103 protein-coding genes, 1 other RNA gene and 1 pseudogene are annotated in these 109,882 nt (G+C 61.0%); 26 read left to right on the top strand and 79 right to left on the bottom strand.

The features are described from left to right. The 5 genes from HGSM_RS09020 to clpS form a co-directional block, all read right to left on the bottom strand. On the bottom strand, positions 1 to 342 hold a 342-nt coding region (locus HGSM_RS09020), incomplete at its 3' end, for a non-canonical purine NTP pyrophosphatase (RefSeq protein ID WP_040594917.1). Positions 343 to 429: 87 nt separating this feature from the next. Beyond that, on the bottom strand, positions 430 to 1,233 hold the full coding sequence (locus HGSM_RS09015; RefSeq protein ID WP_019148430.1) for an MBL fold metallo-hydrolase: 804 nt from the start codon (positions 1,231 to 1,233) through the stop codon (positions 430 to 432). Beyond that, complete coding sequence (gene murI / locus HGSM_RS09010) at positions 1,230 to 2,036, bottom strand: glutamate racemase (protein ID WP_040594916.1); 807 nt, start codon at positions 2,034 to 2,036, stop codon at positions 1,230 to 1,232. The genes HGSM_RS09015 and murI overlap by 4 nt, the downstream gene beginning before the upstream one ends. Before the next feature lie 102 nt (positions 2,037 to 2,138). Beyond that, a complete protein-coding gene (locus HGSM_RS09005; RefSeq protein WP_019148428.1) occupies positions 2,139 to 2,945 on the bottom strand; it encodes a DUF2017 family protein in 807 nt (268 codons plus the stop codon). Next, the gene (gene clpS / locus HGSM_RS09000; protein ID WP_230197533.1) at positions 2,945 to 3,232 is read right to left on the bottom strand and encodes an ATP-dependent Clp protease adapter ClpS; all 288 of its coding nucleotides are present in this window, start codon (positions 3,230 to 3,232) and stop codon (positions 2,945 to 2,947) included. Before clpS ends, HGSM_RS09005 begins: the two co-directional genes overlap by 1 nt. Before the next feature lie 72 nt (positions 3,233 to 3,304). On the opposite strand from clpS, the gene HGSM_RS08995 reads away from it, so the two are divergent. Beyond that, complete coding sequence (locus HGSM_RS08995; RefSeq protein ID WP_019148426.1) at positions 3,305 to 4,627, top strand: nicotinate phosphoribosyltransferase; 1,323 nt, start codon at positions 3,305 to 3,307, stop codon at positions 4,625 to 4,627. 80 nt (positions 4,628 to 4,707) lie between these two features. On the opposite strand, the gene HGSM_RS08990 is transcribed toward HGSM_RS08995, so the two are convergent. Beyond that, positions 4,708 to 6,465: a DEAD/DEAH box helicase gene (locus tag HGSM_RS08990; RefSeq protein WP_040595025.1), complete on the bottom strand. Its 1,758-nt coding sequence runs from the start codon at positions 6,463 to 6,465 to the stop codon at positions 4,708 to 4,710. A gap of 119 nt (positions 6,466 to 6,584) precedes the next feature. Further along, complete coding sequence (locus HGSM_RS08985; protein WP_019148424.1) at positions 6,585 to 6,944, bottom strand: DUF3039 domain-containing protein; 360 nt, start codon at positions 6,942 to 6,944, stop codon at positions 6,585 to 6,587. A 112-nt stretch (positions 6,945 to 7,056) separates the two neighbouring features. Between HGSM_RS08985 and HGSM_RS08980 the strand changes: the two genes are divergently transcribed. The 4 genes from HGSM_RS08980 (at position 7,057) to HGSM_RS08965 (ending at position 13,214) form a co-directional block, all read left to right on the top strand. Beyond that, the gene (locus tag HGSM_RS08980; protein ID WP_019148423.1) at positions 7,057 to 7,452 is read left to right on the top strand and encodes an RNA-binding S4 domain-containing protein; all 396 of its coding nucleotides are present in this window, start codon (positions 7,057 to 7,059) and stop codon (positions 7,450 to 7,452) included. Positions 7,453 to 7,482: 30 nt separating this feature from the next. Further along, positions 7,483 to 9,306 (top strand): threonine/serine exporter family protein, encoded by a 1,824-nt coding sequence (locus HGSM_RS13775; RefSeq protein WP_019148422.1) that lies wholly within the window; start codon positions 7,483 to 7,485, stop codon positions 9,304 to 9,306. Positions 9,307 to 9,385: 79 nt separating this feature from the next. Then, on the top strand, positions 9,386 to 10,684 hold the full coding sequence (locus HGSM_RS08970) for an MFS transporter (protein WP_019148421.1): 1,299 nt from the start codon (positions 9,386 to 9,388) through the stop codon (positions 10,682 to 10,684). A 169-nt stretch (positions 10,685 to 10,853) separates the two neighbouring features. Next, positions 10,854 to 13,214 (top strand): ATP-binding cassette domain-containing protein, encoded by a 2,361-nt coding sequence (locus HGSM_RS08965; protein ID WP_019148420.1) that lies wholly within the window; start codon positions 10,854 to 10,856, stop codon positions 13,212 to 13,214. A gap of 99 nt (positions 13,215 to 13,313) precedes the next feature. On the opposite strand, the gene HGSM_RS08960 is transcribed toward HGSM_RS08965, so the two are convergent. The 39 genes from HGSM_RS08960 to HGSM_RS08770 all read right to left on the bottom strand — a co-directional run bounded on the left by HGSM_RS08960 (position 13,314) and on the right by HGSM_RS08770 (position 47,454). Then, positions 13,314 to 14,588, bottom strand: coding sequence for an MFS transporter (locus tag HGSM_RS08960; RefSeq protein WP_019148419.1), 1,275 nt, complete (start codon positions 14,586 to 14,588; stop codon positions 13,314 to 13,316). A gap of 160 nt (positions 14,589 to 14,748) precedes the next feature. Beyond that, complete coding sequence (locus HGSM_RS08955) at positions 14,749 to 15,249, bottom strand: hypothetical protein (protein ID WP_019148418.1); 501 nt, start codon at positions 15,247 to 15,249, stop codon at positions 14,749 to 14,751. Further along, entirely contained in the window at positions 15,249 to 15,608 is a 360-nt protein-coding gene (locus HGSM_RS08950; RefSeq protein ID WP_019148417.1) for a response regulator, read from the bottom strand. Before HGSM_RS08950 ends, HGSM_RS08955 begins: the two co-directional genes overlap by 1 nt. A 12-nt stretch (positions 15,609 to 15,620) precedes the next feature. Further along, complete coding sequence (locus tag HGSM_RS08945) at positions 15,621 to 16,103, bottom strand: chemotaxis protein CheX (RefSeq protein WP_019148416.1); 483 nt, start codon at positions 16,101 to 16,103, stop codon at positions 15,621 to 15,623. Continuing rightward, the gene (locus HGSM_RS08940; protein ID WP_019148415.1) at positions 16,100 to 16,492 is read right to left on the bottom strand and encodes a response regulator; all 393 of its coding nucleotides are present in this window, start codon (positions 16,490 to 16,492) and stop codon (positions 16,100 to 16,102) included. Before HGSM_RS08940 ends, HGSM_RS08945 begins: the two co-directional genes overlap by 4 nt. Beyond that, on the bottom strand, positions 16,489 to 17,325 hold the full coding sequence (locus tag HGSM_RS08935; protein ID WP_019148414.1) for a CheR family methyltransferase: 837 nt from the start codon (positions 17,323 to 17,325) through the stop codon (positions 16,489 to 16,491). The genes HGSM_RS08940 and HGSM_RS08935 overlap by 4 nt, the downstream gene beginning before the upstream one ends. Then, positions 17,322 to 18,491: a protein-glutamate methylesterase/protein-glutamine glutaminase gene (locus HGSM_RS08930; protein ID WP_040594915.1), complete on the bottom strand. Its 1,170-nt coding sequence runs from the start codon at positions 18,489 to 18,491 to the stop codon at positions 17,322 to 17,324. Before HGSM_RS08930 ends, HGSM_RS08935 begins: the two co-directional genes overlap by 4 nt. Positions 18,492 to 18,521: 30 nt before the next feature. Further along, positions 18,522 to 18,941, bottom strand: coding sequence for a chemotaxis protein CheW (locus HGSM_RS08925; RefSeq protein WP_019148412.1), 420 nt, complete (start codon positions 18,939 to 18,941; stop codon positions 18,522 to 18,524). Further along, positions 18,941 to 21,271: a chemotaxis protein CheA gene (locus HGSM_RS08920; RefSeq protein WP_019148411.1), complete on the bottom strand. Its 2,331-nt coding sequence runs from the start codon at positions 21,269 to 21,271 to the stop codon at positions 18,941 to 18,943. Before HGSM_RS08920 ends, HGSM_RS08925 begins: the two co-directional genes overlap by 1 nt. A gap of 197 nt (positions 21,272 to 21,468) precedes the next feature. Beyond that, a complete protein-coding gene (gene csrA / locus HGSM_RS08915) occupies positions 21,469 to 21,720 on the bottom strand; it encodes a carbon storage regulator CsrA (RefSeq protein ID WP_019148410.1) in 252 nt (83 codons plus the stop codon). A gap of 70 nt (positions 21,721 to 21,790) precedes the next feature. Beyond that, positions 21,791 to 23,851 carry a flagellar biosynthesis protein FlhA gene (gene flhA / locus HGSM_RS08910; protein ID WP_019148409.1) on the bottom strand — a complete coding sequence of 687 codons (2,061 nt, stop codon included), beginning with the start codon at positions 23,849 to 23,851 and terminating at the stop codon, positions 21,791 to 21,793. Further along, the gene (locus tag HGSM_RS08905) at positions 23,848 to 25,098 is read right to left on the bottom strand and encodes an EscU/YscU/HrcU family type III secretion system export apparatus switch protein (protein ID WP_081581407.1); all 1,251 of its coding nucleotides are present in this window, start codon (positions 25,096 to 25,098) and stop codon (positions 23,848 to 23,850) included. The genes flhA and HGSM_RS08905 overlap by 4 nt, the downstream gene beginning before the upstream one ends. Further along, positions 25,095 to 25,856, bottom strand: a complete 762-nt coding sequence (locus HGSM_RS08900) for a flagellar biosynthetic protein FliR (RefSeq protein WP_019148407.1) — start codon at positions 25,854 to 25,856, stop codon at positions 25,095 to 25,097. The genes HGSM_RS08905 and HGSM_RS08900 overlap by 4 nt, the downstream gene beginning before the upstream one ends. Then, positions 25,853 to 26,131 carry a flagellar biosynthesis protein FliQ gene (gene fliQ / locus HGSM_RS08895; RefSeq protein WP_019148406.1) on the bottom strand — a complete coding sequence of 93 codons (279 nt, stop codon included), beginning with the start codon at positions 26,129 to 26,131 and terminating at the stop codon, positions 25,853 to 25,855. Before fliQ ends, HGSM_RS08900 begins: the two co-directional genes overlap by 4 nt. Positions 26,132 to 26,135: 4 nt before the next feature. Beyond that, positions 26,136 to 26,999 (bottom strand): flagellar type III secretion system pore protein FliP, encoded by an 864-nt coding sequence (fliP, locus tag HGSM_RS08890; protein WP_040595018.1) that lies wholly within the window; start codon positions 26,997 to 26,999, stop codon positions 26,136 to 26,138. Positions 27,000 to 27,127: 128 nt separating this feature from the next. Then, entirely contained in the window at positions 27,128 to 27,682 is a 555-nt protein-coding gene (locus HGSM_RS08885) for a flagellar biosynthetic protein FliO (RefSeq protein WP_019148404.1), read from the bottom strand. A 106-nt stretch (positions 27,683 to 27,788) separates the two neighbouring features. Next, positions 27,789 to 28,601 (bottom strand): flagellar motor switch protein FliN, encoded by an 813-nt coding sequence (fliN, locus tag HGSM_RS13770; RefSeq protein WP_019148403.1) that lies wholly within the window; start codon positions 28,599 to 28,601, stop codon positions 27,789 to 27,791. Further along, positions 28,598 to 29,533, bottom strand: a complete 936-nt coding sequence (locus HGSM_RS08875; protein ID WP_230197525.1) for a flagellar motor switch protein FliM — start codon at positions 29,531 to 29,533, stop codon at positions 28,598 to 28,600. The genes fliN and HGSM_RS08875 overlap by 4 nt, the downstream gene beginning before the upstream one ends. Positions 29,534 to 29,678: 145 nt before the next feature. Further along, positions 29,679 to 30,191: a flagellar basal body-associated FliL family protein gene (locus tag HGSM_RS08870; protein ID WP_019148401.1), complete on the bottom strand. Its 513-nt coding sequence runs from the start codon at positions 30,189 to 30,191 to the stop codon at positions 29,679 to 29,681. Between the two features lie 130 nt (positions 30,192 to 30,321). Then, positions 30,322 to 31,206: an OmpA/MotB family protein gene (locus HGSM_RS08865; RefSeq protein WP_019148400.1), complete on the bottom strand. Its 885-nt coding sequence runs from the start codon at positions 31,204 to 31,206 to the stop codon at positions 30,322 to 30,324. Further along, entirely contained in the window at positions 31,203 to 31,988 is a 786-nt protein-coding gene (locus HGSM_RS08860; RefSeq protein ID WP_019148399.1) for a motility protein A, read from the bottom strand. The genes HGSM_RS08865 and HGSM_RS08860 overlap by 4 nt, the downstream gene beginning before the upstream one ends. A gap of 1 nt (position 31,989) precedes the next feature. Then, positions 31,990 to 32,253 carry a flagellar FlbD family protein gene (locus tag HGSM_RS08855; RefSeq protein ID WP_019148398.1) on the bottom strand — a complete coding sequence of 88 codons (264 nt, stop codon included), beginning with the start codon at positions 32,251 to 32,253 and terminating at the stop codon, positions 31,990 to 31,992. A gap of 153 nt (positions 32,254 to 32,406) precedes the next feature. Beyond that, a complete protein-coding gene (locus tag HGSM_RS08850) occupies positions 32,407 to 33,603 on the bottom strand; it encodes a flagellar hook protein FlgE (RefSeq protein ID WP_019148397.1) in 1,197 nt (398 codons plus the stop codon). Between the two features lie 95 nt (positions 33,604 to 33,698). Further along, on the bottom strand, positions 33,699 to 34,211 hold the full coding sequence (locus tag HGSM_RS08845; RefSeq protein ID WP_019148396.1) for a flagellar hook capping FlgD N-terminal domain-containing protein: 513 nt from the start codon (positions 34,209 to 34,211) through the stop codon (positions 33,699 to 33,701). Between the two features lie 9 nt (positions 34,212 to 34,220). Next, the gene (locus tag HGSM_RS08840; protein WP_019148395.1) at positions 34,221 to 35,624 is read right to left on the bottom strand and encodes a flagellar hook-length control protein FliK; all 1,404 of its coding nucleotides are present in this window, start codon (positions 35,622 to 35,624) and stop codon (positions 34,221 to 34,223) included. Further along, on the bottom strand, positions 35,621 to 36,391 hold the full coding sequence (locus HGSM_RS08835; protein ID WP_019148394.1) for a C40 family peptidase: 771 nt from the start codon (positions 36,389 to 36,391) through the stop codon (positions 35,621 to 35,623). The genes HGSM_RS08840 and HGSM_RS08835 overlap by 4 nt, the downstream gene beginning before the upstream one ends. Next, complete coding sequence (locus tag HGSM_RS14400; RefSeq protein WP_019148393.1) at positions 36,381 to 36,818, bottom strand: hypothetical protein; 438 nt, start codon at positions 36,816 to 36,818, stop codon at positions 36,381 to 36,383. Before HGSM_RS14400 ends, HGSM_RS08835 begins: the two co-directional genes overlap by 11 nt. Further along, positions 36,811 to 38,211 (bottom strand): FliI/YscN family ATPase, encoded by a 1,401-nt coding sequence (locus HGSM_RS08825; protein ID WP_019148392.1) that lies wholly within the window; start codon positions 38,209 to 38,211, stop codon positions 36,811 to 36,813. Before HGSM_RS08825 ends, HGSM_RS14400 begins: the two co-directional genes overlap by 8 nt. After that, positions 38,211 to 38,924 carry a FliH/SctL family protein gene (locus HGSM_RS08820; protein WP_154646294.1) on the bottom strand — a complete coding sequence of 238 codons (714 nt, stop codon included), beginning with the start codon at positions 38,922 to 38,924 and terminating at the stop codon, positions 38,211 to 38,213. Before HGSM_RS08820 ends, HGSM_RS08825 begins: the two co-directional genes overlap by 1 nt. Then, a complete protein-coding gene (gene fliG / locus HGSM_RS08815) occupies positions 38,914 to 39,933 on the bottom strand; it encodes a flagellar motor switch protein FliG (RefSeq protein WP_019148390.1) in 1,020 nt (339 codons plus the stop codon). Before fliG ends, HGSM_RS08820 begins: the two co-directional genes overlap by 11 nt. Beyond that, on the bottom strand, positions 39,933 to 41,525 hold the full coding sequence (gene fliF, locus HGSM_RS08810) for a flagellar basal-body MS-ring/collar protein FliF (RefSeq protein ID WP_019148389.1): 1,593 nt from the start codon (positions 41,523 to 41,525) through the stop codon (positions 39,933 to 39,935). Before fliF ends, fliG begins: the two co-directional genes overlap by 1 nt. Beyond that, positions 41,525 to 41,902: a flagellar hook-basal body complex protein FliE gene (gene fliE / locus HGSM_RS08805; protein ID WP_019148388.1), complete on the bottom strand. Its 378-nt coding sequence runs from the start codon at positions 41,900 to 41,902 to the stop codon at positions 41,525 to 41,527. Before fliE ends, fliF begins: the two co-directional genes overlap by 1 nt. Then, on the bottom strand, positions 41,902 to 42,303 hold the full coding sequence (gene flgC, locus HGSM_RS08800; RefSeq protein WP_019148387.1) for a flagellar basal body rod protein FlgC: 402 nt from the start codon (positions 42,301 to 42,303) through the stop codon (positions 41,902 to 41,904). The genes fliE and flgC overlap by 1 nt, the downstream gene beginning before the upstream one ends. Beyond that, entirely contained in the window at positions 42,303 to 42,644 is a 342-nt protein-coding gene (gene flgB / locus HGSM_RS08795) for a flagellar basal body rod protein FlgB (RefSeq protein WP_019148386.1), read from the bottom strand. Before flgB ends, flgC begins: the two co-directional genes overlap by 1 nt. Positions 42,645 to 42,824: 180 nt before the next feature. Beyond that, positions 42,825 to 43,172, bottom strand: coding sequence for a hypothetical protein (locus tag HGSM_RS08790; protein ID WP_154646293.1), 348 nt, complete (start codon positions 43,170 to 43,172; stop codon positions 42,825 to 42,827). After that, a complete protein-coding gene (fliS, locus tag HGSM_RS08785; protein ID WP_019148384.1) occupies positions 43,162 to 43,575 on the bottom strand; it encodes a flagellar export chaperone FliS in 414 nt (137 codons plus the stop codon). The genes HGSM_RS08790 and fliS overlap by 11 nt, the downstream gene beginning before the upstream one ends. A gap of 8 nt (positions 43,576 to 43,583) precedes the next feature. Further along, positions 43,584 to 44,936, bottom strand: a complete 1,353-nt coding sequence (fliD, locus tag HGSM_RS08780) for a flagellar filament capping protein FliD (protein ID WP_040594911.1) — start codon at positions 44,934 to 44,936, stop codon at positions 43,584 to 43,586. Between the two features lie 293 nt (positions 44,937 to 45,229). Further along, positions 45,230 to 46,405 (bottom strand): flagellin N-terminal helical domain-containing protein, encoded by a 1,176-nt coding sequence (locus HGSM_RS08775; RefSeq protein ID WP_019148382.1) that lies wholly within the window; start codon positions 46,403 to 46,405, stop codon positions 45,230 to 45,232. A 143-nt stretch (positions 46,406 to 46,548) separates the two neighbouring features. After that, positions 46,549 to 47,454 carry a sigma-70 family RNA polymerase sigma factor gene (locus HGSM_RS08770; protein ID WP_019148381.1) on the bottom strand — a complete coding sequence of 302 codons (906 nt, stop codon included), beginning with the start codon at positions 47,452 to 47,454 and terminating at the stop codon, positions 46,549 to 46,551. Positions 47,455 to 47,789: 335 nt separating this feature from the next. On the opposite strand from HGSM_RS08770, the gene HGSM_RS08765 reads away from it, so the two are divergent. The 4 genes from HGSM_RS08765 to HGSM_RS08750 all read left to right on the top strand — a co-directional run bounded on the left by HGSM_RS08765 (position 47,790) and on the right by HGSM_RS08750 (position 51,856). Then, positions 47,790 to 48,272: a flagellar protein FlgN gene (locus HGSM_RS08765; RefSeq protein ID WP_019148380.1), complete on the top strand. Its 483-nt coding sequence runs from the start codon at positions 47,790 to 47,792 to the stop codon at positions 48,270 to 48,272. Between the two features lie 6 nt (positions 48,273 to 48,278). After that, the gene (gene flgK / locus HGSM_RS08760) at positions 48,279 to 49,682 is read left to right on the top strand and encodes a flagellar hook-associated protein FlgK (protein WP_019148379.1); all 1,404 of its coding nucleotides are present in this window, start codon (positions 48,279 to 48,281) and stop codon (positions 49,680 to 49,682) included. Then, positions 49,679 to 50,587, top strand: a complete 909-nt coding sequence (gene flgL / locus HGSM_RS08755) for a flagellar hook-associated protein FlgL (RefSeq protein ID WP_019148378.1) — start codon at positions 49,679 to 49,681, stop codon at positions 50,585 to 50,587. The genes flgK and flgL overlap by 4 nt, the downstream gene beginning before the upstream one ends. 120 nt (positions 50,588 to 50,707) lie before the next feature. Next, positions 50,708 to 51,856: an HDOD domain-containing protein gene (locus tag HGSM_RS08750; protein ID WP_019148377.1), complete on the top strand. Its 1,149-nt coding sequence runs from the start codon at positions 50,708 to 50,710 to the stop codon at positions 51,854 to 51,856. Positions 51,857 to 51,970: 114 nt separating this feature from the next. Here HGSM_RS08750 and HGSM_RS08745 read toward each other — a convergent pair whose 3' ends face one another. After that, entirely contained in the window at positions 51,971 to 52,846 is an 876-nt protein-coding gene (locus HGSM_RS08745) for a hypothetical protein (RefSeq protein WP_019148376.1), read from the bottom strand. 299 nt (positions 52,847 to 53,145) lie between these two features. Between HGSM_RS08745 and HGSM_RS08740 the strand changes: the two genes are divergently transcribed. Next, entirely contained in the window at positions 53,146 to 54,792 is a 1,647-nt protein-coding gene (locus tag HGSM_RS08740) for a methyl-accepting chemotaxis protein (RefSeq protein WP_230197524.1), read from the top strand. Between the two features lie 165 nt (positions 54,793 to 54,957). Here the strand turns inward: HGSM_RS08740 and HGSM_RS08735 are convergent, their stop codons facing one another. The 15 genes from HGSM_RS08735 to ftsE form a co-directional block, all read right to left on the bottom strand. Beyond that, entirely contained in the window at positions 54,958 to 56,082 is a 1,125-nt protein-coding gene (locus HGSM_RS08735) for a substrate-binding domain-containing protein (RefSeq protein WP_019148374.1), read from the bottom strand. Between the two features lie 190 nt (positions 56,083 to 56,272). Continuing rightward, a complete protein-coding gene (locus HGSM_RS08730) occupies positions 56,273 to 57,556 on the bottom strand; it encodes an ABC transporter permease subunit (RefSeq protein WP_019148373.1) in 1,284 nt (427 codons plus the stop codon). 24 nt (positions 57,557 to 57,580) lie between these two features. Further along, on the bottom strand, positions 57,581 to 59,125 hold the full coding sequence (mmsA, locus tag HGSM_RS08725) for a multiple monosaccharide ABC transporter ATP-binding protein (RefSeq protein ID WP_019148372.1): 1,545 nt from the start codon (positions 59,123 to 59,125) through the stop codon (positions 57,581 to 57,583). A 125-nt stretch (positions 59,126 to 59,250) separates the two neighbouring features. Beyond that, a complete protein-coding gene (locus HGSM_RS08720) occupies positions 59,251 to 60,483 on the bottom strand; it encodes an ROK family transcriptional regulator (RefSeq protein WP_019148371.1) in 1,233 nt (410 codons plus the stop codon). A 213-nt stretch (positions 60,484 to 60,696) separates the two neighbouring features. Beyond that, entirely contained in the window at positions 60,697 to 61,464 is a 768-nt protein-coding gene (gene map, locus HGSM_RS08715) for a type I methionyl aminopeptidase (protein ID WP_040594909.1), read from the bottom strand. Between the two features lie 133 nt (positions 61,465 to 61,597). Further along, a complete protein-coding gene (locus HGSM_RS08710; protein ID WP_230197523.1) occupies positions 61,598 to 62,233 on the bottom strand; it encodes a TorD/DmsD family molecular chaperone in 636 nt (211 codons plus the stop codon). Then, positions 62,230 to 62,886: a hypothetical protein gene (locus HGSM_RS08705; RefSeq protein WP_019148368.1), complete on the bottom strand. Its 657-nt coding sequence runs from the start codon at positions 62,884 to 62,886 to the stop codon at positions 62,230 to 62,232. The genes HGSM_RS08710 and HGSM_RS08705 overlap by 4 nt, the downstream gene beginning before the upstream one ends. Beyond that, a complete protein-coding gene (locus tag HGSM_RS08700) occupies positions 62,887 to 63,894 on the bottom strand; it encodes a dimethyl sulfoxide reductase anchor subunit family protein (protein WP_019148367.1) in 1,008 nt (335 codons plus the stop codon). After that, positions 63,894 to 64,532 carry a DMSO/selenate family reductase complex B subunit gene (locus tag HGSM_RS08695; RefSeq protein WP_019148366.1) on the bottom strand — a complete coding sequence of 213 codons (639 nt, stop codon included), beginning with the start codon at positions 64,530 to 64,532 and terminating at the stop codon, positions 63,894 to 63,896. Before HGSM_RS08695 ends, HGSM_RS08700 begins: the two co-directional genes overlap by 1 nt. A 4-nt stretch (positions 64,533 to 64,536) precedes the next feature. Beyond that, entirely contained in the window at positions 64,537 to 67,011 is a 2,475-nt protein-coding gene (locus tag HGSM_RS08690) for a DMSO/selenate family reductase complex A subunit (protein WP_230197522.1), read from the bottom strand. 779 nt (positions 67,012 to 67,790) lie between these two features. Next, positions 67,791 to 68,166, bottom strand: a transfer-messenger RNA (tmRNA) gene (ssrA, locus tag HGSM_RS14135). A gap of 112 nt (positions 68,167 to 68,278) precedes the next feature. Next, positions 68,279 to 68,791, bottom strand: a complete 513-nt coding sequence (gene smpB / locus HGSM_RS08680) for an SsrA-binding protein SmpB (protein WP_051009811.1) — start codon at positions 68,789 to 68,791, stop codon at positions 68,279 to 68,281. Positions 68,792 to 68,938: 147 nt separating this feature from the next. Then, positions 68,939 to 70,435, bottom strand: coding sequence for a M23 family metallopeptidase (locus HGSM_RS08675; RefSeq protein WP_019148363.1), 1,497 nt, complete (start codon positions 70,433 to 70,435; stop codon positions 68,939 to 68,941). A 3-nt stretch (positions 70,436 to 70,438) separates the two neighbouring features. Continuing rightward, positions 70,439 to 71,359 (bottom strand): permease-like cell division protein FtsX, encoded by a 921-nt coding sequence (ftsX, locus tag HGSM_RS08670; protein ID WP_019148362.1) that lies wholly within the window; start codon positions 71,357 to 71,359, stop codon positions 70,439 to 70,441. A 9-nt stretch (positions 71,360 to 71,368) separates the two neighbouring features. Beyond that, a complete protein-coding gene (gene ftsE, locus HGSM_RS08665; RefSeq protein WP_040594907.1) occupies positions 71,369 to 72,058 on the bottom strand; it encodes a cell division ATP-binding protein FtsE in 690 nt (229 codons plus the stop codon). A 197-nt stretch (positions 72,059 to 72,255) separates the two neighbouring features. Between ftsE and HGSM_RS08660 the strand changes: the two genes are divergently transcribed. Next, positions 72,256 to 72,684: a VOC family protein gene (locus HGSM_RS08660; RefSeq protein ID WP_019148360.1), complete on the top strand. Its 429-nt coding sequence runs from the start codon at positions 72,256 to 72,258 to the stop codon at positions 72,682 to 72,684. Positions 72,685 to 72,766: 82 nt separating this feature from the next. Here HGSM_RS08660 and prfB read toward each other — a convergent pair whose 3' ends face one another. From prfB to HGSM_RS08610, 10 genes and pseudogenes are all read right to left on the bottom strand, one after another. Next, the gene (gene prfB / locus HGSM_RS08655; RefSeq protein ID WP_040594906.1) at positions 72,767 to 73,903 is read right to left on the bottom strand and encodes a peptide chain release factor 2; all 1,137 of its coding nucleotides are present in this window, start codon (positions 73,901 to 73,903) and stop codon (positions 72,767 to 72,769) included. A gap of 127 nt (positions 73,904 to 74,030) precedes the next feature. After that, positions 74,031 to 74,549 (bottom strand): pilus assembly protein TadG-related protein, encoded by a 519-nt coding sequence (locus HGSM_RS08650; protein ID WP_019148358.1) that lies wholly within the window; start codon positions 74,547 to 74,549, stop codon positions 74,031 to 74,033. 70 nt (positions 74,550 to 74,619) lie between these two features. Beyond that, positions 74,620 to 75,171 (bottom strand): hypothetical protein, encoded by a 552-nt coding sequence (locus HGSM_RS08645; protein WP_019148357.1) that lies wholly within the window; start codon positions 75,169 to 75,171, stop codon positions 74,620 to 74,622. Further along, the gene (locus tag HGSM_RS08640) at positions 75,168 to 75,575 is read right to left on the bottom strand and encodes a hypothetical protein (RefSeq protein WP_019148356.1); all 408 of its coding nucleotides are present in this window, start codon (positions 75,573 to 75,575) and stop codon (positions 75,168 to 75,170) included. The genes HGSM_RS08645 and HGSM_RS08640 overlap by 4 nt, the downstream gene beginning before the upstream one ends. Positions 75,576 to 75,589: 14 nt before the next feature. Next, positions 75,590 to 75,895, bottom strand: coding sequence for a hypothetical protein (locus HGSM_RS08635; RefSeq protein ID WP_019148355.1), 306 nt, complete (start codon positions 75,893 to 75,895; stop codon positions 75,590 to 75,592). Positions 75,896 to 75,958: 63 nt separating this feature from the next. Then, the gene (locus HGSM_RS08630; RefSeq protein ID WP_040594905.1) at positions 75,959 to 76,885 is read right to left on the bottom strand and encodes a type II secretion system F family protein; all 927 of its coding nucleotides are present in this window, start codon (positions 76,883 to 76,885) and stop codon (positions 75,959 to 75,961) included. Beyond that, the gene (locus HGSM_RS08625; protein WP_019148353.1) at positions 76,882 to 77,733 is read right to left on the bottom strand and encodes a type II secretion system F family protein; all 852 of its coding nucleotides are present in this window, start codon (positions 77,731 to 77,733) and stop codon (positions 76,882 to 76,884) included. The genes HGSM_RS08630 and HGSM_RS08625 overlap by 4 nt, the downstream gene beginning before the upstream one ends. Continuing rightward, positions 77,724 to 78,962: pseudogene (locus HGSM_RS08620) on the bottom strand (CpaF family protein). Before HGSM_RS08620 ends, HGSM_RS08625 begins: the two are co-directional and overlap by 10 nt. A 271-nt stretch (positions 78,963 to 79,233) precedes the next feature. Further along, entirely contained in the window at positions 79,234 to 81,039 is a 1,806-nt protein-coding gene (locus HGSM_RS08615; protein ID WP_195891367.1) for an alpha-glucosidase, read from the bottom strand. 31 nt (positions 81,040 to 81,070) lie between these two features. Next, positions 81,071 to 82,306 (bottom strand): multidrug effflux MFS transporter, encoded by a 1,236-nt coding sequence (locus tag HGSM_RS08610; RefSeq protein ID WP_040595004.1) that lies wholly within the window; start codon positions 82,304 to 82,306, stop codon positions 81,071 to 81,073. 173 nt (positions 82,307 to 82,479) lie between these two features. Between HGSM_RS08610 and def the strand changes: the two genes are divergently transcribed. Beyond that, positions 82,480 to 83,118, top strand: coding sequence for a peptide deformylase (gene def / locus HGSM_RS08605; RefSeq protein WP_019148349.1), 639 nt, complete (start codon positions 82,480 to 82,482; stop codon positions 83,116 to 83,118). A gap of 116 nt (positions 83,119 to 83,234) precedes the next feature. Beyond that, a complete protein-coding gene (locus HGSM_RS08600) occupies positions 83,235 to 84,077 on the top strand; it encodes an SOS response-associated peptidase (protein WP_230197521.1) in 843 nt (280 codons plus the stop codon). Here HGSM_RS08600 and HGSM_RS08595 read toward each other — a convergent pair. Next, positions 84,074 to 85,213, bottom strand: coding sequence for an adenylate/guanylate cyclase domain-containing protein (locus HGSM_RS08595; protein ID WP_019148347.1), 1,140 nt, complete (start codon positions 85,211 to 85,213; stop codon positions 84,074 to 84,076). The two genes, HGSM_RS08600 and HGSM_RS08595, sit on opposite strands and share 4 nt — an antisense overlap. A gap of 4 nt (positions 85,214 to 85,217) precedes the next feature. After that, positions 85,218 to 86,084 carry a biotin--[acetyl-CoA-carboxylase] ligase gene (locus HGSM_RS08590; protein WP_019148346.1) on the bottom strand — a complete coding sequence of 289 codons (867 nt, stop codon included), beginning with the start codon at positions 86,082 to 86,084 and terminating at the stop codon, positions 85,218 to 85,220. A gap of 125 nt (positions 86,085 to 86,209) precedes the next feature. On the opposite strand from HGSM_RS08590, the gene HGSM_RS08585 reads away from it, so the two are divergent. Beyond that, a complete protein-coding gene (locus HGSM_RS08585) occupies positions 86,210 to 87,790 on the top strand; it encodes an acyl-CoA carboxylase subunit beta (protein ID WP_019148345.1) in 1,581 nt (526 codons plus the stop codon). A gap of 39 nt (positions 87,791 to 87,829) precedes the next feature. Then, the gene (locus HGSM_RS14130) at positions 87,830 to 88,084 is read left to right on the top strand and encodes an acyl-CoA carboxylase epsilon subunit (RefSeq protein ID WP_081581402.1); all 255 of its coding nucleotides are present in this window, start codon (positions 87,830 to 87,832) and stop codon (positions 88,082 to 88,084) included. On the opposite strand, the gene HGSM_RS08580 is transcribed toward HGSM_RS14130, so the two are convergent. The 4 genes from HGSM_RS08580 to HGSM_RS08565 all read right to left on the bottom strand — a co-directional run bounded on the left by HGSM_RS08580 (position 88,017) and on the right by HGSM_RS08565 (position 94,019). Next, positions 88,017 to 89,222, bottom strand: coding sequence for an acyltransferase family protein (locus tag HGSM_RS08580; RefSeq protein WP_268257799.1), 1,206 nt, complete (start codon positions 89,220 to 89,222; stop codon positions 88,017 to 88,019). The two genes, HGSM_RS14130 and HGSM_RS08580, sit on opposite strands and share 68 nt — an antisense overlap. A 112-nt stretch (positions 89,223 to 89,334) precedes the next feature. Further along, positions 89,335 to 91,377: an ABC transporter ATP-binding protein gene (locus HGSM_RS08575; RefSeq protein ID WP_019148343.1), complete on the bottom strand. Its 2,043-nt coding sequence runs from the start codon at positions 91,375 to 91,377 to the stop codon at positions 89,335 to 89,337. Further along, positions 91,377 to 93,110, bottom strand: a complete 1,734-nt coding sequence (locus tag HGSM_RS08570) for an ABC transporter ATP-binding protein (protein WP_019148342.1) — start codon at positions 93,108 to 93,110, stop codon at positions 91,377 to 91,379. Before HGSM_RS08570 ends, HGSM_RS08575 begins: the two co-directional genes overlap by 1 nt. A 234-nt stretch (positions 93,111 to 93,344) precedes the next feature. Further along, on the bottom strand, positions 93,345 to 94,019 hold the full coding sequence (locus HGSM_RS08565) for a vitamin K epoxide reductase family protein (protein ID WP_019148341.1): 675 nt from the start codon (positions 94,017 to 94,019) through the stop codon (positions 93,345 to 93,347). Positions 94,020 to 94,152: 133 nt separating this feature from the next. On the opposite strand from HGSM_RS08565, the gene HGSM_RS08560 reads away from it, so the two are divergent. The 9 genes from HGSM_RS08560 to HGSM_RS08520 all read left to right on the top strand — a co-directional run bounded on the left by HGSM_RS08560 (position 94,153) and on the right by HGSM_RS08520 (position 105,728). Then, positions 94,153 to 95,859, top strand: coding sequence for a DUF885 domain-containing protein (locus tag HGSM_RS08560; protein ID WP_019148340.1), 1,707 nt, complete (start codon positions 94,153 to 94,155; stop codon positions 95,857 to 95,859). A gap of 113 nt (positions 95,860 to 95,972) precedes the next feature. Then, complete coding sequence (locus tag HGSM_RS08555) at positions 95,973 to 96,629, top strand: Maf family protein (protein WP_019148339.1); 657 nt, start codon at positions 95,973 to 95,975, stop codon at positions 96,627 to 96,629. Between the two features lie 165 nt (positions 96,630 to 96,794). Beyond that, positions 96,795 to 98,576, top strand: a complete 1,782-nt coding sequence (locus tag HGSM_RS08550; RefSeq protein WP_019148338.1) for an acetyl/propionyl/methylcrotonyl-CoA carboxylase subunit alpha — start codon at positions 96,795 to 96,797, stop codon at positions 98,574 to 98,576. A 214-nt stretch (positions 98,577 to 98,790) separates the two neighbouring features. Then, the gene (locus HGSM_RS08545) at positions 98,791 to 100,050 is read left to right on the top strand and encodes an acylneuraminate cytidylyltransferase (RefSeq protein WP_040594903.1); all 1,260 of its coding nucleotides are present in this window, start codon (positions 98,791 to 98,793) and stop codon (positions 100,048 to 100,050) included. Between the two features lie 26 nt (positions 100,051 to 100,076). Next, positions 100,077 to 100,979 (top strand): N-acetylneuraminate synthase family protein, encoded by a 903-nt coding sequence (locus HGSM_RS08540; protein WP_019148336.1) that lies wholly within the window; start codon positions 100,077 to 100,079, stop codon positions 100,977 to 100,979. 82 nt (positions 100,980 to 101,061) lie between these two features. Continuing rightward, the gene (locus HGSM_RS08535; RefSeq protein WP_019148335.1) at positions 101,062 to 102,096 is read left to right on the top strand and encodes a glycosyltransferase family 2 protein; all 1,035 of its coding nucleotides are present in this window, start codon (positions 101,062 to 101,064) and stop codon (positions 102,094 to 102,096) included. Then, positions 102,083 to 103,519, top strand: coding sequence for a polysialyltransferase family glycosyltransferase (locus HGSM_RS08530; RefSeq protein ID WP_154646291.1), 1,437 nt, complete (start codon positions 102,083 to 102,085; stop codon positions 103,517 to 103,519). The genes HGSM_RS08535 and HGSM_RS08530 overlap by 14 nt, the downstream gene beginning before the upstream one ends. Beyond that, a complete protein-coding gene (locus HGSM_RS08525; protein WP_019148333.1) occupies positions 103,516 to 104,514 on the top strand; it encodes a hypothetical protein in 999 nt (332 codons plus the stop codon). The genes HGSM_RS08530 and HGSM_RS08525 overlap by 4 nt, the downstream gene beginning before the upstream one ends. After that, complete coding sequence (locus tag HGSM_RS08520) at positions 104,514 to 105,728, top strand: DUF6716 putative glycosyltransferase (RefSeq protein ID WP_019148332.1); 1,215 nt, start codon at positions 104,514 to 104,516, stop codon at positions 105,726 to 105,728. Before HGSM_RS08525 ends, HGSM_RS08520 begins: the two co-directional genes overlap by 1 nt. Positions 105,729 to 105,816: 88 nt before the next feature. Here the strand turns inward: HGSM_RS08520 and HGSM_RS08515 are convergent, their stop codons facing one another. Further along, a complete protein-coding gene (locus HGSM_RS08515) occupies positions 105,817 to 106,851 on the bottom strand; it encodes a glycosyltransferase family 2 protein (RefSeq protein ID WP_019148331.1) in 1,035 nt (344 codons plus the stop codon). Positions 106,852 to 107,034: 183 nt separating this feature from the next. Between HGSM_RS08515 and HGSM_RS08510 the strand changes: the two genes are divergently transcribed. Together HGSM_RS08510 and HGSM_RS08505 are read left to right on the top strand one after the other, a co-directional pair. Continuing rightward, positions 107,035 to 107,631 (top strand): NUDIX domain-containing protein, encoded by a 597-nt coding sequence (locus HGSM_RS08510; protein WP_081581400.1) that lies wholly within the window; start codon positions 107,035 to 107,037, stop codon positions 107,629 to 107,631. A 66-nt stretch (positions 107,632 to 107,697) separates the two neighbouring features. After that, positions 107,698 to 109,629: an endonuclease/exonuclease/phosphatase family protein gene (locus HGSM_RS08505; protein ID WP_019148328.1), complete on the top strand. Its 1,932-nt coding sequence runs from the start codon at positions 107,698 to 107,700 to the stop codon at positions 109,627 to 109,629. Positions 109,630 to 109,882 lie beyond the last annotated feature (253 nt).

The following is a 109,882-nucleotide window of genomic DNA, read 5'->3' as shown; positions in this document are numbered from 1 at the left end:
CTGAGCGAGCAGCAAGTCCAGGTTGGCCGCGTCGTCTCCGTGCGCCCCGGCCCAGCGCGCCGAGAAGATCCCGGGCGCGCCACCAAGCACATCCACAGCAAGCCCCGAGTCGTCCGCAATCGCGGGAAGCCCCGTGGCCTCGCACAGCGCCCGCGCCTTGATCAGCGCGTTCGCCTCAAACGTCACTCCGTCTTCCTTGGGCTCTGACACACCAAATTGGGACGCCCCAACGATCTGGTCCGCGTCCAGCGGAAGCCCCACCTCGGGTGCCAGCAGGATAGCCCGCAACTCCGAGACCTTGTGAGCGTTGTGGGTAGCAAGTACGAGCCGTGGGTCTGCCATGACGTCCTCTTTCTTGGGGAGCACCCAACGCGCGGATGGCTGGGTGCCAAGCACAATCGTCGAAAATAAGTGAATGTAACGAGCTCGTCAGAGCTCGTAGACGGCGCCGGGTTCGGCCAGTGAAATTGGGCCCGAGTATTCATTCTTGGTTTCATCCAGGGTGATCGTGGAGTCGTTCCATGCGGGGATGTGCGTCAGAACGAGGCGTTTGGCGCCGGACTCACGCGCAACAATCGCGGCTCGACGGCCAGTCAGGTGCATGTCCGGGATGCCGTCGTCGCGACCCTCAACAAACGCGGCCTCGCACAGGAACAAGTCAGCGTGGTCCGCGATGGAGCGCACGCCGGGGCAGTCGTCGGTGTCACCGGAGTACCCAAGCGTCACGCGCTTGGTCGGGTCAGACTCGGACGGTCCCGTGATGCGGAAGCCGTAGGCCTCTACAGGGTGATTGACCTCAAACGCCTCGAGTTGGAACGGACCAATCTCGACCCGAGTGCCACAGGACCACTTCACGTGCGCGAACTGGTTCTCCATGGTCTCGCCCTCGTCAAGCCCGTACGCGATGGAGAAGCGTTCGCGGGCTCCACCAGGGGCGTAGATAGGGATGGGTCCGCGATCGGAGAACTCGGTGCCCTTGACCGGGTGGTACTTGTAATAGACGTAGTATCCGCTCAGATCAGAGCAGTGATCCGGGTGCAGGTGGGAGATGGCGACCCCGTCCACATCGAACGGATCAACGCAGTTCTGCAGGGCGCCAAATGCACCAGAGCCCAGGTCGAGCACGAGCGACCACACACGGGCGTTCTCATCGGTCGCCTGAACGAGGTAGCACGACGCGGGCGACTTGGGGCCCGCGTACGACCCGGACATACCAACAATCGTCAGCTTCATGACATCGACTCCACCTGCGAGACTTCAGGACCAAGGAAGCGGCGAGCAAGGCCCGCGAACGTTGCACTGTCACCCGTTGAGCGGAACCGGTGGACAGGCCCAGGAGCGTCCTCAGCGCGTTCCAAGCCGTGCTCCAGCAGGGTTCGGAACGTGCTCTTGGCGCTTTCATCCGAGCTTGACACGAGAGTGACGTCCTCCCCCATGACGTAGGAGATAGCTCCGGCGAGCAGCGGGTAGTGCGTGCACCCGAGAATGAGGGTGTCGACCCCTGCCGCCTTGACCGGTTCGAGGTAGCGGTGCGCCGCCTCAAGAACCCTCGGTCCGGTGGTGATTCCAGCCTCGACGAGGGGGACAAAATCCGGGCACGCAACGGAGATGACGTCGACGTCCGTGGCGACGGACAGAACGTCATCGTAGGCGCGCGAGTCAACGGTGGCCTTGGTGCCAATCACGCCGATCTTTCCAGTGCGCGTAGCGGACACGGCACGGCGCGCGGCGGGGAGAATCACCTCGACCACGGGAATGCCACGGTTCACGGTGTAGCGCTCACGTGCGTCCCTCAGGACAGCGGCGGACGCGGTGTTGCACGCAATGACGAGCATCTTGACGCCCTCGTCCACGAGTTCGTCCATGATCTCAAGTGCGTACGAACGCACGGTGGCCAGTGGCTTGGTGCCGTACGGGGTGTGGGCGGTATCCCCGATGTAAGAGATTGACTCATTGGGCAACTGGTCGAGGATCGAGCGGGCCACAGTTAGGCCCCCGACGCCCGAGTCGAAGATTCCAATTGGTGAGTTGTTCACATATAAGAGAGTAGTCGCACGGGCGGCGCGGTGGGCTGACCAGCGGCAGTGTGAACAACCACAGTGACAGACAACACAAGGTCTATGTGATGTTTTTTCAGGTCAGAGGCCCTGAGCGCCACGCTTGGCACGCAGGTCATCGAGCATGCATTCCACGAGCGACTCCTGCAGGTACCCGGCAAGCTCAAAGAGGATGCCCATAATGTATCGGCGCTCCGTTTCCTCGTCGAGATCGTCCACGTCTCGATCCTCCAGCATCTCCTGCTGGATGGACATGACAAAGTTGTGCAGCAGCTCGGAGTCCTCGTCGAAGCGCAGATCGAGCCGCTCCCCGAGGACCAAACGGATGTCGCCGAGCGCAGCAGAGATCGCCTCCGCCTCATCGGAGCGGACAACGAGCGGGAGGTGCTCGTTGTCGTCACTCGACGGATCAACCTCAGTCAAAAGCCCGGAGAGCATCAGGAGCCGCTGAACCTTCTGCTCGCGCAGGTCAAAGTCCGTGAATTTCCGGAACTCGGCCGCGACCTCGGGGTCGAGCGACGCGTCAGGCAGGAGCCTGCGCACGGCAGGATCGGTGGGCGCAAGTGGGACGTCCTGCGTATTAAGTGCCTCGAGCACGCGCTCAAGGTTCTCCGCGATCGTTTCCGCGCCGGGAGAAGTCTGGTCGGCTTGCCCAAAGGGATCCGGAGGCGGAGCCTGCTGGGACGTTCCCCGCCCGTCAAATTCTGCAAACGGATCCTCGATCGTGTCCTCGAGTAACTCGGACTCGCCGTAACTCAGAGTGTCTTCCTCGCCGAGGAGCTCGACCACATCGGCGGCAGCGCGCACCAAGAAGAGGCGCTCCCCCGTGGTGAGGTAGGCGATGTACGTCCCATCGGACAGCGGAGACAACGCAAAGGGCTGCGCCATCAGTCGTCCGCCTTCTTCATCGTGGCCCACAGCCCATAGCCGTGCATTGCCTGGACGTCGTACTCGATCTTCTCGCGAGCGCCCGTGGAGACGATTGCCTTGCCGTCCTTGTGAACCTGGAGCATGAGCGCGTTGGAGTGTTCGGCCGTGTACCCGAAGTAGCTCTCGAACACGTACGAGACGTAGTTCATCAGGTTGACGGGGTCGTTCCAGACCACTGTCTGCCACGGGACGTCGCGGGCGGGCGCCGTTGACTCGTCGGCTTTGGCTTCATGGATTGGTTGCAGGCTCACACGTCAATCCTAGTTTGACCCGCTCAGCGCAGCACATTCGGCGCGCGAGTGTCATAGCGTATGGCTATGGGAACTGCACTTTTGACCGACAAATACGAACTCACCATGATTCAGGCTGCCCTGAAGAATGGAACCGCCCAGCGCAAATGTGTCTTCGAACTGTTCACCAGACGCCTGCCGTCTTGGCGCCGCTACGGCGTTGTTGCAGGGACGGGCCGTTTTCTTGAGGAGCTCCACGACTTCACGTTCACCCCAAGCGACATTGACTTCCTGTCCAAGGAGGGCGTGCTCAACGACGAGACGCTGGACTACCTGCGGGACTACTCGTTCACGGGTGATATTTATGGCTACGCCGAGGGTGAGGTGTACTTCCCCAACAGCCCGCTGCTCATTGTCGAGTCCGACTTTGCGAACGGCGTGATCTTGGAGACCCTCGCGCTCTCCATCTTGAACCACGATTCCGCCGTCGCCTCGGCAGCCTCGCGCATGACCGCGGCCGCCGATGGCCGCCCGTGCCTCGACATGGGTGCACGCCGCGCGCACGAGATGGGCGCCGTTGCGGCGGCCCGTGCATCTGTGATCGCCGGGTTCAAGGGGACCTCCAACTACGAGGCTGCCCGCCTGTACGACATTCCTGCGATCGGCACTGCCGCCCACTCGTTCACACTGCTTCACGATTCGGAAGAGGAGGCGTTCGCCGCGCAGATCGAGTCACTCGGCGTGAACACTACGCTTCTGGTTGACACGTACGACGTGACCGCAGGCGTCGACCTCGCGGTCAAGGTTGCTGGCACCAAGCTCGGTGGCGTTCGCCTCGACTCCGGTGACCTGGGTGTTCAGGCGGTTGAGGTCCGCAAGCAGCTCGATGCGCTCGGAGCCACAGACACCAAGATCACCGTGACCTCAGACCTCGACGAGTACGCTATCGCCTCACTCGCGTCCGCACCCGTGGACTCCTACGGCGTGGGCACCAAGTTGGTCACCGGCTCTGGTGCACCGACCTCCTCCATGGTCTACAAACTAGTCCAGCGCGAGAACTCCGAGGGAGTCATGGAGTCGGTGGCCAAGGCCTCGGCATCCAAAGCGTCGGTGGGTGGGCGCAAGTCTGCCGCCCGCGAGTTGGGCAGCAACGGCCGCGCCGTTGCCGAGGTCATCGTGGTGGGTCCTGAGCAGGAGTCCGCCACGTACGTCCAGGAGCGCCCAGAGCTGCGGCCGCTCCACGTAGACATGGTCACGGGCGGCGTCGTTGACGATTCCTGGACAGGGGCCTCGGGCCTCGGTCGCGCGATCGAACGCCACGAGGCTTCGCGAGCTGAACTCCCCCGTAACGCCCTGCGCCTGTCCACCGGCGACGTGGCAATCCCGACCATCACGCGCGAGCTCGACTGATCTGGCAGCACCTGATAAACCACGTGTGGGGTCCCGTTCCGTGAACGGGACCCCACATGTTTGTGCACATTAGTGCGCGGTTACTTGCGCCCCACGAACCAGCCGCGGACCGTGTCCACCCGGGACTCGAGCTGTTTTAAGGTGGCCTGAGGAACCTCCGGTCCCCCGCTTCGCCTGCGCAGTTCGTTATGGATCGAGCCGTGGGGCTGGCCGCTACGGCGAGCCCACGCGTTGACGAGTTGCTGCAGTTCCTTGCGCAGCGCGGCCGCCTTGCGGTGGTCCATCTCGGAGCGTTCAGCTTCTGCAACCTTCTTTGAGCTTGAGCGCGAGGTCAGGTGATCGTTCTGGTGCTTGCGCAGCAGGAGACTCACCTGATCGGCATCAAGCAATCCCGGTAGGCCTAGGAAGTCGAGTTCTTCCTGGGAACCCACGTCCGCGCCGGCCCCAAACTCACCGCCATCAAACAAAACCTTGTCAAAGGCTGCTGAAGACTCGAGCATTTCGAACGACCCCTGGAGGTCGCTCGATGCCTTCTCCTCGCGGTTAGCCGCGGCAAGGAGGTTGTCCTCGGGGTTGAAGAGCGGTGACTCCTCATCGGTCTTGGGCCGGTCCAGTGCGTGGTCGCGCTCCTCCTCCATGGAGTTGGCGAGCGCTAGGAGCGGTCCAACGGATGGCAGGAAGATCGAGGCGGTCTCGCCGCGCTTACGCGCACGAACGTACCTGCCCACCGCCTGGGCAAAAAACAGCGGAGTCTGGGTGCTCGTGGCGTACACGCCCACAGCGAGCCGGGGCACGTCAACGCCCTCGGACACCATGCGCACGGCGACCATCCAACGGTCGTCCGAGTTGGAGAACTCCTCGATGCGTTTTCCTGCCCCCGCATCGTCCGAGAGAACGACGGTCGGAGACACCCCGGTGATGCGGGATAGGTGCCCCGCGTAGGCTCGCGCGTCTTCCTGGTCGGAGGCGATCACGAGGCCGCCCGCGTCCGGGATCGCTCGACGAACCTCGGTCAGCCGCTTGTCCGCAGCAGCCAGCACCGAGGGAATCCATTCACCCTGCGGGTCCAGCGCCGTGCGCCACGCCTGCGAGGTCATGTCCTTGGTCATGGCCTCACCGAGGTTTGCGGCGATCTCGTCGCCAGCCTTGGTTCGCCAGCGCATCGAGCCCGCGTAGGACATAAAGATCACGGGACGCACCACGTGGTCCTTGAGCGCCTGCCCGTAGCCGTACGTGTAGTCGGCCACCGAGCGACGGATGCCATCTCGTCCACGTTCGTACGTGACGAACGGGATGGGCGCAGTGTCCGAACGGAAGGGGGTTCCCGTCAGCGCGAGCCTGCGCGTGGCCATGTCGAAGGCCTCGTGGATGGCGTCGCCCCAGGACAGCGCGTCTCCCCCGTGGTGCACCTCGTCGAGGATCACGAGGGTGCGAGCGTTCTCGGTACGGTTGGCATGCAGGATCGGGTTCGCGGCCACCTGCGCATACGTCAGCGCGACGCCGTCGTAGTAGTCCGCGAGCCTACCCTGCGAGTTCTTGTAATTGGGGTCGATTCGGATACCCACGCGCGCGGCGGCATCTGCCCACTGGTACTTGAGGTGTTCCGTGGGCGCCACAATAGTGACCTTGCGGACCTCACGGCTTCCCAGAAGCTCGGTTGCCAAACGCAAAGCAAAGGTGGTTTTTCCTGCTCCCGGAGTCGCCACCGCGAGGAAGTCTCGCGGTTGGCGCTCACGGTAGATTTCAAGTGCTTCGGCCTGCCAGGCCCTCAGTTTTGTGGCAGTTCCCCAGGGTGCGCGGGTTGGGAACGTTGGCGAGAGCTGTTCGGCAGCAGCCACGGAAGCCGCGAGAGGCGGCTTCGAAGCGGTGGAGAGTTGGTCTCCGGCCGCTAGTCCCCTGTGCTGCTGTTCCTCGGTCTCGTCAAGTTCGTGTGCTGAAAATAGATCCAGCTCTGGGTTCACTTGCTGTCGCCACCCGAATCCGGGTCATTGTCCTGGGGGTCGCGGAGGCCGTCGTAGATTTCCTTGCACACTGGGCACACTGGGAACTTCTGGGGGTCACGGCCCGGAATCCAGACCTTGCCACAGAGCGCGATCACTGGGCGTCCGCTGATGGCGGACTCCATGATCTTTTCCTTGCGCACGTAGTGTGCGAAGCGCTCGTGATCACCGGGTTCTACCTGTTCGGTGGTCTCTTCGCGTTCAAGAACGCTCGTGGAGGTGGAGGTGGAACCGATGCTGGGATCGTCCAAGAATGGGTCCGGCGGCATCGAGCCGCGCTGTGTGCCTGCAGTGCCTGCATGCGCGTTAAGGAACATGTGTACTCCCTTGGAGGTCAATGGACACGAGTCTACTTGCCACCGCTGACACTCGCGGTCCGTGCCCACGCTATTCGGCGAATCTTCACACCAAGCGACTACGCTGGTGGATATGGAAACTGGTGTTGTTGCTGGCCTGCCGCGCGCCCGAGTGGATGTGTGGGTGTGGGCAACACGACTCGTGAAGACCCGAGCCGCGGCCGCCGCCGCGTGCCGTGCCGGGCACGTCCGAATTAACGACGATCGAGTCAAGCCCTCTTCACCCGTCAAGCCGGGTGACATGGTCCGTGTGCTGACTGAAGCCGGCGAGCGTATCGTCGAGGTCAAAGTTCTGATCACCAAGCGAGTCGGTGCGCCCGTGGCGGTCACCTGCTACGTCGACCACACTCCGCCTCCTCCCCCAAAGACCGAGCGTGTCCTCGTGGCTCCGCGCGAGCGCGGATCCGGTAGACCTACCAAAAAGGAACGCCGAGAGACGGATCGTTGGCTCGGTCACCAGAACTTCTGATTCGCGCAAGGACTAAGGAACCCTTTCTCAATGACCCGAGTTGAGCCGAGCAACACGTCAGGCAACAACGAGACACCGGAAGCAGTTGGGCCTACTGGCGCTCAGCACGGTGACCACATTGCCGCGCGCTCACCCGATTCCCCCGAGACTCCTGAATCTACCGAGGGCACCGACCACACGGTCGAGTCCTCAACACCGGACACCACCTCAGCCGAAACACCGGATGGTGCTGATCCCGATCGCAAGGCCGGATCTGGTTTAGACACTGAGGACGACGGCGGCTATGCCACAGCCGAGGCTGTCATCCGTGAGAGCGACCCCGAAGCCCAAGCTGCCCGCATCACCGCGTCCCAAGAGTTCAGCTCGGAGTCGCTCGCGCAGGCCACACTCGATGCAGAGCGCCCCGCACCGCCTCGCATTGTCACTCCGAATAAGGCTCCGCAGAACCTTCCCAGCAACCAGCCACGCAAGGGCCCTCGACGGAAGCCGGCTATGCCAAAGCGCCCCATCGTAGTGGTCCCCGGGAGTGGTGGTTCGGCCCTTCGGCACCCCTTGGCGTCTCTCCGTGAGGCGCTGTTCAAGGACCCCACCTCGTCCGTTCGCATTCCGAGGCCGGAGGACAAGGTAGACCGAATTCTCGCAATGATGCGCGTCCTCGGTCTTGCGATGCTCGAGTCGCAGCAGGCCACAGTCGACGTTGCGGACGCGATGTATGACATCGCCCGCGCCTACAACATGCCTCCGCTGCGCGTGGTCACGCTTCCCACCGTGTTCGCCATCCAGATCGAGGGAACGGACCGCCGCATCGAGTTGGGTGCGATTGAGGGCCGAGACCTGCGTCTCGACCAAGCCGACGCGATCGATACGGTGGTGGACCGAGCTCGCAGAGGCGTGATCGAGCCGGACGACGCGATCCTTCAAGTGCAGAACACCTTTGACCTGAAGCCTCGGTTCAATCCCGTGGTTCAAGTGTTCGGCCAGATGCTCATGACGCTTGCGATTGGCTTGCTCATCAACCCCGTCATTACGGCCATACCCTCCTACCTCGGTCTGGGGCTCATCGTGGGAGTTCTGCTCCTCATCGGACAGCGCATCTCCACCCTTGCCCTCGCACTTCCGGTCATCTGCGCGGTTGTCGTGACAGTGGTTGCTGCGGGCCCGCTCACCGGGCTCACCGGTGAGGTTCCAATTCGACTCATTGCACCTGCGCTCGTGACATTCCTTCCGGGTCTGACCTTGACCATTGCTGCTCTCGAACTGACCCGTCACGAGGTCATTTCGGGTGCGTCTCGTCTCATTTACGGAATGTCTCAGCTCTTGCTGCTGGCGTTCGGAGTGGTCATCGGCCTAGCGATTGTCGGAGACACAACGACCACGGACGAGGTTGTCATCAACTCCATGGGTCCGCTAACGCCTATCCTCGCCATCGCGCTCCTCGCACTCGGCTACGTGTTCTCACGGTCTGCGCCAGCAGGTTCCTACCTCTGGCTGGTGCTTGCGCTCGTGATCACGTACAGCGCTCAGCGCCTAGGACTCCTTCTTGTCCCCGCCGAGTACTCGGGCTTTTTTGGCGCGCTCGTCGTGGTCCCACTGTCTCGGTTTCTCGCACGATTCCGAACCGCACCATCCGCCATGGTCACTCAGCTCGTGTCCTTCTGGATCCTCGTTCCTGGTGCGCTCGGCTTCATCTCATTCGCGCAGGCAGCCGCCGGCTCCGGCCAAACCGTCAACATGATGGTGACTACCGGAATGGCAATGTTCTCCATTGCGCTCGGCATGATCGTGGGCACGAGCCTCATCCGCGACACTGCGTCCCTCGGCACGGGTCTGAGGCGCCGCCCCAAGAAAAGTTAAGTCCTTGGGGAATTAGTTTCGCGTCAGGTCACTTACACCTAGTGATATTCGGCCTCGTTGTGAACTAGGGTTAATTTCTGTGTCTTTGCAGCAAGTTGATTACGCGGCCTTTGCGCCCCTCCAGAAGCGCACCCTCAAGGTTCTAGCGCTCGCTCAGATTTTCTCCGGACTGGGCAGCGGCGCAGTCATCTCCGTGGGCGCCCTCCTTGCCGTCAAGTTGTCGGGCAACGAGTCGTGGGGCGGTTCCATGACCACCGTCATGACGCTCGGCTCTGCTCTCGCCGCGATGCCTCTAGCGCGCTACGCCGCAAGCAAGGGCCGTCGGATTGCCCTAGTGACCGGTATCGCGATCGCGTGGATGGGCACAATGCTCGCGATCCTTTCCGCCGTCCTGGGCGCGTTCCCACTACTGCTTGCGGGCGGCGCCCTCATCGGTGTGGGCTCGGCGGTGAACCTCCAGGCACGTTTCGCCGCAACCGACCTTGCCGCACCCGAGCACCGCTCGCGTGACCTCTCCCTCGTGGTGTGGACCACGACCGTGGGCTCAGTCGCCGGACCGAACCTCTTAGGTGTGGGTGATTCACTCGGCCAAGCCATGAACCTGCCACAGTATGCGGGAATCTTTGTCATTTCCGCAGTGGGTATGGCGGCGTCCGCACTCGTCCTGTTCATTGGGCTCAACCCGGATCCGTCCCTCGAACTGGCTAAGGCCTCAGCCGCGAGCGGAAGCGCACCGGGCGGACCGGCGGCTCCCCCACGCCGACCTTCGCTGCGCGAGTCGTGGAAGGTCATCCGTGCCAACCAGGCGGCACGCGCCGGCCTCGTGGCGATCATCTGCGGCCACGCAATCATGGTCTCAGTCATGTCCGTGACATCCGTACACATGGATAACCACGGCGTATCACTCCAGCTCATCGGGTTCACCATCTCGCTGCACGTTGTGGGCATGTATGCGTTCTCCCCCTTTGCGGGAATGCTCTCGGACAAGATCGGGGCTCCCGGCGCGATGGTCACAGGTGGAGCAGTCCTCCTCACCTCGCTCGGATTTGCCGGGTTTGGCGCAGAGAACCAAACGCTCGTGACCATTGGCCTGTTCCTCCTAGGCCTCGGCTGGTCCATCGCCACGATCGCTGGTGCGGGGCACATCGCGGCCAACGTCAGTGCCGAGGACCGCCTAGCGGTCCAGGGCGCGAGTGACACACTCATGAGCCTCGCCGGCGCTCTCGGTGGTCTCGTCGCCGGCATCGCGCTCGCTCTGGTGGGCTACCAAGGCCTCAACGCCGTGGCGGCCGTTGTAGCCGTTATCCTCATCATGGTGACCCTCACCCTGCACAGGAACACGCCCAAGGACTCAGCCCGCGAGCTAGAAAACGTGTAACAGAATCTTCTCCCCACTGTCGTAAGGTGACGGCACAACTGGCGGCAGAATCGGCGAAAATCAGTGACACGCACGGTGCCGCGCCACCCTGCGCGGTGTCGCCGCGAGCACTAAACTGAAGCGTCTGGCCACGTTGAGGCCACAACCCCACCCGCGCTATGGAGACCCCATGACCACTGACGCCACCATTGCCGATTCGCACGACATCATTCGCGTCGAGGGCGCTCGCGAAAACAACCTCAAGGGCGTGTCCGTGGACATCCCCAAGCGGCGTCTGACCGTGTTCACCGGAGTGTCCGGGTCTGGCAAGAGTTCGCTCGTGTTTGGCACCATCGCGGCCGAATCGCAGCGCATGATTAACGAGACCTATTCGGCGTTTGTGCAGGGCTTCATGCCATCAATGGCACGGCCAGAGGTGGACAACATGGAGGGCCTGACCACGGCGATCATCGTGGATCAGGAACGCATGGGTGCCAATAACCGCTCCACGCTGGGCACCGCCACAGACGCAAACGCACTGCTGCGCCTCCTGTTCTCCCGACTGTCGCAGCCTCATGTGGGCCCACCCAACGCGTTCTCCTTCAACGTGCCATCGGTCAAGGCGACCGGCGCCATCACCGTTGAAGGCCGCGGCAAGAAGCCAGTCAAGACCAGCTTCAACCAGCTCGGCGGCATGTGCCCGCGCTGCGAGGGCTTGGGCGAGGTCACGGACATCGACCTGAACGAGCTGTTCGACGAGAACCTGTCCCTTCCCGAGGGAGCCATCAAGATCCCCGGCTACGTGGCCGACGGCTGGTACGTCAAGCTGTTCATCGAGTCCGGGTTCGTGCCCGCCGATAAGCCCATCAAAGACTTCACTGACCGCGAGCGCGAGGACTTCCTGTACAAGGAGCCCGTCAAGGTCAAGGCCGCAGGCATCAACATGACCTACGAGGGCCTGATCCCCAAGATCCAGAAATCGCTACTGTCCAAGGACCGCGACGCGATGCAGCCGCACGTGCGGGCCTTTGTGGACCGCGCGGTGCTGTACCAGAAGTGCCCGGACTGCTCCGGCACGCGCCTGGCCGAGCACGCGCGCGAAGCCAAAGTGGCTGGGCTGTCCATCTCCGAGGTGTGCTCCATGCAGATCTCGGACCTGATCGAGTGGGTTGGCGCGATCGACGAGCCTTCTGTGGCTCCCCTACTGGCAAACCTGCGTGATCTTCTGGGCTCGTTCGTCCAGATCGGCCTGGGCTACCTGTCGCTCGACCGACCCGCCGGCACGCTCTCGGGTGGCGAGGCACAGCGAACCAAGATGGTCCGCCACCTCGGCTCAGCGCTCACTGACGTCACCTACGTGTTCGACGAGCCCACCGCAGGCCTCCACCCGCACGACATCGCCCGCATGAACGAACTTCTGATCCAACTGCGGGACAAGGGAAACACCGTGCTCGTGGTGGAGCACAAGCCCGAGGTCATCGAAATCGCGGACCACGTGGTTGACCTAGGCCCACTCGCAGGCACGGGCGGCGGCGAGATCCAGTTCGAGGGACCGGTCTCTGCGCTGCGCTCCTCCGACACCCTGACAGGCCGGCACTTGGCCGACCGCGCACAACTCAAGGACACAGTGCGCACGGCGAACGGCTCGATCGAGATCAGGGGCGCACACGCCAACAACCTCAAGGATGTGGACGTAGACGTCCCGCTCGGCGTGCTCGTTGCGGTGACGGGCGTGGCCGGCTCGGGCAAGAGCTCGCTTATCCGCTCTTCGATGCCCAAGGACGCCGGGATCATCTACGTGGACCAGACCCCCATCAAGGGTTCGCGACGGTCCAACCCCGCCACCTACACCGGCCGGCTCGAGCCGATCCGAAAGGCATTTGCCAAGGCCAACGGGGTCAAACCCGCGCTGTTTTCCGCCAACTCGCAGGGCGCCTGCCCCACCTGCAACGGCGCCGGTGTCACTTACATGGAGCTCGGCTTCATGAACACGGTGTCCACCGTGTGCGAGACCTGCGAGGGCCGCCGTTTCCAAGACGAGGTCCTCGAGTACACGTTCGGCGGCAAGAACATCCACGAGGTGCTCACCATGCCCGTTGTGGACGCGCTCGCGCACTTCTCCGCTGGCGAGTCCAAGCTCCCTGCGGCCGCGAAACTGCTCGGTCACCTCTCGGACGTTGGCCTCGGCTACATTAAGCTTGGCCAGCCCCTGACCACTCTGTCCGGCGGCGAGCGCCAGCGCCTCAAATTAGCAACCCACATGTCCGACAAGGGCGGCATCTATGTGCTCGACGAGCCCACCACTGGCTTGCACCTGGCGGACGTGGAGCAGCTTCTTGGCCTGCTGGACAAGCTCGTAGAGTCGGGCAAGTCCGTGATCGTCATCGAGCACCACCAAGCTGTCATGGCCCACTCCGACTGGATCATCGACCTCGGCCCCGGCGCCGGACATGACGGCGGCCGCGTGGTCTTCGAGGGGACCCCCGCGGACCTCGTCGCCTCGAAGTCAACAATCACCGGTCAGCACCTCGCCGCGTACGTGGGAAAGTAGCGCTCTTTCTAGCACCAGCTGCGCTGCGCGCACCCGTCCTACATATTTTGACGCGTTGGCTCGCCTTCTCATGAGAAGGCGAGCCAACGCGTCAATCAGTTAGGGGGCCGCAACCGGAACTGGCCGCTCGGTGTGGGTTGTGCGGAAGCGCCACACCGTGAACGAAAAGACGAACGGGACGAGCGCCGACAGCAGCAGCGCGGGCCGCAGACCCGAACCGCCGTCGCTAGGAAGCGCGGCAGCGAGCCCTGCGAGCGAACCGTCCGCGGCGCCCGCAAGCCCACCGGCAATCGCAGGACCAGCGGTGCCGCCAGCGTCGCCGGCGAGCGCGAGAATCGCGAACATCGCGGCGCCGCCCATGGGGAACCGTGCAGCGGTGAGTGAGAACGTGCCGGGCCACAGCAAGCAGATCATGATGCCGCACATCGCACAGGCCAGTAGGGAAATAATCGCATTGGACGAGGTCGAAGCCACGATGTAGCAGATGCCAGCGCCAAGACTCGACACGATGAGTAGCTTGCGCAGGTCGAGGTTGGCTCCCCACATTCCGTACGAGAACCTGCCAATGCCCATGAGCAGCGCGAACAAACCAGGGCCCAGGAGGTCGCCCATCTCCTTGGACACGCCAATGCCCTGCTCGGCAAAGAACGAGGACCACTGAACCATGGTGAGTTCCGCGGCGCCACCGGTCATCATCAAAACCAGTGCCGCTAGGAAAAGCGGCGTGCCCAGTAGGCTGCGGATAGAGGTCTTGTCCTCCTCAGCAACCGTGTCCGGCATAGGAACCTTCATGAACACGAACGTGTTGATCGCGGGCACGATCGCCCACAGGATCGGCAGATACGTCCAGTTAGCCTGTCCGATAGCGCCGAGCAGCAGGGTCGTACCCACCACCACTGCGAGCTGGCCCCAGCAGTAGAACGAGTGCAGAAGCGCCATGCCCGAGGCCTTCTGGTCCACGGGCGTTGGAAGGTGCTCCACGATCGGGCTGATCAGCACCTCGAGCAGACCGCCGCCGATCGCATATACGACCACCGCGAGGCACAGGCCCAGGAACGGGTCGCCGAGCAGGCCTGGCAGGATAGCCATCAGGACCAGCCCCGTTGCCGCGAAAACGTGCGCCAAGACCACCGGCTTGCGGTACCCCACCCTGTCCACAAAGAACATCGCCACGAGGTCAGTGAGCAGCTGAACGCCAAAGTTCAGCGACGCGATCAGCCCCAGTTGGGCCACTGGGATCTGGAACTGCGTGTGGAAGATGATGAACAGCAGAGGGGCGAGGTTGTTCACGATAGCTTGAACAACGAACCCCGTGTAGGCAGCCTTCTTGGTCCCGGAGAAGTGCGCGATGGAGGCGGTAGGCAACGATGACATGAGGTTTAGTGTATGGGTGTTCGCGCGCACAGTCGAATCGATTCGAGCGCGTTTCTTGTACTAAGAATTAACGACGATTGACTCGCTTTCTCATGAGAAGGCGAGTCAATCGTCGTTAAGTTGTGCAGACGCGGCTACGCCGCGCACACGCACCAAGCAGTTACGGAACGATCAGGACCGACATGGCCCCTGCTCCGTACCCCTGCACGTCCACAGTCACGTCTAGGCGCGCCACATACGCCATGACCCACGGCTCGACGTCAGCCGGAAGGCCTGCGTTCGGCGCATGCACTGAACCCAACCGAAGGTGGGGGGCTCCTTCTAGGTTGAACAGGGCCGCACACACATTCAGCACTTCGCCTGTGGCTTCAAAGAGCGTGTCCGACAGTTCTCCCTGCCGCGCGTCGTCCTGCGAAACGCCGGCTGGCATCAGCGCAAGCGAGGCACCAAAGTGTGCGGCTGCAGGAACATCGAGCACGATCAGCGCATGAAGCCCAAGTACGTCAGACACGTACTCAGCAACTACGGCGCCGCCCGGGCCAGCGGGATCCACCATAGGCCCACCCGTCAGCAGCTCAACCTGCCTACCCAACAAGCCCTCAAGAAGGTCACGTAGCGCTTGCGCCTTGGGGAGAGGCGAGGCGACCTTTCCAAATGCCATCAGCCAAGCACCGGGTCGATGGCCGCCTTGAAACTCTCGGCGGTGAATGGCTTGGCGATAAGGAACAAGGCACCCGCATTGGTGGCCTGTTCGCGCATCTCTGCCGAACCTTCAGACGTCACAAAACCGAAGGGCACATCGCTGCCAGCTTGGCGCAAGGCAATGAGTGCCTCCAAGCCTGTTGCGTTGGGCATGTTCCAGTCGGACAGGACAAGATCGGGGTTATTGTCGAGCGTCAGATCGTAGACTTCCTGCCCGTCGGCAGCTTCGAGAATCTGCCAGTCATAACCCGCCTGACGCAGCGTACGAATCACGATCTGGCGCATCACGCGTGAGTCGTCGGCAACAATTACAAACACAGTTCAGCTCCTCTAGTTAGTTGTCGGTTGGACCCACAGGGAAACGCTCAACGGCTGCGAGCGCCAAACAAGATGCAGGTCCTGGAGAAACAGCCACTCGTGACTCATGTCCTTCTCCTTCGACACCACCGGCATCGAGAGTTCCGAAGGCGCTCGGACGAGGGACTTGACGTTTCCGCCAACCATGTTGGCGATCTCTCCAAAAGCGTCAGCAAGGTCCGCAAATGACACGTCCTCATCCTCATCAGTCATGAGGAGAGTTCGAGTGATGGTCTGTGCTGTTTCCTCGCTGGTGCACAGAATGGCGCGCGCAGTCAGTGGGCCTTCAGCCAGGTTCAGTTTCATGTCAACCCATGCGTGAAGGCTGTCCACCAGATCGGTCGGCTTAGTAGCCTCAAATATGAGGGTCTCCCCCATGTCCAGCATGGCAGCAAACACTTCTTGGACGATCCCTAGAATCTGGTCTTTGCTGACCTCAATGTTGAGCGTGTTCATGCAAGCTTCTCCACGGTTGTTTGGGGCAGGATTCCCAGAAGGTCGAGCTTCTGCATGATCGCCTCCGGGGTAAACGGCTTAATGAGATACTCGTGCGCACCAGCGGCCAACGCTCGGACTATTTGGCCGTGTTCAGACTCGGTCGTGACCATCATGAGTGTGGTGGCACGCCACTTACGCGCTGCCCTGACCTCCTGCACAAACGTCAACCCATCCATGACAGGCATGTTCCAATCAATCGTGCACAGTGCGGTATCTGGGTGTTCCTCGAGGAGTTGCAACGCCGCTACGCCGTGCTCGGCCTCGAAGATGTCGTAGCCCAGCTGAGACAGAGCGCTGCCGATAATGCGCCGCATCGTGCGGGAATCGTCTATGACTATGGCTTTCATGCGTTTGCCACTTTCTGATAGATGGAACTGCGGCCAAAAGGTACCCGCAACCAGGAATCGTCGAGGCCCACTGTTGTTTCTGCGGCACCGAGAATCAAGAATCCACCGGGCCGAAGTGCACTTCGGACCTTCCGAAGCACCTCGAGTTTGGTGTGAACGTCAAAATAGATGAGGACGTTCCGCAGGAACACCACATCGAATGGTCCACCGGGCGGCACGGTATCGAGGAGGTTGTGCCTCTGGAACCGCACCATCGAACGGATTTCGGGGCTGAGTTCCCATTCCGTTCCATGACGGCTGAAGTAGCGGACGAGTTGGTGGGCGGGAAGCCCGCGGTTTATTTCTAACTGGGTGTATCTTCCCTGCTTAGAACGGTCAAGAACCTGCTGGGACAGATCAGTGGCAAGGATATCCACGAGTGGAACTGGACCCGTCCATGAAGGTCCTCCAAAGTGTTCCTTGAGCGTCATTGCGATTGAGTACGGCTCCTGGCCCGTTGAGCAGGCGGCCGACCACACTCGCAGTCCAGGTAGAATCCTGCGTTCCTTGCGCAACTCGGGCACGATGTGGCCCGTGAGCGCACTGAAGGGTTGGGCATCGCGGTACCACGAGGTCTCATTCGTGGTAAGTGCCTCTACGATCAGCTCGTGTTCGGCAGGGTTGAGCCGTGCCCGAACAGACTCGACATACCGATCGAGACTGAGCATCCGATCACGTGCAATGGGCGTGAGCCTCGCCTCGACGAGGTACTCCTTGCCCGGTCCTAGGACGATCGCGCTCTTGCGACGCACAAGATCGGCGATATAGGTGAAGTTATCGTGGGTGATCGTCATTTTTGCCCTGTGGCTCTCTGTGTTGCTGCCACTACTCTGGCGATTGTTGGTGCTATCTCATCAATGGGCACGATCCTGTGGGCGAACCCTGCGGTTGCCACCGCTCCGGGCATCCCCCACACCACCGAGGTTGCCTGATCTTGTACGATCACGGTTCCTCCTGCTTGTGCGATGAGTCCCGCACCCACGCGTCCGTCCGACCCCATGCCGGTGAGGACCACCGAAAGCAGCTCGCCGCCATACAGTTCATGTGCGGACTGGAAGAGGACGTCAACCGACGGACGGCAGTAGTTCACCGGCTCGGATTGGACCAGTTCGCAGGTAACGCTGACACCTTGCTGGGCAAGTTTTAGGTGCCAGTCCCCCGGTGCAATATGGATCGTCCCCGCTCGGAGTTCCTCACCCTGCTGCGCCTCAGTCACACGGTGTGGTCCCAGATTGTTGAGCCGTGCAGCAAGCTGCTTGGTGAAGACTGGTGGCATGTGCTGCACCACCACAACGGGGACAGGAAGTGGTTCGATCAGGCCCGCGACCACCCTAGAGAGCGCCTCTGGGCCACCCGTCGAACACCCGAGCACCACCGCCCGAATCGGGTGCGGCTTGGGCGTTGGCCTCAGCTGAGGTGCAGGCCCCGTAGGGGCGGCAGGCGCCGCCACTGATTCCCGACGATTCTGGCTGGCCAGGAGGCCAGTGCCGGTTGCCGTGGTGGCGGGCTGGGTACTCGCGCGCATCATCGTGAGCGCGGATCGTGGTTGGCGCCTCGCGCTCACAAGCGCTCGGATCTTGGGCACGAGTTGCTCGGCGACGGCGTGAAGCGATTCGGTCACTGAGCCCATGTTGGAGGGCTTGGCCACGTAGTCCGAGGCCCCCGCGCTCAACGCGTCGATCGTGGCGAGAGCGCCACGCTCTGTGAGCGTCGAGAACATGATGATGGGGGTTCGGGTTCCACGCTTTCGCAGCTCACGGACCGCTTCAATGCCATTCATCTCCGGCATTTCGACGTCCATGATCACAATGTCAGGGTTCAATTGCTCCGTCTTGGTCAGCGCAATCTTTCCGTTCGCTGCCATTCCTACAACTTCGAAGTCGGGCTCGGCCTCGAGGACCTGCACGACGAGACGGCGGATGACTACGGAATCATCCACCACGAGGGCTTTTATTGTCACGATTTTCCTTTACTCAGTGCGCAGGCAGAGCTATGCACCGACCGCCACTGCCACATCGAAGGCCAGTAGCAGGCGCCCGTCGAGTTTGTAGGCTCCGCCAACGAGTGCTCGCACATCGTCCGAAAGGGTCGGAGGGGCCGGCTCAAAGTCCGCCTCATCAACGGTGAGGACTTCGCCAACCTCGTCAACAAGCAAACTCATTGACTCACCCGCATGGTTCACCACGACCATCATTGACTCCTGATGCGGTGCGAGTGGTGCAACACCTAGTCGAGGACGTACATCGATAGCGGTAACAACCTGGCCGCGGAGGTTTACAAGCCCTGCAACTCCCTGCGGTGCCAGCGGAACTGGAGTGCGTGGCAGGTGACCGAGAGTCTCTTCGACCTGCATTACCTCAAGGCCATAGAGACCACCGGCAATAGTGAACGTAATGTATTGGGTGGCCATCAGATACCTGCCATGAGTGCGTTGTCGAACGAGGAAAGCTCAGCGTCCGGATCGTGACTGCTGAAATAGAGCGGGTCAACCAGTTCGAGCGCGTATACGGTATCGAGGAGCTCCGTAACCTCGCCGTTAAGCACTATCGAGCCCAGCAGTCCTGAATCAGTAACGTCGGAGCGGATCGCACCCCGATCGTCGAGAATTTCCAAGATCTCATCAACGATCATCGCCACACTGCGGTCCCCTCGGGTGAAAACAACGGTGGGCTTCTCTGTGACGCTCTCCACCGAGTCGGCGCCAAGGATCCGGCCAAGGCGCTGGACAGGCACGACATCGCCCCTGTACTGAACCACCTCGCGGCCGCCGACCATCTCGATCCGAGCCAACTGAATGTGCTCGAGGCGAGTAACCGCCGAAAGTGGAATAGCGATTCGACGACGCTGGTGGGCACCGACACCGACAACCAAGAACTCCGCAGAGGAGGTGGTGTCTTCGGGAGCTTCAACCCGCTTTGCCGCCAGTGCCTCCATGCTGTCCGCACTCAACTCACGACGCGCCAGCGTGGGTGCATCGAGAATGAGCGCGACTTGGCCGTCACCCATGAGGGTGGCGCCTGCGAAGATTCCGATACCCTTCAGGATCGTGGACAGCGGCTTCACCACGATCTCCTCGTTGTTCAACACCTTGTCCACGATCAGGCCGAATCTTTGGTTCTCTGTTTGAAGGACCGCAATAACAACGGTGTCGCCGACATGGCTCTCGGTCCCCAGGACATCCGCAAGACGCACCAGAGGGAGCAAAGAACCGCGCAGACGGTACACTTCACGACCGCCAATGAGTTCAATGGAGTCGTCGGTCCGTGATGAATCGATTGCCACAAGTTCCAGAAGGTTGACCTGCGGAATCGCATAGATTTCATGCCCCGAGGTGACAGTGAGAGCGGGCATAATTGCAAGTGTCAGCGGAATGCGTAGGCGCCACGTGGTGCCCTGACCGCTGCGGGAGTCAACCTCGACCGTTCCGCCGATTTCCTCGATGTTGGAACGCACAACGTCCATACCCACGCCGCGGCCCGAAATGTTGCTGACCGTTGAAGCTGTGGAGAATCCCGCAAGGAATACGAGGCTCTGGATTTCGGTGTCCGTCATGGTGGCGAGCTGTTCACGGGTCTTGAGACCTCGTTCGATTGACTTCGCTGCAATCTTGACGGGATCAAGTCCAATTCCGTCATCGCTCACTTCGACCACCACTTGGCCACCCGCGTGATACGCGCTCAGGCGCAGGAGCCCAGCACTCGTCTTGCCTGCGCGCAGGCGATCATCTGGGGCTTCGATACCGTGGTCAACCGCATTGCGAATGAGGTGAGTGAGGGGGTCCTTGACCGCTTCCAATAGTGAACGGTCCAACTCGGTATCGCCGCCCAGCATCTCAAGGCGAACTTCACGCCCGCAGGTGGCGGAAAGATCGCGTACAACTCGTGGCATCTTCGACCACAGTTGTTCGATGGGTTGCATACGAGTCTTCATGACGCCGTCTTGGAGTTCGGATGCGATCAATGACAGGCGCTGCGAAGAACGCAGGAGATCCCCCGACTCAAAGCCAGCGAGTTGCGCAATCTGGTTGCGCACGAGAACCAACTCTCCTACCTGCCGCATAAGTTCGTCGAGAAGACTGACATCCACGCGGATTGAGGTATCGGACGAATGCCGGTGTGCCGACGTCGACGGCCCCTCGGCACGGGCTGCTGCCGTTGCGGGAGTGGCCAGATTCTCACGTACAACAATGCCTGATTGCGATTCTTCGGCGCATGCGCCGGATTCGGATATCGGCTGGCCGGCAGCGTCTTGTTCAGGAATTACCTCGGCGTGCCCACTTCCCAGTGGTTCGTGCTCGGTGGAGGGCGTGAGGGGCGTAGTGGGGCTGGAGCCATCACTGCCCTGTACGAGAGGTTCGTTGTCTAGAACACTCTGAAGTGCCGCAACGGTGGAAGAAATATCGACGCCCTGCTCTTCACCAGTCTCATCGATCTGTCCCAGCAGTGCACGAATTGTGTCAACCATGAGAAGCAGGACGTCGGTCGTTGCCGGGTCCATCTGCCGCTTACCATCCCGCAGTTCAACCAAGAGGTTTTCGCCCACGTGTGCCACGCGTTCAAGGTTGTCTAGCGAGAGGAATCCACTCGTCCCCTTGACGGTGTGAATGGTACGGAAAATGCTGCCGAGCAGCTCACGCGAACCGGGTTCGCTCTCGAGCGCTATGAGGTCAGAATCGAGTTGATCCAGATTCTCATTGCTCTCGATCAGGAACTCCCTGATTATCTCATCTACGCCGTCCATGGCCTTTTCCTTCCAGTACGTCAGAATTCCGCTGACGTCTGTTGGATCGGCACAACGTGGGTGGTTATGAGAGTTCGCTGCCAGGAGGTTGCACAGCCATTGTTCCGCTACCGCGTCCTAGAAGGGAACGCGGGCCTAACGCAGTTTTGCTGCGTGCGCGCACGTGTGGCCGCGCGTCCGCGCGGCAACTACACATGCTAGTTGTCCTCGGTATCATCTGGGGCATCGTTCGCTTCAAGGAGCGCGACAGCAACGTTGACATCCATCTTGTGCGCGGATGCCACGTCTGCTTCCTTAACTGCGTCGGCAACCTCGGCCCGGTGGATCTTCATATCCCGCGGCGCGTTGATCCCAATCCTGACACCGTCCCCACGGCTGTCTAGGATCACGACCTCGATGTCGTCACCAATAAGCAGTTTCTCTCCGACGCGGCGGCTCAACACAAGCATGGCTTCAGCCTACCGGTCCGGGTGAAGTTTGGAAGTCGACAACTTAGCAAATCGGGCAACATGTTTCTGCTCACTCTCCCACCAGCTCAAACTGCCGGATCACTCCTACGCTCTCCACGTTCTGCGCCGCACGCGTGACCTCGGAGTATGACAGAACCACGGCATCCGGGACTTGGAGGGTCAGCGTTCTGCGTAGCGCAAAACGAATCGCCGGTGCACACACGAGCGCGGGCGTGTAGCCCTTCTCCTCACACTGCGTTCGCACGCCCACGTAGTTGCGCAATAGGAGTTCCAGCAGTGCATTTGGCAGGAGGAGTTGGGTTCCTTCTTCCCCCGGCCGCAGAGCCTCAAGAAGGGACTGCTCGAGGCCAGGGTCTAGGGTTACTACTTTGACGGAGCCACCCTTTGCATACGCGGAGACGAGTGCCGGGGAGATGGCAAGACGCGCCGCCTCAATGAGGTGCTCAGGTTGAGTGCTTGACTGGGCGCGCAGAGCGAGCGCCTCGTAGATTCGTGACAAATCACGGATGGAGACGCCCTCTGACAGAAGCCCCGCAAGCACGCGCTGAACTTCTCCCATGGACAGGATGGACGGGATGAGTTCCTCAACCACGCTAGGGTTAACCGCCTTCACTCCCTCAGTCAGCAGGCGCACATCCTCGCGGCTAAGCAACTTGTCGGCATAGGTCGAGATGAGCCAGGATAGGTGCGTGATGAGCACGGAGGCGCGGTCGATGACCGTTGCCCCCGCGAGTTCGGCGGCGAACCGCATTTCTTGGGGCACCCACTTTCCCGCGAGCCCGAACACCGGTTCCACGGTCGCGTCACCTGGCAGCGTGTCAAGGTCGTCCCCAAGCGCAAGCACCCGCCCGAGAGGTAGTTGGCCCCGCGCCATTTCCACTCCAGAGACGCGCAGGGCATACGTGGCTGGTGGCAGTTCCATGGAGTCTCGCGTGCGAACTGGCGGCATGACCATGCCAAGTTCGAGTGCGAGTTTGCGCCTCAGACCCTTAATGCGCGCGAGTAGGTCATCCTCGCTCGAGGTGTTCACCAGATCAACTAGGTCCGTGGAAAGTTGCACCTCAAGAGCGGACACCCGCATGTCCTCGATCAGGCTCTCCGGGGTGTCTTCAGCCGGCGGTCGTTGACGTTCGGAGGCTTCCTTGAGTTGCTCCGCAAGTTTGTCCTTCTTTTCCTGAGCTCCGATCTGTATCGCTGCGATGAGGAGCAGAATACCGATGGCAAAGAACGGGATCTTAGGCATCGATGGGAGGAGGCCCAGCGCCATGATCGCCACACCGGCGATGAGGAGTGCGATTCGAGACTGGGAGAGCTGGTTGCTCGTGCTCGTTCCCATGTCCTCTTCGGTTGCGGAGCGAGTCACGATGATACCGGTCGACACCGACATGAGCAGCGCCGGGATCTGGGTGACCAGCCCGTCACCAACAGAGAGCAGCGAGTAGGTCTCGATTGCGTCAGCGAATCCCATACCGTTTTGTAGAAGGCCGATCGAGATGCCACCCACGAGGTTGATGAGCGTGATTATGATGCCGGCAATGGCATCACCCTTGACGAACTTCGAGGCACCGTCCATCGCACCGTAGAAATCGGCCTCAGCAGCGACTTCGGAGCGTCGTCTACGAGCCTCGTCCTCGGAGATGATCCCCGCGTTGAGGTCAGCATCAATCGCCATTTGCTTACCTGGCATTGCATCCAGGGTGAACCGTGCACCAACCTCGGCCACACGCCCAGCACCGTTCGTGATCACCACAAACTGGATGACAACAAGAATGAAGAAAATGACCAAGCCGATGATGAGCGAGCCACCCACCACAAAGTGGCCGAACGCATTGATAACCTCGCCGGCGTACCCATCGCTCAGGACCAGCCTGGTCGAGGCGATGTTCAACCCCAGTCGGAAGAGCGTGAGCACGAGCAACAATGACGGGAAGATCGAAAACTCGAGCGGCTTCCTCACGTACATCGAAGTCAGCAGAATCACCAGCCCAAGGCTGATGTTGACCACGATCAGGAGGTCCAACAGTGCCGCCGGGAGGGGCACAATCAGCAGCATGACAATCCCGACCACGCCCACGGGCACGCCGAGTTTGCTGAGATCAGTGAGTTTCATGAGTTGTTCCCCTGTGCTGCGTAGTTGTCCGCTGACGCGGAATTTATTGTCGACGATTGTGGTGGCGCCTGCGCACCGCTCCCGCTGAGATCTGATCCGGTGGACGGAACCGGGCCAAGATCGTCGGGAATTTCATACATGTGGGCGGGCACGTCGGTGGGTGCGGACATGACGTGTACCTGCGAGAACGACGAACCTCGCTTGCGCAGGAGCATGACAAAGGCGAGGACCTGCGCCACGGCGGTGAACAGAACCTCCGGGATCTCTTGGTCCAGTTCGCAGGCACCGTACAGGGCACGAGACAGTGGGACATCGGCAACGAGCGGAACCGAGTGTTCCACGGCCTTCTCTCGGATCTTGAATGCGATCAGACCGCTACCCTTAGCCACCAACCTCGGAGCGCCTGTGCCCGCCGTGTACTTGAGGGCAACGGCCACGTGGGTGGGGTTCACCAAGACCACATCGGCCTCTGCGACGTGTGCGATCATTCGGTTGCGGCTCATCGCAAGCTGGCGCGAGCGGCGCTGACCCCTGATGTGTGGGTCGCCCTCGGTGTTCTTGTTCTCGTCACGCACTTCCTTCTTGGTCATGCGGGTCTTTTTGCGGTTCCTCTTCATCACCATGAACACGTCAAGTGCGGCGAGTACGATTCCCGCAGCAACCGAGGTCCACAGGAGCCGATTGATGCCGTACTTGGCGGACTCGATCACAGCTCCCAGGCTCAAGCCGTTCGCTCCCATGAGCGCAGGGACCATCTGTTGCACCACGGTGTAAAGCGCCACTCCGATCACGATGGTCTTCAGTAGCGCTTTGGCCCCGTTCCACAACGCCATGGTGGAGAACATGTTTTTGAGGCCCTTGAGCAGGTTGAACTGCTTGAACTTGGGCTTGATGCGATGCAACGAAGGGTGGAACCCACCCACCGCAACACTCGCCACGATCGCCACCACGAACACAACCAACAGGGTGGGCAGCAGCACCGTTAGCGGGGCTTTGAGCGCCTGCGTGAAGAGTTCCGCGGCACCCTGAGGTGTGGGGTTCTCAATGGTCAAGCTGATTCCTGCCATGTGGTTCATGACCTGTTCGGAGGCCCTTGTGAACGTCACCGGGAGCAAGATAACGGACGCGCCAATCCCGGCCCAGGCACTGAGATCCTGCGACTTCTGCAGTGACCCTTCCTTGCGGACCTCCTTCATCCGCTGAGGAGTGGCCTGTTCGGTGCGTTCCTCGCTCGATTCGTTGCTCAAGAGACCGCACCCGTCAGGACCTTCGAGGCAACAGACAGTAGGGAGTCAACAACACCGGGAAGGGTCAAATACAGGAGCGCGCCGAGCGCCAGCGTCAGGTAGATCTTCAAGGGGAACCCCATCGCAAACGCATTGAGAGCGGGAGCCACGCGGGTTAGCAGTCCCAGCCCCACGTCAGCGAGCAGCAACACGATGAGAAGCGGACCCGCTATCTGTACCGCCACCACAAAGAGTTGCGTGAGCTGAGTAGTTGCCGCATTTCCCATCCCCGCAAGGGAGAAGCCAGTACCCAGCGGGAGCAAATCAAAAGTACGCACCAACCCCGCCAGAATAACCGTGTGGCCGCCCGACGCGAACAGGAGCGCCAGAGTGGTCATCTGGAAGAACTGCCCCAAGGGAGTGTTCTGGGTTTGGTTGAGCGGATCGAACGCCGAGGCCATTGCGAAGCCGCCCATCTGGTCCAGCAGTGAACCCGCAGCGGAAACCGCAATGAGCACCAGGTACACCAGAAAACCCAGAAAGGCGCCTACGACTACCTCAAGAATGATTGCCAACACAAACGGCCCGACTTCAAGATCTCCGCTGGAAACCGGGGTTCCAGACTGGACCGCAAGGGCTATCCCGAGCGCCAACATCATCCGCACTGTCGCCGGGAACGCCTTGTAAGAAAACGGCGGCGCGAGTGTCAGGAACGCAACGAGGCGCACGGATACTAGCATGAGCGCTTGGATCGCTGCGATGTTGAGACCAACTGTCATGCCGGGGACTCAATGAGTTCGGGCAGTCGCTCGAAGAGCATGTGGAAGAACTGCACAGACTCACTCATCATCCAGTTGCCCGCAAACAGAAGCACAAGGGCAACCGCAATCATCTTGGGCACAAAGGAGAGAGTGACCTCCTGCACCTGGGTGATCGACTGCAGCAAGGAAATGGTGAAACCAACAACGAGTGCGGTCAGGAGCACCGGTGCCGCCAGTTTGGCGGCGAGTATGAGCGCCTGGAGACCCAGTTCAAGTACGAGAGAAGTGTCCATCGGTTCAGCTGTAACTTCCCACGAGAGCGGTGATGATGAGCGACCAGCCGTCCACCAGAACGAACAGCAGAATCTTGAACGGAAGAGAGATCATGACGGGAGGTAGCATCATCATTCCCATCGACATGAGCGCCGCAGAAACCACCAGGTCAATAACAAGGAACGGCAAGTAGATAACGAGACCGATGATGAAGGCTGCACGTAGCTCGGAGAGCAGGAACGCGGGAATCAACGTTGACATGCCAAGTTCTGCGGGTGACTCCGGATTTGGCGCATCCGCGGTGCGCAGAAGCAGCGCGATATCGGATTCCCGAGTCTGGCCAAGGATGAACGTGTGGAGTGGCGCCCGAGCGGCCTCCGCCGCGGCAGCTAGGTCGAGGTCCCCTGCCAAGTACGGCTGGACCGCCTCGGAATTAATCTGACCGAGGATCGGTCCCATGATGAACAACGTCAAGATCAGTGCAATGCCTGCCAGAACTTGGTTCGGGGGGATGCCCTGGACACCAAGTGCATTCCTTGACATGGAAAGCACCACAAGGATCTTGGTGAAACTCGTCATCATCAGGAGAAGCGAGGGTGCGACTGAGAGCAGGGTAATTGCGATCAGAACAACGATCGATGTGGATGGAGCCCCGTCCCCGGTCACAGAGAACGTCACGAGGCCGTTTGGATCCACCGGAACAACCGGATCAACAGGTGCAACCGGACCGCCAGGCAATCCAGGGTTGGCAGGGTCGAGCGGGTCAGCGCCGGCCGGCGCGGCAAGTGGGCCCAGGGCTCCAAACAGCGCAACCACGCAGGTGAGCGCGAGGACCGCGGCAAGACCCACAGCGAGCCTCGCGGAACGCGACGCACGTTGAGCAAGCATGAACATACCGCCAGAAGAGAGTGCTTTTCATTCGGATAAGTCCGCAATACAGGCAGCCCTCATGGCAGCCCTGGCTCACGCCGTATTCGGTACAGTCAGATCCATCTGACTGGGTAATGCAGGTTGAGTCAGAGAGAGTCTTCTCGCGCCAAGTGCGCAAGTACCTCGTCGAAGCTCAGCGTTTGGGTGTCGAACTCGTCCCGCGAGGGTGCGAATGCAGGTGCGGTTCCGACGGATGCTTTTCGTGCCGGATCGAGTGGGTGTGACGGCGCGAGATGGGCCGGGCCCGCCCTGAGAATCGCCGCTTCCTCCGGAGCAAAATCAAACGAACCTGAAGGTGAAACCAACCCACGCTTTCCTGCACCTTCTTGTACGTGTGGGGCCTCGTACGAGGTCAGAAGGTCCATTCCGGAATCGCTTAGCCCAAGGACCAACCTCTGAGAATCCACATCAACAACAAAGACAGAAGCCCGACCGCCGAGTTGTTGCTGTGCTACTAGGGACAAGACCGGCGGCGTGCCCTGGTCACGCGATCCTGGACGCGCAAGCGCGATCAGATTGCGGGCAAAGCCACCGGACGCGCGGGAGCCCGACTGACGCGAGCCCGACCGACGGGTTGTCGCGCGGCGGCTCGGGGCCCCACGTGTTCCTGCCGCAGCGGTCTTGTCCAGCCTTGCCAGCACAGCGGGGACTCTTTCGTTCTTCGCCGCTTGTTTTGCCAGCCAAAAAATCAGGCCACTTATGAGGATGAGCGCACAAAGCGCCCGCACGACAAGATCAACCATCGCCCTAGATCAGGCCTTCTGGGTCAATGATTTCCGCAATTCGCAGACCGTACTCTTCGTCGACCACCACGACTTCACCACGGGCAACCAGCTGACCGTTCACCATCAAGTCGGCGAGACTCCCCGCAACGCGGTCAAGCTCTACAATGGTGCCGGGCACGAGTTCCAGGATCTGCTTGACGGGCATCTTGGCCCGGCCGATCTCGGCTGTCAGGGTCATTTCCACGTCATAGAGCATGCGCATCGTATCGAGCCCACCGTTCGATGGCTTGCCTGCACCATGGCTCACGACCGCTGGACCGGAACCGGCTGCGTTCGAGCTAGTAAATGCAGCAACAACTTCCGTTTCATGAACGGCAGCGTCCGCTGCGTCCTGCGTTCCCTGCGCTGCAAGAATCTCGTCAAACACTGGTTTTCCCTCTTCGATCTCTAAGGCGAACTGGCCGATTTCTTCCCCGGCTGCGGTAAGTAAAAACGTGGCTGCTCGGGCGCCAAGCCCCTCAGCGAGATACTGCACCGGGTTGGTAATCCCGGCCCCCAACACTTCGAGTGCATGTTCCATGAGCAAGTACAGCGCGTCTGCGTCGCTAAGTTCCTGATCCATCGCACGCAGTGCTTCAAGCGCTTGCGGCCTCACCCAGGCTTGTGCTCGGGCACTGTTCGATCCGATTCGGCGAGCAGCCACCACAGTCCGCCGACCGTTGCCCGACTCTGCCGTGTGTCGTGGGTTCTGCTCCCGAGTGGCGCGGACCGGTGTGGTGTACGGCAGGGACGCGGCGAACTGCTGGGCGATGGAGTCGACGCTATGTGCGCTCACTGGACTCCCTGCGACTCGGTGGAGACAACCTTGCACGCGAGTTGGCTGCCGGACTTCCCTGGGACTCCGTGGGCAATGATCCGGTCGGCCACCACGACTTCGAGCGGACGCGTTACCTGGTGGTTGAGTCGGATCACCTGCCCCACCTCGAACGCGGCAGCGTCACGGGGGTGGATCGTGAGGGGTTTGAAGCGCACCGCAACATCGGTCGGCACAGCGGCCATCGCACGCTTGATGCGCTCCCCTGCGTTCTGTGCCTCGAGTTCTTCCGCTTGCGTCCGCGCTTCCGCACCTTCGCCAGCTCGCAGCGGGGCGATAAGCGTGTCCGCGGGAATCATGATGGTGGCTTGTGAAGGCGTGCCACCGATCACCATCTCGAAGCGCGCCACGAGGACTGCTTCTTTGGCGGGGACGGCTTGAACAAACTGGGGACTGTACTGGATTGTCCTGATTGAAGGGCTGAACGGGTGGACCGCAGCAAACGCGTACCGCAGGTCGGTCATAGTGTTGCCGAGGAGGTTCACAATGAGGTTGTGTTCGATCTCCGTGAGTTCCCGTTGGCTTTCCTGAACGGCGAGCCCGGGTCCACCCAGCAGGTAGTCAATCCACAGCATCGTGGTCTGGGAGGAGATCTGCACGATCGAGTTGGGGCGCGCTTCCTCAAGGCTCATCAGCACCATGACTGTGTGCGGGTCAAGGCTGTCCACATAGTTGTCGTAGGTGATCAGCTCGAGTCTTTCGAGAGTAATCGCACACAGCACTCGAAGCCGCGACGTGAGCTGCATCGACCATTGACGCGCGTACGTTTCGAACGCCATCTCCAAGGCGCGCGAATGCTCGCGCGCGAGAGTCATTGGCCGCCTGAAGTCGTAGGACTCTGCCTTAAGGGCTGGTGCGTCGGCGCCCACATGCACCCGTGTCTTGCTGCTCACATCCCCCTGATCGTCCAGTCAACCCTGGGAATAAGGGAAAAGTGTAGGTCATTGTCGGGCGGCCTGAGTCGGGGCTGGACTCCCTGCTCAGGCCGCCTCGTGTACCGATCAGAAACGCTCCGTCGGCAGTGTGAAGGCACTGTCGTTACTGCGCCACATAGTCGGTGAAGTACACGTCCATAACCTCACCGTCGAAGAGTTCGTTGAGCTCTTGGGTCAGCTCAGCTCGTAGCGTTTCGCGGTGGTCAGGGTCGAGTACTTTGTCGAACGGTTGTCCCGAGTACAGTCCGATCGCGACGTCGAGTACGCGCGCGTTGTCGATGGGCTCAGCGTCCGTGCTGAGCTGGACGGCAAACCCGAGACGCAGGTAATGGCTGTCGCTCAGGTTCACGTTGATGGACTCGACTGCGTGGATCTCTCCCGCCACCTTTTCCGGTTTCGGCTGTGGGCCGGGATCCCTTGACTTGATCAGGTATAGGGTTGTGCCCGCTCCACCCAACAGCATCAACACGAGCAGCACGATCAGCGCCTTGAGAAGTTTGTTCGACTGTTTGTCCGTGGCTTCCGGCACTTCTGGCTGCTTTGCCGCTTGCTCGCGGCCCTTGTTTGTAATGCCGGTGGGCCGACCCTGGGAAACTACTCGCTGTTCGATCGGCATGTGCCTAACTCCTTAATGTACGTCTGGGTGGCCCGTGGAGTGGTCCCGCGGATGAGTCCCGTGGGAGACCCCGATGGGCAGGTTCGGCTCTGGCTTCTATCTGCGGAGCCGTGGCTCGCGGCCAATGGCTCTAGTCTGCGTCGACCGCGATCTGGGCGATGAGTTCGCGGATACGTTCTGGCTGGTCGGATAGCACCACAACGTCGACCCGCCTGTTCGCGGCGAGCCCTTCTACGGTCTCGTTAGATGCCAATGGTTGGGTGTCGCCAAAACCGGTGGCCGAGATGCGCTCCGCAGGGAAGTCGCCAGGACCCACGTACCGCCGTAGAACTTGAACGGCACGGTCAGCGGACAGTTCCCAGTTGCTTGCATACGCGCTCGATGGGAGGGTGTTGGCGTGACCTTCAACCGCCACCCTGTTGGGTAGTTTGGTGAGCACCGGTGCCGTCGCGTCGATGACCTTGCGTGACATCGCGGTGAGCTCGGCGGTGTCAGCGACAAAGAAGAGTTCATCCGAGACCAAGCCGAGAACGAGCCCCCGCTCGTTGATCCGGTACGTCACGGACCCTGCAAGGCCCTTCTTGGTGAGCCGCGTTTCGATCGTGTCTGCTACCTCTTGGAGATTCTCGTACTCTCCGCGTGCCGCTTCCAAGTCCTGCCGGGTGGGTTCGGTGGAGATTGTCGACGTTTCACCTGCACCCGCTTCATTGTTGCGTAGTGCTGTAACCAGTGAGGAGGTATCTTCCGGGCGGACCAATGGTGCGATCGGGCTGTTCGAATCCATGATGGATGATCCGGTGTGCAAGACGGCTTGCGACGGTCCACCAAACCCTTCCGCGAGTGAGGCCGCAAGTTTCTCAAACTTGTCTTGGTCCACCTGGGACATTGCGTACAGGACGATGAACAGTCCCACGAGCACGGTGAGCATGTCCGCGTAACTGACCAGCCAGCGCTCACTGTCTGAGTGCTCCTCCGGAGCGGGGGCCCTCCTCCTTCGTTTGGACGACGCACTCATGCCGCATCCTTCATCGCGCGCCCAACACTCGAACGGGAGGTACGTGGGATGAGGCTCCGGAGACGTTCCCCAACCGAGCGAGGGTTCGCTCCGGACTGGACTGCCATGAGGCCCTCCAGCACGATCTCCATTTCCTCGCACTCGAGGTTGGACAGGCGCTTGAGTCGGTTGGCGATCGGGAACCACATAACGTTGGCGGAGGCGATGCCCCACAGGGTCGCCACGAATGCGGCGGCAATCATGTGTCCAAGCTCGGAGGGGTCCGCCAGGTTTTCGAGCACGTGGACCAGCGAGACCACCGTTCCGACGATACCGATCGTGGGCGCGTAGCCACCCATGTCCTCGAAGAACTTGTAGGCGACCCTGTCGTCAATCCGCTTGGTGGCGATCTTGTCTTCGAGCATCTCACGCAGGTCGTCGGGATCGGTGCCATCGATCGCTGCACGCAAGCCGTCGCGAAGGAACTCGTTGTCGATCGTGCGGCTGGCTTCCTCGAGCGCGAGCAGACCGTCCCGTCGTGCTTGTTCAGCAAGGGAAACCAAGACGTCCACGGAATCATCAGCGCTCTTAGGCTTGTTGGCGAATGCCCTTGGGACGGCGCGGAACGCGTTGAGACAGTCCCGAACGGTACCTCCTGCAAGCGTGACACCGAAAGTTGCCACGAACACAAGGACCATGGGGGCCGGAAGGAGCACCGACATGGGAGTCGAGCCCTCAAGGAAGATGGCCATGACGATTGCGCCAACAGCCACCACGAACCCAATGATGGTAGCGAGATCCACCTCAGTCTTCTCCCGAGTCGTCCTGAATCAGAGCCAGATGAGTCGAGCCTGTATTCTTGGCTTCGGTGACTGCCTGCTGGGCTCGGGCAATGATGGAAGCCCGGTGGTCATCAATAAGTTCGATGACCTCATGCATTGTCTCGGAGACGATGTACTTCGTGCCGTCCACGAGCGTGAGTATGGTGTCGGGTGCGCTATCAATGCGTTGAATGAGGTCGGGGTTTACCGCAAACCTCTCGCGACTGAGCTTGCTCACTACGATCATGTTCCATCCTTGGCTACTATTGGCGGCCCATCCGTGGGCCACTTATCTGTCCTATCGGCCACTTTGCCGCAGGGATAAGGTTCCTGCTGGTAGTGGCGCAACACGGGGCGAGGCGGGACCATTTGATTCCCACCACGCCCCTAGGTGCAGGTACTAGCGCTTGAGGTTCACCAGTTCCTGGAGCACCTCGTCCGAGGTAGTGATGATGCGGGAGTTCGCTTGAAACCCACGCTGCGCCACAATCAGGTTGGTGAACTCTTGAGACAGGTCCACGTTGGACATCTCGAGCGCTCCACCCACGAGAGTTCCTCGGCCGCCATCACCAGCAACGCCAATCTGCGCTTCGCCGGAGTTCACCGAAGCGTTGAACAGCGAGCCGCCCACCTTCTCTAGGCCTGAAGGGTTGTCAAAGTTCGCGGTTGCGATTCGGCCAATCTGTTCCTTGACGCCGTTGGAAAAAGCGCCCATGATCGTGCCGTCGTTCGAGATGGCGAAGGACTGGAGGGTGCCCGCCTGCTGTCCGTTCTTCTGTGCGATTGCAAGTGAGTTGATTTCAGCGAAGCCGCTGATCTGCCCAAGATTGATGTCGATTCCGTTGACGTTGAGCGCCCCTGGAGTCGTCAGGGCACCGTTCGTGTCGAACGTCAGTGTGGTAGTTGCCGGGTTGGCCAAGTTTGGGTCCTGCGCGCTGACAGTCCAGTTCTGGCCCGTGCTGCCTGCGTCGGTCGACTTAGTGAACGTGAGAGTGACTACGCGGGCATTCCCCAGCGTGTCGTAAACCTCGACATCACGGTCGAGGACGGTCCCAGCTTCCGCATCGGCAGGTAGGTTCCCGTCGAAGGACATGGACGTGGTGGCGCGGGCGCCGGAGAGCGTGGTCGTGGGGAGCTGGAGCGGCGCCAGCACTCCGTTGGTGTTGACCACTCCGTTCTGGGCGCCCCAGCCCATGACGTAGCTACCGTCAGCCGAGACGAGGTTTCCGTTCGCGTCGAAGTCGAACGCACCGGCGCGGGTGTAGTACTGCTGACCACCGTTTTCCACCACGAAGAACCCATCGCCGTTGATCATCATGTCTGTGGCCCGTCCGGTCGTTTGACGCGCTCCGGTAGAGAAGTTCGTGGTGATTGCGGAGACTTGGACACCCAGTCCAACCTGGGCTGGGTTGGTTCCACCGCGTCCTGTGGCCGGCGCACCAGTCTGCGTGAGCATCTGGCTAAGGGTGTCAGTGAACTGGGTTTGTGAAGCTTTGAACCCCGAGGTGTTGACGTTTGCGATGTTGTTGCCCGTCACGTCCAGCATTGTCTGGTGCGCGCGCATGCCGGAGATTCCGGAAAAGAGTGTTCGAAGCATTGTGTTCTCCCTAGTTGCTTGGTTCTGGGCCAGCGAGCGTGTGGCCTACACGATGTCTGGATACGATGTGGTGGCTGCTAGATGTGTGTGGGCGATTAGGCAGCGGGATCCGCGTCGGCCCCGTTAGCCCCACCTGCAGGAAGTTGATCAGGAGTTCCACCGGACTCCATGCCCGAATCGGATCCAAGGGTTTGGTCAGTTACCGAGGCCACAGCGTCGAGGGGAATCGACTCACCGTCGACTTCGACAGTGGGAACGGCGCCTTCGTACTTGACCGAGCTAACCTTTCCGGTGATCGTCTGCCCGTCGGCATTGACGTAAGTCACGGTGCGTCCGAGCAGAGCTGCCGCGGTGTCACGCATGGTCAGAGCAAAACTCTCCTGCACCACCGTGGACAGCGAGGTGAGTTGCTCCATGGTGGCGAGTCCAGTGGTTTGAGCCATCATTTCGCTCGTGTCCATTGGCGCGGTGGGGTCTTGGTACTTCAGTTGCGCGACGAGGAGATTCAGGAACATCTCCGAGTCCATCTGGTTCTTGGGCGCGCGCCCGGCGTGGGCAGTTGCGTCGTTTGCGGTATACACGCCGAGAGCGGCGGGGTCGATGCTCATGAGGTTCTCCTAGGCAAGGTAGTCGACGTGCCGGTCGGGGCTCGGCGTGTGGTTCTTTGTAGCTGTGTGCTCGGGCACGTGGTGCGGTCCCTCGGTGTGGGAGTACCGGCTTCTCTGGCCATTCGGGGCTTCTTTCCCCTGCGGCTGGTCTTGGCTGTTCTGCGCAAACTCAGTCGAACCGTTGCTGGTGCCCTGACCACTGGAACTCGAGTGCGAGACAGTGAGTTGAGTGGGTAAGCCAGCCCCCGCGACATCCCGCTTGAGTTCGGGCAGGATCGCTCGAAGGGCGTCCCGCACAAGATCGGTGGCGCCCACTAGTTCGATGCGCAATCCACTCGCCGATACGTGCGCCTTGATATTGACTGGACCTAAGTTCTCGGGTGTGACACTGACTGTCAGCGTGTGCTCGCCCGCACTGGCGGAGCGTAGCGTCAGGAGTGGGCCGCGTAACTGCGCAGTAAACGATTCACCATGTGTGGCCAGTACCTGCGCCACGCACGGGCTGGCCACTTCAGTGGCCGCCCCACTCGGTCCAATGATTTTCGACGATTGTGCCGCCACCAGAGCCGTCTCACTTTGGGTGGGCCCCTGTGACGTAGTGACGGTCCCTTCCGTGGCGAGCACTGTAGCTGCTGCTGGGACCGTGGTCGTCTGATCGCCGGAAGCCGGACCAACTGCGGTGAGTGTAGCGGCGCCCTGCGCGAGTGTTGTGCTCGCGGCAGGGAGTGCATCGAGGTTGGCCACAGGCTGACCGGCTCCGAGATCCGATGCAGGGCTGAGTGCAGCCGCTCGAGGTAACTCCCCTTCTGGCTGGGCGACTGCTTGCCACAGAGTGCCCAACAGATAGGAGTTGAATCCTAATCCTTGGGACCCTGTATGGGCGGGGTTCGCGTCCACTGCCCGTTGGATCTCGTTCGGGTAGCCGACGGCTTCGCCGGCGCATCCAGCCACCGGTACTGCGGTGGACTCGGACTCGTTGAGAGTTGTGGACTGTGCGGATAGCAAGGTGGGGCCCTGCGCGGTTCCCCTGTCAGGTACCTGCGCTGTCGAAGTTTTCTCGGTAGGTGTCGTATCGGCCAGTCCGGTAACAAGGACACTGTCCGCCAGACTTGTCTCTTCACGGACACGGTGGAGTGGACTTACGGGTAACAGGGAAGAATCACCCATGTCCCCCTCCACTCGCTCTCCGGGCTCTAATGACTCGCCCGTGTGCTCATGTTCCCGTGGAGCATCCTTCGGTGAACTCTCGGTTCCGGATACGTCCAAGGAATCAGAGGCATCACCCGAAGCGATGTCCGTGTGGTGTGTGAGCTCTCCCCCAAGCACTTCATCAAAGCCGCTGCTTGAGGCGGCCTGCTGCGGCGTGCTGGGACGAGGCGCGTAGTGGCCAATCAGGCCCTGGACCGCGGTCATGCCACGAGTCCGCTCAGCGAGCCAGAAGTAAGTAGGCTAAACGCTGCGCGCTGGAGGTCAGTTGTCCCAGAGCTGGCTGGCCCAGCCGATAGTTCACGCTGCGCCGACTGCTCTGCGGGAATCACTCTGCGGATTGCTGTCGGGGTCTCGTACACGTCACGGAGTCGAACGGAATCTCCCGGCTTAGGAGCATCGATCATCTTTCCGTCACCGGCGTAGATTCCGATGTGCTTGCCGTTCTTGAACACCACGAGGTCTCCGGGTACTGCATCCTTGAGGCTCGCCACAGGAGTGCCCTGACGCATCTGGTCCCGAGCCACTCGGGGCATCTCAATCCCGAACTTTGCCAGCACGTTCTTGACCAGCCCTGAACAGTCCACCCCTGAGCGAGTGTTGCCGCCCCATGAGTAGGGCGTACCAATCCAGGTTCGTGCTTCGTCCACGATTTTCTGCCCCAGGTTGTCGCGAGAACCTCCGTTCAGCATCCCCAGTTCCTGTGTCCCGTCCGCGCGGAGGTTCCCCATCTGATTCAGGGAGCTGACTAAGGCGTCAAAGGACGTACCCGTCGTCCTGTTCTGGGAGCCGGGTCCTGTACTTGCAGCACCGAGTGTGCCCAGAAGTTGGTTCGCTAGTGCGGCAGTGCCTTGGGGCGTCGCTGACTGCGGAGACAATCCACCCTGGGTCGTGTGCAAGGACGCCCCCGTAAGCACGGTGTGCAGGCTCGACTCAATTGCGGAGATCCGTGCGATCGCACCATCAAAGCTCATTATTCAACTCCTTTGTTGCGTGCGTGCGTGCCGCAACCTCGTCGAGATCGGCAGCCTCTTCCTTCTCCTTGAGCGCCGCGGCGCGAGCAGTGAAGTCTTCCTCAAGCTTTTCCAAGACAGCGACTTCCCGGTGAGCGTTTTCAAGGTGCGCCACGCTGACTTCGCGATCGTTCTGCGCTACCTGAGCCACGGAGAGAGCGTCGCTCAAAACAGATCCTCCGGCCATGCGTGAGGCTACGAGAGACGCCCACACCCCCTGCGTATGGGCCCCTGAGAGTGACGTACCAAGGAACTCGGCCTCCGCCTTTGTAGCCTTTGCTTCAGCCTGCTGAGCGCGACGAGTGGCAAGCGCTAGGTCAGCTGCGGCTTGATCCTCCCGGATCCTTTTGAGCCTTAGAAGCCTGGCCAACGGATATGACTTAGACACTGATTCCCCCTGAATCGACGTTGTCCTTGTGTGTATGGTTTTCCAACGACGCCACGATCTGCCGCGCGGTACCCCATGCTTCATCAAAGCCAGTGACCTGCGTGACGGATTGCCGCAGGAATGCACTGATCTCGCTGTGCAGGGCGATCGCGGCATCAGCCTCAGGATTGACACCCTGCACGTAGGCCCCCACATCAAGAAGGTCTTGAACTTCGGCACGCGCCGCCATGAACCGGCGCAGTTGCAGAGCGGCGTGCCGATAGTCATCACCCAAGACCTTGGACGCCACGCGCGAGATCGACGCCAGGGCGTCTACGGCGGGGAAATGCCCTTTCACCGCGAGCGACCGGTCGAGCACTACGTGCCCGTCCAGGATGGAACGCGCTGCATCCGCAACGGGCTCATTATGGTCGTCGCCGTCCACCAACACCGTGTAGATACCGGTCACAGATCCGTGTTCGCCGTTCCCCGCCTGCTCTAGAAGCTGAGCGAGGATCGCGAACGTCGATGGCGGGTAGCCACGGGTTGCCGGTGGCTCCCCGACTGACAGCCCGATCTCACGCTGAGCCATGGCCACTCGCGTGAGCGAGTCCATCATCAGCACAGAGTCAGTCCCGGAGCTTCGGAACTGACTCGCAATGGCGGTGGCCACAAACGCCGACCGAACTCGCACGAGTGCCGGCTGGTCAGACGTGGCCACCACGACAACTGAACGAGCCAGCCCTTCGGGACCAAGATCGTCGTCAATGAACTCCCGCACCTCACGACCACGTTCGCCCACCAGCGCAACCACTGACACGGCCGCATCGGTGCCACGCGCAATCATGGACAGGAGCGTGGACTTGCCCACGCCGGAACCCGCGAACAGTCCCATGCGTTGACCTCGGCCGAGAGTTATCAGTGTGTCGAGCACGCGCACGGATGTGGCCAAGGGCCGGGAAATCCGAGCCCGCGTCAGCGGGTGAGGGACCTCATTCGTGAGGGGCACGTAGGTGACCCGGGTGAGCGGACCCTTGCCATCAATCGGGCGGCCAAGGCCATCCAGCACCCGACCCAGCAAACCCGGACCGCTCGGAACAAGCAGCGGACCTCCCGTGTGAATCACGGCGTCCCCCTGGGAAAGCCCAGCGGTACCGGTCAGCGGCATGCAGCGCGCTACTCCCTGATCAACGGCCACGACCTCCACGAGAGTGTGATCCGTTGGATCAGTTGCGACCGCACTGTCTGCTGGAACTGAAGCGGTACGTGCGGACGTGGCGTGAGCGATCCGAAGTACATCACCCACAGCGCATTCGAGGCCCACAACATCGACACTCAAACCCACAGCGCGTAGCACCGAACCCACGCGAATAGGCGCGCTCGCCTCGAGCACCGCATCCCACCGAGCGCTCATCAAGCACCACCCGCTAGGGCCGCGCGCGCACGAGCGAAAGCGGAGTCGATCGAGGCTTCAACGTAACCATCGGGGTAGTGCGCGCTGGCGGAGCCGCGAGCCACTGTTGGGTCTGGAACAACAATAAAACCGCAGTGAGCCGCCTGGGCGCCGTCACCGCTAAGTGACTGCGCACCTGGCACCAGTGGTGGCTTGCCCACCACATGCGCACAGTGCTCCAGGTGACCTTCGATTTCGTGCGCGTCTGACGGGTTCATCAACACCCGCACTACTGGTGAACTGGGCGCCTGGGCAAGTGCTCGACGAAGTGCGCCCAACGCACCCCAGCTCACATCAGGCAGCTCAAGACTTGGCTCCGGCAGTGAACACGAAACGAGTTGCGCCGCTAACTCCACCGCATGCTCAAGAAGCATGGTGTTCAGCGTGCTCAATGACTCCTGGCTAAGCCCCCGCACTGCGGTCGTCGCTTGTGCGAGGGCCGCCAACGCTTGGGCGGCGTTCTGGCGCGCGGACGCGTTGAGTTCAGCTGACTGCTGAGCAAACCGTTCTCGGTCGAGGCGTGCCTGCTCAGCAGCCTTCGCGGCCCCAGCGGCGAAGCCTTCGCTGTACCCAAGCACCCGCGCCCGCTCAAACTCTCGCTCTCGCCCCTCGGGCGCGATGGTCTCGAACTTCGACGCGGCGAAAGGCTGCGCCACCACAGAACTACGAGACATACTCGTCTTCGCCCTCACGCCGCACAGTGATCTGGCCAGACTCTTCAAGCCGGCGGATGACCTGGACGATCCCCGACCGCGCCTCTTCCACCTGGGACATGCGCACTGCGCCGAGCAGGTCGATCTCTTCCGCTAGGTTCTCCCGAGCGCGCTCGGAGAGGTTGCGCATGACAGCGTTCTTCTCCGCCTCGCCCGACCCCTTCAATGCAAGTGCCAGAGCGTTCGTTTCCACCCCACGAAGCACCAATTGAAGGGCACGATCTTCAAGCAGCACGATGTCCGCAAACACGAACATGCGCGAGCGAACCTCGTCCGCGAGTTCGGGATCCAACTCTCCCAGACCCGCCAGGATGAGCTTCTCCGTGCTTGGATCTGCCCGGTTGATGATCTCGACGAGGGGTGCCACGCCACCAACGGCCGAGGTTTCCCGCGGAGTCAGAACAGCGGTTGCCTTGCGGTTGAGGGCCTCCGCCACAACCGTGACCACGTCTGGAGCGGCCCGCTCCATGAGAGCAATGCGGTGTGCGACCTCGCCCTGCTGCTCCGGCGAAAGTCCTGCCAGAATCGCAGAGGCGTGCTCGGGTCGCAGGTGTGCGAGTACGAGCGCCATGGTTTGAGGATGTTCCCCCGACAGCAGAGCCAGAACCTGCCGGGCATCCGCCTGCTGAAGAAACTCGAACGGCTGTCCCGCAAGGGAAGTCGCAAGCTTGTCCAGCACCTCATCGGCGCGGTCGGAGCCGAAGGAACTCTCAAGGAGCTGCTGGGCAAAGCCCCGCCCACCCGCAGGAATGTGGCTCGATATACCGGTTGCGAGTGCATGAAACTCATCCATGGCGAGGTGCGCGACGTTTCGGTCGACGCGCTCCATCCGGACGATCTCAGCGGTGATTTCCTCAATCTCGCTGTCGTTCAACTCGCTGAGCACTCGGGCTGCGCGCTCGCGACCGAGCTGCATCAAAACGAGTGCTGCTTTTTGGGTGCCCGTGAGTTGTATTGTGTCCACGGTCATCAGCGCCCGACCTCCATGAGTTCGCGCAGGTGGTTGGCGACTTGCGCGGGATCTTGGTCCGCAAGGACCACAACATCCTGGCGCTTGCGTTCGGCGGCTTGCTCTACAAGGTCCGCGCTCGTGGGTAGTTCTGGAATCTCCGGCATTTCAATCTCATTGAGCAGCGTCACTGCATCAAAGGGTTCCGTGTCAAACGTTCCGGGCGCTCCGATCTCGTTGATGAGTTCGCCGTCCACCGTCTGCTCGGCCGCTCGGCGCCGCTTCCTGCGCACAGCGAATACGATGAACGCCACAAGAATGAGAACCGCAATCGCAATGTTTCGGTACATCTCGTTTTTGGCTGCGACCTGTGCTTGAGCATCAGCCTGGGCAAGCGCCTCCTGGGCGGCAAGGGCCGCCGTGTCATCAAATGCGAGTCTCGTGACCAGAACCGTGTCACCTCGCTTCGCGTCAATTCCGGCGGCACTAGCCACCATGTCTTCAACGTCCTGCATGTTGAGAGACTGAGCGGCCGCAGCACTGACGGCAACGGAGACCGACTGCCGCCGAACCGTACCCGGCGCGGTCTTTGTGTGTTCGGTGATCTTGTCCACCGAGTTGGCCTTCTCCACCGCAGTGTTGGTATAGCGACCGTTGCTGTCGCCGTTAGGGACTGCAATGTTGTCAGGCCCGAGCACACCGGTCGCGTTCGAACCTGTTCCGGTGTACTCCTCAGAGGTGGTGCGTTCGGTCAGCGGAAGAGCATCCTTATCGGACTCGAACTTCTCGCTGGTGCGTTCGGTTGCATCAAAGTCGAGATCGGCTGTCACGGACACGACCGCATTACCCGGGCCCACAATACGGTCAAGCATTGCCTGAATGTTGCTCTGCACCCGGCCTTCGTATTCGGCGGTCTGCTTGTTCGAGGAGGCATTCTTTATCCCGCCCTCCGCGCTGAGCACTGCGCCAGATGCGTCAACCACGGAAACACCCTGCGGATCCATCCCCGGCACCGAGGAAGAAACAAACTGGACCATTGCCTGGACCTGGTCGTCGGAGAAGGTCGATCCACCCTTCGCCTTCACGAACACTGACGCGCTGGGATCAGGGGTCTGTGACACAAACACTGACTCCTCGGGTAGAGCCAACTGGACAGTCGCGGTCTCCACGCCAGCCATCGCACTCAGCGTTGAGGCCAGTTCACCCTCAAGCGCACGCTTGTAGGTGACAGTCTGTTGGAAGGACGAAGCGGTAAGACCCATGCCGTCAAGCAGGGAGTACCCAGATTCCTCGGTGGGAGTCAGCCCTGACGCAGCAATCTTTAGACGCTGCTCGTATACCTGATCCGCAGGAACAAGGACTGTGGCTCCACCGTTAGTGAGTTCATACGGAACCCCATTCGCGCCGAGCTGCTCAACGATCGCAGAGGCGTCCGCTGGGGCGAGATCGGAGTACAGTGCACGCATTTGCGGCGTGGAAATCCAACTTGCAACGGCCACTATCGCTACGACAAGGAGCGCGAGCCCGATGAGCGCGATGGTCCTTTGGGCGACTGTAAATGCACGCACCATCGCAAGAAGCTTGGCAAAAGCCGATGTGATCTGCTGCGGCATTACGACTGCATCCTCATGATCTCGGTGAATGCGTCAACTGCCTTGTTGCGAACTGCTGCGGTCAGTTCAAGGGTGACCTTTGCTTCCGTTGCGGCAACCGTGTAGTCGTGAATATCGTCTAGATCGCCGGTCACTGCGCGCAGCGCTAGGTCCGCGGACTTGTCCTGGAGTTCCTGCAGGTTGCTCACTGCTGAGACCAGCTTGTCGGAGAAGGCAGAGGCTGAGCCGAGTTTGCCTCCGCCCGCCACAGAGACCTCCGAGGCATATCCCGACGGGGCAACCGACGTCCCGTTTTGTGCGGCGGTCATCCACGGCGTGCCGGAAACCGCTCCAGCGTGGGCAAGCCCACCCACTGCTTGGACATCAAAAGGAGGCATTAGTTTTGTCCAATCGTGATGGCTTGCTCATACGAGGCGCGTGCTCGTTCAATGACTGCGGCGTTCGCTTGATACCCGCGCTGGGCCATGATGAGTTGAGTCATTTGGGAGGACATGTCGATATCCGGGTACTTCACGTACCCGTCTGCGTTTGCAAGTGGATGGTCCGGCTCGTACACGATCCGGCCCTCCGCGTTGCCTTCGACGATTCCGCTTACCTGCACGCCCTTGTTTTCGGTTCCAGTTCCCATGGCTTGGGCCATCACGTACTTAGCTGCAAAAGCGTCCTCATCGGCGCTCGTCACGGTGTTGACGTTGGCGATGTTGTCCGAGATCGCGTCTAGCCATTTGCGGTGGACGGTCATTCCCGTTGAGGCGATCCCTATTGCGTCAAAGGTCATCAGTTCGACCTCATGGCAATGCGAAGGGACGAGTACGTGGAGTCGACTGCCCGCAGAGCAACCTGGTAGCGCAGGCCCGTGTCAATGTTGAGGAGGGTCTCGGACTCAAGATTGACGTTGTTTCCGTCGAGCCGCGTTGGCTCGAGCGACGAAGCGCTCGTGGCTTTCACTGCCCCGTTACCGCGCGCGACCTGCTTGCTCAGTTGTTCTTCAAAGCTGACGCGGGTCGCATGGAAGTTGGGTGTGTTGACGTTGGCCACGTTGTTTGCAATGGCACGCTGGCGCAGAGCCAGCCCGTCAAGCGCGCTATTAAGTGCCACATAGGTCACCGAATTGAACACAGGATTCCTCGGGAAATTGAAGACAAGGCCGATCCATGGCCAGCAAATCGGGCACTCCTTGCCCCCTGTTTTACCTATCGGCCTAAGTCTTCAACCCATAAGCAAAACATGTGGACTTCTCCCCATGTTTGTTTGGTGGCTACCGACTGGGCTCGTGACTCACCTCAGGGGCGCAGCCAACTAGCCCTCAAGGTCAAGAATGTGCGATGCAGTGTCGCGGACGAGCCTCCGGGCGCTCAGCGCCTCAATCCGACCGCGTACGCTGGTCAGGGCCTTTTCAAGCCGTGGTTGCATGGAGGTGACCCGAGCCAGCAGGACCTCAAGTTCGGCAGCATCCTCCGGTCCAGCTAGGCTCGCGGCCGTCACGTCTAGGCGCACAGCGTTGAATGCCGCGGAATCCATTCGCTCGGCAATGCCTGCCCAAGCGTCATCGTCGAGCCCGGAACGCTCCATCACAGCGCACGCGGCCTCGAGTTGATCGAGTACCGCCCTCTGCCCGTCTACGTACGCGCGAAGCTCAGCCGACACCGAGGCCTCCCCCATTGTGTGTTGGTGCTCCTGCGCCCATCGCTGCGGCTTCGCGCCAACCGACTCGGAGTTCCTCGAGGATCTCCCGGCACTCTGCCATCTCTTCGCTGCTCTTAGTCAGATTCGCGGTGAGCAATGCCGAGTACAGGTGAAGGTACAGAGCGCGCAGTTGGGCGCCCCCTTCCCACACGGTCACGTCCAGTGAGTTTGTCAGCTCCGTGACGATGTCTTGGGCATGGATGAGGTGCCCTGAAACGAGGTGCAGATTTCCGGTTTCCACAGCACTTTCTGCCCTGCGGATATCAAGAATCGCACGGTCGTACAGCATGATCAGGAGCGCAGCCGGGCTGGCGCTCATGACAGAGTTCTTCAGGTACTCATCGCGGTTGTTCTGATAGCTCATGGTGTTCCTTACTTGGCAGAGTTGCCCGACAGCGACAACAACGCGCCCGACAGTGATGACCCTTGATTTTGCAGGGATGAGAGTGCAACTTCCATCGCAGTGTAGGTGGCTACGAGGTTCGCCCTTCTCTGTTCAAGCCGGATATCCCACTGCTCGATTTGTTTTCCGTACTCGGTGACGAGCGCCTGCTGTGACTGGACCCGTAGGGTGAGCGAGCCTTCGTACGTGTCGGAGTACGAGTTGCCCACGTTTTCGATTCGCGATCCCAGTTCGCTCAGAAATGCTTGGGTTCCGGCGGGATCTGATTCCCAGGCCTTCGCGAACTTCTCGGCGTCAAAGGTGAGCTGCCCGTCGTTGCCCAGCGAGATTCCGATAGTCGCCGGCGACTTTCCGCCGACGGGGTGCATGACGGCCTCGGTCAGTCCGGTCACAATGGACCTGGTGGTGGAGTCACTCGTGAAGATTCCACCGGTCGTGATGGGGTTGCCATCCTTGTCCGTGGATGTGGTCACGCTTGATCGCGATGCGATCTCGCTGAGTACCTGGTTCACCTGGCTAACGAGGTCAGTGCCGAGCTTGGTGACCGCTGCAGTGTCCCGGTTCACGTCCACGGCTACGGCTTCGTCGGTCACCTTGCTGACGGTGATATTGACGCCCTTGACCACGTTCGAGAAGGTGTTGCTAGCGCTGGTCACTTGCGTACCGTCCAGTCCAAGGGAGGGCCACAGCGTGATCTGTGCGTCCGCCGCCTGGCGCATCGTTTGAAAACCTGATTCACCACTTCCCGACGATATTGCGAACGTACCTTCATTGGTTCCGGTCGTGGTGCTGGTCAGTTGAAGGCGTTGTCCAACCTCAGTCCTGATGACTGTGGCCTTGATTCCCGCGTCCCTAAGCCCGTTGATCGAGGAGGCTAGATCTTCAAGCGACTCCGACTCCGGCGTCACCGCGAAGCTCTTCATTTCTCCACCGGTGCCTGTGGTGAAGGTAAACTCACCGTCTGTGAGCAGCGTGCCCGCATCGCTGAGCGCACCGGAAAGTGTAGATTTTCCTGTAGCCAGCTTGTCTACCGAGAACTCGAGCGTTGACGCAGTTGCGCCTTCCGCAGTGGTGACGGTGACGCTCGGATCAGTTGAGTTCCCCCTCCACACGTCGAAGCTGGCTCCCTTCGCGACCTTCCCCGCCTGCTCTGTCATGGAACCAAGCTTGACGTTGAGTGCCTTCAGCGCGGAAATAAACGTCTCCGTGCTCGCCTTTTTGGTAGCGATGTGGTTCTTGGGGATGCTCTCGATCTTCATGAGCGACTCGATGATCTCGTCGGTGTTCAATCCAGAAACGATTCCGCCGATGGACATACTCATGTAAGGCTCCTAATCTCACGCGATGAGGCCGCACCGTGAGCACCTCAGCCCGCGCAAGCATTTCGAGCGGAAGAAGGCGAATGGGGTGAGGGATATTCTTCCTATCTGATCGGCGCAAGTTGGTTGTTCATAAGGGTTTTTGCGCGCTCGCGGGACACCCCTTCCACGGCTACGCACAAACAAAAAGCGTGGACGTGCAGCTTCAAGGAGCCGCACGTCCACGCCGTGAGTTTCTCAACTACAGGTCACCCAACGGGTACGAGTCAAGCCCGTGCAGCCCGTGGGGGAACTAGTTAGCGGAGGAGGGAAAGAACACCCTGAGGGATCTGGTTTGCCTGAGCGAGCATCGCGGTGCCGGCCTGGGAGAGAATCTGGTTCTTGGTGAAGTTAACCATTTCATCTGCCATGTCGGTGTCGCGGATGCGTGATTCAGAAGCCGAGAGGTTCTCCACTGCAACGTTGATGTTCTTGATGGTGTGTTCGAGTCGGTTCTGGTTTGCACCGAGCTCCGCGCGAGCGGTCGAAACCTTCTCGATCTCAGAGTCAATGAGCTTGATCGAAGCCTGTGCGTTCTCAGCCGTGTCGAACTTGATACCACCGGTGAGAGCGGTACCTGCAAGGCCGGCACCAAGACCGGTACCTGCGGTTGCATTGTCGACGTTCGTCAGGGTTCCACCGTTGATTGCCGACACCGTGATACCGGTACCTGCGCCGTTAGCGTCCTTGTTCACGGACACCGTGAAGTTGGAGGCAAAGGCCTGGTCCTTACGCAGTGCTTCAGCCAGCTTTTCAACGCTGTCGTACGAACCCGCAGTGCCAAGGTCACCAGTGGTGATGGTCGACTTTACGCCATCCTTCTCAGTGGTGAAGTTCATTACGCCGGCCACAGTTGCGATATCAGCGATCGCAAAGCTGGTGCCAGTGGTCTGAAGGTTTCCACCCGAGAGGTTTTGCGAGATTGCGGAGACGTTCGCACCCGAGAGGCTTACAGCAATCTGGCTGTTCGCGTCGCCATCGGCACCGACCTGGAACTTAAGTGATGGAGCTGATCCGTCAAGGAGGTTGGTGCCGTTGAAGTTGGTGGACTTTGCAATACGGTCAAGCTCAGATACCAGCGAGTCGGATTCAGTCTTGATGTTTGCGCGCGCCTTGTCGTTGTTCGAGTCGTTAGCACCCTGAACAGCGAGGTCACGGACACGCTGGAGAATTGCGTGAACTTCGGTGAGGGCGCCTTCAGCGGTCTGCACCACCGAAATGCCATCCTGAGCGTTACGTGCAGCAACCTTGAGGCCACCAACCTGGGAGCGAAGGCCCTCAGAGATTGCAAGGCCTGCAGCGTCGTCAGCCGCACGGTTGATGCGGAAGCCCGAGGAGAGCTTTTCCAGCGACTTGGACATGTCGTTCTGGGTGTTGGAAAGGTTGCGGTACGAGTTAACGGCCGCGATGTTCTGGTTAATCGAGAGTCCCATTGTGGTTATCCTCCGTGATGAATGGGTTTTCCAACGGGCGCCATCCGTGGCACCTGTTCCCCCACCCCATCGGATGCTTTGAACTCGGTGTTAGCAAAAACTACAAGGAAGTTTTCGGGAGACTCGATCGCCGCTCAAGGGAGCTATGCCATGAGGTTGGAAACCGCCACCTTGGCGCGTGCCGGTGGTGAACCGGCGGCGCTGGCCGCGAGCTGTTGGAGCGCGACTGATCCGGTGGCCCGTGAGTTCCGGGCAGCATTCACATTGGACTCGACCTTACGCCCGATTTCCGCGTAGTAGTCCTGCCGCCGGCGCGCGGCCGCCCCCTGCTTGACGCCCTCCTCACGCTTTACCTCAGGGGCCAAGTGGTTATTCAGACCGTCGCGAAGGAGCGCAATGGCCTCTGCTCGAAGCTGAGAGACCCGCGACTGCGTCAGGCCAAGTTCTTCGGCGAGATCCGTGACCATTCGATCACGGAAGTATGTTTCCTCAACTACATATCGGAGCCGCTCGGGCAGCACCTCGATGGCGGAACGCAAATACAGCATGCGCTCACTCATGAGCACCTCTGCTTCCGGAGTGGGCGCATTTGCCGGTACCGAAATCGCGAGTGAGCCGTCGTACGCGTCGTAGCTGAGGACCTTGGTTTCGGCCGTGTCGCGGATTGCATCAACCTCACTGGTCACAATGCCAAGTGAGGCAGCAATCTCATCCCGGGATGGAGCCCTCCCCAGATTCGCAGTCATGACCTCCACGGTTTTGGCGTACTCACGGATCTTGCGACGAGCACCGCGTGAGACCCAGTCCATCGAACGCAGTTCGTCAACCAGCGCTCCCTTGATGCGAATCGCAGCGTACCGGGGAAAAGGTACTCCGGAGGACTCGTCATAGGACAGCGCCGTCTGCACGAGCGCGAGGTAGCCCGCGGAGGCCAATTCATCGCGAGTTACCTGGGGTGGAACTCGCTGAAGCATCTCCGTGACGTGATAGCCAACGACGTGCATATGCGTCTCAACCAGTGCGCGCTGATCGGCGGAGAGTGTGTTCATTGCACAAGATAATCACAAGAAATTCACCCTCCCCATAGGGAGGATGAAATCTCTTCACCAAAAAAGGGTCTGGTCAATGGGGAGCGGTACCCATAACCGTTGTAAACACTGGGAAACCGCTGTGAACTCAGCAGGTACTGCGATCTGCGTCACAGGGTTTTCGGCGTGGCTAAAACTTTCCGCGTGGTCTAAATTCAAGGGGATCCACTCGTCAAACGCGCCGTATCCCCCACGTTCTGCGCCACAGACGACGGGTCACACTATTCACCTAATAGAGTGTGGCAGCCTACCGACTGGTCTAGTAGATGCCACTAGTTACAGCGCAGGAGAAACGAATGAGTCTGCAGACCCTCAACAGCCTGCTTTGGAACCAGCGGCAACTATTGGAAACCCTGCTGTTCAAGCTTGAGGAAGAGCAGTTGCTGCTTACGTCCGGACGCTCTCGCTGGTTACCACGTGCCACCACGGAGGTAGAGGCCGTAGTTGAGCAGCTCCGAGAAGCCGAACTTGCTCGTGCGATTGAATCCTCGTCCGTATGCACTGAACTTGGTATCGATCCCGGCGCGCCCCTCTCAGAGGTTGCCGCAAACGTTCCCGCGCAGTGGCAAGACATTCTGGCTGGACACCGTGTCGCGCTCATTCAGCTGACCTCAGAGATCGAGCAGGTTTCCTCGAGTAATCGTGAATTGCTCTCGTCGTCGCAGCGAGCCATCGCCGAGACGCTGTCGCACCTTGACGCAACAACAGCGACATATACGGAGCAAGGAACAGCAACTTCAGTTGAAACTAACCCCCGGCTCTTCGATCAGAATCTCTAGTGAACAATGAGTACTTTCTCCGGCCTCAACACGGCCTTCTCATCCTTGAACGCACAGCGCGTCGCGCTTGAGGTGTCTGGGCAGAACATCGCCAATGCCAATACCGTTGGGTACACGCGCCAGCGGGCCCATCTTGAGTCGGTGTCTGGGGCGCAGATCTCGCGCGGCACTTATTCACAGCCCGTCGGGCAGGGCGTTTCGATCAAGGGAATTGAACGACTCGGCGACCTGTTCTTGGACGCACGCGTCCGTTCCACAGGTTCCTCAGCAGCGATGCTCTCAGCACGTGCTGACGCCTACGCTCGGATCGAGTCGATCTTGAATGAGCCCTCAGACGACGGAATCTCTCATTCATTCAACGAACTCTGGTCCGGATTCCAAGAAGTGGCCAAAAGCCCACAGACTCTAGCCACCAAGCAGGTAGTGCTCGAGCAATCACGTGCGCTCGCTTCAGAGCTGCGTAATGGTTACAGTGCACTCGAAACTCAGTGGATCCAACAGCACCAAGAGATCACCGGACAAGTAGCAGAGATCAACGCCGCTGCTGCCAGTGTCGCGGAGTTCAACACCCAGATTCAGCTGATGAATGTGAGCGGCGGCAATGCGAGCGAACTCATTGACCAACGCCAGCTGGTAATCCAGCAACTCGCGGAATCAGCCGGTGCGACTGCGCGGTTCCGGGAGGACGGCACGGTTGACGTTTCGGTAGGCGGCAATATCTTGGTCTCGGGAAACAGCGCACAAAAACTCGCCGTGACCGGGCCTAGCACTCTCCAGGGCGTGATGGGCGCTACTGCTCAGACGCTCCAGGTAGTGTGGGAACGCCCGGGTAGCGCGATTGTGAACTTTGATGGTGGGGAGATCTCTGGCAAGCTCCTAGCTACTGCACCCGCAGGACAAGGTGGACTCATCGCCAAGGCCGCACAGGGATACAACGACGTCGCAACCTCGCTCGCCACTTCAGTCAATGGCCTCTTGGCAAAAGCCGACGGCGGCAAGCCGCTGTTTGCGCTCGGCGGGGACCCCGCAGCCAAGACGCTCTCAATCACACTGACCGACCCAGAGGACCTCAAGGTCGGTGCGCCAAACATGGGTGAGTTTGATGGTTCGATCGCGGACGAGATTGCGCAATTGGGTTCCTCCATTGACGGACCCTCCGCACAGTGGAAAACATTCGTAGTCAAGGTCGGCGTCGAGGCAAAATCTTCGGCGGCCTCGGCGGAGGTTGCTTACTCCGCGTTTGAGACCGCCGCGACCCTACAACTATCCAACGCGAGCGTGGACATCGACGAGGAAACGGTCAACCTCCTCACTTACCAGCGCGGCTATCAGGCCGCGTCTCGGGTACTGACCACTATCGACGAGATGCTCGACCAGCTCATTAACCGCACAGGAGTTGTTGGACGATGAACTTCCGCACCACCCACACCGTTGCCCAGCGCAGTTCTCTGGCGAACATGCAGAAGAACCTAGCTGCCATGGCAAAGCTCCAGGAGCAGGCGTCGTCCGGTAAACGCATCAACAAGATCTCGGACGACCCTTCCATGGCTGCTGACGCCCTGTCACTGCGCAGGGAGCAGTCCGCAAGCGCACAGTACGCTCGCAATGCACAAGACGGCCAGGCGTGGCTCAACCTTGCAGACTCCGCGATCATGTCCACCTCAACTCTCTTGCGTCGTGCGCGGGACTTGGTCACCCAGGGGGCAAACACCGGCACGCAAAATGGTGAGACACGCGAAGCCCTCGCCGTCGAACTCGATGGAATCAAGTCGGCGCTGCTCGACCAAGCGAACACTAAATACCTCGGACGCAGTGTCTTCGCTGGGACATCGGGGGAATCTCACGCGTTCGACAAGGAGACATACGCTTTTTCTGGTGTTGAGCAGGCTGTAGTCGAGCGCCGGATCTCCGATTCCACCACTGTGCGAGTAGATGTAGCGGGCACCGAAGTGTTCGGTGGCGACTCCACCGACCCGAGCAGCCCCGACTACTCGGTGTTCAAACTCATTGATGACATCACCGCTACCCTGCGTACCGGCGGCGACCCCGCACCTGCGTTGAACCAGATCGACACCCGCCTGGCAAAGGTGTTAAACGCGGGGGCAACGGTCGGCGCACGAACCAACCAGATCGAGAGCGCCGCTGAGAGGGCATCGTTCCGCGCGTCTTCGTTGCGCTCGGACATCTCTGGCATCGAGCACATCGACCTTGCCCAGACGGTCATTGACTTGAAGATCCAAGAAGTCGCCTACACGGCATCTCTCAACGTGACCTCGAAGGTGCTCCAGCCCACTCTGCTCGACTACCTCCGTTAGTGGATCTGTAGGTGGGCTTGTCGTGTGCGCGGGCCCACCCACACGAATCCCTCATGTGATCTGTTCCAAGGCCGATTGGCTCGGTAGAAGTTGTTCAGCACCGACTACCTTGGAGGCCTCATGCATAGCACTCTGCGCCCCACCTGCCCATTCTTCCGGCTCGCGCTCAATAGCGCAGACGGCACCCGCAAGGCCTACGTTCTCGTCCCAGTTCACGTGATTCGCGCGTTCGAAGGTCAACCAAACTCTCCCGAGGTGCTGGGGGCGCAGTACGACGCTGACGTCGACCAAGCCGCACTCGCAGCAGATGCCCCCACCTTCTTATGGATTGACGATTCCTTTGGGATTCCTCCCATCGAAGTGCCCTCCACTTTCTCGGGCGTGATCGTGGAACAGTCCGTCGTGACCAACAACAACTGGGCCCAAGACCTGCTTGAACTCACGGCACGAGACATTACCGTCCTAGTCCATTCCCACGACCCAGCCACTCTGCCAACGGAGCTCGCAGCGAGCGCCGCGGGAATCGTCGTAAATCCTGGTGCGGCCACCAACCAGCCGGACGGGCAGATTATCTGGACTCTTGGTCACAACCTCAGCGCCCAGGCGCTTGCTGGGCGCATGCACATTGGGCCCGTACACACTGTCGCAGCTCAGAGTGGCGCGGAACTGGCACCTGGTGATGCCCAGTGCCTCCGAGCGATGCAGTTGCTGTCCGACTCCAACACAGACTTCAGGGACGTTGCCGCAGTACTGAACCTTGACCCGGTCATCGCGGTACGGGCGCTGCATATGGCAAACTCTGCTGCGTTTGGCCTGTCGAATCGGCTTGACTCGCTACAGTCCGCCCTCACATTCCTGGGGACCGGACGGATCAACACGCTGCTGCTGACCTCGCTCATTAGCTCACGCCAGCCAGACCCTGACCTGCTCTGGTTCCTTCTCAACAGGGCGGAGACCTGTCGCAGGCTCTCAGGAGGTGGCGACGCGGCCTACATGGCGGGACTGGTCTCCTCCCTCGCAGACGAGACTGGCACGGACCCGCTCTCCATTGCGGAGCAGGCGGGCGCGTCCCAGTACATTCAGAGCGCTTTCTCCACTGCTGGCAGCGGGCTCGGCGCGGTGCTACGTGCGGTCAAGGCCTACGAACTGGGCGACATTGCACGCATTCGATACGCCGGTCTCGACCCAGAGGCCGTTGCGTCCGCATACTTTGAGTCTCTCCCCCACACCCGCATCGCAATTACCCAGTTACTCGCCGCGGGCCACTGAGGCCACACTGACGCCGAAGCCGGATGTAGCGAGCACACCTACATGTAAGGGCGTGGTGCAGTTGCACCACGCCCTTACATGTCCCGACTACTCACCCCAGCAGCACACCTACGCCTACGTAGCATCCGCACTCGGCGGGTCAATCTGACCTTCCAACAGGTTGAGCGACTGCTGGTAGTCATTCATGCGTTCCCTCTCTTTGGCCACGCGAGGTGCCAGCTGCGCACGGCCTTCGCTCAGTGCTTTGTCCACTCGATACAGAAGGTCGAGGAGCCCGTCCCTCCCTACGGGTAGCTGACGGTACTGGGGGTTGAGAAGCGAGCGTAGCGACTGTTCACCATCTTTGATTAGCGCCTCGAGCGCAAGCATCTTGTGCTGTGCAACGTCGAGTTCCTCGTTCGTCACAAGATCCGCACCAGCCATCGAGGCAAGTTCTCGGCGCACCGAACGAAGTAACTCCCCCAGTTCTTGAACCCTCCACATCAGCAGGTGTGCCTCGACCGCACGATCTGGGTTCTCCTGTGCAAAAGCGTTGACCTGGCGATAGTCAGCGCCACTTATTCTGTGCAAGACCCTTCCCGCGCTGGAGCGTTCGAGCTCCGCTACATCGAGTGGGGTGGCAACCTCAAGTTCCACATCGTGATGCACGTACAGCGCCGCCGCATACAGCGCCAACGGAACGAGCGCCCATCCAATCGGCAGGTCTTTGATCACGACGACAAGAAACAGTGCCGCTCCAAGAAGCAGGATAGGCACCTGCACTAACTCCATCACGGCAAATGTTCGTTCATACCGTTCACGCTGTGCATAGACAGCGGCGAGATTCTCAGCAACGCGCGGCTCGCAGTGAGGACTCACCACATAGTGCGTTGCTCGCGAGGGCGCGCTGTCTTCAGCTTGCTGGCGCAGGTCCTTGACTTCGATCCAGCGCGGGATAGAAATGATTCGCTGCCCGCTCTCAATCGGGTTCACGTTGGGGTTTTCGCTCATTGCTCTCCAGCTCTCTGCGATTCAAACTCCCCTAGAAGGGCCGTCCATGGTCCCTCTTGCATCCTCTGCTGCAGGTGGAGTTCACGTGCTCAGTCGGTTCAATCGTCACGTTGAGTGCAGAAATGAGCAGGTTTGCGGATCCTGGCGCATGACGTGACGGCTTCCGTGGCACAATTCTTTGGCTCGGCGGCCTTATAGGTCGTGCGTAACCGCCGATCTGTTGGGCACAGGAAGGTTTCCGCTTCCTCTCCGTCAGCGCGCCAGGAGGGCACGCTGTGTCAATCACCATGAAGGTAGCCATGACAAACTTGCCCACGGCACATACTTCCGCACGAGAACCGATCGTCGAGCCCGCTTCGACCGGTCGAGGCCGGACCTTTCGCACGAGTTCGCTTCGCACCCGAATGCTCTTTACAGCGATCGTGGGAGCGGTCACCACGATTCTGGTTACGACATCTGGACTCCTCGCACTAAGCTTTGTGAAGTCCCAAACCGAAGAGCTGGAACGCGGGGTCACGGTAGTTATTGACTCCTTTGAGGATCTCCAGTCCGAAATCTGGGAAGCCCGACTCTCTGTTGCACTCGCCAAGTCAGGCGCATCCGTTGGCCTCGTGGACCGCCAACTCGCCGACGTCAAGTCCAAGTTTGACTCTATTGACACTTTGCTTGCTGCGTACGACACGGCCTTCGATATTCCGCAGAATGATGAGTTGGCTTCTGCCATTGCGGATTACAAGTCCGTGGTGGTTGATGAGTTCTTCCCTGCACTCAAGACTGGACAGGGCGCCACCTCTGAGGCTGTTCGCGATACCCGGGTCTCGCCAGCAGCCGACAAGATGCTTGTGTCCGTTAACCAAATCCGTGACGCTGTAAATGCTGAGGCAACGTCCATCGCGCAACGCACCAGCGCTGGTGTCCGCAACTCCATTTTCATCATGCTTGCGCTTGGAGTTATTGGCGCTGGCGCATCGCTGAGTCTCGCACAGCTCACGGCTCGCCGCATCAGCCGCGATGTGAACTCCGTAAACGACTCCCTCAAGGCCCTCGCTCTCGGAGACTTGACCAAGGTGCCTTCGGTACAGTCTAGGGACGAGACCGGCCAGATGGCGCAGTCGCTTATTGTTGCGCAGGATGCTCTTCGTAGCACGCTACGTGACGTGGTTGGGAACTCGGAACAGTCCGTCGAACTCACGCAAACACCTTCGGCGGCTTCTTCCCAACTCGCAGCCGCCTCCGCTGAGACTGCCACCCAGATTTCCGTTGTTGCCTCGGCCGCAGACCAAGTCTCTGGCAACGTCCAGACCGTGGCTGCTGGCGCCGAGCAGATGAGCGCTTCGATCCGCGAGATCGCCCAGAATGCGCAGGAGGCAACCGCAGTGGCACAAACTGCTGCCGCAACTGCGGATGCCACCAACGTGACCATTTCGCGTCTTGGTGACAGCTCCAAGGAAATTGGCGACGTCATTAAGACGATTACCTCGATCGCTGAGCAGACGAACTTGCTCGCACTCAACGCTACGATCGAGGCGGCTCGCGCGGGAGAGGCTGGCAAGGGCTTTGCCGTTGTTGCGAGTGAGGTCAAGGATCTTGCAGCCGAGTCCGCTCGCGCTGCCGAGGACGTGGCTCGCCGGGTAGAGGCCATCCAGAACGATACGAGCTCTGCAGTGAGCGCAATTGTTCAGATCTCCGAGATCATCGGAACCATCAACAACTACCAGCTCACAATCGCTTCTGCGGTGGAAGAGCAGACCGCGACCACGAACGAGATGAGCCGTTCTGCGACGGAAGCGGCAACCGGCTCAATTGAGATTGCGGCCAATATCAATGCTGTTGCGTCCACCGTGGAAGAAACAACTTCTGCCGTTTCTGAAATGGACCGCAACATCGAAGCTGTTGCTGAAGGTGCCCGCGGAATTGAAAAGGACGTCAACGTCTTCGTCTTCTAGACATTTTTTCAAACCATTAACGACGATTGACTCGCTTTCTCATGAGAAGGCGAGTCAATCGTCGTTAAGTTATGCAGATGCGGCTACGCCGCGCCAAGAGGAGAACAGCGGGGAGGACCGGCGAATGCCGGCCCTCCCCGCTGTGTGCACCTGGTGCGAAGGGTCCTACTTAACTAGGTCACCCACGAATGGGTCGCCTGCGTAGACTTCCTTTGCGTTCTCCTTGGTCACCACAACTGGCTCGAGGAGGAACGATGGAACGACCTTGACACCGTTGTCGTACGACTCGGTGTCGTTGATCTGAGGCTGTTCACCCTTCTGAAGCGCGATGACTGCGTTGATGGATTCCTTCACAAGCTCACGCGTGTCCTTGTAGATGGTCGAGTACTGGCGTCCGTCAAGGACCCACTTGACCGACTCAACCTCGGAGTCCTGACCGGTTGCAACTGGGATATAGTCCTTACCGGCCTGGTCAACAGCGGTCAGTGCGGCACGCGCAAGCGTGTCGTTTGGCGAGAGGATTCCGTGGAGTTCTTCCTTCTCGTAGTTTGCGGTCATGATGGTGGAGAAGCGCGACTGGGCGTTCTCTGCCTTCCAACCCTGGGTAGCAACCTGGTCGAACTTGGTCTGGCCCGAAAGGATCTTCAGGGTGCCGTCGTCGATCTTTGGCTGCAGCTTGGACATTGCCCCGTCAAAGAACTTTGCCGAGTTGGCGTCGTCCGGGGAGCCTGCAAGGAGCTCAATGTTGTATGGGCCCGATCCCTTGAGAGCCGCGAGGCCCTGTAGGAGCGAGTCACCTTGGAGTTCACCAACCCTAAATGGGTCGAACGCGATATACATGTCCACGTCCTTGGTGTTGGTCAGCAGACGGTCGTACGCGATAACCGTAATGCCTTCCTTCTTAGCCTCCTCGGCCTGTGCGCCCAGCTGTCCACCGTCGACTGCTCCAATGATCAGGACCTTCACGCCCGAGGTAATCATTGCGCCGATCTGCTGCTGCTGCTCGGAGGCACCGTTGTTGGCAAACTGAACCATAGGTTCAAATCCGGCATCCTTGAGTCCCTGGTTGAACAGGTCCTCTGCCAGAACCCAGTTCTCTGAGGTCTGCTGTGGGAGGGAGACGCCGATCTTGGCGCCCGCGTCAAAGCCCGCTGGAGCCTCCGAACCCGCGGTTCCGGTGCCCGTGTCTGTTGGGGTTTCCCCATCGCCACGCTCGCTGGTACTGCAACCGGCGAGCATCATTGCTGCAACGGCACCTAGGGCAAGAGAAGTGCGAAGTGTCTTTCTCATGTGCATACCTTTATCAAGAGTTCACCGTGTGGTGAGTAGGTCAGTGGAAAGCCTCCACTTGGGCGATTCGGACGAGCCGAGTTGTGCGCTGTGCGGTGACGAAGCAGTTCAGCTGTGAAGCCTGCTCCGCACCGCCTGAGGTGAGCAGAACGCACTGCGAACAGGGCGACTCTGCAAGCAGGCGCGGCGGTTATGCGATTTCAGTTGGTTTGGATGGATCTACTGGGCCAACCTGCGTGATTGCCCCACCTGAGGCGCCATCACTCGGCGCTCCCTTTTTCCGGGTCAACCATCCGGTGATGGATGGCCGGCCCTGGGTCTTGTTGTAGACGTCAAAGGCGACGGCCGCGAGGAGCACGAGGCCTTTGATCATCTGCTGGCTTGCGGCGCCGATACTCATGAGCTGGAGGCCGTTGTTCAAAACCGCCATAACCATGCCACCGATGATGGAGCCCATCACGGTGCCCACACCTCCAGAGACAGCCGCGCCGCCGATGAATACAGCGGCAATGACGTCGAGTTCCCAGTTCAGGCCGTCGGCCGGACCGGATGCTCGCATGCGCCCAATGAACGGGATGCCGGCAAGCGAGGCGAGGACGGACATGTTCAGCATGACAAAGAAGTAGGTGCCCTTGGTGTTCACACCCGAGAGAGCAGCCGCGGCCTTGTTACCACCAACCGCATACACGTGACGACCGATCGTGGTTCGCGTTGTCACGAACGTGTAAATGATAGCCAAGACCACGAGGATTACGCCGGGGATCGGGAACGAGGTGCCCGGGCGTCCCGTGCCGAACAGTTGGACGAGGTACCCAATTACCACACCGAACAGGACGAGCTTGAGGAGAGACGCATACAGGGGTGGCACATCGGCGTTGATGCGGGTCAGGCGTGCGCGCTTGCGGAACTCGAGGAAAACGAGAGCGAGGATCGCCACGATTCCCAGCAGGAGCGTCGAGTTATTCATGCCCGTGTTGGGGCCCCATTCGGGAAGGTAGCCGGAGCCCATCTTCTGGATTTCCTCAGGCACGGGGATGGTTTTGGAGTGACCGATGTACTGGTTCAGTCCGCGGAAGAACATCATGCCGGCCAAGGTAGTGATGAAGCCTGGGATACCTACCTGGGCGAGCCAGAAGCCCTGCCAAGAACCAATGAGGAAGCCGAGTGCGATTCCGAGAAGCACAGCCAAGGCCCAATGGAGCTCCCACTCAGCGGTGGCAAGCGCCACGACGATTCCGACTGTCGCAGCAACGCTTCCCACTGAAAGGTCAATGTGCCCAATCACGATCACCATGAGCATGCCCATGGTCATGATGAGCACGTGCGAGTTGTTGATGATGATGTTCATCGCGTTGGACGGGGTCAGGACGTTGCCGCCTGTCTGCCACTGGAAGAACACGATCAGGGCGAGCAAGGCAAAGATCATGCCGAAGCCGCGAACGTTTCCTTTGAAACTGTCCATGAACCGGGCCATTGGTTTTCCTTAGCTAGTGAGCCGTCAGACGGCGGCCGAAGTAGGGGTAGTCATGAGGCGCATGAGGTTTTCCTGAGTCGCAACTCCGCGACTCACATCGCCCGTTATGCGTCCTTCAAAGATCGTGTAGATTCTGTCGCAGATTCCAAGAAGCTCAGGCAGCTCTGACGAGATGACGACTACGCCTTTGCCCTGGTCTGCAAGTTTCTGAATGAGGCCGTAGATCTCGTACTTCGCGCCGACATCGATACCGCGCGTGGGTTCGTCGAGGATGAGCACGTCAGGTTCAGTGAACAGCCACTTGGCAAGGACGGCCTTCTGCTGGTTACCACCGGAAAGGGTGTTGATGTTGCGATACACATCGTTGACCTTGATCCGCAGCGACTTTCTGTACCCCTCCGCCGCCTTGTACTCCTCGATCTCATCGATGACAGTGCGGGTCGAGATCTTGCGCAACCCAGCGGAGACGATGGTCTGCATGACGGAGTCCAGCAGGTTGAGGCCCAGCGACTTGCGGTCTTCTGACAGGTAGGCAACGCCCGACTCGATCGCTTTACGCACGCTCGTCAGCTCAATGAGCTTGCCGTCCTTGTAAATCTGACCTGCCACGAATTTCCCGTAACTGCGGCCAAAGATAGAGCGCGCGAGCTCCGTCCGGCCAGCGCCCATGAGCCCGGCAAATCCAACAATCTCGCCGCGTCTGACGTTGAACTCCGACCCCTTGCACACCATGCGGCCAGGCACTTGAGGGTGCTCCACCGTCCAGTTCTTCACCTCGAAGAACACCTCGCCGATCTGGGGCGTGTGGTCGGGATAACGCGCGTCCATAGAGCGTCCCACCATGCCCCGGATGATACGGTCCTGGTCGATCTCGCCGGCCTTCACGGACAGTGTTTCCACTGTTTTACCGTCACGAATGATCGTGATGGTGTCAGCGATCTCCTCGATCTCGTTGAGTTTGTGAGAGATCATGATGCAGGTCATGCCCTTGGACTTGAGCCCGCGCAGTAGGTTGAGTAGGTCCTCAGAGTCGTCTTCGTTGAGCGCGGAGGTCGGCTCATCGAGGATGAGAAGTTTGACGTCCTTGGACAGTGCCTTGGCGATTTCGACGAGCTGCTGCTTACCCACGCCAATGTTCTTGATCGCGGTATCAGGAGACTCTTGGAGGCCCACGCGTGCCATCAGGTCCATGGACCGGCGCCGAGCCTCGAGCCAATCGATTCCGATTCCCGATTTTGGTTCGTTGCCAAGGAAGATGTTCTCCATGATGGAGAGCTCAGGGATAAGCGCAAGTTCCTGGTGAATGATCGCGATTCCCGCAGCCTCAGACGCTTTAATGTCCTTGAATTCAACGCTCTCCCCTTGGAAGACCAACTCCCCCTCAAAGGTTCCATGCGGATAAACGCCGGATAGCACCTTCATGAGAGTGGACTTCCCCGCGCCGTTCTCACCGCAGATGGCGTGGATCTCGCCCGCGCGCACCTGGAGGTTGACATCGTCCAGCGCGCGCACGCCAGGGAAGACCTTGGTTATGTGTTTCATCTCAAGGACCACATGGTTGTCTGACATCACTTGTCTCCTAGCGCCTTTGCTATGTGAAAACAGTTCCGCAACTACGGTATAGCGATTCTGTGACCAAAGTAACGTTGCATGGTCTTGCGGTCAAGAGATGAACACAACCTCGCAGGAAATCTTTATTTGATTGTGATACTCGAAGACAACGGACCTCCCCCGAGAGCCCTCACTCCAGCGATCTGGATAGCAAGCGCGCAGGCACCCCAGAGCTCCGCGTCATTCTTAAACCGTGACACCTTGAAATTGGTGCTCGCTTCCACTGCAGGCAGTGCCTGCCGGTGAGCGGCCACCCGCGCAGCCTCTAATAGATCGGCCGCAGCTGAGCCGAGGGGTCCGCCAATCACAATGACGTCCGGTGCGAGTAAGTTTGCCAGTACGGCTAGGGTCTTGCCCAACGCTGCGCCAGCATCGTCGATTAGCCTCAGCACCGCAGGGTCGCGCGCCTCCACCTCGGCGACGAGACCGGAAAGCGTGGGCTCCGGGTTCATGCGCATCCGCCCAAAGTCGGCGACCAGGCTCCTCGTGGAGGCGATTGTTTCCAGGCAACCACGGTTCCCGCAGTAGCATACGGTTCCCGCGTCGAACACTTGAAAGTGCCCGATCTCCCCGCTGAGTCCACTGGTCGACCGGTAGATCCGCCCGTCCTGCACGAGGCCTGCCCCGATGCCGGATGCGATCTTGATATACACCAAATTCTTGGCCTCAGTGTCGTCGTACACGCTATGCGCGAGCGCACCAAGGTTGGCGTCGTTTTCCAAGGTCACAGGCGTGCCAAGGTGCTGCTCGCTCACTTCACGAAGATCCACCCCCGCCCACGTGGGCAAGACCGAGCCTTGGATAACCGACATCGAGTAAGTGTCGATGGACACCGGTATACCCACCACGCACGACAAGATGGCGGCACGGTCATGACCGCTCACTTCGAGGAGTTCAGTGAGGCACTCCCCTGCCAATGCAAGCGTCTGCGTGTACGAGTGCCCGAGCTCCAGCGCAAAGTCCTTGCGCCCGAGCAGCTCGTGGCGCAGGTTGAAGGTCGCCACCCGCAGGTGGGTTCGCCCCACGTCCACGCCCACCACGATTTGGGCGTCGGACTTGAGTGAGACAAGGGTTGCCCGCCGGCCCGAAGATACCACTGCCTCGGTTTCAACGACCCGGTCCGCCACGAGTTCCTTGACCAGGCTCGAAATGGTTCCCTGCGACAGCCCAGTGGAGCGCGCGAGTTCACTCTGAGTCGCGGCGCCCTCATTCAGAATTGTTGTCAGCACGAGTTGCCTATTGCGCACGCGCAACCCCTGCTGAGACCCCGACCTTGGGGTACCGAGCGATGGTTCAGTCTTGGGGCGCTGTGCCATGCGGTAATTATGTGCGCGCGGTCACTTTATCGTCAACTTCTGAAAACAAATCGGGAGGGCAGTGGACTGCCCATCCCCACCTCAGTTACGACGATTGACTCCCCTTCTCATGAGAAGGCGAGTCAATCGTCGTGAAGTATTACGTGCGGATACGCCGCGTGGGGGGCCGCCCGGCACAGCGCGCGCTGGGAACTGGGAACTGGGAACTGCAGGCTATGGAAGTGTCAGGATCTCCGCGCCGTCTGCCGTGACGAGGACGGTGTGTTCGGTGTGGGCAGTGCGTGAACCGGTGGCGCTCTTGAGCGTCCAACCATCCGATGCGGTGACCAACTCGTCGGTTCCGGTCATAACCCACGGCTCGATCGCGAGCAGCAACCCCGGGCGCAGCTTGAACCCGCGTCCAGCCTCACCGTTGTTGGGGATATGTGGGTCTTGGTGCATCGTGGAGCCAACCCCATGGCCGCCAAAGTCCGTGTTTACGGTATATCCGGCTCCGCGCAAGACCTGACCGATCGCGTAGGAAATGTCGCCGATCTTGTTGCCGGGTTTGACCGCGGCAATGCCAGCCTCGAGCGCGCGAACCGTTGCGTCGATGAGCGCCCGGTCCTCCTCGGTACCCTCTCCGCCGATCACAAAGGAGATCGCCGCGTCGGCGACGACACCGTCGAGCGACACCGCAAGGTCGAGCGTAAGGAGGTCACCGTTCCGCAGGGTGTAGTTGTACGGCTTTCCGTGCAGTACGGCGTCGTTAACCGACGTACAGATGTAGTGGGCAAACGGACCCTCACCAAACGACGGCTCGTAGTCCACGTAGCAGGAAACGGCCCCCGCTTCCTCGATCATGGCCTTGGTCCAAGCGTCGATGTCCAGGAGGTTTGTGCCAGCTACAGCGCGCTGCTTCATTGACTGAAGAATCTGGCCAACCAGAGCGCCCGTCTTCCGTGCCCGCTTGATCTCGGTGGGGCCCATTACTTCAATCACTGCTAACTCCAAACGCGTGGTGCTTGCCCATGTACTTGACCAGCCTACCGCTCAGCGGCGCCGGGCCACGCCCGTGCACCGCAGTTCCACGGAATAGGGCAGCCGAATTGTGACGGGTCACGCAGAACAACCGTTACAGTGGGCGATCCAGCACTCCGCGCGAGAGCAGCGCGAGACCCTTCATCATGTGAGTGCCTGCAAGCGCCTCGACCTGCTCAAGCATCTCTGCAGCCCACTGTGCAAGGTGCTCTCTGTGGAAAGTGCGGGCGCGGTCTAGGAACCACTTCGCGTTTTCCGCGTCACCTGCATCATGCGCGGTGAGAGCCAGTTCGAGTGCGCGTGCCATGAAGTTGAACTCAAGCCCGATGTGGTCGTCTGGTTCCTTATTCAAGCGCGGTGCGGAAAACCCAAGTTCCCGGTAGGCCTCGCGCACCTGCAAAGTGGACTCGTCGAACAGGAGGCGATCGTGATCGCGGTGGACCGATTCGTAGGGAGCCACAAGGGCCACCGCGGTCACGCCATACAGGGACGTATGATCCGCTCGGATCGCCGCAGCGTCCTCCCCAGCCTGCTCCGACTGGGCAAGATGCGCTAGACCGCGCTGGCCTAGCTCGCCGGCCTCAGGCCATTGGTTAAGGAACCCACGGAACTGCGCCAGAACCTCATCGCTCGGTGGCTGGCGGTGAAAGCTGCCCAGGACCGAGTACATCATCATGGCGTCCTCTAGGGATCGCTGGTCAAACATTACTTCCCCTTGTTCTACGCTCACTTGTTATCCTCCGCTGGGCCCAACGTTGACGCCACGCGCAGGCGTGCGTGCTGGTCAACAAATCCTCGCACGAGGTCGGGGTACGCCCGCCACAGCGGAGCGTCGAATCTCCCCGACAGCGACTCGAGCAGCGGTTCAATCACCGGGTCCACGAATCCCTGCCGCACCTCGCTTCCTCGTTCGTGTGCGAGTCGCGCCGCCGCCACGTCGCCGGCCGCGTGCGCGCGGCCCAGTTCCCCAGCCCGCTGGGCCAGATAGATGAGCAGGAAGCCCAGGGAATCGTCGTAAATCCCATCAAAACCAGGCACGGAGAATCCCTGCTTGAAATAGAGCGACCGCAAAGCGGTCGCGGCATTCACGCTGATATTCGACGATTCCCCAGTTCCAACGTACGAACCGACCCGCAGTGTCGGGCCGGAGAGACTCTCCTGAGCCACACCGCGATGAAACTCCTGGTGAATCTGCACAAATGGACCCGGGCCGTCGGCCAGAAGCGAGAGACCACGCCTGGTCGATTCATCGTCAAGCGGCCAAGTCGAGCGGGTGAGCTCCTCCGAAAACATGTCCGCCACGGCAGGCGAGGGCGGCAGCACAAGCAGCCGCCCCAGCACCTGACCAGCGGTAGCAACTCGAAACGCTAGGTCGAACTGCACCTAGATCCCAATCCGCAGCATCGAATCGTAATGCAGCGAACGCCCCATGATCTCGGCGATCGCAGCCAGCACGAACGCACTAACCATCAGCGTGACCAGCCAGCCCGGCCGCTCACGCAGCGTGTTGCGCGCGGTGGAAAAAGCGAAGAACGCGAGCAGGATGGCAGAAATTGCCAGCAGAACCATGCGCGCGATGAAGAACCCGCCGCTGAACACAGCTGCGGCCGCCTGCGCGGTTGCATTGCCCTGGGCAAGGTCCGCAATGTGCACGGGGTACGACAGCAGGATCACGAGTCCCGCAATTGCGGTCACAACCGCGATCCACCGCACGATGGAGGTGGTCAAGGCCCACTCGTCAGCGCTGGTCGGAGCGTTGATCTCCGCGATCCGGCCCTTGACCATAGCGGCAAACCCCGAGGTCGGGGCGGGTTTTGTAGTGGTCTTTGTGGCGGGCTTTGGCTCATTGCGGGCACGGATCGCAGCGGTGACCATGAGGGCCGAACCGACCGCGAGCGCACCCAAAATGATCGTGGTGCCAAAGAAGTGCAGTGGCACGATCGCGGTGTGCCAGGCCGGAATTGTGACAACCGAGTAATAGATCTGACTCATTGCCCACACCAACGCGATGCCCGCCAGTGCGGTCACCGCAGAAAGCACGCGGCGAAGCGCAACCGAGCCGGCGCGCAGCCACGTCACGATTGCGGTGGCGAAGCCGAGAGCCGCAAACGCGACGCCGAAGATGATCTCGCGCGACAGCCATGACGAGTTCCAGTGCCTAAACACGTTGAACACGTTAGTGATGTCATTCATGTGCAGCATCGAGACCAGCAGGCCCAGCACGAGGGCCGGACCGATTGCGTATAGGACTGGCTCAACAACACGCGTGGCGGAGTCCTTGAACCGACCGCGCATCACCGCCACATCAATGACGCCCAGCACCAAGAACGTACCCACCGACATTTGCGCAATCACCGTAAAGAGGATCATCGGAAGCTCATGCGTGTTCATCAGATCTCCTTTGGGTTAGCAATGTCGCCCGTTCCGGAGTCCCACGCCTGCGCATCACGGTGCGGAGTGATGACCAGGTGCGGATTCGTGATGGAGGGGTCCGGGAGAGGTGCAACCGCGGCGTTATCTCCATATTTAGCACGTAGCTCATCGATGGGTCCCCAATCGAGGGCACGGGAAGGACAGGCGCTCACGCAGGCAGGGTCGTTGCCCTCCTGACGGTAGTCAAAGCACAGGTCACACTTAGACATGTGGCCGCTCTCCGCATTGAACTGCGGAGCCGAGTAAGGGCAGGCCCACTCGCAGTAGCGGCATCCGACACACTTGTCCTCGTCCACCCACACCGTGCCATCCTCACGGACCGACATTGCCGTTGTGGGGCACACCTGCATGCACACTGGGTTCTCGCAGTGGTTGCACGAGATCGAGGTGTAGTAGGTGAATACGTTCGGAGTGAAGGTGTTCCCCTCTTGGCGCCACGTACCACCCGAGTACTCCACGACCCGGCGCCAGTTCACGCCGAGCGGTAAATCATGTTTGTCCTTGCAGGCGATCTGGCAGGCTTTACAGCCTGTGCACGCCGTCTGGTCGAAGTAGAAACCGAGCTTCTCGCCCAGTTCAACCTTGTCCTGAGTCATCTGATTACACCTTCTCAACATCTACGAGGGTCGTGTGTGCGGGGTTTCCCTTGGCTAACGGCGACGGGTGGTATTTGGTGAGCGTGTTGACGTTTCCACCAATGTCCACCTTGTTGTGGTTCGGCTGATACCAAGCGCCCTGTGGCAGGGACACCACCCCTGGTGCGATCCGCGGAGTGACACGCGCCTGCGTACGGACCTTGCCGCGATTGTTGAATACGTACACAATGTCGTCGTTCTTGATGCCGCGCGCGGCAGCATCTATGGGGTTCATCCACAGCATCTGCGGGTGCGCTTCCTTGAGCCACGCAAGGTTGGCGTAGCTGGAGTGGGTGCGGCCCTTGTAGTGGTGGCCGATGCACTGAAGCGGGTACTTGGAGTCGCGTGCGTCAAGCGCGCCCTCCCAGGTGTCAATGTGCTCGGGCAGCGCGGTGAGCTTGTCACCGGCGCGATCACCCTCGAACACCCAGGTCTTGGACATCTCGGCCAACTGCTGAGAGTAGATCTCGATCTTGCCCGACGGTGTGAGTAGCGGGAACGCCTCCGGATCCTCACGGAAGTCCTTCAGCGCAACCACGTGACCCGCTGGGTTCTTCTTGCGGAAGACACCCATTGCGGCATGTTCCTCCTTGGTAGGGAAGTCTGGCTCAATTGAGCGGGTTTCCTCGTACAGCCAGTCACGCCATTGCTCCTGCGTGCGACCCTGCGTGAACTCCTGCTCGATGCCCAGGCGCCTCGCGATCTCGGTGCACATCTCGTACCCCGTTTTGGTGTCGTACAGCGGCTCGATGGCCTTGTCGCCGTAGATCGCCCAGCCCATGTCTGAGCAGCTTGCGCCAGGAATCAGGTCAATCTCTTCGAAGTTCGTGGTGGACGGCAGAACGATGTCACCCCAGTCGCAACTTGGCGTCCACTGGTGATCGATCACCACGATGAACTCGCACTTGGAATCGTCTCGCAAAGTTTCTTGCGTGACATGAATATCGTTGTGCTGATTGATCAGCGTGTTGGAGGCGTTGACGACCATGAGTTTGATGCCCACGTCCAACTTGTCCTTGCCTCGAACACCATCCTTGAGGGCGGTCATCTCGGGGCCACGGTTGATCGCATCGATCCAGTTGAAGCATGAGATCTGCGTGGTCACCGGAGGGGTCTCGCCGTCGAACAGCGGGAATGCCTTCACGGGGATGGAGTAGTTGCCCTCACGTGCACCAGTACCGCCACCGGCTATGCCGATGTTGCCGGTGACTGCCGCGAGTGTGAAGATGGCGCGCGAGGCGTTCTCGCCGTTTGCACTGCGCTGTGGGCCCCAGCCTTGTGTAATGGCCGCAGGCTTTGCCCCCGCGATCTCACGGGCGAGCCTGCGGATCTGATCCGCCGGGACGCCAGTTATGTCCGCAGCCCATTCCGGAGACTTTTCAACTCCATCAGGGCCCTTGCCCTCGATGTACGAGCGGTAGGACGAGTTCGGTTCCGCTTCCTTGGGTAGTGTCGCCTCGTCAAAGCCCACACAGTAGGTGTCAAGGAACGCTTGGTCCTGCATGTTCTGGGCGAGGATCTCATGGATTAGGCCTGCCACTAGGGCGGCGTCAGTGCCCGGACGCAGCGCGACCCATTCGTCGCTGACATCCACAGCGGTCTCCGAGTAGCGCGGATCAATCACGATCGTGCGAACGCCGTACTCACGGCGGGTCTTCTGCACAACGGCGAGCTCACCGCCACCGGACATGCGGGTCTCAAGAGGGTTGTTGCCGAACATGACCTGGAGCCGCGAGTTCTTTGCGTCTTCGAGCGAGTTACTGCTGACCCACCCGCCGTAGTGGTAGGGATAGGCCGCTGTGATCTGCGCTGTTGAGTAGTCTCCGTACTGGCCCAGGTACCCACCGTAGGTGTTAAGGAGGCGCGGCCAAGTACCACGCTTGGTGATGTTGCCGCCGGTTGAGCCCGAACCGTAGTGGTACCACAGGGCTTCGTTGCCGTATGTGTCACGCACTCGCTTCATTTCGCTGGCGATGGTGTCGAAGGCTTCTTCCCAGGAGATCTCTTCCCACTGCCCGCCTCCGCGCTCTCCCGTGCGGCGCATGGGTTTCTTGATCCGGTCTGGGCTATAGATTCGCTGGCGCTGCGTGCGACCGCGCACACATGCACGAATGTTGAAATCACCAAACTCATCAGATCCTGTGGAGTCCGCGAGGACCCTCACAACGGTGCCGTCCTTCACCTGCAGTTGCAGTGGGCACCGGGACTGGCAGTTTGCCAAGCACGCGTTCCATACAGTCTTGTCAGCACCCAGCATGCCACCGGGAGTGCCGCTCGCAGCCGCAGCTTCAGTCCGGGTCAGCGGCATCCCTAGGTCTGCAACCGATACAAGGGCGACGGCTCCACCGACAGCGCCCGACCAAGCAAGAAACGAACGCCGGGATATTCCCTGTGCCTCATCCTCAGCTCTGGGGTCTGATGTTGCGGTCTCTGTTCTCAACTTTGGCCTCCAACCACGCAATTTCAGTTGTGACAATTTAGCCATCGCCCGGAGCGAGGAATGCGAGACGATAGTCCTTGCTGACTTTGAGTCAGATCAATTAGTTTCTGAAGGACGACTTCCTCTAGCGAGGGAGACGGAAATTATGCACAAAGCAGGTTGAACGGAGATACAGGTTGAAGCGTGCACTTGTATTGAGTTGGTAGACAGGAGTGCAGGTCACGATTTTCAGCACATCAGACTTGCCAAATTCCAGCCCCACTCGACCACCTCCTGTTACGTCAGCGTGTCACCATCTCGGGCGAGTCGAGAATGCGAAAAATTCACCCGCTCGAAACGCGCATCAGGTCACCCATCTGCAAAAACAGCCGATCACTCTTGGATTGCAGGCTCAGGACGCCAGCGCATGCCTCTCCGAAACCCGCCGTCCTGCCCTAGCCGCGCTAGGGCTTCCGCGAGTGCCGCTCGCATGCACTGAGTGCCGTCTCCGCGCGACGGCACTCGCTGCAGGAAAGCGGCACTCACGGCAAAGTGGGAGGCGCTGGGACTGCGAAGGATCGCGAGGGACGGCGAGGGACGGCGAAGGCGTCAAGACGAGGCCTGTGCGACAAGCGAAGCGGCACAGGCCGAGGAAGCCAAGACACCCTCGCAGCCCAGCGCCGACCTCCAAAGCCTGGCTCCCGCATTCGGGCATACAAAAAGGCGCCGCCCACTACCGTGGGCGACGCCTTTTACTGATGTTTGACAATCGGTTCGCGCACGCAGTGCATGACGCGAAACAGTGGAGACGCGGGGAATCGAACCCCGGTCCGGTGACGCACATCCAGGACTTCTCCGGGCGCAGTCTGCTATGGATTTTCTCGGCCCCAGTGCTCGCGCAGACACGTTCACTGACAGGCTCAGTCGTCTAAAAGTCCCTACAACCCCAACGACAAAGGTTGCAAGCTGAGCTATCTAGATGACGCCAGGATCCGGGGCGATAGCATCCCCGGGCTGACGGACTTCATTAGGCGCTTGCGCTATCAGGCAGCAAGGGCGAAGTCGGTGCGCTTAGAATCTGCACCTATTGTTTTGTAGGCATCGTTAACGAGATAAGCCCACATCCTCGGCCCGCTTCTCATCGAAACACGACCACCGTCGAAACCGATCGTCCCCTATGTGATTATCAAACATCGCCTGATCTCTCAGGACTTCTCTATTCTAGTCGATCATTGGTCCCGATTGGCCAGTTATTTATTCACTGGCTGCGAAACCGATTTTCGACGATTCACATTTTTTCGCGAAGACGCATAGCTCTCAGCGCCTCACGATTGTCCTGCTTTTCCTTGAGCGTCTGGCGCTTGTCGTATTCCTTCTTACCTCGGGCAAGAGCAATCTCGATCTTTGCGCGACCGTCCAGCCAGTACATCTGGAGCGGGACGATGGTCAGACCCTTTTCGGCTGTCTTGTGCTCGAGTCGGATGATCTCCGACTTGTGGAGCAGTAGTTTGCGTTTGCGACGTGGCGCGTGGTTGGTCCACGTGCCGTGGGTGTACTCGGAGATATGCGCGCCCTCAAGCCACGCCTCTCCGTTTTCCAAGTAGACCCAGCCCTCGGCAAGCGAGGCGCGCCCAGCACGCAACGCCTTGACCTCAGTTCCGCCAAGTACCAAACCTGCCTCGTACACGTCCTCAATGAGGTAGTCGTGGCGCGCACGCTTGTTAGCGGTTATGAGTTGCCGGGTTGGCGCCTTGTCCTGAGCCTTCGGCTTGTTAGGCGTCGAGCCGGGCACGTTGTACATCTTTCCCTTGACCACGTTTCCTCCCAACGCCGAAAGTCCAATGAAGAGTCGCCGCCAAGACCTGAGAGGTCTCGGCGAGTGCCTAGTTAGCGTATGCCAACGCAGCGGGTTTTACCCAATGTATTTTAGGGGTCTCACCTGTGACTATCACTTCATCTTGGTCATGGGGTCAATCGTAGATCCATTCACGTACGCCTCAAAGTGCAGGTGGCACGCTCCAGACAAGCCCGTGTTACCGGAGTAGCCCACGAGCTGGCCCGCCTGGACCCTCTGCCCGGGACTCACAGCAAATGAGGTGAGGTGGTTGTAGGAAGTCATGACGTTCTTCCCGCCGATCGAGCCGTGGTTAACGAGAACCTGGTTACCAAACCCGCCCTTCCACTGCGCCCATGCCACGGTGCCAGAGCGAGCAGCAAAGATCTTGGTTCCGCAGTAGGTGCGCATGTCAGTTCCGGCGTGGAGTCGGTAGTACCCGAGGATTGGGTGCAGACGCCATCCGTAGTTGCTCGTCACAACGCGGTACTCGGTTGGCCACGTGAACCAGCCCGAGCCTCCGGAACTGCTCCCACCACCGCTGGAGCTTCCTCCTCCACCGCCAGAGCTGCTTCCTCCACCACCGGAACTGCTTCCACCGCCGCCGCTGGAACCGCCGGAGCCACTTCCGGGCTTGGAGCCACCGCCACCGCTCGGCTTGTTCTTGTCGGCTTCCTCTTGCTTCTTCTTTTCTTCCTCTTGCCGCCTTTTCTCTTCAGCGGCTTCCTTCTCTGCTTGCTCCTTCTGCAGACCAGCGATCTTGCGGATCTCAGCACTCAGGCTGGCGCTGTTCGCCTGCTCAGCCTTCAGGTCTTGCTGCGCGGTGGCCTTTCTGCCCTCGATGTGGGAGGCGGCCTGCTCTTGCTGGACGATCAGCGACTCCACCTCTCGCTTTGCGTCCTCGGCTGCCTGCTGCTTTGACTGAGCTTCAATGACCTTGGCATCGGCTTCGTCCTTCAAGTCAGCGATGACATCGTTCACTGCTTCAAGGCGTACCTGTGCGTTAGTGGAGATAGCGCGTGTCGCGCGGAGCTTGTCCAGCGACTTGGTTTGAGACCGCATCGCAGCGGAGTTCATGTTGTAGCGATCGATGTAATCGTCCGTGCTTTCGGCACCTACAATTAGCCCCAAGCTCGTCATGTCGAGGTCGCCTCGGGCAGCCTGCCTGGCCATCTCCACGACACCGCTGCGAGCAGCGTCCATCGACTCTTGGTTCTTGGCAATCTGGTCCTCGAGGCTCGCCTTCTCTGCCTGAGCGTCCACGAGCTTCTGTGCGAGCGCATCCGCTTCGCGCTGCGCCTCCTGGTACACCTTGTTTGCAATCGACAGGTTTGCCTCGGCAACGGGAAGTTGCGCCTCTACTTGCTTCAGCTTGAGATAGGCGTCGGTGAGTTCCTTGTCAGTCTCAGCAAGATCATCCTTGAGGGACTCAATCGATGAGCGTGCCCTAGACTGCTGCGCTTTTGCCTTAGCCAACCTGTCGTCGAGCTCGTCGCCTTGCGCAGGGAGCGCGATAGCGATCGACAGGGTGAGCAAGCCGGCGAGGAAACTGGCCGACCACGCGGCGGCCCGGCGGCGGAAACGGGCGGAAGTGCTGGCGGAGAGGTTCACGGTCTATACCTTGGTGTAGCGGCTAAGGGTCACGATCGAGGAGATGGTCGCGAGAATGACTGCGACTCCGATGAGTAGCGGTGCTATGAGCAAGACGTCACCGGTAGTGATGTACGGCACTGCGATGGTATCCATCGAGGTTTCAAGCCAGCCCTGAACTAGGTACTTTACTCCGAACCACAGCGCAACCACGGCAAATCCAGCACCTATGGTTGCGGCAATTGCACCCTCGAGCATGAAAGGCAGCTGGATGAAGAAGTTTGACGCACCCACGAGGCGCATGATCCCTGTCTCACGCTGGCGAGACATCGCCGAGAGACGAATCGTGGTGGTGATCAGCAGGATTGCGGCAAGCAGCATGACACCTGCAAGTCCGGAGGCGACGAGGGTCGCCTTGTTCATGACGTTAAACAACGGCTCATACACTTCACGCTGATCACGAACTTGCTCAACACCCGCGCGGCCCGTAAGTACCTCGTTGATGACCTCATACTGCTGAGGGTTGGTCAGCTTAATGCGGTACGAGGCGTTCATGTCGTCGACCGTCATCTCGGAGAACCACCAGCGGTCGCTGAAGTTCTCCTCAAAGCTAGTCCACGCCTGTTCCTTGGACTCGAACTCGACGCTGCGGATCTCAGGTGAGACCTCAGGCGAATCGAGGATCTGCTTGACCTCAGCGATCTGCGCGTCCGTTGCCTCACCATCCGCGCAGGTTGGGACCGAGGAGTCCCGAGGGCAAAGGTAAACGGAAATCTCGACCTTGTCGTACCACTCACCCTTAAGCTTCTGGATTTGTGTTTGGGTCAGGATTCCAGCGCCCACGAAGGTGAGAGAGACAAAGGTAACCAGGATGACAGAGATGGTCATCGAGAGGTTACGCCTCAGTCCGATGCCGATCTCAGAAAGAATGAATTGAAAACGCATGACTCCCCCTTATCGCGTTGAGCCGTAGACGCCACGAGACTGGTCACGGACCATCTCGCCGACGGATAGCTCGATAACGCGCTTTCGCATCTGGTCCACGATCTCGTCGTCGTGCGTTGCCATGACGACTGTGGTTCCTGTTCGGTTGATCCGGTCCAGAAGGCGCATGATTCCAAGGGAAGTTGTGGGGTCGAGGTTACCCGTAGGCTCGTCACACAGGAGGATCGAGGGCCTGTTTGCGACCGCTCGCGCAATGGCGACGCGCTGTTGCTCACCACCGGAGAGCTCGTGCGGGCGACGCTTCTCTTTACCAGCAAGGCCCACCATCTCTAGGACATCCGGGACGGTTGTCATGATGTGGTGCTTCGGCTTGCCAATGACCTGAAGAGCGAACGCTACGTTCTCGAATACGGTCTTATTAGGAAGCAAACGAAAGTCCTGGAACACCGCACCCATCTGACGGCGGAGCGCAGGAACCTTCCAGTTCGACAGCGAAGTAAGGTCGTTTCCAGCTACAAGGACTCGGCCACTCGTGGCCTTCTCCTCGCGGAGCACAAGCCGGAGGAAGGTGGACTTACCTGAACCCGACGCACCCACGAGGAAGACGAACTCCCCGCGCTCAATCTCCAGGGAGACGTCGTCGAGTGCGGGCCGCGCACCGCGCGCGTACACCTTGGTCACGTTATCTAATCGAATCACGAAATTTGTTCCTAAATGCTGCGATTTGTAAGGCCGCAATAGACACACTGGTCAGGACGAGCCTAGGCAGAGATACCCATCGGCTTGCCATGACACGCCGCAAAACCAGAGACCCACACGATTGCACATCGCGGGTGGATTCCGCAGCAGCCACCAACTCAAGATGCGCCATCCGCCGTTGCAACTACGCTCAAAGAATGGAACACAGCTTTCAGATTGTCTGGGATTGCACACTCCCCCACGAACTTGCCCAGTGGTGGGCAAAGACCCTGGGGCGTGACGTGGAACCGCAAGACGCCGAGTTCATCGCGTCCATGATCAGCAAGGGCTTTGCACACGAGGATGAGACCATGCAGTTCAACGGCGCGCTCGTATGGAAGTCGGGTGCGGCACTCACCGCCACGGCGACGAGCCCACGGCTTCTCTTCCAAGAGGTTCCGGAGTCCAAAAAGGTAAAGAATCGTCTACACCTCGACGTCTACGTTGAGGAAGGCACGCTCGATCAGGCTAAGGACGAACTGCTTGAGCGCGGCGCTACTTTCATGCACCGCGGTAGCCAGGGCCCGCACCACTGGTATACCTTCCAAGATCCCGAGGGAAACGAGTTTTGCGTAGCCGAAAGGTGAGGCGACCCTGTGGCGTCACCACAATCGTCGAAAATAAAGAATGAGGCCCGCGGCAGAGCCGCGGGCCTCACTTTTCGTACTATCAGTCGTCAGATGAGTGGGAACGGCGCCAGCGGATACCAGCCTCGATGAAGTCATCGATCGCGCCATCAAAGACAGCGCCGGTGTTTCCGACCTCGTGCTCAGTGCGCAGGTCCTTGACCATCTGGTAAGGCTGCAGCACGTAGGAGCGCATCTGGTCGCCCCACGACGCCTTGATGTCTCCGGCGAGCTCCTTCTTCTTGGCCTTCTCCTCGGCTTGGCGCTCAAGAAGCAACCTGGACTGGAGGACGCGCATCGCGGCCGCACGGTTCTGGATCTGGGACTTCTCGTTCTGCATCGAGACCACGATTCCGGTAGGAATGTGGGTCATGCGCACTGCAGAGTCAGTCGTGTTCACGGACTGACCACCAGGCCCCGACGAACGGAACACGTCAACGCGGATCTCGTTCTCAGGAATCTCAACGTGGTCGGTCTGCTCAATGAGCGGCACAACCTCGACTGCGGCGAACGAGGTCTGGCGACGGCCTTGGTTGTCGAACGGAGAGATGCGCACGAGGCGGTGGGTGCCAGCCTCAACCGAGAGGTGACCGAACGCGTAGGGAGCCTTGACCTCGAAGGTTGCGGACTTGAGGCCCGCCTCTTCCGCGTAGGAGGTATCCAGAACAGCAGTGGGGTATCCGTTGCGCTCCGCCCAACGCAGATACATGCGCATGAGCATCTCGGCAAAGTCAGCGGCATCCACGCCACCCGCTCCCGCACGGATCGTCACAACTGCCTCACGGGCGTCATACTCACCAGAGAGCAGGGTGCGGACCTCGAGCTGGTCGAGGTCCTTCTTGATGGACTCGTACTCAGACTCAGCCTCTTCGAGGGTGTCGGCGTCGTCGCCCTCGATGGCCATCTCGACGAGGACCTCCAGATCGTCGATCCGCTGCTCGATCGAATCGATGCGCTTGAGCTCGTTCTGCGCTGCAGACAGCGCGCTGGTGACCTTTTGCGCTTCCGCGACATCGTCCCAGAGGTCCGGCGCAGCGGCCGCCTCCGAAAGTTCGGCAATCTTAGCGCGTAGAGCTTCAGGGTCGCTTACGGCGGAGATCGTTGCGATAGTCGCGCGGAGATGAGGGATTTCTACAGAGAATTCAGTGGCCACAATCCTTGATTCTACGGCAGGTGCCATGCCTGCGACCCCCTAGGCACCAATCCGTCGCTCACGTCACAGTTTGACGGCCGCACTCCGGAGCGCTGGGTGGTCACGGGAAATTGCTGGTCGGGTGGTGACCAAGAGTGTGTGGCGGCACGGCTTTCTATTCGATAGTGATAGCAGTTGACGTTCCACGCAGAGTCACCAGGAACTTCTCCGGGCCCCTAGACGGCGTAAGCCCGGAGGGAGCCGACACCTTGAATCGTGCTGCGACCCGTAGGCGTGACTCACCATTCTGGGTGGACAGCGACTCCAAACTGACCTCGGGTAAGCCCTTGGACTGGGCAGCACGTGAGGCGAACCGCTCAGACTCGCGTGCGAGGTCGCGATAGTTTGCGTCACTGTGGCTCAGCGCATCGCCCTCCCCTTCGGACTCGGCCGGCTTGGGTGATTCGTTGGAAGGTGCGGATGTACCCGCGTAGTACTCACGTGCTACGCGCTGATCCGTGAGATATAGGGCGGTGGCATCTGCAACAGAGGACAGCTGCTTCTTATAGAGGTAGAGCGATCCAAGCTGGAGTACGACCAGGAGCAGCACGAGAATGATGGCGACGTATCCCAACCCGAGGATGAGGATGTTCCCGTCTTCGTTCGACCGTGTTGGGAGTCCACGCCGGCACATAGGAGCGGTGTCTTGCCCATCTGATGTGCGGAGTGTATGCGGGTGAGCGTGCCAGGTCCGCTTCATGGTGCTAGTTCCGTTCAACGTACTGCCCTGAGTAGGAGGTTCCGACGGCGTTCACGCTGACCCGAGCGACGGGAAGCCATCCCAGCAGTGGCAGCTTGACCGTGTAGCGCACTCGAGATGTGACCATCTCTCCTGCGCAGGTGCGCGGACATGACACCTCGATCCTCGGGTTGGAAGAGGAGGTGGAGAGCCCCTGATCCACAAAAGCGAGCGTTGCTGTCCGCTGAGCAGTCTCACCGGCTGAACCAAAGTCTCGGGACAGGGCGTACATCCTCGCAGACTCGCTGGCTGCGCTCTCGGCCGCGAGGCGCGCCGCCTGGACTTGGGCCACGCCAGCCAGAATCATGAGCACGGGGATGATCACCGCAATGACTACCCCGATGAACTCAACTGGTGCGTTTCCGGCTTCGTGATTGCGGTCGAGACGGGCAAGGGGGTTCTGACGGGCAAGGCAGTTCTGACGGGCTAGGCGGTCCAGATGGGTTTGGCGCTCCTCGTGTTTCAGCCGGGTCAGGCACTCCTGACGGGCTAGGCGGTCCGGACGAAGCCGAATCACGGCACCTCCTGATAGGACTCTACGACGCCCCTGCCCGTAACGGAGAGGCCGTTGGATACGCCAAAGGCACCGATCACCGGTAGGGTTCCCTGAACCGTCATTTCAACGATTCTGAATCCTTGGTGCGAACTTACGCGTGATGAGACGGTGTGTTCTCCGGGTACCTGGGTAAGCAGCTCCCGGGCGTGCGACTCACCCTGGGCAAGGCTCGATCCGTGTCGGCCCGCAGCTCGCGCGCCCTCCCCCGCAATGTCGATGAGGACAACTCTGGTGTGCATGATGAAGGCAACCTGCAGGAGTGAGAGGAACAGGAGGGTCAGCAGCGCCGACGTGTAGGCGAATCCAACCACCGCGGATCCTTGCTCACGGTGGTCCCCAAACGAAGGTACGCGGACGAACCTCATATCTCCGCGTTTCCTCAGCCCGCCTGGTTCGTGATCTTGGTGATCGCGTCGTTGAACAAGCCCTCAAGCGCTGGTCCCGCAATGGCCCACAGCGCAACAACCAGTCCCGCCGACATCAGGGTAATAAGGACCCAACCAGGGACGTCACCACGGTCGCTCGTTCGCATCAATCGGTTGTGAGCCTTTGCCACGACCGCACTCGCCTGCCAGTGCACGCGACCGCCCGGTCGTACCGAGCGCTCCGATGCACGCTTGAGCCGCTTGTGCGGCTCAATTGGGGACTTAGGCGATTCCTCCGAGGAGTTCTCATATCCAAACATTTCAATCTCCGAACTCTTGTGTTGTGGGTGGTATGACGCTTGATGGTGGCCCAGCGTGCGGGCCTAGAAACTTACGTTGAAGGCGAGTAGTGATGGAAATACGGCAAACAGCACTGTGATGGGAAGGAGGATGAACACCACGGGAAGAAGCATGTGGACCTCCTTCTTGCCGCCGATCTCCATGAGGTCGCGGTGGCCAATATCCCGGGCGTCCTGCGCCTGTGCGCGCAAGACGTGGGCTAGCGGCGTGCCTCGTTCCACCGCGACTGAGACTCCGTCAGCGAACCGAATGATGGCGGGAATCCCGGTGCGTGCCCCTAACTGTTCGAGTGCCGTAGGAAGTTGCGCTCCGGAACGGACGTGAGAGACCACGGCCAGTAGTTCCTTTGACAACTCCCCTGTGGTGGAGCGGGCGACTCGCTCTAGCCCGGCCATTGGCCCCTGGCCCGCCGAGACCGCGAGCGCCAGGAGCTCGGCGATCGTGGGGAACTCGCTGAGGATGCGTGCAGTGCGTGATGCGATGTCCCGTGACAGGGAGTAATCGCACAGGACGAGTCCGCCGATTGGAGCGAACACAACGATTGTGATCAAGACGGGGACTGAGGAGTCACGGGTTGCGGCAAGAACCAACGTCAGTGCGAGGCCGCCGATGAGCCCTGTGACTGCCCACTGGAGCTGCTGCACCCGGAACTGTGCCACCGTTACAGAGCGGCCCGACCGCATCAGCCGAGATTCGAGTTCGGCGGTGGGAGAGCTGAACACGGCGAGGACACGCTCAACCTCTTTGGTCCACGGAGCGAGCAATCGAATGAGAACGCCAACGGGTGTCAGCACCTTGGTAGGGCCGAGCACTCGGCTGCTCGCATCCGCTTCAACGAGGTAGGGGGCGAGTCGCTCGTCAAGTCGCACTCGGCGTGAGAGCAGGTGTCTCCAGATCAGCAGGATCCCGGTCGCAAGCGCGAGCCCACAGAGGGCTCCTAGAGTGTTCATGCGAGAACTCGCACGTCTGCTGGGAGTCGGCCAAGGTATGTCATGAGCCAGTACGCGACAGCGGTGAGGATCGCTCCCGCGATGAGGACCGCCGTGCCACTCGCAGTGGAGTAGGCTGCAGCCGCTTCCTGCCTGGTAGACAGGAGCGCCACGATCACCCACGGTCCCGCAGCTGCAACACGGGCTCCGCCCACGGTCCAGCTCTGACGAGCGCGGAGCTCACCGCGAATCCTGATGTCTTGGCGAAGGAACCTGACTAGGGTTTCGAGCAGCACGCCAAGCTCGCTTCCCCCGACAGTTCGAGTGAGGCGCAGGGCCTCAATCACACGGTCTGCCACAGGGTCGGCCATACGCATTTTGAGGGTGACAAGGCTCTGATCGAATCTTCCCGTTGCCCTATAGTCCCGCGTGAAGTGCTCGAAGTCCTGGCGAATGATCTCTGGCCCCTTGATGGCAACTTCAGAAAGCGCCTCGGGCAGGGACAGGCCCGCTCGAACGCCCGATATCAGGTGCTCTACCACCTCGGGCCAGACCTCCATGCGCTTGTCAGCAAGAGCCCGCGCTCGGGTCTGTAGGAGGACAAGGGGGAGGCTCATTGCGAGCAGAGCAGCGAGCGCCGAGACCACCGGAATCCGGGTCAGAGCAAAACCTACGAGCGCGGCGACCATCCCCACTATCACCATGAACCAAAAGAACAGCTGAGGACTCACTCCGCGCATACCCGAGGCGTGGATCAGCTCAGAAAGGTGCTCGGTGAACTGCCCTCGCCTTACCTCGGGTTGAGTCCAAGCGCTCGACCAGACGAGCAACAGGCCAAGTCCCGCGATGAGTCCCGTTACTAGGCCCACTGCGCCTCCTGACCCAGCAGGAACGACAGATCTATCCCGAGGCGTTCGAACAGTTCCTCCTTGGGAGGAAGCCCCGAGCCACGCACCAGCCCATCGCCTGTGCGCTGGAAGATGCTCGCCTACTCGATGTGTCCGTTTTCTACGCGACCACTGACGCCAGCGATCTCTCCGACCACGCGTGCGCCGTTGCGCTCCCTGCGCAGGTGCACCACGAGGTCCAGTGCGCTTGCGACCGTGGGGTTCACAAACGATGCGGTGACGTTTTCTCCCGCGAGCAGGGGAAGCGTGCTCGCCTTGATCACGGCCTCACGCGCGGAGTTTGCGTGGATGGTGGCGAGTCCCGGAATTCCCGAGTTCAATGCGATCAGCAGATCAAGAGCCTCCGCCTCTCGCACCTCCCCCACGATGATGCGATCCGGACGCATACGCAGGGATTCCTTGACCAGCCTGCGCAGGCTGATCTCACCATTTCCCTCGAGGTTGGCGCTTCGGCACTGCATCGCCACCACGTCGCGGCTTGGGAGGTTGAGTTCAAACACTTCCTCGACCGTCACCACGCGTTCACTCGCGGGGATCGCAGCAGCGAGCGCCCGGAGGAAGGTCGTCTTTCCGGCACCAGTGGCTCCCGCAACAAGTACGTTAAGCCCGGCCCGAACCGACAGATCTAGGAACCGGGCGGCCTGGTGGGTCAGCATCCCTCGAGCAACCAGATCTAGGAGGGAGTTCGCGCGGGAAACGAACTTGCGAATGTTCACGCTGTAGTGGGAGCGAGTGATGTCGGGGATGACCACGTGCAGGCGCTCCCCTCCGGGGAGCATTGCGTCCACGAATGGATTGGAGAGGTCTAGTCGCCTGCCGCTTGAGGACAGCATGTGCTCAACGAGCCGCGCGATCTCGCCCGGCGCCAGAATGAGCGGTGTCAGCTCCGGGATGCCGTTGCGGGCAACGAAGACCTTGTCCGGCGCGTTGATCCAGATCTCCTCAACTGAGGGATCATCCATATACACCTGGAGTTCACCGAGGCCTGCCACGATGTCCACGAGGTGCTTGATCGCGCGCTCGGTGTCCGGAATCGCCGGCCCATTTCCCAGGAGCGACGCCGCGTCAGCTTCCTGCACCGTGGACGTCACAAGCTCAAGGAACTGCGCCCGATTGTTCACCGGGTCAACGCCGCTCGCGCGCACGCGATCGCGCACGCGCTGCTCGAGCAGGTTGATTCCGGAATTCACTGTGCCCCCACGGGTGAGTTGGCTCGGTGCAGTAGGCACCGAACTCCACCCTGAAGGCTATAGATCCGACGTACTTGGCAAAATGGTTAGTTCTAGCCCTGTGGATAAGTCCCCACCGTGGCACCCGGTCTCGCGCCGCCCTGCCTTGGCAACACCCGGGCAAAACTGAGGCAACGCCTGCCCATAGGCAAGCCCCCTTGCCTATGGGCAAGCGCGCCGCCAGGCCCGCTCATCGCGGACTCACGGCGGCTTGTCACGGGCACGCTTCAGGCTAGCTCCGCTCGCGCAGCACCACGATCACCTCGTACGGGTCCATTACCGACGATCCTGGCCCGTTCCCAGCACCCCGCCGGCTTCCAGCGACTCCAGCAGTTCCGGCAGTAGCAACCCCACCCGCTCTGAGCACGTGGCGGTTCACCTGACCGGAGGCCTCCCCCGCTCCGGCACCGAAGAGCGGCCACCGAGCGGAAACCTCTGCGGGCACAACAGCCGGCCCATCTGAGAAGTTGACGAGTACGAGGGCGGCGAGGGAATCGTCGTTAATTGAGCGCTCCAGCGCAAAAATTGCCGCGTCATCGAGCGCAAGGAACGTGGCGCTGCCGTCCACGAACACGCTGTGTTCACGGCGTAGCGCGATCAGCTCGCGGTAGAAGGACAGAACGGAGTCGGGGTCACCTGCCTGATCGGACGCGTTGATGCCCGGGGGCATCTGGCCAAAGTCGATCCACGGGGTGCCAGAGGTGAAGCCGTACCCGGCTCCGGGCGCCCAGCGCACTGGCACTCGCGCGTTGTCGCGGCCCATGAGGCCTAGCGCGGCCAGCACCTCTTCACGAGGCTGACCAGCGGCAATACGCTCGGCATACCGGTTGATGGACTCGACGTCGTCGTACTGATCGATCGAGGTGAAACCCGCGTTGACCATGCCGATCTCGTCGCCCTGGTATACAAACGGTGTGCCGCGCTGCAGGATCAGCATGGCCGCAAGTGCCTTTGCGGCTTCCGGAGATCCGTCGCCCCAACGGCTCACGGCGCGCGGCTGGTCGTGGTTGTCAAAGTAGTGTGAGGCCCACGCGTCGTCGCCGTATGCCTCGTTCCAAGTGGCAAGCACCGACTTGAGCGCGCGCAGGTCGAACGGCTTGGTGTCGAACTTTCCGCCCTGGCCCTGATCAATCCCCACGTGCTCAAAGTGGAAGATCATGTCGAGGGGGCCGCCGTCGTCCGCCACGAGGTGTCGGGCGAGCTCGGGCCACAGTCCTGGTGTCTCGCCGATGAGCGCGATCTCGCGCCCGGCCGCATTGTGCGGCTCGATCACGGCGGTGCGCAGTTCGGTCAGGAACTCAAGGAGCCTGGGCCCAAAGCCGTAGTGCTCGATCCCGATCGTGTCGGGGTTGAGCCCCGGCACCGCACCGTCGGGCAGTCCCGGCGCCTTGGACACGAGGTTGATGACGTCCATGCGGAAGCCATCCACACCGCGGGCGATCCAGAACTCCATCGCCTGGGCGATCTCGGCGCGCACCGCCGGGTTTTCCCAGTTCAGGTCCGGCTGCTCGGGCGTGAACGTGTGAAGGTAATACTGCCCTCCATCCCCCGCCTTGCTCCAGCTTGGCCCGCCAAAGAACGCGGTCCAGTTGTTGGGCTCGCTCTCCTCGGTCTGGCCCTCAAGCACCCTTCCGTCGCGCCAGATGTAGTAGTCGCGGTACTCGGAGTCCCTGTCTGCAAGAGCGGCCTGGAACCACGGGTGCTGGTCGGACGAGTGGTTGAACACCACGTCAACGATCACGCGAATCCCCGCCGCGTGGAGCCTCGAGACAAGGCGATCAAAGTCCTCGAGCGTGCCAAACCTCGGATCGATGTCCACGTAGTTCGAGATGTCGTACCCGTTGTCCTTTTGCGGCGACGGATAGAAGGGCGAGAACCACACTGCCCCCACGCCGAGCGCGACTAGGTGCTCAATCTTGGACTCAATGCCCTTCAGGTCTCCCAGGCCGTCCCCATCAAAGTCGCAAAAACTCTTGGGGTAGATCTGGTAGACCACGGCGGACTTGAACCAGGGTGTGGCGTTCTGAGAAGTGGGCATCATTGCTCCTTATGGGGTGTGTGTTACCTGACTATCCGCGGTTTTGGCGCGGTTTCTTGGCAAAAGCGTCGGTCCCGAAAATCAGAATCAAGACGCCCACGCACAGCGAGCCAAAAATAACGAGACTCATTGCTTGCGCGTCCGCGCCAAAGACTCCCACGAGCGGGCTGACCAAGCCGGAAACGCCTGCCATCAGAGAGCCGAGGACCGCGGCCGCAGTTCCGACCATGTGGCCGTAGTTGTTCAGTGCGAGAACCTGGGCGTTAGGGGCAATGAGGCCCTGGAACATAAGCAACAGCCACAGGCAGCCAGCGAAGGCCCAGAACCCGCCGGCCTCCGTGCGAGCCAGCACCACGAGAAGCGCGGCGATAGCTACCTGCGCCAGGAGCGCGGTGCGGAGAAGCGCTGACGGGGCAAAGCGCGTGACCAGTGCGGCGTTGAGTTGGGACGACAGCACGAGTGCGACTCCATTGACCGCGAACAGCGCCGAGAACTCCCCCTTGGAGAGGCCAAAGCCCTCCTGGAACACAAACGGCGAGCCGACCACGTAACACATGATCGTGGTCATGGCGACGGCCGGCAGAAGCGCGAGGGCAAGGAACTTGGGATCGGTAAACAGCGTCTTGTAGCCGCGCGCAACGCCCCTTGCACCGCCCGTGATCCGGCGCTCAACGGGCAGGGTCTCGGGAAGGAACTTGCCCACGCCGATCCACATGAACAGCCCGAAGGCCGCGAGCGCGATAAACACCGCACGCCAGTCCCAGATGCTCGCAATGAAGCCACCGATGGTCGGCGCAAACAGCGGAGCAACACCGATCACGAGCATGAGCTGAGAGAGAAGCCGAGCCGCGGGAGCACCCGTGAAGCGATCTCGGATCACTGAGATGGCCACGATGGAGGCGGCCGCATTGCAGAATCCTTGGAGGACGCGCAGTCCAATGAGGACGGAGACATTCGGCGCGAACGCGCACAGGATGGAGATGATCACGTGCAGCGCGAGGCCAACGAGGAGAGGTGCCTTGCGGCCGAACCTGTCCGTCAGCGGACCGTAGACCAACTGTCCAACGGCACCACCGATGAGCATGCCCGACATGGTGAGCTGGACCGCGGAGTCGCTTGCACTGAGCTCTGCCGCAACTGTGGGCAGAGAAGGCAGATAGATGTCCGTCGAGATTGCCGGGACTGCCGCGATGGCGCCGAGCATGAGGACATACTTGGCGTGGGGGCGGTAGTTCGGCAGTGCAGCGGGGGTTGGCGTCGAGGTCACTACGACATCATATCGATTCGACTCGGTGGCAGCCGATGCATTTTCCTCCACCCACGTACAATGGGAGGAGTTTTGGGCCGAACTCCCACCCGGGCGCTGCGCCACCCGTGACTGCCCTGTTCGCCCGCCCCACTTCTTATACTGCACTCACGTGCCACAGTTATGGAGCCCCCATGATCTACCCCATCGTCATCGACGGCGAGCCAGTCCTGCGGCAGCGCGCGCTCGAGGTAACCAAGTTTGACGACGAACTACGCACGCTCATCGCAGACATGTTCGAGACCCTCGAAGCATCGAACGGCGTGGGCCTCGCGGCCCCACAGATCGGCAAGGGCCTGCGCATCTTTGTCTACGACGGCCCAGACGAGGACGTCCAGCGCAAGGGCGTCATCGTCAACCCCACGATGCAGATCGTCCAGCGTCCACCGCTATTCGCACAGCGCGAGGGATCCAAGGCGCGCCCACCGAAGTCGCTCACCGACTACGAGGGCTGCCTTTCCTTCCCCGGGCCTAACCACGAGCTCAAGCGCCACTACGCGGTTCTCTTGACCGGCTTTGACGAGTTTGGAAACCCCATCGAGCTCGCCGGCGAGGGCTGGTTCGCCCGCCTCCTCCAGCACGAGTACGACCACCTCGACGGCTATCTCTACGTGGACCGCCTGCGGGGTCGCGAGGCTACGAGCGCGCGCAAGGAGGCCAAGGAAGCAGGCTGGGGCGTACCCGGGCTGACCTGGATGCCAGGCGTTGACCCCGACCCGTTTGAATACGACGAGGACGACGAGGACTGGGAAGACGACGAGCAGGAGGGTTAGCACCCGACTCGGTGCGGTCCCGCTGAATAACTGGTCGCCGCCTCATAGCGGCTGCCTCGCGTTGGCTGACCGCCCCGCCCAAACATAGAGTGGACTCATCCGGTGTACTGCACCGGATGAGTCCACCTTCTTTATTTTTGACCTCCGGCCAGCAGGTATGGGAGAAGCGCATGTGCGGTCGTTACGCGAGTTTTCGCCAGGCTCAGGACTTAGCCGACGCGTTCGCGCGGTCTGGCTTCATCCAGGATGTCCTGTTCGCGGATGGTTCGGACGAGTGGCGAGAGTCGTTTAACATCGCGCCCACCCAGGACGTGCGGATCGTGGTCGAGCGACCGCTGACCGCGGCCGCCCGTACGGAGACGTTCGTTGATGCGTCCGGTCAGGTGGTGGACCTGTCCACTATTAACGACGATCCAGTGCGGCAGGTCCGTCTTGCCCGGTGGGGTCTCGTGCCGAGTTGGGCTAAGGATCCCTCAATCGGATCCCGCATGATCAATGCGCGGTCCGAGACCATCGCCGAGAAGCCGGCCTTCAAGCGAGCGCTCGCATCGCGGCGGTGCATCGTCCCGGCGGACGGATACTACGAGTGGCAGAAAGGCGAGACTGCGAAGTCTCCCAAGACCCCTTTTTACATCACGCCAGCGGATGGATCGCCGTTTGCGTTCGCTGGGATCTACGAATTTTGGAAGCCAAAGGACGGCGGCGACGATGCTCAGTGGCTCGTCACGGTATCCATCATCACGACCGCCGCAGACGGGGAACTTGGCGAGATCCACGATCGACGCCCTGTGTTCCTCACACCCGAGCACTACGACGCGTGGCTGGACCCTGAAGTGGGGGCGCAGGAGGCGCTCGGGATCTTGGGGATCGACGTAATAGACACACAGCACGTGATCGTGTCCACCGACGTCAACAGGGTCGCGAACAACTCGCCCGAGCTGATCCGTGAGGTCAGCTAGAGAGAGTGCGGTTCTGGTGTCCCAGAATCTGGCGCTTGAGGCTCGTCCTGGGCAAACGAATCGTTCTGCGCGCTTGGGTTGTAGGCCCACTGCAACTGGACCGGCGCCACGTCCCCTAGCCCCTGAAGTGGGCGGGCCTCTTGGCCGATGAGCGCATACCGATGGTCCGTGGACAGCAGTGCGGCGGTGGCCGGATCGAGCATGACCCTTCCTGGTTCCGCCTCATTAGAGAGCCTGGCCGCAAGATTAACCGAGGAGCCAAACACGTCTCCGAAGCGCGAAAGCACACGACCCCACACGAGGGAGACCCTCACCTTTGGCATGCTTCCCACGCCATCGGAGTTCCCGGCGTCAGCAAGCCCGAGCGCCACGTTAGCGCCGGTCTGGACGTCGTCGGCGATGTATAGGACAGCATCCCCGATCGTCTTGACCACTCGTCCGCCCGCTTTCGTAATAACGTCACGAGCCGCCGCCTCGAAGCCAGAAATGAAGTTGGAGAGCTCGGACGACCGCATCTTCGCAGTCTGGGAAGTAAACGAGACGATATCCGCAAACCCAACTGCTCTGGGCAGCGGGAGTTGTCCCTGCCCCGGAGCGTCTTCTTCACGGTCACCTGAGAACTCAACAAACCAGCGTCCTGCGAGCGCCGCCATCTGCCTGCGCCAGGCGTGTGTCATCTGCTCCACAAACACCGGCGCCATGTCCTCCATGCGGGAGAGCACCTCGTGTCGAGCGGAGAGATCATCAAGGTCGAACGAATGCGAGAAGTGCTCCACAAGCGCCTCCGCCTGCCACAGGGCAAGACGTTCGGTGGTGTGACCGACCGACCGGATCAGCGAGGTGAGAGTGCGGTAGTCGAACTGTTCCCGCTCTGCGAGGTCGAAAAGCATCTGTAGGGAGCGTGCGTCATCTGCCGTGAACATCTTGGACTGCGCGGACGCGTCCGCAACGGGTAGCCCCAACGCCTGCCAGTACGCGTTAACCTGTGCCGACGTAGCACCCGTGGCCTCGCACAACTCTTCTTCGGTGTAGATGGGTTGGCCTTTAAGAAGGACATCGTCCAGTTTCCGAGCGATTTCCTTGGGGTTTGTTACGGGTTGAGGCTGTGGTTCGAATGGCGGATTGGCGATGGTCACCTAGTTAGTGTAGTCGAAGGTGATACACGTCACCGGATGTCACCACGAGTTCCTCACCATCTCCCCCCGCCACGATCAGCCCTCCATCCGCGGCGAGCCCCGTGGCCATGCCAAAAAGGATGGTGCCGTCTGTCAATTCTGCGCGCACAGACGTTCCGAGCGTCACACTCTGGGCCACGCACCGGTCATGAAGCCCGCTCACTCCTGGATCCCCGCCTGCGCGTTCGAGTAGCCGCAGCGAGTTGATGATCCGCACGATGAGCCCGGCTAGTAGTTCATTGCCATCGCCGAGCCCGCTGCTTTGCCTCTCCCCCAACGCCAGAGCCAACGACGTCGCCGTGGGGACAGGCAGTTGCTCGGCATCTTGAGTCGCGTTGATGCCCACGCCCACGATGACGCTACGAGTTCCCACCCGTTGCACAAGGATGCCACCCACCTTTCTCATCGACAGCCAACCCTCCAGCTCAGGACCCGCGTTCCGCACCACGAGGTCGTTCGGCCACTTCACACCTACATCGACACCAAGGGCTTCACCAAGCTCTTCGGCGAGGATCGCTCCCACCGCCAGCGGGACCCACGTAAAGGCCTGCGGCTCGAAGTCGAGTTCTATGTGGAGCGAGAAGGTGAATGAGGAGTTGGGCAGCACATCCCAGGACCGGTCGATTCGTCCTCGCCCAGCGCTCTGATGGCGCGCAACAAGCACAGACGTTTCCCGCCACTGAGGGTCCGAGCCATCCACGAGGGCTGCCAGCTCCGTGTTTGTGGATGCGGCTTCTTCGACCACAAGGACAGTGGGGACCGGGACGCCTGCCGCCGCAAGCGCGTTCGAAAGCGCCTGTGTGCGCAGGTCCAAGGTCTGAGCATGAGTCATTGTTCTATAGTGCCCGCTCCGGGCACCCACCCGCGCACCTTTGTAGGAACCACACAACATGCATGCCCATTTCACGAGTGTGGCACTACAGACGCTGAGGCCTTTCTACAACTACGCTCTATTAGGTGACCGATCTCTCTACCACCGCAGGCAAGCTCGCCGACCTCGAGCAGCGCCGCGCGCAGGCCGTAACCCAGCACGAGGAACTCGCACAGTCGAAGCAGCACCCCCGCGGGAAGAAGACCGCGCGAGAGCGCATCGAGGCGCTCCTCGACGAGGGCTCCTTTGTGGAACTCGACGCGTTTGCCAAGCACCGCTCGACCAACTTTGGCTTGGAGAAGAAGCGCATTGCAGGCGACGGGGTAGTCACTGGACACGGAACCATTGATGGCCGCCAAGTCGCTGTGTACTCGCAAGACTTCACTACGTTCGGCGGCTCGCTCGGCGAGGTCCACGGCCAGAAGATCACCAAGGTCATGGACCTGGCGCTCCGCACAGGTGTGCCCCTGATCGGCATCTCGGACGGTGGTGGTGCACGCATCCAGGAGGGTGTCGCGGGCCTCACCCAGTTCGCCGAGATCTTCAGGCGCAACGTTGCCGCATCCGGCGTTATCCCCCAGATCTCACTCATCCTTGGACCGTCAGCAGGCGGCGCTGTGTACTCCCCTGCCCTGACCGACTTCATCGTGATGGCGGACGGAACGTCCAACATGTTCATCACTGGCCCCGACGTCATCCGTTCGGTAACCGGAGAGGAAGTCGGGTTCGAAGAACTCGGCGGTGCACAAACACACAACGAACGCTCCGGCGTTGCACACTTCATGGGTGCGGACGAGGACGACGCCATCGACTACGTCCGTTCGCTCGTCTCGTTTCTCCCCCAAAACAACCTCTCCGAGCCACCGGTCTTCGACTTCCCCGCTGACCTTGAGGTCGACGACGCCGACCGTGCGCTCGACATCCTCATCCCTGATTCTGACTCCCGCCCGTATGACATGCGCAGGGTCATCGAGCACATCGTCGATGACGAAGAGTTCCTCGAAATCCAGCCGCTGTACGCTCCAAATATCCTCATCGGATTCGCGCGAGTCGAGGGACAGTCCGTGGGAATCGTCGCTAATCAGCCGCTTTCCATGGCTGGGACGCTCGATATTAACGCGGCCGAAAAGGCCGCGCGGTTCGTGCGCACCTGCGACGCCTTCAACATCCCTGTGCTCACCCTCGTGGACGTCCCCGGCTTCCTGCCGGGCACAGACCAAGAGTGGAACGGCATTATCCGACGCGGCGCCAAGCTGATCTTTGCGTACGCGGAGGCCACGGTTCCGCTCGTCACGCTCATCACGCGGAAGGCGTATGGCGGCGCCTACATCGTTATGGGGTCCAAGCAGCTCGGCGCGGACGTGAACCTCGCGTGGCCGACCGCGCAGATCGCCGTCATGGGCGCAGGCGGTGCAGTGAACATCCTTCAGCGCGGTGCCCTCAAGAGCGTGGCGGACGCGGGCGGAGACGTTGAGGCCGAACGTGCGCGGCTCACCAAGGAATACGAGGACGCGATAGTGAACCCTTGGGACGCGGCGGAGCGCGGATACGTCGACGCGGTCATTGCACCTCGTGAAACCCGCACCCAGATCGTGCGCGCCCTCCGTGCTCTCAAGACCAAGCGCGCCTCGCTTCCTGCCAAGAAGCACGGAAACATTCCACTGTGATGACACGCTGCCCAACTGAACCAGCGAACGGGGGACGCCATGAGTGAGGCCACACAAGAAGACATCCTTGCGGCGGCGCTCGCCGCCACAACGCGCGTGCAGGTCGTGGGTGGAAGACCGGACGATCTCGAGGTTGCGGCACTCGTGGCGGGCCTCGCCGCTATGGCAGGTTCAGCAGACCTCGATGAGGCGCCGCTGCCGCCGCCCTCCCAATGGGAGAACCGGACTAGGCGTCTGCACCCTCGCGCTTTGGTTCCGGGCGCCGACTCGTGGCGCTGGTCTCTACGGGGCTAAGAAGCGTTGCATTCGCGGTTTTGCGAACCACTGGCCGTGCGGGCACGGTTTGCCCACCGGACTCGACCTCCCGCATTGCTCGGAATCGCAGTGTGACCGCGTCAATCAACGTCTTGGGTGTGGTCAACCAACGCGTGGCCTTTCGTACCGGTCCGGAGCCGAGTGCGAGAGCCAACGCAACCACTGCGAAGACGAGGAACAACCGGTCGAATCGGCTGTCGATGTAATCCTCATAGATCTCCCAGTAGTTGAGCTGCTTGTAGATCAGTGGGTGCACCAGGTAGATCGTGAAGGACCCGGCGCCCAGCGCCGAGAAAACAGGGATGCGCTTACGCGGCACAATCGCGATCAGCGACAGGCCGAGAACAGCGCCCAAGCCCAAAATAGCTGCACGTTGCGCAAGCTCAACAACCAGTTCCCAGCCCTCACCGTCCAGGCCGGAGCGCATGAGGAAGGGGCCGCGCTTGTACTTCACGTCCGCGGCGCGAGCAATGAGCGATGCAGCAAACCACGCGAGGATGAGGGCCCACGCCCAGAGGCGAACACTCGGCTTGTTGAGCCGCGCGTGCAACCCGGCCCCGCGCAGGGCGACTCCCAGCACGAACAGCGGCAGGTAGGCCACCGTGCGGGCAATCCACTGTTCTTCGTAGGGAAGCGTTGACAGCGCGAGGCACGCCACGGTGGTCACGATGACGTAGTGCGGAATCCGCACGAGAAGTGGTGCGAGGAGCCGCCAGATCACCAGTGCCGGCAGGAACCAGAGCGCCATGTGCGGGGAGCCCAGATCGAACTTCCAGTTGCCGGTGTTCGCGAACGCCAAGAGCGAGGCGATGGCTTGGAAAATAACGTACACCAGCGCTACATCGCGGAACACGGTAATAACCTTGTCGAGCGAGTACCTGGCCGTGTACGTGAAGTAGCCTGCAACGATCACGAAGACCGGGAGTCTGAAGCCCCAGAGTGTCACCCACAGCCACACCCATTCGTTGTTTGACTTTAGAAATGGAGTGGTAAAGTGCCCAACCGCGATAAGAACCGACGCCACTAATCGGACGTTGTCGAGCCAGGGATCACGCGTCCTTGGCGCCCTTTGCGGACTCGCAAGCTCAGCGGGGAGCGATGTGGGACGCCGTAGCACAACTCGCTTTCTGGCCAGGGTCTCACTCCCCGAAACACTTGTGGGTGAATTTTGCACAGCCCCACTATAGAGGCCGCACGTGAACGTACGGCCTCTAGTAGCAAGGTGTCACCTAAACTCGAGGTGAATCCCCCTGCGGACCGGCCACTTTGGCTATGCTGTCCGCGAGGGCTTCTTCCTCCACAATGGCTCCTGCAAACTGCGAATTGTAGAGGCGTGCGTAGGCGCCGTCCGCCTCAAGCAGCGTGGCGTGGTTGCCCTGCTCTACGATCTGTCCCTCTTCCATTACGAGGATTGTGTCCGCGTCACGGATAGTGGACAGACGATGCGCAATGACGAAGGAAGTTCGGTCCTGTCGAAGCGCAGCCATTGCGTTCTGCACGAGCAGTTCCGTGCGCGTGTCCACAGACGAGGTTGCTTCATCGAGGATCAGTAGCGACGGGTTTGCCAAGAAGGCACGGGCGATCGTGATCAGCTGCTTCTCACCGGCCGACACATTGGTGCCTTCCTCATCGATGAGCGTGTTGTATCCATCCGGAAGGGCGCGCACAAAGCGGTCCACAAAGGTCGCTTTGGCCGCTGCTATGACTTCCTCATCGGAGGCGTCGAGCCGGCCGTACCGAATGTTCTCCATGATGCTTCCGCCAAACAGCCAGGCATCCTGGAGCACCATCCCCACCTTGGAGCGCAGATCCGCCCGGCTCAGCTCGGTGATGTCGACCCCGTCAAGCTCGATCGAGCCCGAGTTTAGTTCGTAGAACCGCATAACGAGGTTCACGAGCGTTGTCTTGCCTGCGCCCGTTGGGCCGACGATCGCGACGGTGTGTCCTGGGTGGGCCTCAAACGAGAGATCCTCGATGAGCGGCTTGTCCTGCGTGTAGGAGAAGTAGACGTTCTTGAACTCAACTCGTCCGTCGGTCCGCTCGGGCAGAACAACCGTGGCTTGCTCCGGCTTCTGCTCGTCGGCGTCGAGCAACTCAAACGTACGCTCCGCCGACGCCACACCGGACTGCAGCATGTTTGCCATGCCTGCGATCTGGCCAAGCGGCTGGGTGAACTCACGTGAGTACTGGATAAAGGCTGTGGCATCACCGAGGCTCAGTTGACCCGAAGCCACGCGCAGGCCACCCACCACAGCGATTCCCACGTAGGCCAGGTAGGAGACGAAGTTCATGACCGGGAAGATAGTTCCGGAAACGAACTGCGCACCGAACGATGCGTCAAAGAGCTCGTCGTTACGTTCGGTGAACCGGGTGACCATGTCCTGTTCACGGCCGAACACCTTAACCAACTCGTGCCCCGAGAAAGACTCCTCGATCTGGCCGTTGAGCGCTCCGGTGGTCTTCCACTGGCGGGTAAACAACCCCTGCGCCTTGGAACCAATCACGCCTGCAGCGACGGCAGAAAGCGGCAGTGCGATGAGGGCAATGAGGGCGAGTTGCCACGACACGATGAACATCATGATGACGATGCCGATCACGGTGAGCACCGACTGGAGAAGCTGCGAGATGGCCTGCTGGAGTGCGTTTTGGATGTTGTCCACGTCGTTAGTGACACGGGACAGGAGGTCTCCACGCTGACGGGTGTCGAAGTAGCCGATGGGGAGGCGGTTGAGCTTTGCCTCGACGTCACGTCGGAGCTGGTACACGACCTTCATGACGAGTCGGTTGAGCAACCATCCCGACAACCAGTTGAAGAATGAGGCAACCAAGTACAGGGCGAGCACAGTAAGGATGAACTTGCCCAGCATCGAGAAGTCGATTCCGTGCCCGGGGTTCAGGTTCATGTTCGCGAGCATGTCCGCTTTATCGGTCTCGCCCTGTGCGCGCAGACCGGCAATCATCGCATTGACATCGGTGCCTTCGGGGATGTTTTTGGACATGACACCGGCAAAGATGACGTCCATCGCCTTACCAAGGATTCTTGGTGCGATGACGGACAGAACCACGCCGATAATGACCATTGCGAGAACGAGCGCCATGCCCACCTTGTGGGGTGACAGAAGTCCGACCAGACGCTTGGCGGATGCCCAGAAGTGCTGCGCCTTGCGCGCCGGCGCTCCCTCGGACCAGATGTCGATATCTCCGGCGTTCGAGAAATCCTCTTCCAGGTTCTCGACTACAGGTGTGTTCTTTTCCTTCTTGTTCCGTGCCATTACGCTGCCTCCTGCGCAGAAAGCTGCGATTGGACGATTTCTTGGTAGGTCGCCGAGGACTCGAGAAGCTCGCTGTGGGTTCCCACCGCACTAACCTGCCCGTCGTCGAGGACGATGATCTGGTCGGCCTCCGTGATAGTCGAGACGCGCTGGGCCACAATGATGACCGTTGCGTCCTTGGTTGGCTCCTGGAGCGCCGCACGCAAACGCGCGTCCGTTGCAACGTCGAGAGCCGAGAACGAGTCGTCGAAGAGGTAGATGCTTGGCCGCGCAGCGATTGCGCGAGCGATGCACAGTCGCTGTCGCTGACCACCGGATACGTTTGTTCCGCCCTGGGAGATTGTGGACTCCAGCCCACCCTCGCGTTCGCTCACAAAGTCTTTGGCCTGCGCGATCGTCAGCGCATCCCATAGCTCGTCCTCGGTCGCGTCAGTGGCGCCAAACCGGAGGTTGGAGGCTACAGTTCCCGAGAACAGATACGGGCGCTGCGGAACTGCTGCAACGAGTGAGGAAAGTTGGGCTCTGGAGAGCTCGCTGACCGGGACACCGCCGATCGTGATTGCGCCCTCACTTGCCTCATACAGACGCGGAATGAGGTTGAGGAGCGTGGTCTTGCCTGCACCGGTCGACCCGATAATCGCGGTGGTCTGCCCCGGGCGGGCGGTGAAGGAGATGTTACTGAGCACGTGGCTCTCGGCGCCCTCGTATCCGAAGGAGACATTGTTGAATGCGACGGTCCCGTCCACCGGCGTGGTGCCCGAGTCAGTGTCAGGATCAACCATCGACGGCGTAGTGCCTAGGACCTCGCCGATACGGTCGGCACAGACCATTGCACGCGGAATCATCATGGCCATAAACGTTCCCATCATGACCGCCATGAGGATCTGCAGCAGGTACTGGAGGAACGCGGTGAGAGCACCAACCTGAACGAGACCGGCGTCCACGCGGTGACCACCAAACCACAGCACTGCCGCAGTGGCGATGTGAAGGATCATTCCGATGAGCGGGAACATCAGGACGAACAGGTTACCTACACGTACGCCGACGCGGGTCAACTTTTGGTTCGCGTCTTCGAAGCGTTCGGTCTCATGCTTCTCCCGCACGAATGCACGAACGACGCGCAGGCCCGTGATCTGCTCGCGCAGGACGCCGTTGATTGCATCGATGCGCTCCTGCATCTCACGGAAGAGCGGCATAAGGAAGAACACGAGGATACCCACGACGACGAATAGCACGGGGACCGAAACCCAGACGAGCCAAGACAACCCAGGGTCCTCGCGCAGCGCCATGATCACGCCACCGATACACATGATGGGCGCACTCACCATGAAGTTGAGGCCCATGAGCACGAGCATTTGGACCTGCTGGACGTCGTTGGTGCCTCGCGTGATCAGCGTTGCGGCGCCGAACTTGTTGACGTCTTGCGCGGAGAACTTGGTGACCGAGGAGAACACCTCGCGGCGGAGGTCACGGCCGATCGCCATTGCTGTTTTCGCGCCAAAGTACACTGCGGCCACCGCGGTGAGGACCTGCACGAATGCGACAGCAAGCATGACTCGCCCTGTGCTCCAGATGAAGTCGACGTCCCCGAGCGTCACACCCTTATCAATTATGCGAGCGTTGAGGCTCGGCAAATAGAGGGTCGCAATTGTTGTGAGCAATTGCAGCACCAAGACAGCGCATATCCACCCGATGTAGGGCTTGGAATGCTTCATGATGAGCTTCATGAGCATGGGAAGTGATCCTTCATTTGTATGATGCCGTGACCGGCGTATGACCCAACACTAATTCTGTCTAGTCCGTCTGACATTTGGAAACTTTTTTCTTCGCACACAGCGAAAGCCTTCCTGCCTCCACCCGACCGAGTAGGCAAGAGGTAGTCCTTCTTTCCATGGGAGAAGGGCGCCCTCCATTGGAGGACACCCTTCACAAACCTGCAGATTAGCGGCACATACTAGGCGCCGCTGTCAGGAAATCAGCTGCGATCCGTACTTCATGATCAGCGCAGCGGTCACGAGGACCACCCAGCCAATGAACGCGTAGAGGTCGTAGTGTCGCTTAACAAACGTGCGGGCGCGCTCCCGAGCCTTCCCGCTGCGCCAGATGTTGTCCTCGCGGATGTTGTAGTGAAGGAGTGTCAGGAAGATCAATGGCGTCACGTACGTAATGACGAGGCACCATGGGCACATCGCGCCGATAACAAAGAGGGACTGCGTGAACAGCCAGATCGCGAACAGGGTCGCAAAGATGTAGATGACTTGCTCTGTCAGGGCGAACCATCGTGGCAGTTTGGTACCGGACAGGCCGAGCATCGCCATGGTGATCACCATTGGCTCAAACATGAGGCCAAGGAACACGTTGGGGAACCCAAAAACAGTCGCCTGCCATGACAGCGCCACGGTTCCACAATTGAGGATCGCGTTGAAGTTGCAGCCCAGCGCCGCCGTTGGGTCTTCCGCTAGCTTGATTGCGTCGACGGCGAGCACGAAAGCCGCAACCAGAGAGATGACAGCGGCAGCAAGCATGAGTCCGAAGATTCGCTTGTTCTGGTGACGCGGTGCCGTGAGAGCGAACTCGTATTCGTAGAGTTCCTCATCGGTGAGGTCGTCGAAGACGTCGCCGCTCGTGTTGATGTCAGTCATGTACGTTAAACCCTTCTGCCACCTTTAGCATGCGTCATCCCTCTGGTCGGTTTGAGGGACGATGGTCCCCACGGACAACTTCGAGCACGAGACAATCCTCCAGCTAGGGGTTACTTTGCGGTAGCGTCTACCCATGACTTCACTTTCCCGCGAGGCGAGCGCCGTAGACGCTATCGCCGAGGACTACATGACCAAACTCGCCGCACTTGACCCGTTCGGCGCAACCGCAATCGGAATCCCCGGTTACGACCACCTCGTCACCGACCTCTCCCCTGCCGGCCTTTCGGCCCGCGCGGAGCTCGACCGTGCAACACTCTCAGCACTCGACTCGGTCGATCCCACTGACGAGATCGACGCCGTCTCCATCGCGGCAATGCGCGAGCGCCTCGGCCTTGCGGTAGAGACCTTTGAATCCGGTTGGGCACACGCGGACCTCAACAACATCGCGTCCCCGCTTCAGGGCATGCGCGATCTGTTTGACCTCCAGCCAGTTGCGACGGTTCAAGACTGGGAGAACATCGCTTCGCGCCTTTCTCTTCTGCCTACGTCGATTGCCGGCTACATCGAGTCCCTGCGCTTCGGTGCGGCTTCCGGTAAGGTTCCCGCCAAGCTCCAGGTAACCTTGGGTGCCGCTGAGGCCCGCGAGAACGCAAACGAGGACGAGACCTTCTTCCTCAAGTTCGTTACCTCGGATGATGCCACCAAGATCATTGAGACCTCTGAGAACGCAGCAGATTTGGGCGCTCGCCTCAAGGATGCTGCCCTTGCCACCGCACGCGCATACGGCGAGTTGGCAGACTTCCTCGAGACTGAGCTTCTGCCGCAGGCGCCTGAAAAGGACGCCGCCGGCCGCGAGCGCTACGAACTGGCTTCGCGCCAGTTCTTGGGCGCCACGATCGACCTGGACGAGACGTACGAGTGGGGCCTCGCGGAGCTTGCGCGCATTGTTGCTGAGCAGCAGGCCATCGCAGAGGAACTGTACGGCCCTGGCACCACGGTCGAGCAGGCAGTAGAGAACCTGGACAAGGATGACAGGTACATCCTGCGCTCCAAGGACGAGCTCAAGGCGTGGATGCAGGAGACCGCTGACAAGGCCATCCGTGAACTCAACGGCGTACACTTTGACATCCCGGAACCAGTCCAGACCATCGAGTGCATGATCGCTCCCACCCAGACCGGTGGCATCTACTACACCCCTCCAACCGACGACTTCTCGCGTGCCGGCCGCATGTGGTGGTCCGTCCCACCATCGGTGACCACGTTCAACACCTGGCGTGAGAAGACCACTGTGTTCCACGAGGGCGTTCCCGGCCACCACCTGCAGTGCGCCCAAGCCGTGTACCTGCGCGACACCCTCAACTCCTGGCGTCGCCTGGCGTGCTGGGTTTCCGGCCACGGCGAGGGTTGGGCGCTTTACTCGGAGCGCCTCATGGAGGATCTCGGCTACCTTGAGGACCCAGCGGACCGCCTCGGCATGCTCGACGGCCAGCGTCTGCGCGCCGCTCGCGTCGTACTCGACATTGGCGTGCACCTTGAGAAGCCGTGCCCCGAAGAGTGGGGCGGCGGCATTTGGGATTCCGAGAAGGCATGGGAGTTCCTCAAGGCCAACGTCAACATGCCTGAGGCATTCGTCCGCTTCGAGCTCAACCGCTACCTTGGCTGGCCTGGCCAAGCTCCGTCGTACAAGGTCGGACAGCGCCTGTGGGAGCAGATCCGTGAGGACGCTCGCGCCGCTGCTGAGGCCCGCGGCGAAGAGTTCTCGCTCAAGGACTTCCACGAGCGCGCGCTCGCTCTCGGCTCGGTGGGCTTGGACGTGCTTGGCGAGGCTCTCGCCGGCTAGTTCTACCACTTCCTGATCCACCTCGATATGGTGACGTCCCGCTGGGGCGTCACCATATCGTCGTTAATCAGGGTTTTGTCCGGCGCTCTGCGCCGGTGCACTAAGGTGACCTTGTGACCCAACTGATCCTTGCCTCCGCATCCCCCGCCCGCCTCGAGACTCTGCGCCGCGCGGGTGTTGAGCCGAGCGTCCAGGTCTCTGACGTCGATGAGGACGCGATTTTGGAGCGCCTGCGTGCCGAGGGTCCTTTGGATCCCAAGCGGGCGGTCTTGGAGTTGGCCCGCGCAAAATGCGCGGCCGTTGCAGACCAGATTCACGACGATTCACCTGCGTCCCAGCCCACCCAACGTGTCGTGGTGGGTTGCGACTCCATGCTCGAGCTCGACGGAGAGATTCTGGGAAAGCCCTACGAACCTGAGGTTGCGATCGAGCGGTGGAAGACGATGCGAGGCCGTTCCGGGGTGCTGCACTCCGGGCACTGGGTCAGGATGCTTGGGGAGGTGCTGCCCGGCGAGGGTGTGCCGGAGTCGGGGGACGTCAGTTCCACAATTGTGCACTTTGCCAACGTGACCGATCAGGAGATCGTCGACTACGTTGCCACGGGTGAGCCGCTGCATGTGGCGGGCGCCTTCACCATTGACGGTTTTGGCGGCCCCTTCATCTCCGGGATCGAGGGTGACCACCACGGCGTGCTCGGCCTCAGCCTGCCGCTGTTGCGCCTCATTCTCGGGCGCTTGGGGGTCTCGTGGACCTCACTGTGGAACCGCTAGTTTTGCTGATAGCCACGAACTTAACGGTATCAGCCGAGCTAGGGGCGCGCACGCTATAGAGGAATCCTACAAACGGCCCAGGCGCCCCTTGAGGTGACGGCCAATCTTTTGCGCGCCACGCGAGCGGGCATGAAAACTGCCTCGATTTAGGTTTACTGTTGGGCAGTGCCCGCAATAAAGAAGGTCCTCATCGCCAACCGTGGCGAGATCGCTGTCCGCATCATCCGCGCTTGCTCCGACTACGGTGTCGCAAGCGTCGCAGTGTACGCAGATCCCGATCGGGACTCCCTGCACGTTAAGCTCGCCGACGAGGCCTTCGCACTCGTGGGAACCCGAGCGCAGGACACGTACCTCGACATCGACAAGCTGCTCGACGTGGCTCGCCGTTCGGGCGCGAACGCCGTGCACCCCGGCTACGGGTTCCTTTCCGAGAACGCACTGTTCGCCCAGGCCGTCATCGACGCCGGGCTCATCTGGATCGGCCCGTCCCCAGCCTCTATCGAGGGCCTCGGCGACAAGGTCAGCGCACGCCACATCGCGCAGCGCGCCGGTGCGCCACTGGTCCCTGGAACCCCGGACCCCGTTGAGTCGCCGGAAGAAGTCCACGCTTTCGCCCGCGAGCACGGGCTCCCCATTGCCATCAAGGCCGCGTTCGGCGGTGGCGGGCGTGGCCTCAAGGTCGCCCGTACCGAGGACGAAATCACGGAACTGTACGAGTCCGCCGTGCGCGAGGCGGTGGCAGCCTTTGGCCGCGGCGAGTGCTTTGTGGAGCGCTACCTCGACAAGCCCCGCCACGTGGAGACCCAGTGCCTCGCGGACGCCCACGGAAACGTCGTTGTGGTGTCCACCCGTGACTGTTCACTCCAGCGCCGCCACCAGAAGCTCGTGGAGGAGGCGCCAGCGCCGTTCCTGAGCCGCGAGCAGAACGCCCGCCTCGTGGAGTCCTCCAAGGCCATCCTTAAGGAGGCCGGCTACCGGGGCGCGGGAACCTGCGAGTTCTTGGTGGGGCAGGACGGCACCATTTCCTTCCTCGAGGTCAACACCCGACTCCAGGTGGAGCACCCTGTCACCGAGGAAATCACCGGGATCGACCTAGTTCTCGAGCAGTTCAAGATCGCTGAGGGCAAGGAACTCGAGTTCACGGATCCAGCGCCACGCGGCCACTCGCTAGAGTTCCGCATCAACGGTGAGGATCCCGCGCTGAACTTCCTTCCCCAGCCCGGCACCATCACCTCACTCAACTTCCCGTCGGGCCCAGGCGTCCGCGTGGACACGGGTGTGGTCGAGGGCGACGCCATCTCCGGCGCGTTCGACTCCATGATTGCCAAGGTCATCGTTACCGGCGCGACCCGCGAGCAGGCGATTTCCCGCGCCCGCCGCGCCCTAGCGGAAATGACCCTCGAGGGCATCCCCTCGGTCCTCCCATTCCACCGCGCGGTACTGAACTCCCCCGCATACGCACCCGAAGACCCGGCACAACCGTTCAGCGTGTACACAAGCTGGATTGAATCCGAGTTCATGGACGTGTGCCGGGCACTCGCACCGGCAGCGCCGGCAGCGGAAGCGGCCACGGAAGAGCCCGCCACGGAGCGCGTGGTCGTAGAGGTCGGCGGCAAGCGCCTCGAGGTTGTCATCCCTGCGGGCCTCAACATCGGCGGCGCACGTGGCGCGCGCCCGAACGCGGCTCGCCGTCCTGCTCGTCGCTCAGCGGCCAAGGCACCCACAGCCTCGGGAGCGTCGTTGTCCTCCCCCATGCAGGGAACGATCGTCAAGATCGCCGTGGAAGAGGGCACCCAGGTCCAGGCCGGCGAACTCATCGTTGTGCTCGAGGCCATGAAAATGGAGCAACCGCTCGTGGCCCACAAGTCCGGAAAGGTCACCTCCCTCACCGCCCAGGTCGGCGCGAGTGTCTCCTCCGGAACCGTGATCTGCGAGATCCAAGACTAGAACCACCCACAACCGGGTAGGTCGAAGCGGTCCCAGCCAAGCAGGCTGGGGCCGCTTCTTTATGCCCGAGGTGACCACGATCGTCGTGAATCAGTTGCGAGCACAGCGGAAGTGAGCCAGTTCACCTACTGGCCACCAAATCAAAATCTAGCGCTCACAAGAGTGCTACGAGTCATCAAGTTTGCGTCCACCTAGGACACATACCGTCCATGGTGTGACTACGGAAACACACTCATTCGGATCGGCCCTTGTGGTAATTCCCGCCCGCGGAGGGTCCAAGGGGATCCCCCTCAAAAACCTCCAAGCGGTTGGTGAGGACTCACTCCTCGCACGTGCTGTGAAGGCAAGTCTCGCCGCACCGCACGTTTCCGCAGTACTTGTCTCGACCGACTCCGAACTCATCGCCCGGGAGGCTGCACGATACGGCGCGGTTGTCGTGCGCAGGCCCGGGGAGATCGCGGGCGACTCTGCGAGCTCCGAGTCGGCGGTGCTCCACACACTCGATGCCTACGAGGCCGGTGGCCACCTGCTCCCAGACGTCACCGTACTCGTGCAGTGCACGTCGCCCTTCATCAACCCCGGCGCGCTCAACGCCGCGATCACGCGGGTACTGGCTGGCAGCGAAGACGTGGTGTTCAGCGCGACCGAGGATCACTCGTTCTCGTGGACGGTGGACACCGCGGGCGCCCACGCAGTAGGGCACGACCCAAGTCACCGCCTCCGACGCCAAGACCTACCACCCTCGTACCGGGAAACGGGTGCGTTCTACGCGATGAACACTGCCGGTTTGCGGGCCGCGCGCAACAGGTTCTTTGGCCGGATAGGCATCGAGGCGGTCCCGCGCATCGACTCGATCGAGATCGACTCACCCGAAGACCTAGCCATTTGCCGGGCGATTGAGCACGCGCAGGCAGTGCCGCTCGAGGAGTCGGGGACGGGCGGCGCGGAGGGCACTGGTCAAGTGGACTTCGACGTCGACGCTCTCATCACGGACTTCGACGGTGTCCACACGAACGACACAGCAATCCTGTCCGCTGACGGCTCTGAGCAAGTCCAGGTTTCCCGCTCAGACGGGATGGGAGTGGCCCGCCTACGCAACCGTTCCGTCCCCTTCCTGATCCTGTCCACCGAACGCAACCCGATCGTCTCGGCCCGCGCCAAGAAACTCGGCGTGGATGTCCTTCAGGGCATTGACGACAAGGCGTCCGCACTGACCGCTTGGCTCTCTGCCAACAGGCTCGACCCACAGCGTGTGGCCTACGTGGGGAACGACGTCAACGACCTTCCCGCAATGGCCCTCGTGGGCTGGCCGGTGGCCGTTGCCGACGCGCGCCCCGAAGTGAAGTCCGCCGCCCGGCACGTGCTGTCCCGCAAGGGCGGGCAGGGCGCGGTCCGGGAGATCTGCGACATCATCACCGCTCGCACCTCACCACTTCCCACCCCATCCACACAACAACCTATTCCGCACGCCTAAGAAACCCGCACTCAAGGAGAAACGTCATGTCCACACATTCACTCGCCGCCCCAGTAATCACCCCGGTTCCGATCGCGGAGCAGCAGGTGGGCGAGGGGCAGCCCGTCTACGTGATCGGCGAGATCGGCATCAACCACAATGGCTCGGTCGAGGTGGCCAAGCAGCTCATCGACGTTGCTGTCGAGGCCGGCGCGAACGCGGTGAAGTTTCAGAAGCGCACCCCTGCGATCTCTACCCCGCTCAAGCAGCGCGATCAGATTCGCTCGACCCCGTGGGGCGAGATGACCTACCTGGAGTACCGGTACCGCGTTGAGTTCGATGAGGTCCAGTACAAGGAAATCGGCGACTATGCTGCCGAGCGCGGCCTGCACTGGTTTGCCTCGCCGTGGGACGTCCCGTCGGTTGAGTTTCTGGAGCACCAGGGCGTGCCCACCCACAAGGTCGCGTCAGCGTCCGTAACGGACATCGAGCTCCTGACTGCCCTTGCGCAGACCGGGAAGCCCATCATCCTGTCCACGGGCATGTCCACGATCGAACAGATCGACAAGGCCGTGGAAACCCTCGGCACCGACAAGCTCATCATGATGCACGCAACGTCGACCTACCCGCTTCCTCCCCAGGAGGCCAACCTGCGCACGATCGAGACCCTGCGTGAGCGCTACCAGGTGCCTGTTGGCTACTCGGGTCACGAGCGCGGTCTGCAGATCTCGCTCGCCGCTGTCGCGCTCGGCGCCGTGACCGTGGAACGCCACATCACGATGGACCGCTCGATGTGGGGCTCGGACCAGGCTGCATCCCTTGAACCCACGGGCTTCAAGAACCTCGTGCGCGACATCCGCATCATCGAAGAGGCCATGGGCGACGGCGTGAAGAAGGTCTTCCCTGGCGAGCTTGCTCCACTCTCGCGCCTGCGCCGCGTCGACGCCTGATCGCTGCCACTTCCTCAGCGCCAACCTTGGGCCGGGGCCACTAGCGCCCCGGCCCATCGCCACAGACACAGAAAGCCGGATCGTGCCGCAGCCACTCGTTTCCGTTGTCATTCCCGCCAAAGACATGGAGGACTACCTCGGCGATGCCCTGTCGTGCCTGCTCATTCAGGGCATTGATCCGGGCCGACTAGAGGTCATCGTGGTCAACGACGGTTCAACGGACCACACCGCGCGGGTGGCGAGTTCGTTCGCTGATCGCCTCCCGCTGCTCACCGTTCTGGAGAACGCTACCTCTCAAGGCGTCTCACGGGCCCGCAACCGCGGCATCGAGGCCGCCACGGGAGGCGCACTGTGTTTTTTGGATCCCGACGACTGGTACGGTCCCCGGTATTTACGCACGTGTCTGGATGCGTTGAACGGGCTGGACCTGGACTTTGTCCGCACTGATCACACGCGGCAGACCGGGCGCTCGCGCGAGATTCGTCCGGCTCCGGAGTTTCGTCGCGCTCGCGTGCTGCACCCCCTCGACTCCGTGGCAGAGCCTGACCGCTCTACTATGCTCGACTACCCGTTCCCCTGCACCGGCCTGTTCTCCGCCCGCCTGCGCGAGCGTGGTGAACTCCATTTTTCCGCCGAGTGCGCGACCGCCGAGGACCGCGAGCTCATGTGGCGCTTGCACCTCACCTGCGAGCGCTACGGAGTCATCAGCGAGCCCGGATTCTTCTACCGCCGCGGCGTTCCCGGTTCGCTGACCGCGGCGGTGACCCGCCGCCAGCTTGGGTTCCTTGACGCGTTCTCCCTCATATTTTCGACGATCTTGGCTACGCCCATTTCACCGGCTGCGGTTGCGCTTGGGGTGACTGAGGACGGGCTGCTTACCAAGGCGTCCCGGCAGTTCTTGGCCATTGCGCACTTCCAACTGGTGAGGTTTGCGGAAGCTGAAAGTCGCGGCGGCGAGCCGGCGCTCATGGACGAACTGGCGCTGCGGACGTGGGACATGGTGGCCAACCGACCGTATGTTGCGCGCGCGTTTGCTGTTCTCGATGAGGAGCGGGCGGACAGCCTGAATACGATGTTCGCGCGCGTTGCGGGTGGTGTTCGCCGTGCCCACGCATGAGATCTACGAGGCGTCTTCGCTCTTCCAGGTGGTGGCCCTGTGCGCGGCGATCGATTCCGGCGTTGTGTCCGCTCCCGGCCGGTTGCGCACCCTCGTGTTGTGCACCAACGCGCCTGCGCCCGAGTTGGCTGCTCCGCTCGAGGAGTCACAGATTGTGGCCGAGGCTTCCTCTCGCTTCACCTCCGTGGTGTCTCTCAACACGCTCCTCTACCCCTTGGCCCCGCGAGACTTCTCTCCGCGTGCGCGCGACATGTCGTGGGTGCGGCCTCTGCTCAGCTCGTATTTGGGTGTCGGTCGCGGTGCCGACGTTGTGCTGTACCTGGAGTCGTTGCAGTCGGACCCCGGTTTGGCGCTCGCGCGCGTTTTCTGGGACAGCAAGATCGTGGTGCACGCGGACGGACTGATGGTTTACGGTCCGTCGCGCACTCGCTTCCCCGCCTCGATCACCCAGCGAGTTTCCGGCATCCTGTACCCGCAGTTTGTCCCGGGGTTGGAACCTCTCCTGCTCCGCGAGGCGTCTCCTCGCCACATTCCGTTGCCGCTGGAAGACCTGAAAGCAACTGTTGCGGGCTTCGTGACCGAGGTCACGGAGGCACCGGTTCCCGGTGAGCCGTATGCGCTCGTGCTAGGCCAGTACCTCTCGGCGCTGGGCGTGCTGGAGCCTGCGGAAGAGTTCGAGCTATCGGCCCGGATGATCGCCTACGCCCACGAGCGCACAGAGCTCCTCGTGGTGTTCAAGCCGCATCCCAGCGCCCCGGAACCCGTGCTATGGCGACTTCGAGAGTTTGCCGAGTCGCGTGGCATTCGCCTGCATGTAGCCCGAGGCGGCGCCATTGCGGAGTTTCTGTTCCATGCCTATCCCCCAGACCTCGTGGTGTCATCGTTCTCCACGGCGCTGCCCACAGCCCAGTTTGGGTACGGGATCCCTGTGGCGGCTCTAGGGACCGATTTACTGCTGGAGCGCCTCACACCATACGAGAACTCCAACCGGGTGCCCGTGACCATCGCTGACGCGCTCATGGGAGTCGACGGAGCCGCGCAATCGTACCGCGAGCGCCACGGCCTGGGGCCTGGGACATCCGAGCTCTCCGCGCTCATCAACGCAGTCGCGTATGCGTGCCAGCCTGACCTCAACCCCGATCTGGCGGAGGGCGCCCGTTCCTTCGCGTCCTGGCATATGGAAGGGCTCCCGCACACCGCTCACAAAGAGCCTCAACCCGCCTGGCGGCGCTATATCAAGCTCAAGCGGGCACGTGCCGCGGGCATCGTGGCGCAGGCGCCGTCTCCCTCAACGGCTAGGGACCTTCGCGGCTCGCGGTGGGCTATCGGCGCCTTTCGCCAGCTCAAGCGGCTTTCCCCGGCGCGGCGCTCGCCCGATCTCCTGCGCGGCCCCTCAACCAATAACCGGAGGAAGCAGAAGTGAGCCACTGGCGTTCCGTTGCATATGCGGAGTCCCCACTCCAGCTCCTCAACGTGGTCGAAGCCCACGCCTACGGAATCCTGGGACCCAACTGCGAGCTAGTCGTCCGCGACCCGAACGGCTCGATCGCGCCCACCCTCTCGGCGCTCAAGGAAATTGGCCTGCCCATCGGCATCAAGGTGTTCGGGTCCAAGGACACGCCCCAAACGGCCAAGCACACCACGCCCAAGGGCGACTACGTGCACGTACTGGGAGATCCCTTTTCGGGACAGCAGCAGTCGGGCTTACTGCGACGAAATCGGGTCACCGATGTCGTGATCGTAGACGACGGCCTCAACACCTTTGCCGCAGTTGAGGCGCTCGCGGCCAACCGTGCGATGGTGCGGCCCGGGCAGGTGGTCTCCCCTGCACGCAGAACCCTCGGACTGGCCATGACCCACCAGCTCCGCAGGGCCGCGTTCTCAGGAAGGCTCACCGTTTTCACAGCAATGCCGCCAACGGAGGCTTTCCATCAGGAGCTCGCGGTGCTCGATGCGCACGTGGTGTTTCACCAGTATCCGTGGCTCAGCTCCACGCCCACCGCCATGCCTGCTGGCAATGACACGGTCGTGGTGGGTTCAGGATTCGTTGCAGATGGCCACATCCACCAGGACCCCTACGTCGAGTGGGTGCGAGAACTGGCGCGGAACGGGCCGGTGCTCTACTACCCGCACCGGAGAACCACCACTCCACTGCGTCGGCACATTGCTGCGCTCGACGGCGTGAGCGTTGCGTATGCTTCCGCATCAGTCGAGGTGTCCCTGCGGGGCCTCAACCCGCCCGCGTCCGTGCACATGCTGCCCACCACCGCGCTCATAACGCTCACACCGATGCTGAGCACTCGGGGCGTCCCGGTTGTGGGACATCAGGTCCCCTCCCACTGGTGGACCGACCAGACCTCCCCCGGTGTCCGGGACTTCCTGACCCGGCCTCTTTCACTGTTCGAGAGCCAACCCTGATGCACACCCAACCTAGAAGCCCCATCACGATACTTGCCATCGCGGACTCCGACTCGTACCTGAAGTGGGCTGCCACGACCCTCGATACGCTGGGCCCGGACTGTGCACCCCGCGTTGTCCTCGTCCGTTCACCCATATTTCCGTCCCCTGCACAGTGCGAGGCCGCCACATCGGGCACACGGTTTGCCACGGCGCTGCCGCGCGTGGTGTCGATGCCTCGACTTCGCCGGATGCTGCGGGAACACACTCCCGACGTAATCCTTCTTGCGGGGACTGGGCCAGTTATGGAGGTGGTCGCCGAGATCGCGGTAAGGCTTCCTTCGCCTCCCGCGCTCATCTCCGGGATTCCCGGCATGGCGCTGCCAGCGAGGGCAAAGGGCATCGAGTTCCGATCGCGTGTCCACTCCATGGTTGTGCACTCCGAGCGCGAACGCACAGAATACGCAGCTCTCATGGACGCGCTGGGAGTCAGACAGGACCTCGTCCTCAACCCGCTTCCCTTCCTCCCACCGCGGGCTCAGCACTCCGCAGAGGCCACCACAACCCTCGTGTTCACTCCGCAGGCCCTCGTGCCACGGTCTGCGCACCAGCGCGAGCGAATTCTGCGCGCGCTCCACAGCGCCGCACTTACCCACACCGACCTCACCGTTGTGGTCAAGGTGAGGGCGCTTGCGGGCGAGCAGCAAACCCACAACGAGCAGTTCCCGTACGACTCCCTGTGGGATGACCTGTGCGAGCGCGACAAGGGGCTGCGCAGGGAAGCGCTGACCTTCGCGGCTGGCCCCTTGAGCAACTACCTGAGTCCAGGCTCCGCCCACGTCACGGTCTCATCCACGGCGGCGCTCGAGTCGCTTGCTGCAGGCTTACCCACGATGATCCTGTCCGACTTTGGCGTGAACGAGCGCCTCCTCAACGCCGTTTACTCGGGAAGCGGGTGCGTTGGCACGCTCGAAGACGTGGTTGAGCTGCGGTTCGGGCAGCCGGACCGCGACTGGCTGACCGCGAACTATTTTCACACGAGCCCGCCCGAGCTTCCCGCTCACCTGGTGGAGCTTGCGGGGCGTGCCCGATCCGGAACACTTCCCACCCACCCTCCACTCAATGTGGGTCGAAGGAGACGCCGGCTCGCCCGCAACTGGCTGCGATCCACCGTCCCGCCCGCACTCGCACGAGCCTCTCAGCGCGTCTCTCGCGCACTCCGGCGGGCCCTCTAGCCAACTTGCGCGAGCACCGCTAGATACTTGCCGCACGCACAAGAATGGGGCCGGACCATGCGTCCGGCCCCACATCTTTGTCCGCTTTCTAACTGGTTGCCTTGCCAAAGAGGAATCCCGCTCCCCAGCACAGGTGCATGGTGGCGAGGACCGGCGGAACGCGGAGGCGTGCTCGTGGAGGCAGCTCGCGGGCTGCCCAGAGTCCTCCTACCAGCGCAAATAGTGCATATCCGAGAGGTGCGGCGAAGGCGGTCATGAGCGCCGATGGTCCAACGCTCGCGCCAACCAGACCGAGCAGTGTGCCCACAGTGATCGTAAGCACCGCAAGCGGCGGGGCGAGGTAGCGGAGTGAGGCCGTGGATCGATTGTTCTTCATGACTTCACGGCGCCACTGCCCCGTGTGGAAGAACTGCTTGGCCAGAGCCTTGAAACTAGAGCGCGGTCGGTAGTCCACGGCAACGTCGGGGCGAAACCATACGATTCCCCCGGACTTCCTGATTCGGAAGTTGAGTTCCCAGTCCTCGGCTCGCTCGTAGTACTCGTCATAGTTGCCCACCCGGTCCAGAGCTTCCTTGCGGAAGGTACCAAGGTAGGCGGTCTCCTCAGGGCCTTCGATCCCGCCCGTGTGGAAGGAGGCAGGCCCGATACCGATCCGATGCGACATGGCAAAGGCGATGGCCTGCTCGAGCGGCGAGGTTCCCACGGGATGCATGACTCCTCCCACGTTGTCTGCACCCGTGCGCACGAGGGTCTCAACCATCGCGCTCACATACCCCTGGGGAAGCCGGGTGTGACCGTCAAACCGAACAACTGCGAGCGCATCAGAGGGAACGTGGGAGAGTGCAATGTTGAGACCATTGGGGATGAGACCGGAGGGGCTCTCCACCACGGTGAGGCGCCGATCACGTAGCGCATACTCCTGAGCGATCCCGTACGTGTTGTCCCTCGAGGGACCAACTGACAGGACCACGCTCAGTTCGCCGCCGTACACCTGGCACAGTACCGACTCAAGCGCGCCTTCGAGGTAGCGCTCCTCGTTGCGCACGGTTGCGACCACGCACACCTTTGGCAAGGTCGTCTCGGCGCGTTGATCGACTGGTTCTTCTCCAACCTGGGCTGACATAACTCGAACGATAGGCGCCCGGAATGGACGCGGCTTGGCGCCCAATCCAACGCTCGATGAAGATACCCCTACAACCACTAGCCAACGTGAACGCGCCCCAAACTCGCGATGACCACTTGTTCTGCCAGTTGCCACGCCGCCCGCGTGCAGGACAGTGCTGGGTTGCTTAGATAGGTTTAACCCATGTCCTCCTTGCTGCCTCCCGAGCACGACCGCGAGCACCACCGCCAGCTCCAGAACAGCCTTCCACGCGGTTTTGTCCGGAAGTCAGGCGATGGCTGGGTCAATTGCGGTTGTGGAAACCGGCACTGGGGCCTCTTCGGAGCCGCGGGCCTGTTCCTTGCCAAGCGCGGAGCGGATGGCAGGTGGAGCCACGTCGTGTTGCAGCACCGCGCCCTGTGGAGTCATCAGGGCGGAACATGGGGCGTTCCGGGCGGGGCGCTCATGGAGGGGGAAACTCCGGTCGAGGCCGCGCTGCGCGAGGCACACGAGGAGGCGGGCGTTTCCTCGACGAGTGTCATCCCTCTCGCAAGCCACGAGTTCACCCATCCCGATTGGTCGTACACCACGATCGTCGCAGAGTCCGCCGGCCCATTTCACACCATCGGTGCTACGGATTCCGAGTCTCTCGAGATCGAATGGATAAAGCTGCCCCTTTTGCGGCTGGCCGCAGCCTCCGATAACCAGCAGATCACCCGAAACGGTGAGGTGGTCGAGTTCCTTCCCGCGTTTCACAGCTCTCTCCCCCGGTTGTTACAACTCTTGGACGAGCAAGAGTAAAAACACAGTGTCCGTTTTTACCGTCTAACCACCGGCTACGCCCACTGTTCACGGTAAGTTTGCTTCATGCCTCATAGAACGAACCGCACCAGTGCCGCGCTGCTCGTCGCGCTCACCGCCTCGGTAGCCCTCACCGCCGAACTCGTGCGGTTCTCTGGCCCTCAGTTCGATTACGTGCTGAACAACGCCGGAGTCATCTCAGCAGCGCTCGCAGCGCTGGGCACGTATCTAGCGCCCGCGCTCCTCACCTTTGCGCTCAGCGCGCGCCGGGCACCAAGTGGCCCCATGGTCCTCGTGGCCATCGCAGCACTCGGTATTGCGCGTTCGGGCCTCCAGTTCCTGGACGGAACCGTCCGGCTCGGCGTTGGGCTTGCTACGGTTGCGCTCGCGATCTCCACTACCACGATCGTTGCAGCTGCCCTGTCCCGGCATGGAGGAATGCTCGTTGCACGCGGTGTATTCGGCGGCCTCCTCGTCTCCGCTGCGATCAACCTGCTGTTGGGGACGCTCGACGCCATGTGGCACGAGCACCTTCTGGCCTTTGTGCCAACTGCACTCGTGCTCGCCACCGCTCTCGTGTCGGCCTGGCTGGCCCGGGACGTTACTCCCGCACCGCGCTCTAAGGGCTTGTGGGCAATCGGACCGGTTCTCACTCTCGGCACCGTGGTGTTTGCGAACCCCGCGTTCATCTCCTCGCAGACTGGCCTGGCGCTGTGGGTTTCGGGTCTGATCATGGCCGTCAGTGCCATGTTGTGCACCTTCGTTCTTGCCCGCAATCAGCAGCCCGTCCGGCTTCTCGCCTTCACGCTCGTTGCGAGCACCGCCCTGGTCTACTTCCTAGCAAGCTGGCCAGAGCCCAACAGCGTTCTGGGTTCGTTCGCCATTGCGGTGGGAATAGCGATTCTCGCGATTTCGAGCTTCGGCTTGCTCATCACTGCCACGGAACGCTCCAGCCAGTCGGCATCAAGTGTCTCGCTCGCGGGCGTATCTGCCGGCATCGGCCTCCTCGTGATCCTGCCGATCCTCCTGTTCCAGCTCGACTACGACATTCCGCTGGGCTTCCCCAACGAGTTCATCATGGTCGGCCTGTCCGTTGTTCTTGCGGCAGGAGCACTCGTGATCGCCCGCGCCGAGAAGCGCGCTGGCAGGCTGCCCTCAGCGCCTCCTGCGGAACTTGCGTCCCGCCCCATGATCTTCGCGTCAGCGGGTGTGGCCATCGCTTCGATCGCAGCCCTCGGTATCGGCAGCTTTGCGGTGTCGTCCATGTACTCGATGCCCGGGTATGAGGGTTCGTCCTCCAACGTCACGCTCATGAACTGGAACCTGCACTACGGTCTCGCGCTGGATGGCTCCGTGTCGCTCGAGCAGATGGCCCGCGAGATCGATGAGGTGAACCCGGACGTCCTCGCGCTTCAGGAGGTCTCGCGCGGCTGGATCATGGCCGGCGGCTCGGACATGCTCACCTACCTCGCAAACAAACTCAACATGGAGTTCGCGTTTGTTGGGGCTGCCGACAACCAGTTCGGCAATGCAATCCTGTGGAAGAAGTCGCTGCGCCAGACTGCGATGGAGCGCACGGCCCTCACCTACGGTGACGGACCGCAGTGGCGCTCCGCGATCGCAGGCACCTTCAACGTGCGCGGTCAGGACGTGAACCTCGTGTCCGTTCACCTGCAGCACAGGGACGACAACACGCCAACCCGCTTGGCCCAGTTGGAAGACCTGTTCGAGAACCTGCACATCGGCGGCACCACGATCATTGCCGGAGACTTCAACTCCCAGCCTGGCTGGCGCGAGATCAAGGAACTCGAAAAGCTCGAGTTCACCTCGGCAATCGATTCGGCGGGCGACCCCGCAGCGTTGACGTTCCCCGCGAACCAGCCAGACGTTCGCATCGACTGGGTGTTCGGCCGCTCCGTCGAGTTCTCGGACGTCAAGGTCCTAGACTCCACAGCTCCCGACCACCTGCCCATCGTCGCGGTCGTCTCCACCAACTGACTCACCGCTTCGGGCCTGCGTGGGCACAATCGTCGTTAATTTTTGATTCACGACGATCCCCGCACCACCCGGTGCGCCGCACCGACCGCTGGGGTACTCACTGCTCGTTCCCTTGCGGGAACGCACTAAGGGCGGGGTGCCACCTCTTTGAGGTGGCACCCCGCCCTTAGTCGTGTGCTCGCTGATGTTTAGGTCGTGGTTGGAAGCGAGGCGATTCCTAGTCCTGGGTGATCTGGTGGCCCATGCGGGCAAC

Source organism: Timonella senegalensis JC301, from assembly GCF_000312125.1.
Lineage (GTDB): Bacteria > Actinomycetota > Actinomycetes > Actinomycetales > Cellulomonadaceae > Timonella > Timonella senegalensis.
Note: the sequence above shows the minus strand (reverse complement) of the source record. Positions and strands in the feature narration are given on the sequence as shown.

Coding starts and splice junctions, on each gene's coding strand:
- HGSM_RS09015 (WP_019148430.1), bottom strand. CDS start 1,233: ATGAAGCTGACGATTGTTGGTATGTCCGGGTCGTACGCGGGCCCCAAG.
- HGSM_RS09005 (WP_019148428.1), bottom strand. CDS start 2,945: ATGGCGCAGCCCTTTGCGTTGTCTCCGCTGTCCGATGGGACGTACATC.
- HGSM_RS08995 (WP_019148426.1), top strand. CDS start 3,305: ATGGGAACTGCACTTTTGACCGACAAATACGAACTCACCATGATTCAG.
- HGSM_RS08985 (WP_019148424.1), bottom strand. CDS start 6,944: ATGTTCCTTAACGCGCATGCAGGCACTGCAGGCACACAGCGCGGCTCG.
- HGSM_RS08980 (WP_019148423.1), top strand. CDS start 7,057: ATGGAAACTGGTGTTGTTGCTGGCCTGCCGCGCGCCCGAGTGGATGTG.
- HGSM_RS13775 (WP_019148422.1), top strand. CDS start 7,483: ATGACCCGAGTTGAGCCGAGCAACACGTCAGGCAACAACGAGACACCG.
- HGSM_RS08965 (WP_019148420.1), top strand. CDS start 10,854: ATGACCACTGACGCCACCATTGCCGATTCGCACGACATCATTCGCGTC.
- HGSM_RS08960 (WP_019148419.1), bottom strand. CDS start 14,588: ATGTCATCGTTGCCTACCGCCTCCATCGCGCACTTCTCCGGGACCAAG.
- HGSM_RS08955 (WP_019148418.1), bottom strand. CDS start 15,249: ATGGCATTTGGAAAGGTCGCCTCGCCTCTCCCCAAGGCGCAAGCGCTA.
- HGSM_RS08945 (WP_019148416.1), bottom strand. CDS start 16,103: ATGAACACGCTCAACATTGAGGTCAGCAAAGACCAGATTCTAGGGATC.
- HGSM_RS08940 (WP_019148415.1), bottom strand. CDS start 16,492: ATGAAAGCCATAGTCATAGACGATTCCCGCACGATGCGGCGCATTATC.
- HGSM_RS08935 (WP_019148414.1), bottom strand. CDS start 17,325: ATGACGATCACCCACGATAACTTCACCTATATCGCCGATCTTGTGCGT.
- HGSM_RS08925 (WP_019148412.1), bottom strand. CDS start 18,941: ATGGCCACCCAATACATTACGTTCACTATTGCCGGTGGTCTCTATGGC.
- HGSM_RS08920 (WP_019148411.1), bottom strand. CDS start 21,271: ATGGACGGCGTAGATGAGATAATCAGGGAGTTCCTGATCGAGAGCAAT.
- csrA (WP_019148410.1), bottom strand. CDS start 21,720: ATGCTTGTGTTGAGCCGCCGCGTCGGAGAGAAACTGCTTATTGGTGAC.
- flhA (WP_019148409.1), bottom strand. CDS start 23,851: ATGAAACTCACTGATCTCAGCAAACTCGGCGTGCCCGTGGGCGTGGTC.
- HGSM_RS08900 (WP_019148407.1), bottom strand. CDS start 25,856: ATGACAGTTGGTCTCAACATCGCAGCGATCCAAGCGCTCATGCTAGTA.
- fliQ (WP_019148406.1), bottom strand. CDS start 26,131: ATGGACACTTCTCTCGTACTTGAACTGGGTCTCCAGGCGCTCATACTC.
- fliP (WP_040595018.1), bottom strand. CDS start 26,999: ATGCTTGCTCAACGTGCGTCGCGTTCCGCGAGGCTCGCTGTGGGTCTT.
- HGSM_RS08870 (WP_019148401.1), bottom strand. CDS start 30,191: ATGCCGATCGAACAGCGAGTAGTTTCCCAGGGTCGGCCCACCGGCATT.
- HGSM_RS08865 (WP_019148400.1), bottom strand. CDS start 31,206: ATGAGTGCGTCGTCCAAACGAAGGAGGAGGGCCCCCGCTCCGGAGGAG.
- HGSM_RS08855 (WP_019148398.1), bottom strand. CDS start 32,253: ATGATCGTAGTGAGCAAGCTCAGTCGCGAGAGGTTTGCGGTAAACCCC.
- HGSM_RS08850 (WP_019148397.1), bottom strand. CDS start 33,603: ATGCTTCGAACACTCTTTTCCGGAATCTCCGGCATGCGCGCGCACCAG.
- HGSM_RS08845 (WP_019148396.1), bottom strand. CDS start 34,211: ATGAGCATCGACCCCGCCGCTCTCGGCGTGTATACCGCAAACGACGCA.
- HGSM_RS08840 (WP_019148395.1), bottom strand. CDS start 35,624: ATGACCGCGGTCCAGGGCCTGATTGGCCACTACGCGCCTCGTCCCAGC.
- HGSM_RS08835 (WP_019148394.1), bottom strand. CDS start 36,391: ATGAGCTTTGATGGTGCGATCGCACGGATCTCCGCAATTGAGTCGAGC.
- HGSM_RS08825 (WP_019148392.1), bottom strand. CDS start 38,211: ATGAGCGCTCGGTGGGATGCGGTGCTCGAGGCGAGCGCGCCTATTCGC.
- HGSM_RS08820 (WP_154646294.1), bottom strand. CDS start 38,924: ATGTCTCGTAGTTCTGTGGTGGCGCAGCCTTTCGCCGCGTCGAAGTTC.
- fliG (WP_019148390.1), bottom strand. CDS start 39,933: ATGACCGTGGACACAATACAACTCACGGGCACCCAAAAAGCAGCACTC.
- fliF (WP_019148389.1), bottom strand. CDS start 41,525: ATGCCGCAGCAGATCACATCGGCTTTTGCCAAGCTTCTTGCGATGGTG.
- fliE (WP_019148388.1), bottom strand. CDS start 41,902: ATGCCTCCTTTTGATGTCCAAGCAGTGGGTGGGCTTGCCCACGCTGGA.
- flgC (WP_019148387.1), bottom strand. CDS start 42,303: ATGACCTTTGACGCAATAGGGATCGCCTCAACGGGAATGACCGTCCAC.
- fliS (WP_019148384.1), bottom strand. CDS start 43,575: ATGAGCTATCAGAACAACCGCGATGAGTACCTGAAGAACTCTGTCATG.
- fliD (WP_040594911.1), bottom strand. CDS start 44,936: ATGAGTATGTCCATCGGCGGAATCGTTTCTGGATTGAACACCGACGAG.
- HGSM_RS08775 (WP_019148382.1), bottom strand. CDS start 46,405: ATGGGACTCTCGATTAACCAGAACATCGCGGCCGTTAACTCGTACCGC.
- HGSM_RS08770 (WP_019148381.1), bottom strand. CDS start 47,454: ATGAACACACTCTCCGCCGATCAGCGCGCACTGGTTGAGACGCATATG.
- HGSM_RS08765 (WP_019148380.1), top strand. CDS start 47,790: ATGAGTCTGCAGACCCTCAACAGCCTGCTTTGGAACCAGCGGCAACTA.
- flgK (WP_019148379.1), top strand. CDS start 48,279: ATGAGTACTTTCTCCGGCCTCAACACGGCCTTCTCATCCTTGAACGCA.
- flgL (WP_019148378.1), top strand. CDS start 49,679: ATGAACTTCCGCACCACCCACACCGTTGCCCAGCGCAGTTCTCTGGCG.
- HGSM_RS08750 (WP_019148377.1), top strand. CDS start 50,708: ATGCATAGCACTCTGCGCCCCACCTGCCCATTCTTCCGGCTCGCGCTC.
- HGSM_RS08745 (WP_019148376.1), bottom strand. CDS start 52,846: ATGAGCGAAAACCCCAACGTGAACCCGATTGAGAGCGGGCAGCGAATC.
- HGSM_RS08740 (WP_230197524.1), top strand. CDS start 53,146: ATGACAAACTTGCCCACGGCACATACTTCCGCACGAGAACCGATCGTC.
- HGSM_RS08735 (WP_019148374.1), bottom strand. CDS start 56,082: ATGAGAAAGACACTTCGCACTTCTCTTGCCCTAGGTGCCGTTGCAGCA.
- HGSM_RS08730 (WP_019148373.1), bottom strand. CDS start 57,556: ATGGCCCGGTTCATGGACAGTTTCAAAGGAAACGTTCGCGGCTTCGGC.
- mmsA (WP_019148372.1), bottom strand. CDS start 59,125: ATGTCAGACAACCATGTGGTCCTTGAGATGAAACACATAACCAAGGTC.
- HGSM_RS08720 (WP_019148371.1), bottom strand. CDS start 60,483: ATGGCACAGCGCCCCAAGACTGAACCATCGCTCGGTACCCCAAGGTCG.
- HGSM_RS08700 (WP_019148367.1), bottom strand. CDS start 63,894: ATGAACACGCATGAGCTTCCGATGATCCTCTTTACGGTGATTGCGCAA.
- HGSM_RS08695 (WP_019148366.1), bottom strand. CDS start 64,532: ATGACTCAGGACAAGGTTGAACTGGGCGAGAAGCTCGGTTTCTACTTC.
- smpB (WP_051009811.1), bottom strand. CDS start 68,791: ATGTACAACGTGCCCGGCTCGACGCCTAACAAGCCGAAGGCTCAGGAC.
- ftsX (WP_019148362.1), bottom strand. CDS start 71,359: ATGCGTTTTCAATTCATTCTTTCTGAGATCGGCATCGGACTGAGGCGT.
- HGSM_RS08660 (WP_019148360.1), top strand. CDS start 72,256: ATGGAACACAGCTTTCAGATTGTCTGGGATTGCACACTCCCCCACGAA.
- prfB (WP_040594906.1), bottom strand. CDS start 73,903: ATGGCACCTGCCGTAGAATCAAGGATTGTGGCCACTGAATTCTCTGTA.
- HGSM_RS08650 (WP_019148358.1), bottom strand. CDS start 74,549: ATGTGCCGGCGTGGACTCCCAACACGGTCGAACGAAGACGGGAACATC.
- HGSM_RS08640 (WP_019148356.1), bottom strand. CDS start 75,575: ATGAGGTTCGTCCGCGTACCTTCGTTTGGGGACCACCGTGAGCAAGGA.
- HGSM_RS08635 (WP_019148355.1), bottom strand. CDS start 75,895: ATGTTTGGATATGAGAACTCCTCGGAGGAATCGCCTAAGTCCCCAATT.
- HGSM_RS08630 (WP_040594905.1), bottom strand. CDS start 76,885: ATGAACACTCTAGGAGCCCTCTGTGGGCTCGCGCTTGCGACCGGGATC.
- HGSM_RS08615 (WP_195891367.1), bottom strand. CDS start 81,039: ATGCCCACTTCTCAGAACGCCACACCCTGGTTCAAGTCCGCCGTGGTC.
- def (WP_019148349.1), top strand. CDS start 82,480: ATGATCTACCCCATCGTCATCGACGGCGAGCCAGTCCTGCGGCAGCGC.
- HGSM_RS08600 (WP_230197521.1), top strand. CDS start 83,235: ATGAGTCCACCTTCTTTATTTTTGACCTCCGGCCAGCAGGTATGGGAG.
- HGSM_RS08590 (WP_019148346.1), bottom strand. CDS start 86,084: ATGACTCATGCTCAGACCTTGGACCTGCGCACACAGGCGCTTTCGAAC.
- HGSM_RS14130 (WP_081581402.1), top strand. CDS start 87,830: ATGAGTGAGGCCACACAAGAAGACATCCTTGCGGCGGCGCTCGCCGCC.
- HGSM_RS08575 (WP_019148343.1), bottom strand. CDS start 91,377: ATGGCACGGAACAAGAAGGAAAAGAACACACCTGTAGTCGAGAACCTG.
- HGSM_RS08570 (WP_019148342.1), bottom strand. CDS start 93,110: ATGCTCATGAAGCTCATCATGAAGCATTCCAAGCCCTACATCGGGTGG.
- HGSM_RS08565 (WP_019148341.1), bottom strand. CDS start 94,019: ATGACTGACATCAACACGAGCGGCGACGTCTTCGACGACCTCACCGAT.
- HGSM_RS08560 (WP_019148340.1), top strand. CDS start 94,153: ATGACTTCACTTTCCCGCGAGGCGAGCGCCGTAGACGCTATCGCCGAG.
- HGSM_RS08540 (WP_019148336.1), top strand. CDS start 100,077: ATGTCCACACATTCACTCGCCGCCCCAGTAATCACCCCGGTTCCGATC.
- HGSM_RS08520 (WP_019148332.1), top strand. CDS start 104,514: ATGCACACCCAACCTAGAAGCCCCATCACGATACTTGCCATCGCGGAC.
- HGSM_RS08515 (WP_019148331.1), bottom strand. CDS start 106,851: ATGTCAGCCCAGGTTGGAGAAGAACCAGTCGATCAACGCGCCGAGACG.
- HGSM_RS08510 (WP_081581400.1), top strand. CDS start 107,035: ATGTCCTCCTTGCTGCCTCCCGAGCACGACCGCGAGCACCACCGCCAG.
- HGSM_RS08505 (WP_019148328.1), top strand. CDS start 107,698: ATGCCTCATAGAACGAACCGCACCAGTGCCGCGCTGCTCGTCGCGCTC.